Annotated in this window: 100 protein-coding genes and 4 pseudogenes (1 of these 104 only partly in view); 37 read left to right on the plus strand and 67 right to left on the minus strand. The window is 66.7% G+C overall.

The annotated features are described in order from the left end of the window. Nucleotides 1-46: 46 nt before the first annotated feature. The 10 genes and pseudogenes from J2X09_RS19800 to J2X09_RS19845 form a co-directional block, all read right to left on the minus strand. Nucleotides 47-190, minus strand: coding sequence for a hypothetical protein (locus J2X09_RS19800; protein WP_204734993.1), 144 nt, complete (start codon nt 188-190; stop codon nt 47-49). Between the two features lie 419 nt (nt 191-609). Then, nucleotides 610-1,581: a DUF6862 domain-containing protein gene (locus J2X09_RS19805; RefSeq protein WP_374726522.1), complete on the minus strand. Its 972-nt coding sequence runs from the start codon at nt 1,579-1,581 to the stop codon at nt 610-612. Between the two features lie 236 nt (nt 1,582-1,817). Beyond that, nucleotides 1,818-4,268: pseudogene (locus tag J2X09_RS19810) on the minus strand (two-partner secretion domain-containing protein); the annotation flags it as partial. A 155-nt stretch (nt 4,269-4,423) separates the two neighbouring features. Next, on the minus strand, nt 4,424-4,813 hold the full coding sequence (locus J2X09_RS19815; RefSeq protein WP_204734996.1) for a nuclear transport factor 2 family protein: 390 nt from the start codon (nt 4,811-4,813) through the stop codon (nt 4,424-4,426). A 7-nt stretch (nt 4,814-4,820) separates the two neighbouring features. Next, on the minus strand, nt 4,821-5,312 hold the full coding sequence (locus J2X09_RS19820) for a hypothetical protein (protein WP_204734997.1): 492 nt from the start codon (nt 5,310-5,312) through the stop codon (nt 4,821-4,823). Continuing rightward, entirely contained in the window at nt 5,305-6,537 is a 1,233-nt protein-coding gene (locus J2X09_RS19825; RefSeq protein ID WP_204734998.1) for a flavin-containing monooxygenase, read from the minus strand. Before J2X09_RS19825 ends, J2X09_RS19820 begins: the two co-directional genes overlap by 8 nt. A 65-nt stretch (nt 6,538-6,602) precedes the next feature. Beyond that, nucleotides 6,603-7,895: an RNA polymerase sigma factor gene (locus J2X09_RS19830; RefSeq protein ID WP_204734999.1), complete on the minus strand. Its 1,293-nt coding sequence runs from the start codon at nt 7,893-7,895 to the stop codon at nt 6,603-6,605. Nucleotides 7,896-7,904: 9 nt separating this feature from the next. Continuing rightward, nucleotides 7,905-8,315 (minus strand): VOC family protein, encoded by a 411-nt coding sequence (locus tag J2X09_RS19835; protein WP_204735000.1) that lies wholly within the window; start codon nt 8,313-8,315, stop codon nt 7,905-7,907. Between the two features lie 11 nt (nt 8,316-8,326). Then, a complete protein-coding gene (locus J2X09_RS19840) occupies nt 8,327-8,752 on the minus strand; it encodes a YciI family protein (protein WP_204735001.1) in 426 nt (141 codons plus the stop codon). A 248-nt stretch (nt 8,753-9,000) separates the two neighbouring features. Continuing rightward, on the minus strand, nt 9,001-9,357 hold the full coding sequence (locus J2X09_RS19845; RefSeq protein WP_204735002.1) for a YciI family protein: 357 nt from the start codon (nt 9,355-9,357) through the stop codon (nt 9,001-9,003). A gap of 79 nt (nt 9,358-9,436) precedes the next feature. Here J2X09_RS19845 and J2X09_RS19850 point away from each other — a divergent pair, with 79 nt between their 5' ends. Next, nucleotides 9,437-9,718, plus strand: coding sequence for a cupin domain-containing protein (locus tag J2X09_RS19850; RefSeq protein ID WP_204735003.1), 282 nt, complete (start codon nt 9,437-9,439; stop codon nt 9,716-9,718). 25 nt (nt 9,719-9,743) lie between these two features. Here J2X09_RS19850 and J2X09_RS19855 read toward each other — a convergent pair whose 3' ends face one another. The 3 genes from J2X09_RS19855 to J2X09_RS19865 form a co-directional block, all read right to left on the minus strand. Further along, a complete protein-coding gene (locus tag J2X09_RS19855; protein ID WP_204735004.1) occupies nt 9,744-10,709 on the minus strand; it encodes a tripartite tricarboxylate transporter substrate-binding protein in 966 nt (321 codons plus the stop codon). A gap of 71 nt (nt 10,710-10,780) precedes the next feature. After that, nucleotides 10,781-12,055: a CaiB/BaiF CoA transferase family protein gene (locus J2X09_RS19860; protein ID WP_204735005.1), complete on the minus strand. Its 1,275-nt coding sequence runs from the start codon at nt 12,053-12,055 to the stop codon at nt 10,781-10,783. Beyond that, nucleotides 12,052-12,765 (minus strand): glutathione S-transferase N-terminal domain-containing protein, encoded by a 714-nt coding sequence (locus tag J2X09_RS19865; protein WP_204735006.1) that lies wholly within the window; start codon nt 12,763-12,765, stop codon nt 12,052-12,054. The genes J2X09_RS19860 and J2X09_RS19865 overlap by 4 nt, the downstream gene beginning before the upstream one ends. A gap of 126 nt (nt 12,766-12,891) precedes the next feature. Here J2X09_RS19865 and J2X09_RS19870 point away from each other — a divergent pair, with 126 nt between their 5' ends. Beyond that, nucleotides 12,892-13,842 carry a LysR substrate-binding domain-containing protein gene (locus J2X09_RS19870; RefSeq protein ID WP_204735007.1) on the plus strand — a complete coding sequence of 317 codons (951 nt, stop codon included), beginning with the start codon at nt 12,892-12,894 and terminating at the stop codon, nt 13,840-13,842. Nucleotides 13,843-13,931: 89 nt separating this feature from the next. Next, entirely contained in the window at nt 13,932-15,167 is a 1,236-nt protein-coding gene (locus J2X09_RS19875) for a CaiB/BaiF CoA transferase family protein (RefSeq protein ID WP_204735008.1), read from the plus strand. A 63-nt stretch (nt 15,168-15,230) separates the two neighbouring features. Here J2X09_RS19875 and J2X09_RS19880 read toward each other — a convergent pair whose 3' ends face one another. From J2X09_RS19880 to J2X09_RS19910, 7 genes are all read right to left on the minus strand, one after another. Continuing rightward, complete coding sequence (locus J2X09_RS19880) at nt 15,231-15,833, minus strand: 2-hydroxychromene-2-carboxylate isomerase (RefSeq protein WP_204735009.1); 603 nt, start codon at nt 15,831-15,833, stop codon at nt 15,231-15,233. 109 nt (nt 15,834-15,942) lie between these two features. After that, nucleotides 15,943-17,154, minus strand: coding sequence for a tetratricopeptide repeat protein (locus J2X09_RS19885; RefSeq protein WP_204735010.1), 1,212 nt, complete (start codon nt 17,152-17,154; stop codon nt 15,943-15,945). Nucleotides 17,155-17,163: 9 nt separating this feature from the next. Beyond that, nucleotides 17,164-18,384: a Tm-1-like ATP-binding domain-containing protein gene (locus tag J2X09_RS19890; RefSeq protein WP_204735011.1), complete on the minus strand. Its 1,221-nt coding sequence runs from the start codon at nt 18,382-18,384 to the stop codon at nt 17,164-17,166. Beyond that, nucleotides 18,381-18,824 carry an SRPBCC family protein gene (locus J2X09_RS19895; protein WP_204735012.1) on the minus strand — a complete coding sequence of 148 codons (444 nt, stop codon included), beginning with the start codon at nt 18,822-18,824 and terminating at the stop codon, nt 18,381-18,383. Before J2X09_RS19895 ends, J2X09_RS19890 begins: the two co-directional genes overlap by 4 nt. 26 nt (nt 18,825-18,850) lie before the next feature. Continuing rightward, the gene (locus J2X09_RS19900; RefSeq protein ID WP_204735013.1) at nt 18,851-19,681 is read right to left on the minus strand and encodes a phosphoenolpyruvate hydrolase family protein; all 831 of its coding nucleotides are present in this window, start codon (nt 19,679-19,681) and stop codon (nt 18,851-18,853) included. A 44-nt stretch (nt 19,682-19,725) separates the two neighbouring features. Further along, nucleotides 19,726-20,685, minus strand: coding sequence for a branched-chain amino acid ABC transporter permease (locus tag J2X09_RS19905; RefSeq protein WP_310309120.1), 960 nt, complete (start codon nt 20,683-20,685; stop codon nt 19,726-19,728). Continuing rightward, nucleotides 20,682-21,575 (minus strand): branched-chain amino acid ABC transporter permease, encoded by an 894-nt coding sequence (locus tag J2X09_RS19910; RefSeq protein ID WP_204735014.1) that lies wholly within the window; start codon nt 21,573-21,575, stop codon nt 20,682-20,684. The genes J2X09_RS19905 and J2X09_RS19910 overlap by 4 nt, the downstream gene beginning before the upstream one ends. 98 nt (nt 21,576-21,673) lie before the next feature. On the opposite strand from J2X09_RS19910, the gene J2X09_RS19915 reads away from it, so the two are divergent. Then, nucleotides 21,674-22,510, plus strand: coding sequence for an AraC family transcriptional regulator (locus J2X09_RS19915; protein ID WP_204735015.1), 837 nt, complete (start codon nt 21,674-21,676; stop codon nt 22,508-22,510). Here J2X09_RS19915 and J2X09_RS19920 read toward each other — a convergent pair. The 3 genes from J2X09_RS19920 to J2X09_RS19930 form a co-directional block, all read right to left on the minus strand. Continuing rightward, the gene (locus J2X09_RS19920; protein WP_204735016.1) at nt 22,507-23,211 is read right to left on the minus strand and encodes an ABC transporter ATP-binding protein; all 705 of its coding nucleotides are present in this window, start codon (nt 23,209-23,211) and stop codon (nt 22,507-22,509) included. The two genes, J2X09_RS19915 and J2X09_RS19920, sit on opposite strands and share 4 nt — an antisense overlap. After that, nucleotides 23,204-24,004, minus strand: coding sequence for an ABC transporter ATP-binding protein (locus tag J2X09_RS19925; protein ID WP_204735017.1), 801 nt, complete (start codon nt 24,002-24,004; stop codon nt 23,204-23,206). Before J2X09_RS19925 ends, J2X09_RS19920 begins: the two co-directional genes overlap by 8 nt. Nucleotides 24,005-24,144: 140 nt before the next feature. Beyond that, entirely contained in the window at nt 24,145-25,368 is a 1,224-nt protein-coding gene (locus J2X09_RS19930) for an ABC transporter substrate-binding protein (protein ID WP_204735018.1), read from the minus strand. Between the two features lie 168 nt (nt 25,369-25,536). Here J2X09_RS19930 and J2X09_RS19935 point away from each other — a divergent pair, with 168 nt between their 5' ends. The 3 genes from J2X09_RS19935 (at nt 25,537) to J2X09_RS19945 (ending at nt 28,474) form a co-directional block, all read left to right on the plus strand. Further along, a complete protein-coding gene (locus J2X09_RS19935; RefSeq protein ID WP_204735019.1) occupies nt 25,537-26,430 on the plus strand; it encodes a LysR family transcriptional regulator in 894 nt (297 codons plus the stop codon). A 95-nt stretch (nt 26,431-26,525) separates the two neighbouring features. After that, entirely contained in the window at nt 26,526-27,506 is a 981-nt protein-coding gene (locus J2X09_RS19940; RefSeq protein ID WP_204735020.1) for a Bug family tripartite tricarboxylate transporter substrate binding protein, read from the plus strand. Then, nucleotides 27,503-28,474 (plus strand): M14 family metallopeptidase, encoded by a 972-nt coding sequence (locus J2X09_RS19945; protein ID WP_204735021.1) that lies wholly within the window; start codon nt 27,503-27,505, stop codon nt 28,472-28,474. The genes J2X09_RS19940 and J2X09_RS19945 overlap by 4 nt, the downstream gene beginning before the upstream one ends. Here the strand turns inward: J2X09_RS19945 and J2X09_RS19950 are convergent. From J2X09_RS19950 to J2X09_RS19960, 3 genes are all read right to left on the minus strand, one after another. Further along, nucleotides 28,426-29,910, minus strand: a complete 1,485-nt coding sequence (locus J2X09_RS19950) for a UdgX family uracil-DNA binding protein (protein ID WP_204735022.1) — start codon at nt 29,908-29,910, stop codon at nt 28,426-28,428. The genes J2X09_RS19945 and J2X09_RS19950 overlap by 49 nt on opposite strands. An 8-nt stretch (nt 29,911-29,918) precedes the next feature. Beyond that, the gene (locus tag J2X09_RS19955) at nt 29,919-31,223 is read right to left on the minus strand and encodes a putative DNA modification/repair radical SAM protein (protein ID WP_204735023.1); all 1,305 of its coding nucleotides are present in this window, start codon (nt 31,221-31,223) and stop codon (nt 29,919-29,921) included. A gap of 81 nt (nt 31,224-31,304) precedes the next feature. Continuing rightward, nucleotides 31,305-31,907, minus strand: a complete 603-nt coding sequence (locus J2X09_RS19960; protein WP_204735024.1) for a MarR family winged helix-turn-helix transcriptional regulator — start codon at nt 31,905-31,907, stop codon at nt 31,305-31,307. A 160-nt stretch (nt 31,908-32,067) separates the two neighbouring features. On the opposite strand from J2X09_RS19960, the gene J2X09_RS19965 reads away from it, so the two are divergent. Next, nucleotides 32,068-33,807, plus strand: coding sequence for a tannase/feruloyl esterase family alpha/beta hydrolase (locus J2X09_RS19965; RefSeq protein ID WP_204735025.1), 1,740 nt, complete (start codon nt 32,068-32,070; stop codon nt 33,805-33,807). 76 nt (nt 33,808-33,883) lie between these two features. On the opposite strand, the gene J2X09_RS19970 is transcribed toward J2X09_RS19965, so the two are convergent. Beyond that, on the minus strand, nt 33,884-34,648 hold the full coding sequence (locus J2X09_RS19970) for an enoyl-CoA hydratase (RefSeq protein ID WP_204735026.1): 765 nt from the start codon (nt 34,646-34,648) through the stop codon (nt 33,884-33,886). Between the two features lie 188 nt (nt 34,649-34,836). On the opposite strand from J2X09_RS19970, the gene J2X09_RS19975 reads away from it, so the two are divergent. Beyond that, the gene (locus tag J2X09_RS19975; protein ID WP_204735027.1) at nt 34,837-37,119 is read left to right on the plus strand and encodes a patatin-like phospholipase family protein; all 2,283 of its coding nucleotides are present in this window, start codon (nt 34,837-34,839) and stop codon (nt 37,117-37,119) included. Between the two features lie 117 nt (nt 37,120-37,236). On the opposite strand, the gene J2X09_RS19980 is transcribed toward J2X09_RS19975, so the two are convergent. From J2X09_RS19980 to J2X09_RS20020, 9 genes are all read right to left on the minus strand, one after another. Continuing rightward, a complete protein-coding gene (locus J2X09_RS19980) occupies nt 37,237-38,061 on the minus strand; it encodes an acyl-CoA thioesterase (RefSeq protein ID WP_204735028.1) in 825 nt (274 codons plus the stop codon). Nucleotides 38,062-38,231: 170 nt separating this feature from the next. Continuing rightward, nucleotides 38,232-39,437: an acetyl-CoA C-acyltransferase gene (locus tag J2X09_RS19985; protein ID WP_204735029.1), complete on the minus strand. Its 1,206-nt coding sequence runs from the start codon at nt 39,435-39,437 to the stop codon at nt 38,232-38,234. Between the two features lie 103 nt (nt 39,438-39,540). Then, nucleotides 39,541-41,940, minus strand: a complete 2,400-nt coding sequence (locus J2X09_RS19990) for a 3-hydroxyacyl-CoA dehydrogenase/enoyl-CoA hydratase family protein (protein WP_204735030.1) — start codon at nt 41,938-41,940, stop codon at nt 39,541-39,543. Between the two features lie 31 nt (nt 41,941-41,971). Continuing rightward, nucleotides 41,972-42,409 (minus strand): DUF2147 domain-containing protein, encoded by a 438-nt coding sequence (locus J2X09_RS19995; RefSeq protein ID WP_204735031.1) that lies wholly within the window; start codon nt 42,407-42,409, stop codon nt 41,972-41,974. 36 nt (nt 42,410-42,445) lie between these two features. Next, on the minus strand, nt 42,446-44,242 hold the full coding sequence (locus tag J2X09_RS20000) for an acyl-CoA dehydrogenase C-terminal domain-containing protein (RefSeq protein WP_204735032.1): 1,797 nt from the start codon (nt 44,240-44,242) through the stop codon (nt 42,446-42,448). Between the two features lie 43 nt (nt 44,243-44,285). Further along, nucleotides 44,286-44,966: a TetR/AcrR family transcriptional regulator gene (locus tag J2X09_RS20005; protein WP_204735033.1), complete on the minus strand. Its 681-nt coding sequence runs from the start codon at nt 44,964-44,966 to the stop codon at nt 44,286-44,288. Nucleotides 44,967-45,119: 153 nt separating this feature from the next. Further along, entirely contained in the window at nt 45,120-45,815 is a 696-nt protein-coding gene (slmA, locus tag J2X09_RS20010) for a nucleoid occlusion factor SlmA (protein WP_204735034.1), read from the minus strand. A gap of 117 nt (nt 45,816-45,932) precedes the next feature. Next, nucleotides 45,933-46,832 (minus strand): acetylglutamate kinase, encoded by a 900-nt coding sequence (gene argB / locus J2X09_RS20015; RefSeq protein ID WP_204735035.1) that lies wholly within the window; start codon nt 46,830-46,832, stop codon nt 45,933-45,935. Nucleotides 46,833-46,990: 158 nt separating this feature from the next. Continuing rightward, on the minus strand, nt 46,991-48,976 hold the full coding sequence (locus tag J2X09_RS20020; RefSeq protein ID WP_204735036.1) for an SDR family oxidoreductase: 1,986 nt from the start codon (nt 48,974-48,976) through the stop codon (nt 46,991-46,993). 211 nt (nt 48,977-49,187) lie between these two features. Between J2X09_RS20020 and J2X09_RS20025 the strand changes: the two genes are divergently transcribed. The 4 genes from J2X09_RS20025 to J2X09_RS20040 all read left to right on the plus strand — a co-directional run bounded on the left by J2X09_RS20025 (nt 49,188) and on the right by J2X09_RS20040 (nt 52,528). Then, the gene (locus J2X09_RS20025) at nt 49,188-49,712 is read left to right on the plus strand and encodes a phasin family protein (protein WP_204735037.1); all 525 of its coding nucleotides are present in this window, start codon (nt 49,188-49,190) and stop codon (nt 49,710-49,712) included. Between the two features lie 121 nt (nt 49,713-49,833). Beyond that, on the plus strand, nt 49,834-51,063 hold the full coding sequence (locus tag J2X09_RS20030) for a patatin-like phospholipase family protein (RefSeq protein WP_204735038.1): 1,230 nt from the start codon (nt 49,834-49,836) through the stop codon (nt 51,061-51,063). 10 nt (nt 51,064-51,073) lie between these two features. Then, nucleotides 51,074-51,733, plus strand: coding sequence for a TetR/AcrR family transcriptional regulator (locus J2X09_RS20035; protein WP_204735039.1), 660 nt, complete (start codon nt 51,074-51,076; stop codon nt 51,731-51,733). A gap of 21 nt (nt 51,734-51,754) precedes the next feature. Beyond that, nucleotides 51,755-52,528, plus strand: a complete 774-nt coding sequence (locus tag J2X09_RS20040) for a tetratricopeptide repeat protein (protein ID WP_204735040.1) — start codon at nt 51,755-51,757, stop codon at nt 52,526-52,528. A 4-nt stretch (nt 52,529-52,532) separates the two neighbouring features. Here the strand turns inward: J2X09_RS20040 and J2X09_RS20045 are convergent, their stop codons facing one another. Together J2X09_RS20045 and J2X09_RS20050 are read right to left on the minus strand one after the other, a co-directional pair. Further along, the gene (locus tag J2X09_RS20045; protein WP_204735041.1) at nt 52,533-53,633 is read right to left on the minus strand and encodes a M14 family metallopeptidase; all 1,101 of its coding nucleotides are present in this window, start codon (nt 53,631-53,633) and stop codon (nt 52,533-52,535) included. Beyond that, complete coding sequence (locus J2X09_RS20050) at nt 53,630-54,847, minus strand: M20 aminoacylase family protein (RefSeq protein ID WP_204735042.1); 1,218 nt, start codon at nt 54,845-54,847, stop codon at nt 53,630-53,632. Before J2X09_RS20050 ends, J2X09_RS20045 begins: the two co-directional genes overlap by 4 nt. 150 nt (nt 54,848-54,997) lie before the next feature. On the opposite strand from J2X09_RS20050, the gene J2X09_RS20055 reads away from it, so the two are divergent. Genes J2X09_RS20055 through J2X09_RS20065 form a run of 3 tightly spaced genes read left to right on the plus strand, consistent with a single transcriptional unit; the run spans nt 54,998 to nt 58,520 of the window. Beyond that, nucleotides 54,998-57,064: a molybdopterin-containing oxidoreductase family protein gene (locus J2X09_RS20055; RefSeq protein WP_204735145.1), complete on the plus strand. Its 2,067-nt coding sequence runs from the start codon at nt 54,998-55,000 to the stop codon at nt 57,062-57,064. Next, a complete protein-coding gene (locus J2X09_RS20060) occupies nt 57,064-58,158 on the plus strand; it encodes an aminopeptidase (RefSeq protein ID WP_204735043.1) in 1,095 nt (364 codons plus the stop codon). The genes J2X09_RS20055 and J2X09_RS20060 overlap by 1 nt, the downstream gene beginning before the upstream one ends. 26 nt (nt 58,159-58,184) lie before the next feature. Further along, nucleotides 58,185-58,520: a polyhydroxyalkanoic acid system family protein gene (locus J2X09_RS20065; RefSeq protein ID WP_204735044.1), complete on the plus strand. Its 336-nt coding sequence runs from the start codon at nt 58,185-58,187 to the stop codon at nt 58,518-58,520. Between the two features lie 81 nt (nt 58,521-58,601). Here the strand turns inward: J2X09_RS20065 and J2X09_RS20070 are convergent, their stop codons facing one another. Beyond that, a complete protein-coding gene (locus tag J2X09_RS20070) occupies nt 58,602-58,856 on the minus strand; it encodes an acyl-CoA-binding protein (RefSeq protein ID WP_204735045.1) in 255 nt (84 codons plus the stop codon). 158 nt (nt 58,857-59,014) lie between these two features. Between J2X09_RS20070 and J2X09_RS20075 the strand changes: the two genes are divergently transcribed. After that, complete coding sequence (locus J2X09_RS20075; RefSeq protein ID WP_204735046.1) at nt 59,015-60,595, plus strand: wax ester/triacylglycerol synthase family O-acyltransferase; 1,581 nt, start codon at nt 59,015-59,017, stop codon at nt 60,593-60,595. A gap of 7 nt (nt 60,596-60,602) precedes the next feature. Here the strand turns inward: J2X09_RS20075 and J2X09_RS20080 are convergent, their stop codons facing one another. Both J2X09_RS20080 and J2X09_RS20085 read right to left on the minus strand, forming a co-directional pair. Further along, nucleotides 60,603-61,382, minus strand: a complete 780-nt coding sequence (locus tag J2X09_RS20080; RefSeq protein WP_204735047.1) for a type III pantothenate kinase — start codon at nt 61,380-61,382, stop codon at nt 60,603-60,605. Nucleotides 61,383-61,448: 66 nt separating this feature from the next. Continuing rightward, nucleotides 61,449-62,117, minus strand: coding sequence for a helix-turn-helix transcriptional regulator (locus tag J2X09_RS20085; protein ID WP_204735048.1), 669 nt, complete (start codon nt 62,115-62,117; stop codon nt 61,449-61,451). Between the two features lie 183 nt (nt 62,118-62,300). Here J2X09_RS20085 and J2X09_RS20090 point away from each other — a divergent pair, with 183 nt between their 5' ends. Next, complete coding sequence (locus J2X09_RS20090; protein ID WP_310309136.1) at nt 62,301-63,533, plus strand: sensor histidine kinase; 1,233 nt, start codon at nt 62,301-62,303, stop codon at nt 63,531-63,533. A 44-nt stretch (nt 63,534-63,577) separates the two neighbouring features. Continuing rightward, nucleotides 63,578-64,525 (plus strand): response regulator, encoded by a 948-nt coding sequence (locus J2X09_RS20095; protein WP_310309138.1) that lies wholly within the window; start codon nt 63,578-63,580, stop codon nt 64,523-64,525. Here J2X09_RS20095 and cqsA read toward each other — a convergent pair. The 3 genes and pseudogenes from cqsA to J2X09_RS20110 all read right to left on the minus strand — a co-directional run. Next, the gene (gene cqsA, locus J2X09_RS20100; protein WP_204735051.1) at nt 64,522-65,778 is read right to left on the minus strand and encodes an alpha-hydroxyketone-type quorum-sensing autoinducer synthase; all 1,257 of its coding nucleotides are present in this window, start codon (nt 65,776-65,778) and stop codon (nt 64,522-64,524) included. The genes J2X09_RS20095 and cqsA overlap by 4 nt on opposite strands. A 164-nt stretch (nt 65,779-65,942) precedes the next feature. Further along, nucleotides 65,943-66,362, minus strand: a complete 420-nt coding sequence (locus J2X09_RS20105) for a rhodanese-like domain-containing protein (protein WP_310309186.1) — start codon at nt 66,360-66,362, stop codon at nt 65,943-65,945. A 204-nt stretch (nt 66,363-66,566) separates the two neighbouring features. Beyond that, nucleotides 66,567-67,106 (minus strand): annotated as a pseudogene (locus J2X09_RS20110) (MBL fold metallo-hydrolase); the annotation flags it as partial. Between the two features lie 188 nt (nt 67,107-67,294). Here J2X09_RS20110 and J2X09_RS20115 point away from each other — a divergent pair. The 5 genes from J2X09_RS20115 to icmF all read left to right on the plus strand — a co-directional run bounded on the left by J2X09_RS20115 (nt 67,295) and on the right by icmF (nt 75,426). Continuing rightward, entirely contained in the window at nt 67,295-68,404 is a 1,110-nt protein-coding gene (locus J2X09_RS20115) for a TRAP transporter substrate-binding protein (RefSeq protein ID WP_204735053.1), read from the plus strand. An 85-nt stretch (nt 68,405-68,489) separates the two neighbouring features. Next, nucleotides 68,490-69,110, plus strand: a complete 621-nt coding sequence (locus tag J2X09_RS20120; RefSeq protein ID WP_204735054.1) for a TRAP transporter small permease subunit — start codon at nt 68,490-68,492, stop codon at nt 69,108-69,110. Then, nucleotides 69,107-71,083 carry a TRAP transporter large permease gene (locus tag J2X09_RS20125; protein ID WP_204735055.1) on the plus strand — a complete coding sequence of 659 codons (1,977 nt, stop codon included), beginning with the start codon at nt 69,107-69,109 and terminating at the stop codon, nt 71,081-71,083. Before J2X09_RS20120 ends, J2X09_RS20125 begins: the two co-directional genes overlap by 4 nt. A gap of 135 nt (nt 71,084-71,218) precedes the next feature. Then, complete coding sequence (locus J2X09_RS20130; RefSeq protein WP_204735056.1) at nt 71,219-72,097, plus strand: PPK2 family polyphosphate kinase; 879 nt, start codon at nt 71,219-71,221, stop codon at nt 72,095-72,097. A 35-nt stretch (nt 72,098-72,132) separates the two neighbouring features. After that, nucleotides 72,133-75,426, plus strand: a complete 3,294-nt coding sequence (gene icmF, locus J2X09_RS20135; protein ID WP_204735057.1) for a fused isobutyryl-CoA mutase/GTPase IcmF — start codon at nt 72,133-72,135, stop codon at nt 75,424-75,426. Between the two features lie 18 nt (nt 75,427-75,444). Here icmF and J2X09_RS20140 read toward each other — a convergent pair whose 3' ends face one another. Then, complete coding sequence (locus J2X09_RS20140; RefSeq protein ID WP_204735058.1) at nt 75,445-76,527, minus strand: DUF6352 family protein; 1,083 nt, start codon at nt 76,525-76,527, stop codon at nt 75,445-75,447. Nucleotides 76,528-76,588: 61 nt separating this feature from the next. Between J2X09_RS20140 and rocF the strand changes: the two genes are divergently transcribed. Continuing rightward, a complete protein-coding gene (gene rocF / locus J2X09_RS20145) occupies nt 76,589-77,506 on the plus strand; it encodes an arginase (RefSeq protein WP_204735146.1) in 918 nt (305 codons plus the stop codon). 76 nt (nt 77,507-77,582) lie between these two features. Here the strand turns inward: rocF and J2X09_RS20150 are convergent, their stop codons facing one another. Together J2X09_RS20150 and J2X09_RS20155 are read right to left on the minus strand one after the other, a co-directional pair. After that, entirely contained in the window at nt 77,583-77,882 is a 300-nt protein-coding gene (locus tag J2X09_RS20150; RefSeq protein ID WP_204735059.1) for an antibiotic biosynthesis monooxygenase family protein, read from the minus strand. A 40-nt stretch (nt 77,883-77,922) separates the two neighbouring features. Then, a pseudogene (locus J2X09_RS20155) lies at nt 77,923-79,530 on the minus strand (GMC family oxidoreductase); the annotation flags it as partial. 155 nt (nt 79,531-79,685) lie between these two features. Here J2X09_RS20155 and J2X09_RS20160 point away from each other — a divergent pair. Beyond that, nucleotides 79,686-80,537, plus strand: coding sequence for a 3-hydroxybutyryl-CoA dehydrogenase (locus tag J2X09_RS20160; RefSeq protein ID WP_204735061.1), 852 nt, complete (start codon nt 79,686-79,688; stop codon nt 80,535-80,537). Here the strand turns inward: J2X09_RS20160 and J2X09_RS20165 are convergent. Both J2X09_RS20165 and J2X09_RS20170 read right to left on the minus strand, forming a co-directional pair. Beyond that, complete coding sequence (locus J2X09_RS20165; protein ID WP_310309146.1) at nt 80,531-81,454, minus strand: pyridoxamine 5'-phosphate oxidase family protein; 924 nt, start codon at nt 81,452-81,454, stop codon at nt 80,531-80,533. The genes J2X09_RS20160 and J2X09_RS20165 overlap by 7 nt on opposite strands. 92 nt (nt 81,455-81,546) lie before the next feature. Next, a complete protein-coding gene (locus tag J2X09_RS20170) occupies nt 81,547-82,170 on the minus strand; it encodes a glutathione S-transferase family protein (RefSeq protein ID WP_204735063.1) in 624 nt (207 codons plus the stop codon). A 102-nt stretch (nt 82,171-82,272) separates the two neighbouring features. Between J2X09_RS20170 and J2X09_RS20175 the strand changes: the two genes are divergently transcribed. Genes J2X09_RS20175 through J2X09_RS20185 form a run of 3 tightly spaced genes read left to right on the plus strand, consistent with a single transcriptional unit; the run spans nt 82,273 to nt 86,128 of the window. Next, nucleotides 82,273-83,181 carry a LysR family transcriptional regulator gene (locus J2X09_RS20175; protein ID WP_204735064.1) on the plus strand — a complete coding sequence of 303 codons (909 nt, stop codon included), beginning with the start codon at nt 82,273-82,275 and terminating at the stop codon, nt 83,179-83,181. Beyond that, entirely contained in the window at nt 83,178-84,590 is a 1,413-nt protein-coding gene (gene gorA / locus J2X09_RS20180) for a glutathione-disulfide reductase (protein ID WP_204735065.1), read from the plus strand. The genes J2X09_RS20175 and gorA overlap by 4 nt, the downstream gene beginning before the upstream one ends. A 35-nt stretch (nt 84,591-84,625) precedes the next feature. Beyond that, nucleotides 84,626-86,128, plus strand: coding sequence for an AMP nucleosidase (locus J2X09_RS20185; protein WP_204735066.1), 1,503 nt, complete (start codon nt 84,626-84,628; stop codon nt 86,126-86,128). Nucleotides 86,129-86,140: 12 nt separating this feature from the next. On the opposite strand, the gene J2X09_RS20190 is transcribed toward J2X09_RS20185, so the two are convergent. From J2X09_RS20190 to asd, 5 genes are all read right to left on the minus strand, one after another. Next, nucleotides 86,141-86,860, minus strand: coding sequence for an anti-sigma factor (locus J2X09_RS20190; RefSeq protein ID WP_204735067.1), 720 nt, complete (start codon nt 86,858-86,860; stop codon nt 86,141-86,143). Then, nucleotides 86,857-87,414, minus strand: a complete 558-nt coding sequence (locus J2X09_RS20195) for a sigma-70 family RNA polymerase sigma factor (RefSeq protein ID WP_204735068.1) — start codon at nt 87,412-87,414, stop codon at nt 86,857-86,859. Before J2X09_RS20195 ends, J2X09_RS20190 begins: the two co-directional genes overlap by 4 nt. A gap of 134 nt (nt 87,415-87,548) precedes the next feature. Continuing rightward, nucleotides 87,549-88,100 carry a DUF3455 domain-containing protein gene (locus J2X09_RS20200; RefSeq protein WP_204735069.1) on the minus strand — a complete coding sequence of 184 codons (552 nt, stop codon included), beginning with the start codon at nt 88,098-88,100 and terminating at the stop codon, nt 87,549-87,551. Nucleotides 88,101-88,215: 115 nt separating this feature from the next. After that, nucleotides 88,216-89,418 (minus strand): formate-dependent phosphoribosylglycinamide formyltransferase, encoded by a 1,203-nt coding sequence (gene purT / locus J2X09_RS20205; protein ID WP_204735070.1) that lies wholly within the window; start codon nt 89,416-89,418, stop codon nt 88,216-88,218. A 40-nt stretch (nt 89,419-89,458) separates the two neighbouring features. Beyond that, nucleotides 89,459-90,310, minus strand: coding sequence for an archaetidylserine decarboxylase (gene asd / locus J2X09_RS20210; RefSeq protein WP_204735071.1), 852 nt, complete (start codon nt 90,308-90,310; stop codon nt 89,459-89,461). A gap of 81 nt (nt 90,311-90,391) precedes the next feature. On the opposite strand from asd, the gene J2X09_RS20215 reads away from it, so the two are divergent. Together J2X09_RS20215 and J2X09_RS20220 are read left to right on the plus strand one after the other, a co-directional pair. After that, on the plus strand, nt 90,392-91,327 hold the full coding sequence (locus tag J2X09_RS20215; protein ID WP_204735072.1) for an ATP-binding cassette domain-containing protein: 936 nt from the start codon (nt 90,392-90,394) through the stop codon (nt 91,325-91,327). Nucleotides 91,328-91,335: 8 nt separating this feature from the next. After that, entirely contained in the window at nt 91,336-92,163 is an 828-nt protein-coding gene (locus tag J2X09_RS20220) for an ABC transporter permease (protein WP_204735073.1), read from the plus strand. Nucleotides 92,164-92,182: 19 nt separating this feature from the next. On the opposite strand, the gene J2X09_RS20225 is transcribed toward J2X09_RS20220, so the two are convergent. The 4 genes from J2X09_RS20225 to J2X09_RS20240 form a co-directional block, all read right to left on the minus strand. After that, nucleotides 92,183-92,443: a hypothetical protein gene (locus tag J2X09_RS20225; RefSeq protein WP_204735074.1), complete on the minus strand. Its 261-nt coding sequence runs from the start codon at nt 92,441-92,443 to the stop codon at nt 92,183-92,185. Nucleotides 92,444-92,604: 161 nt separating this feature from the next. Then, nucleotides 92,605-93,732 carry a YbdK family carboxylate-amine ligase gene (locus J2X09_RS20230; RefSeq protein WP_204735075.1) on the minus strand — a complete coding sequence of 376 codons (1,128 nt, stop codon included), beginning with the start codon at nt 93,730-93,732 and terminating at the stop codon, nt 92,605-92,607. Nucleotides 93,733-93,735: 3 nt separating this feature from the next. Continuing rightward, nucleotides 93,736-94,923 (minus strand): cation:proton antiporter, encoded by a 1,188-nt coding sequence (locus tag J2X09_RS20235; protein ID WP_204735076.1) that lies wholly within the window; start codon nt 94,921-94,923, stop codon nt 93,736-93,738. A gap of 157 nt (nt 94,924-95,080) precedes the next feature. Beyond that, nucleotides 95,081-95,956, minus strand: coding sequence for a class I SAM-dependent methyltransferase (locus J2X09_RS20240; protein ID WP_204735077.1), 876 nt, complete (start codon nt 95,954-95,956; stop codon nt 95,081-95,083). Between the two features lie 53 nt (nt 95,957-96,009). Here J2X09_RS20240 and J2X09_RS20245 point away from each other — a divergent pair, with 53 nt between their 5' ends. From J2X09_RS20245 to J2X09_RS20255, 3 genes are all read left to right on the plus strand, one after another. After that, nucleotides 96,010-97,050, plus strand: a complete 1,041-nt coding sequence (locus J2X09_RS20245) for a serine/threonine protein kinase (RefSeq protein ID WP_204735078.1) — start codon at nt 96,010-96,012, stop codon at nt 97,048-97,050. 279 nt (nt 97,051-97,329) lie between these two features. Then, nucleotides 97,330-97,779, plus strand: coding sequence for a MarR family winged helix-turn-helix transcriptional regulator (locus tag J2X09_RS20250; protein ID WP_204735079.1), 450 nt, complete (start codon nt 97,330-97,332; stop codon nt 97,777-97,779). 56 nt (nt 97,780-97,835) lie between these two features. Further along, nucleotides 97,836-98,264, plus strand: a complete 429-nt coding sequence (locus tag J2X09_RS20255) for an organic hydroperoxide resistance protein (RefSeq protein WP_159596270.1) — start codon at nt 97,836-97,838, stop codon at nt 98,262-98,264. Nucleotides 98,265-98,364: 100 nt separating this feature from the next. On the opposite strand, the pseudogene J2X09_RS20260 reads toward J2X09_RS20255, so the two are convergent. The 9 genes and pseudogenes from J2X09_RS20260 to J2X09_RS20300 all read right to left on the minus strand — a co-directional run. Next, nucleotides 98,365-98,700: pseudogene (locus J2X09_RS20260) on the minus strand (hypothetical protein); the annotation flags it as partial. Between the two features lie 101 nt (nt 98,701-98,801). Next, the gene (locus J2X09_RS20265; protein ID WP_204735080.1) at nt 98,802-99,761 is read right to left on the minus strand and encodes a response regulator; all 960 of its coding nucleotides are present in this window, start codon (nt 99,759-99,761) and stop codon (nt 98,802-98,804) included. Between the two features lie 25 nt (nt 99,762-99,786). Beyond that, nucleotides 99,787-100,968 carry a hybrid sensor histidine kinase/response regulator gene (locus J2X09_RS20270; RefSeq protein ID WP_204735081.1) on the minus strand — a complete coding sequence of 394 codons (1,182 nt, stop codon included), beginning with the start codon at nt 100,966-100,968 and terminating at the stop codon, nt 99,787-99,789. Beyond that, nucleotides 100,955-102,292, minus strand: a complete 1,338-nt coding sequence (locus J2X09_RS20275) for a sensor histidine kinase (protein ID WP_204735082.1) — start codon at nt 102,290-102,292, stop codon at nt 100,955-100,957. Before J2X09_RS20275 ends, J2X09_RS20270 begins: the two co-directional genes overlap by 14 nt. Then, nucleotides 102,285-103,715 (minus strand): class I SAM-dependent methyltransferase, encoded by a 1,431-nt coding sequence (locus J2X09_RS20280; protein WP_310309158.1) that lies wholly within the window; start codon nt 103,713-103,715, stop codon nt 102,285-102,287. Before J2X09_RS20280 ends, J2X09_RS20275 begins: the two co-directional genes overlap by 8 nt. 118 nt (nt 103,716-103,833) lie before the next feature. Beyond that, nucleotides 103,834-105,780, minus strand: a complete 1,947-nt coding sequence (htpG, locus tag J2X09_RS20285; protein WP_204735083.1) for a molecular chaperone HtpG — start codon at nt 105,778-105,780, stop codon at nt 103,834-103,836. 82 nt (nt 105,781-105,862) lie between these two features. After that, nucleotides 105,863-107,095 (minus strand): esterase/lipase family protein, encoded by a 1,233-nt coding sequence (locus J2X09_RS20290; protein WP_204735084.1) that lies wholly within the window; start codon nt 107,093-107,095, stop codon nt 105,863-105,865. A 258-nt stretch (nt 107,096-107,353) separates the two neighbouring features. Continuing rightward, the gene (locus J2X09_RS20295) at nt 107,354-108,442 is read right to left on the minus strand and encodes a pseudouridine synthase (RefSeq protein ID WP_310309162.1); all 1,089 of its coding nucleotides are present in this window, start codon (nt 108,440-108,442) and stop codon (nt 107,354-107,356) included. 7 nt (nt 108,443-108,449) lie between these two features. Then, nucleotides 108,450-109,184: a Crp/Fnr family transcriptional regulator gene (locus J2X09_RS20300; protein WP_204735086.1), complete on the minus strand. Its 735-nt coding sequence runs from the start codon at nt 109,182-109,184 to the stop codon at nt 108,450-108,452. A gap of 161 nt (nt 109,185-109,345) precedes the next feature. On the opposite strand from J2X09_RS20300, the gene J2X09_RS20305 reads away from it, so the two are divergent. The 3 genes from J2X09_RS20305 to J2X09_RS20315 all read left to right on the plus strand — a co-directional run. After that, complete coding sequence (locus J2X09_RS20305; RefSeq protein WP_204735087.1) at nt 109,346-111,292, plus strand: AMP-binding protein; 1,947 nt, start codon at nt 109,346-109,348, stop codon at nt 111,290-111,292. Between the two features lie 22 nt (nt 111,293-111,314). Continuing rightward, entirely contained in the window at nt 111,315-112,112 is a 798-nt protein-coding gene (locus tag J2X09_RS20310; RefSeq protein WP_204735088.1) for an ABC transporter ATP-binding protein, read from the plus strand. A 114-nt stretch (nt 112,113-112,226) separates the two neighbouring features. Further along, nucleotides 112,227-112,797 carry the 5' portion of a branched-chain amino acid ABC transporter permease gene (locus J2X09_RS20315; RefSeq protein ID WP_204735089.1) on the plus strand. Its footprint extends 359 nt past the window's final position, so the window shows 571 of its 930 coding nt (coding positions 1-571); the start codon lies at nt 112,227-112,229; its stop codon lies off the right edge, out of view.

Consider the following 112,797-nt stretch of genomic DNA (forward strand, 5'->3'; position numbering starts at 1 on the left):
CAGAACGAGACGAGGTGGTCAAGCTGGCCACCTGCGTTCAACATACTCAGCTCAAAGCTGCGTGACTCAGGCGACAACTACCTTGACGCGCGCCGAAGGCCAATACGAGCATGAAAATCAACGCGCCAAACGTCTCAACATTTGTCATGCGATCCATGAACAGGCCGTAGTTCTGGTTGATTTGACTCATGCGGTCATAAAGTCGTCGAATCATGGTGGTGCTTCAGTGGTCGCGGCAGTGCGTAACGCGAATGCTCAGAGCATCGCCTGGGCATCATTTCCCGCGCCTCTTCTTTGCCTCGTACATGTTGCGCAAGTACAAGCCAGTCATGGACACCATGCCGGTGAGGCAGATCGCCGTCGACCACATGCGGCGCCAACGCATCTTGCCTTCGCTGGGTAGGTCTGATGGCTCCCAACCAAACCATTGTGTGAAGAGTTCTGATGTCCATGGCTCTAGGACATCTGTGTTCCAGACAAGAAGCCAGAATGACCCGAACGCCACAAGCCAAAAGATCAAGTCGTCCAAGGTCTTTACTTGGGCGCGCTCATGCATAAACCGTCCATATCTTTGGTTGACTTCGCCAAACCAATTTATCCATCCTCTGATCATTGTTTGGCTCCCTTCTTTCCGTTGTCCAATGGGATGAAACTGGGCATATTGCTCACTCCTGTCTCAACAACACTGCCGATCTGTTTAGGAATTGGATTCAGAGTGCCATGAGCGGGAAATACAGGCGTAGGGCCCTTGATGGGAATCCGCGCTGAACTACTGAATAGCGGTGACGAGAGCTTAGTTGCCGCTCCTCCGGCAAATGGAGCGAACGTTGCTGCTCCGGCACCAAGAACGGCCGCCCAAAACACACTCGTTTCTTCCCCGTAGTAGAGGTTGTTGAAAGACGTGTTGACAGCAGCCGCTCCAGCGCCAGCGGCAGGAATCCACAAGTTCCCACGTGCCGCCAGCGACACCCCGACAGCGCCGGTCACACCCGCTACCAAGCTCTGCTCAGGCCGCACAGTGCCGCTCTGCACATACTGCCCGGCCGCGTCAAACCCCGCACCCACCACAAACCCACCCGCCGCCAACCGCGCTGCAGCCCCCACACCCGGGCCCACCAACGCTTCCAACCCCACCGTAGGCGAAACCGCTCCACTGGCGCTGCTCGCCCACACCTGGTTGCCGAACTGCTGCAAGGTCTTGAGTTCGTTGTTGGCCCAGTTGGCCGCCTGCGCGCAGTCCTTGGGCGGGGCGCAGCTGGGCTTGAGCTCCTGCACGAGTTGATTCATCTCGGCTTGGCCTTGCGCGGCGAACTGGTTGATGGTGCGGTTGATGTCCTGGCACGCGGCGGCGTTGCCGTCGTTGCAGGCCTGGGCGACCTTGGCCATCTCCTTGTCGCGCTGAGCGTCCAGCACATTGAGCTGGGCGGCTTTCGTGCACGCGCTGCTGTTGGCGTTGACGCGGCATTCGGCCACGGCGCGGTTGCGTTCCAGGTTCTCCCGCGGCGTAAGGTAGTTCTGGCTGGTGGCGTTCTGCGCGCTGGCCGCGCCAGCTGTTCCGCCCACGGCCGCGCCCATGCCCATGGCGGCCACTTGCGTGAGCGCCTGCTTGGCTTCGATGGGCAGGTCCAGCTCGCCAATGGCCTCACCCAGTTTCGGAATGAGCGTCTGGCTGGTGGCGGCGCCCACTGCAGCACCCACACCACCACCGGCGAAGGCAGCCAGGGTGTGCAGCCCGACGCGGCCTTCGCCGCCTTCCTTCCAGGTGTCTTCCAGCGCATAGGCGTCGTCGAGCAGGGCTTGCCGGCGTTCAGGGTCAGGCGGGCCGCGTCGCCTGCGCTCACGTCGGAACCCTGGATCAGCAGGACCGACTGTTCACCGGCGCCAGCGGCAACGAGGTTGACGCTGTCGCCTGCGACCACAGCGCTGCCGCGTGCGTTGCTCGCGTAGCTCTCGCTGCGGCTTTCGCTCTTGCTGCCGCCGATGCTGATGCTGATGTTCACCGCTGCCGCCGGGTCGGCTGCGTTGGCGAACTTGCCGACTTCGTCGATCAACTGGCTGCCTTGCAGGGCCAGGGTGGCCGCCCCGAGCGCCTGCATGCGCTCGCTCTTCGTCTCGCCCACGGCCTTGGCGGTGCTGGCCATGCCTTGCGCGACGCTGATGGCCGCACCGCCCAGGCTCAGGCTCAGGCCGCCTTGCCGGAATTTCTCTTCGGTGCGGCTGTGCTGGGTTTCCTGGGTTTCGGTGATGGCAATGTCCCGCGCCAGCACGGTCACATCGCCGCCCGGGGCCAGCACATCGGAGCCGGCCTGCCGGTAGCTGCCACCCGCGATCAGGGTCACGTCGCCCGTGATGGCACCCACGGTGCTGGCGGCTGCGGTGGTCTGCTCGAATTCCTGCTGGGTGCTTTTCTGCTGGCTGCCCAGGGTGATGCTCGCACCGCTGGTGAAGATGCCGCTCTTGCGGTCTTCGCGGAACTGGCTCTGGCTGTAGCGGTTCTCGCCCGCTTCGATGCTGATCTGTTCGCCTGCCACCAGGGCGGTGCCTTGGTCGCTGACCACTGAGGAGCCGCGCACCGTGACGTTCTGGCCGGCTTGCAGGCTCACTTCGCGCCCGCCCAAGCTCGATTCGACCGCGATGGTGGATTCTTCGCTCGTGCGCACTGTGGTGCTGCGCTTGCCCAGCAGGCCACCGCTCTCGGTCTTGTAGCCCAGGGCGTGGTTGCTGCTGGCCTCGCCGGCTTCGATGGTGATGTCGCCACCGGCTTGCGCGCTCAAGGCCTTGTCGGCCTGCACGTTTGCCGCGCGCGCCACCACGGAGCCGCCGGCCACGATGGAGACGTTGCCCGCGCCGCGCACCTGGCTGCCCACCTCCTCGCTGCGGCCACCTTTGAGATAGTTGCTCTCATCACGGACGCTGTTCTCCTGCACGGCGGTGGTCACGGTGGACAGTCGCACGTCGCGCACGGCTTGCAGGCGTGTGCCGCCGGTGTTGTTGACGACAGGCGCGCTCACGCCGAGGTTGCCCAGTGCCACCACGGCGGCGCCGCCGCTGTTGGCGAGCGTGCTCCCGGTGGACACGGTGGCATCGCCCTGCGCGCTGACCACGGCATGGGCGCCGGTGTTGCTGATGGCCCCTGTGGTCTGGATGGCTAGGTTGCCCTGGGCCTGCACGCTGCCCGTGTTGCGCAGCCAGCCATCGGCCTGCAGCACGAAGTCGCCACTGCTCGCGCTCATACGGCCCGCGTTGTTGATGCCCAACCCCGCTTCGGTGCCGATGAGGTGGATCTTGCCGGCGTACATGCCGCCGATGGCCGCTACGTCCAGCGCGAACTGCGGTGCCGCACCCTGCGCGCTGGCGGGTGTGGAGGTCACGGTGCTTGCATCGGCGCTGACCTCGTTCGCACCGGTCACCACCTTGAGTTGCTCGGCCCACAGACCGGCGTTGACCTCCACCGCGCGCGCCAGGATGGTGGTGCTGTCGGCCGTGCGCGTGTCCAGCCCCAGGCCTTCGATGTGCACCGTGCCGCCGCCCACCAGAAACGCGTCGAGGTGGCCGCTCCTGATCACCGGGGTGCCGGTGGTCAGCGTCACGCCAGCCGCGTTGAGAAAGGTGCCCCCGTTCACGCGGATGCCTGCAGGGTTGGCGACGATCACCTCGGCGCGCTGGCCGGCCACTTCGAGCGGCCCGTTCAGGTACGACGGGTTGGACGAGTTCACTTCGTTGAGGATGACGCGGGCTGCGCCGGTGCTCAAGAACGGGTTGGCTTGTACAAACCCGCCGATCTGGGTCTGCGCGGCGTTGGAGCGCACGTTGTTGAGCACGGCGCCGTTGCTCTGAATGTCGAACTGACCGTAGGTATTGCGTGAGACGCCTGCAGCGCTGGGGGTTCGTATCTGCACCAGCGGAATGCCGTTGCCGGTCTGCAGGACGATGGGCCGCTGGTTGGCGGGGGCGTTGGGGTCGGCCACGATCTGGGCGTGGGCGGTGGTGTAGAACACCGCGCCCAGCGTAAACGCCAGGCCAATGCTCAACGTAAGCGGGTGCAGCGCCACGTTGCGCAGCAGGCTGGCTTTGCAGATGTCCAGATCGCCCAACGGGGCCAGAGGCGACAAGACACTGTCCGGTGCGGCGGGCGTCTCGCCGCTGGCGCTGCTGGCGTTCTCTGCAACAACCATGCGCTGGCCGCGCGCAGCGTTGAAAACCACTCTGTGGCGGTTGCGGTTCATTCTTGACTCCCTGAATCGTTGCGTGCCACAGCGCGCATGCATCTGTGGAATAGCGCTGTGCGCTGCCCAGAAATAGGGCGTCAGGGAGTGTCTGAAAGGCGCGCCGTGGGCCGTGCGGAGTTAAACCAAACGTTTAAACCTGAGAATGAAATGCACTTTTCAAGGCATGAAGAAGCGCGAACCGGCACCCATTCTGCTCAGATGGCCACGCCCGGCGGCGGCTGCGGTTTGCGTTGCGCCGGGTCGTAGAAGAACTGCTCCTCCACGATGCGCTCGCCCTCCCAGCGCTGCCAGGCGAGCTCTTCCATCTCGGTCACGGAGTCGTCCTTCCAGACGAAACGAAACACCCAGCGGACCACCACATGGTCGCCGTTCGTGCACACGGGGCGCACGCAGCGTGAGCTGATGGAGGAGGCCCGCGCCATCACCTGGCGTTCGCCGGCCACCAACTGGTCCCGACCCACGCGGGGCGGCGACTGGTTCTCGCGCATGCTCGCGTTGGGCGCATAGAACGCTTCGATGACCTGGTCGTGCGCATTGCTTTCCACCATGGCAATGAAACGTTCGAGGGTGTCGTGGCTGGGCATCGGTACCTCAATGGGAAGGAGACGAGGGAGAAGGCAACACAGTGAGCGACGCAAAGCCCAGGTGGTGCATGGTTTCGCGCAGGATGACCACGTAGGCCGGAAACTCCACGCCCACTGGCAGCCCGGCAGACTGCGCGGGGCGGCCGAGCGACACCGCCGCGATCTGGTTGAAGACCAGCTCCACGTCGTCGATCAGCAGCAGCGCCTCGCTCGCGCCTCGCTCGCTTGTGAGCTGGTGCAGTTCGCGCGCGATGGCGTCGCTCGTCACCAGCTGCGTGCCGGGAGGCATCTGCCGCAGCAAGGGCATGACCGCGTTCTCCACGTGCTCGATCGCGTTCTCGATCTCCAGCGCGGTGGGGGGCGCGTGACGGAACGGCCCGTTGCCCAGCGCCTCGGTGCCGATGTCGAGCATCCACTCGACCATGCCCACCTCGGGTGACCAGGTTTCGATGAGGGTTTCGTGCGCACCGATGTGGATGCGTGTGCGGGCTTCAGCCATGCCGGCCTCCATGCGTGCGTGCCTGCGCGGCGGAAATGCGGTCGGCCACGACCGGCGCCTGTTGCGCGATGGTGCGCAACAGGCCGCCGGGCTGGCGCACATCGAAGCCGACGAAATGCAGGCCTTCGAGCGCGCCCTCTCCGCTCACCTCCGTCGGCATGCCGCGTTCGTCCAGCGACAGGCGGGTATAGGGAAACAGTTCACCCAGCGCGGCGTCGTAACCGGTGGCAAGCAGCACGGTGTCGAAGGGATGTTCGCTGCCGTCGATGAAACGCACCCCGCCGACCGTGAGGTGCTGGATGCCGGGGTACACCTGGATGTCGCCGTTCTTGATGCGATCCACCGTGCCGATGTCGATCACCGGCGTCTTGCCTTCCTCGCGCAGCTGGCGCAGCGGTGACATGCGCGAGAACGGCAGGCCATAGCGCCGCATGTCGCCCACGGTGAGGTTGCGCAGCAGCAACGCGATCGCATCGCCCACTGGCGTGGGCAGCTTGCTCAGCATGATGCTGGAGAGCTGCGTGGGCCGGCCCAGCACGTCGCGCCGCACGATGTTGATCGGCGAGCGCACCGAGAGGGCGGCGCGCACGCCGTGCTCGACGAGGTCCAGTGCGATCTCGGCGCCGGTGTTGCCCATGCCCACCACCAGCACGCGCTGGCCTGTGAATGGCGCGGCGTTGCGGTACGTGCGGCTGTGCACCAGGCGGCCTTGAAAGACATCCTCGCCCGGCAGGCGGGGAACGCGCGGTTGCCGGTTGGCACCGGTGGCCACCACCACGTGGTTGGCCGACACCGTGCGACCGCCAGCCAGCACGACCTGCCAGGGCGCGCCGGGCTCCTGGCGGGGTTCGACGGCCTTCACGTTCTGGCCCAGCTCCGGGTCGATGCCGTGCTGGCGCGCGTAGGCGGTGAGGTAGTCGACGACGCCCTGGCGCGGCACGTAGCGCGGCGCGCTGTCGGGGAACGGCATGCCGGGCAAGGCCGAGTGCGACTTCACGGTGTGCAGGTGCAACCGTTCGTAGTGGTGCCGCCAGGACGATGCCACTTCCTGCGCGCGGTCGAACACCAGCGGGCTGTGCCCGCGCTGCACCAGGCTGGCCGCCGTCGCGAGGCCGGCCGGGCCCGCCCCGATGACGATGACGTCCGCCTCGGAGGCGGGGTCCAGCGGGGCGTGGTTGGAGCCTCGAAACGGCTCGGTATGGAAGTCGGGAATGTCGTGATCCATGACGGGCAGTGTGCGGCGTTGCGAAGCAGTGTCAACCCCGGCCGGCTGGCACGCCATGAGGGGTTCTACCCGGCTGCATCGGTGCCGTTTTGCGTGAGACTGTCGGCCCGTTCCATGAGGAATTTCTTTTCACGTTCGTTGCCCGCGAGTTCGGCCGCGCGCACGAACTCGGTGCGCGCCTCGCCGTGGCGGCCCAACCTCGCCAGCAGGTCGCCACGCACGCTGGGCAGCCAGTGGTATTGCCGCAGCGCCTTGTCCTGCAACAGCGCGTCCACCAGCACCAGCGCCTCGGCCGGGCCGGCGTGCATGGACACGGCCACCGCGCGGTTGAGTTCAACCACCGGCGAGGGCGCCACGCGGGCCAGTTCGGCGTAGAGCGCGGCGATGCGTGCCCAGTCCGTGTCGGCCGCGCGCACGGCGCGCGCATGGCAGGCGGCGATGGCGGCCTGCAGGTGGTACGGGCCGGGCTCGGTGGTGAGCAGGTCGGCGCGGTCCAGCGCGGCCAGGCCACGGCGGATCAGCAGGTGGTCCCAGCGGCCACGGTCCTGGTCGGCCAGCAGCACGGGGCGGCCTTGCGCATCGGTGCGCGCCGCCGTGCGCGAGGCCTGGATCTCCGTCAGGGCCAGCAGGCCATGCACCTCGGGCTGCTGCGGCGCGATACCCGCCAGCATGCGGCCCAGGCGCAGGGCCTCGTCGCAGAGGGCGGGCCGCATCCAGTCGCTGCCGCTGGTGGCGGTGTAGCCCTCGTTGAACACCAGGTAGACCACCTCCAGCACCGAGGCCAGGCGCTCGCCGAGCGCTGCACCGCGCGGCACCTCGAAAGGCACGCCGGCCTCGCTGAGGGTGCGCTTGGCGCGCACGATGCGCTGGGCGATGGTGGCCTCGGGCACGAGAAAGGCGCGCGCGATCTCGTGCGTGGTGAGGCCGCCGAGCAGCTTGAGCGTGAGCGCCACGCGGGCGTCCGTGGACAGCAGGGGATGGCAGGCGGTGAAGATCAGCCGCAGCAGGTCGTCGCCGATGTCGTCCTGCCGCGCCTCATCGAGCGCGTCGACAAAATCGGGCACATGCGTGGCGCCCAGGGCTTCCATGTCGGCCGCGATGCCGTCGTGCTTCTCCTCGGCCATCTGGCGGTGGCGCAGGTGGTCGAGCGCGCGGCGCTTGGCGGTGGTCATGAGCCAGGCGGCGGGGTTGTCGGGCACGCCGTCCCTGGGCCAGTGTTCCAGCGCGGCCACCAGCGCGTCCTGCGCGAGTTCCTCGGCCACGCCAATGTCGCGCACCACGCGGGCCACGCTCGCGGTGATGCGCGCGGACTCGAGGCGCCAGACGGTGGCAATGGCCTGGTGAACACCGGAATGCATCGCTGGAATTTACATCTGCGCCGGGGCCGCGTTCATGTCCATCCAGAACACCTCCCACTGGTGACCGTCCAGATCGGCGAAACCATGCTGGTACATGAAGCCGTGGTCCACCGGCGCGTTGGGCGTGGTGCCGCCCGCAGCCACGGCCTTGGCCACCAGCGCGTCCACCTGCTCGCGGCTGTCCAGGGGAAGCGCGATCAGCACCTCGGTGGCCTTCTTCGCATCCGAGATCGGCAGCCTGGTGAAGCCCTGGAAGAAGGGCTCGACCAGCAGCATCGCGAAAAGGTTCTCGCCCAGTTCCAGGCAGGCCCCCTGCTCGTTGGTGAACTGCGGATTGAACGTGAGGCCCAGCGATTTGAAGAAGGCCTGCGAACGGGCCATGTCCTTGATGGGCAGGTTGACGAAGATCTGTTTGAACATGGTGCTTCCTTTCAGTGGTTTTTCAGTTGGGCATCGAGCCGCTTGAAGTCTTCCAGGGGCTCGCTGGGGGAAAAGTCGTCCATCTCGTAGAGCTGGCGCACTTCGACGATGGCCTCGCGCCCGGGCCCGACCGGGTTGGGAAAGCGGCGACTCCATTCCAGCGCCTCGTCGCGCGAGCGCACCTGGATGAGGGTGTAGCCGGCGATCAGCTCCTTGGCTTCGGCGAAAGGCCCATCGACAATGCGGCGGCCGGCCGGCCCGTGGTGCACGCGCCACCCCTTGCGGCTGGGCTGCAGGCCTGAGCCATCGAGCAGCACTCCGGCCCGTGCCAGCTCTTCGTGGAACCGCACCATCTCGGCCATGACGGCCTCGTCCGGTGCGGGCGTGGTTTCAGCTTCGAACTCGTCGTTGCTCTTGACGATGATCATGAATCGCATGGCGTTCTCCGGTGGAAGTTGTGGCTTCACCGGTACGACGCGTCAGGCGATGCGTTTTCGACAGGACGGGGGTACGGGAAAACCCTGAATTCATACATCGACCGGCGCGCGGCCCGAAGCGCACACCGCGACGCGGCCAGAGGCGTCAAGGGTCCGGCTCCGCCGGCCCGAGACGCCGTCCCCCCCTCCAAGCACCGAAGGTGCGCCAGAGAGGGGGGAAGCCGCAAAGCGGCGCAGGGGGGTGCTCCCTATCGGTCGTGGCATGGGCCGATGGCGCGCACCTCCACCGTCGCCCATTCGGCCGCCGGGCATTCGTGGGCGATGGCCACCGCTTCCTCCATGCTGGCGCAGTCCAGCAGGAAAAAGCCGCCGATCATTTCCTTGGCCTCGGCGAACGGGCCGTCCAGCACCTGCGCCTTGCCGCCGCCGGTGTGCACGCGAACCGCTGTCGACTGGGACGCCAGCGACTCCGCCGCCAGCAGCTTGCCGCGCGACTTGAGCGATTCGCCGAACCGCTGCATGCTGGCGTACGCCTCACGGCCTTCGGCCTCGGTGCGGGTGGCGCGCTGTCCAGCGGGCTCAACAATCAGAAGCATGTGCGACATGGGGCAGACCTTTCGTGGCAGGGAAGGCCGCCATGCTACCGCTTGACCGTGTTCCGCAAACGAACACAATGGGCTTTCCATGAAAACCGCCGACCTGGAAGCTTTTCGCCTGCTGGCCCTGATGGAGGGCTACGACGAGGTGCTGGAGCGCGTGTGGGATCCGCTCACCATCCTGGACATGCACAGCCACCCCTTCGCGGCCAAAGCCATCGTGACGCGGGGCGAAATGTGGCTAACCGTCGGCGACCTCACGCGCCAGTTGCGCCCAGGCGACACCTTCGAGCTCGAACGCGACATGCCGCACGCCGAGCGCTACGGCACCGAGGGCGCCACCTACTGGGTGGCGCGGCGCAAGGACTGAGGCGCCGCCCTCGCGCTCCGAAGGCTTAGTCGATGTAAGCCTCTACCTGCCTGATCACCGGTGACCAGCGCGCGATCTCCTGGCGCAGGTGCTTGCCCAGCCCGTCGGGGGTGGCCTTGTCCTTGCTCACCGGCAGCGCGCCCAGCTTCTGCATGCTGTCGCGAAACGCCGGGTCGGCCAGGCCGTCCTGCAGAGCTTTCACCAGCTTCTCGGTCACGTGCCTCGGCAGGCTCTTCGGTGCGTAGATGCCATGCCACACGGTGACCTCCAGCCCATCCAGGCCCTGCTCGCTCAGTGTGGGCAGCTCGGGCAGCGACGGCAGGCGCTCACGCGTGGTGGTGCCATAGGGCTTCACGCGCGCTGACTGGATCGGCTGCAGTGTGGTCGTGATCTGGTCGCACAGCAGCTCGACCTGGCCGCCTTGCAGGTCGGCCATGGCCGGTGCCGCGCCCTTGTAGGGCACGGTGGTCATGGGGAGGTTCAGGCGGCTCATCAGCATCAACCCGCAGAGGTGTGACGCGGTGCCGATGCCGGCGTTGGCCAGGTTGATCTTCTTTTGGTTCAGGTGGATGTATTGCTGCAGCGATCTGAAGCCGGTCGGCTCCAGGTCGCGCTTGCCCACCAGCGTCATGGGCACGTCGGCTACCTGGCCGATGTAATCGAGATCGGTGGCAGGGTTGAAGCGCAGCGAGCGAGAGAGCGCCGGCAACGTGGACATGCCGATGTTGTGGATCAACAGCAGATAGCCATTGGGTTCGGCGCGCACCACGGCCTCGGTGCCGACGATGCCACCGGAGCTCGCGCGGTTCTCCACCACCACCGGCTGGCCGAGCGAACGTCCCATGGACTGAGCCAGATGCCGGGCCACCACGTCGGTCGGGCCGCCGGCCGAGAACGGCACGATGAGCGTCACCGGGCGTTGCGGAAAATCCTGGGCCAGCACCGGGGTGCTGGCGGCCAGGGCGAGGATGAGTGCAGTGATCCGTTGCATGTCCTTGTCTCCTTCGTTGGTGTTGTCGTTGCCGCTCCAGGCGGCAGTCTCGAGGTGTTGATCGCGGGGCTTCAGGCCTCCGTCTTCTCGTTAGCGGTTGCGGGGGTGCCGAGCAACGGATCGCGCACCAGAACGCCATCGCGGTACAGCTGTCCGATGTCGTCGTCGTCCAGGCCGGCCAGCGACTTGAGCACGTCCTCGTTGTGCTGGCCCAGAAGGTCTGCACGCAGGGGGCCGCCAGTCGGCCACGCCGAGAAGCGTGCTGGCGGGCCGGGAATGTCGAAGTCGCCGATGTAGGGGTCTTGAACCTCCCGCACCACACCCCGCTCGCGCAGGTGCGGATGCGCCATGGCTTCGCGCAAGGTAAGCACAGGCGCACAGGGAATGCGGTGGCGCTCCAGCGCGGCGATGGCGTCGGCGCGGGTGGCGAAGCCGGCCAGCCAACCCTCGAGGATCTCCTTGAGTTCCTCGTTGTGGTCGCGTCGCAACGCTGCAGTGGCAAAGCGCTCGTCATCCAGCAGCCCGGGTTGCCCCAGCGCTTCCACGAAGGCCGTCCACTGATGGGGCAGCGTAGCCAGCGTGAGGTAGCTGCCGTCGCCACAGCGGAAGATGCCGGTCGGCCCGCCGTCGGGGTGCTGCGACCCAGTGCGCACCGGCGTGTGGTTCTTGCGCAGGCTCACGCGCGGCACGGCCACCTCGTGCATGTTGAAGTAGGTGTCGAGCAGGGAAGTCTCGATGTACTGCCCTTCCCCGGTGCGCTCGCGGTGCAGCAGCGCGAAACCGACCGCCATCGCAGCGGCCACGCCGGTCGACGCATCGCCGATGGCCATGGTGATCAGTGCGGGTTCGCCATCGCGTTCGCCGATGAGATCGGTGATGCCCGCATAGGCCTGCGCCACATAGTCGTAGCCGGGCTTCTGCGCCAGCTCACCCTGCTGGCCGGCCAGCGAAATGGAACACATCACCAGCTTCGGGTTGATCGCCTTCAGCTCTTCGTAGCTGAGACCCGCGCGCGCCATCACACCCGGCGAGAAGTTCTCCACCAGCACGTCGAATTTTGGAATCATGGCCTTGATGAGTTCGCGCGCGCGCTCGCTCTTGAAATCCAGCGCGAGGCTCTTCTTGGAGTGGTTGTGCTGGATGAAGTAGGTGCTCTGGGAACAGCGCTTGTGTTCGGGCTTGTTGGAGCGCAGGCCACCCACGCGGGTGCGATCGCCGAAGGGCGCGAGTTCGAGCTTGACCACCTCTGCGCCCATCTCGGCGAGGATGCGCGTGCAGGTGGGGCCGGCCACGATCTGCGTGATGTCGAGCACGCGGTAGTCGGTGAGCATGGGGTTCTTCTTCATGGTGTCTTTTCGGGTGTGGAAAACTGGCGTGTGCCGAACAGGTTGTCCCAGCGCTCGCCGGTGGGCTTTGCGCCCGACTTGTCCACCTTCTCTTCGAGAACAGCCAGGCCGCGCTGCACGGCGGGGCGTGCGCGCACAGTGGCGTACCAGCGCTGCAGATGGGGGAAGTCGGCCAGGTCCTGGCCCTGCCACTTGTGCGCGCGCAACCAGGGATAGGTCGCCATGTCGGCGATCGAGTAGTCGCCCGCGAGGTATTCGGACTCGGCCAGACGCCGGTCGATCACGGTATAGAGGCGCCTTGCTTCGTTGGTATAGCGGTCGATCGCATAACCGATCTTCTCGGGCGCGTACTTGCGGAAGTGGTGAGCCTGGCCAAGCATGGGGCCGACGCCACCCATCTGGAACATCAGCCACTGCACCACGCCGTAGCGCGCGCGCATGTCCTGCGGCATGAAGGCCCAGCCGCATTTCTCGGCGAGGTACATCATGATCGCCCCCGACTCGAACAACGCGATGGGCTCACCGTCTGGTCCATCGGCATCGACCAGCGCCGGGATCTTGTTGTTCGGGCTGATCCGAAGGAATTCGGGCTTGAACTGCTCGCCCTTGCCGATATGCACGGGAATGACGCGGTAGGGCAGGCCCAGCTCCTCCAGCAGGATGGAGACCTTGTAGCCGTTGGGCGTGCTCCAGAAATACAGGTCGATCATGGCCGTTCCGTTGATGGACAGGCGGCGATGATGGTCCGCGCCGCGCGCACGCGCCAATACCGTGTCGCACTTGGGGCATCACAAAAAGATATGGGGCGCGCGCGGGGCCGATAGGACAATGGCCCGATGGAAATCCGTCAGCTCAAGTACTTCGTTCGCATCGTCGAACTGGGCAGCGTGTCGCGCGCGGCCGCCGATCTCTTCATCGCCCAGCCCGCGCTCAGCCACCAGATGTCCAACCTGGAGGAAGAGCTCAAGGTCAAGCTGCTCTCGCGCAGCGTGCGCGGTGTATCGGCCACCGAGGCGGGTGAGGTGTTCTACCGCCACGCGCGCGCCATGCTGCGCCAGATGGACCGCATGCGCACCGACGTGCAGCACGCGGGCGACTACCCGCAAGGCCTGGTGTCGGTAGGCCTGCCCAGCAGCGCCGCCACCTTGCTGGCACCCCCGCTGATCGCCGAGGCCGCCACGCGCTACCCGGACATCCAGCTGCAGATCACCGAAAGCCTCAGCGGCCACCTGGAGGAGCTGGTGGTCAACGGTCGCATCGAGATGAGCCTGCTGTTCGATCCCCTGGCGACCGACATGGGTGCGTCGCGCCGCAAGGTCTCCAGTCACCTGGATGTGCGCCCGCTGCTCGTCGAAGACCTGTTCCTACTCTCGGCGCACGGTGTGGGCGCAGGCGACGATGTGTCGCTGGCACAGGCCGCGTCCTGCGCGCTCGCACTGCCCGGTCGATCCAACGTGACGCGGCAGATCATCGACGCGGCGTTCCAGTCCGCCGGGCTCGACATGCGGGTGATCGCCGAACTGGATTCGCTGGCGACCATCCGCGCGGTGGTCGCCAGCGGCGTCGGTGCCACCATCGGCTCGGCCTCCATCCCCGGCGGCACGGCGGGCCTTCGCATCCAGCGCGTGACGGAACCTGCCCTGCAACGGCGCCTGTCGCTTTGCACCTTCGACATCGTTCCTCTCAGCAGCGCGGCGCACCGCATCGTCGAGCTGATCTCCGAAGTGACGGCCCGCCTGGTGAGTGCAGGCCAGTGGCCGGGCGCTTCACCAGTGCCGCAACCATAGGCCAGCGCGATACCGCCACGTCAAAGACCTATTTCCCCACCCGCCGGCCCGCTGCCTACACTGCGGCGCACTCTTCAATCGGTGGGCACATGACGGCAAAGATTCTCGATGGCGTGGTCGTTCTCGATCTCACCCGCTTCTTCTCGGGACCGCAAGGCACGCTGTTCCTGGCGGGTCTGGGGGCCGAGGTTATCAAGATCGACGACCCGAAGACCGGCGACCCCACGGCCTTCGCACCGCCTTTCGCGGGCCCGCGGGGCGTGTCTTTCTCTCGCCAGACCGACGAGGACATGGGCATTGCCTACCTCAAGCGTGCGCGGGGCAAGAAGTCGGCCACGCTGAACCTCAAGAGCATGGAGGGCCGCGAGATCTTCCTGCGCATGGTGAAGCACGCGGACGTGGTGGTGGACAACTTCAGCGCCGGTGTGGCCGACCGCCTGGGCGTGGGCTATGCGGCCTTGAAGGAGGCCAACCCGCGCATCGTGTACTGCTCGCTCACCGGCTACGGCTCCACCGGCCCCGACCGCCATCTCAAGGCCTACGACCTGATGGTGCAGGCGGCCGTCGGGCTCATGAGCATCACCGGCCAGCCCGGCAGCGCACCCACGAAAGCCGGGTCACCGGTGTCGGACGCGATCGCTGGCGTGTTCGCCGCACTCGGCATCGTTTCCGCGCTGCTCCACCGCGATCGCACGGGCGAAGGCCAGTCCATCGACGTGTCGATGGCCGACTGCCTGTTCTCCCTGATCTTCGACGAACCACTCGACTGCTATCCCCGCCTCGGTCTGCAGCCGCAGCAGGGCAACCGCATCATGCGGTTCTCGCCGTTCAACGCCTACCGCACGCGCGACGGCTGGATCACCATCGGCGCGGCCACCAACGACGACTGGCTCGCTCTGCTGGAGGTGATGGACCGCACCGACCTGAAGAATGACGCCCACATGATGTCGGTCGGCTGGCGGCTGGCGAACAACGCGAAGGTGGACGAGGTCGTCGCGCGATGGGCGCAGGGCTACACCACGGAAGACATCGAGGCGCGTCTTGCGCACGCCAAGCTGGCCTGCAGCCCGGTGCGGGATATCCACGACGTGCTCCGCTGGGAGCAGATGGCCGATCGCCAGATGGCGGTGCCGCTGTGGAACCCGCTGAGCCGCTCCAATGTGGCGGCCTCGGGCGCCGGTTTTCCGATCAAGTTCACGGGCTCTCCTGCCGGCTACGACCAGCCCGCGCCCTTGCCCGGCCAGCACAGCGACGAGGTGCTCACCCGCCTGGCCGGGCTCGATGCCACGCAGATCGAGGCGTTGCGCTCGGCCCGGGTCGTCTGAGCCCGGCCAGGCGCCATGAAGAACGCCGGCACGGCGCCGGCGTTCTTCATGCAGGTGATGCACTCACCCGGTGACGCGCGCGAGCTCCTCTTCCATGAAGTCGAGCCGGTCCTTGCCCCAGAACATCTCGTCGCCCACGAACATCATGGGCACGCCGAACACGCCGCGCGCCACGGCATCGTCCGTGCTTCTGGCCAGTTCCGCACCGATCTCGTCGCTGGCGCTGGTGGCTTCAAACCAGTCCGGGTCCACGCCCAGCCGTTGGGCAATCGGGCGCAGGCCGGCGTACTCCACGATGCCCGCATTGCCTTGCTCCCAGTACGCATCCAGCACGGCTTCCACAAAGGCCCCTTCCTGTCCCTGGCGCCGCATGGCCAGCGAACCTCGCAGCACCCGGCTGGACTTGATGGGGAACTGGCGCGGAATCTGGAACGGCAGTTGGTACTTTTCGGCCCAGCGCATCAGGTCGCGCTTGCGGTAGCGCAGCTTGGCCTTGGATTCCTTCATGAGCTCATAGTCGTTGTTGCGGAACACGTAGCCCAGGTTGTAGGGGTGCAGCACCAGTTCAGCGCCATGGCGCTCGAGGATGGGCCGGATCAGCTTGAACGCGAAATAGGTGTTGGTGCTTCCGATGTCCCAGTACAGATCGACTTGTGGTGTGGCCATGCGCTTCCCGTGGTTGGCAGTTGAGTGGCCCACAGTCTAGGAAGCGTGCCCCGCGCTGACCAATACGGATTGGCGATTCGGGTATAGGCGCGCGGTATGGATGCCGCGCTCAGTGCGCCACCGGCTCCAGCAACACGTACAGGCCCATCACCGGCTTCTGCTGGTCTTCGCGCAGCGGGGCCTCCCAGGTCTGGCGCACGCGAAATCCATTGGCCGCCGCGAGCCGCTCCACGTAGGCGAGCGAATGCGCGTAGCGCAGGCTGCTGCGCAGTTCCAGGTCTTGCCCCGCACTGGCCCGCTCCACCGAGAAGGCAAAACAGCCTCCCCGGTGCAGGCGCTGGCGCACGGCGGCGAACACTTCGTCCAGCGCGCCCACGTAGATGAACACGTCGGCGGCGATCACGAGGTCCGCCGGTTCTTCGGCGGAACGCAGGAAACCAAGCAGGTCGCCACGCTCCACACGGCGGTAGGCACCGCTGGCGCGCGCCTGTTCCACCATGGCCTGCGCCAGGTCCACACCGTCCACCGCATCGGCGTGCGGACGGATGAGCTGGCCGCACAGGCCGGTGCCGCAGCCGAGATCGAGCACCAACGGAAAACGCTGGCCGCCCACGCGCAAGGGCGCGAGCAGGGTGTCGTGCGCCTGGTATTTCAGGTGCCGGATCAGGTGGGCCTGGAAATCGTCGGCGTATTCGTCAAACAACGCTTCCACGTACGCGCGCGGCGGTTGTGGCGGCACGGCGCCGCCGGCGCGCACCGAGGCCAGGTAGAAGCGGTGCAGGGTTTCATCGCCTCCGTGGGCCAGCGCCTGTTCGAAGCAGCGGGCCGCCTCCTCGTTCTGCCCCGCGTCGCGCAACAGGCTGCCGCGCTGGCTCCAGGCTTCGGCCAGGGTGGGGTCGAGGACCAGCGCCTGGTCCAGCGCCTTCAGGGCCTCATCGGGCCGGTCCAGCCGCAGCAGGCACAGGGCCAGCGAGAGCTGGAGCTGCGCCGTGGACGCGCCGAGGGCCACTCCCTTCTGCAGCGCGTGCACCGCGCCGGCCCAGTTCGACATCGCCTCGTGCGACAGCCCGAGCGCGACCCAGGCGTCCCGGTGGGCAGGATCGGCCTGGGTGGCCTGCGTGAGTGTGGCCACAGCGTCGGGCCATCGGCCCAGGCGGCATTGCGTCACGCCCAGGTTGGCGAGGATGGAGGGGCGCCCTGGCACCAGCGCCAGGGCGGACTGGTAGCGGCTCAGCGCGTCTTCGAGTTGTCCGGCCTCGAAGAGCGCGTTGCCCTCGAAGAAAAAGGCCTTGGCCTGTTCGGTGGGGTCGGTGGTGCTCATGGCACCACCTTACAACACCACCGCCCTCACCTGCTCCGCCACAGCGGCCGCAAACTGCGGATCGTTGATGTGGTGACGCAGTTTCAGCAAGCGGTGCGTCTCGCTTTCCTGGAACAGGTGCTCGAGTGTGTCGAACAGCACCGCGTCGGCGCGGGGGTCGTGAAAAGGCTGTCCCGGGGCGTCGATCATCGACAGGCCGCCCAGGGGCAACAGCAACCGCACCGGACCGCGCGATCGGTTGAGCTGCTCGGCGATGCGCCGGGCTGCGGCTTCCAGTTCCAGCGCATTGCTGCGCATCAACGTCACGTTGGCGTTGTGCACGTGGAAAGTGCGGTTCTTGTGGCGCGCGGGAATGGTCGATGGCGCGCCCCAGTTGATCATGTCCAGCGCGCCGACCGAGCCGATCCAGGGCAGGCCGTGGCGCGCCGCCGCGTCGAGCCGGTCGGGCCCGGCGTCACACACGCCGCCCGCCAGGTGCTGACCCACTTCGGTGGTGGTGATATCGACCACCGCGCCCAGCATGCCCGCGGCGGCCAGCGCCTCCAGCGTGCGACCGCCCGCGCCGTTGGCGTGGAACACCTGGGTGTCGAAGTCGGCCTGCAGCAGATCGCGCACGGCCTGCACGCAGGGCGTCGTGACACCGAACATGGTCAGACCGATGGCTGGCTTGTCCACGCCATCGCTCAGGGGCGCACGGTGCTGCAGCATGCCGGCGATCGCATGCGCCGCGTTGGCCAGGATGGTGCGCGAGAGGCGGTTCAAGCCGGCGATGTCGGTCACGGGGTACATGAGCGTCATGTCGACCACGCCCACATAGGCCGACACGTCGCCGGCCGCCATGGTGGAAACCAGCAGCTTCGGCATGCCGATGGGCAGCAGGCGCATGGCGGGCGCGATCATCGAGCTGCCGCCCGATCCACCCACACCCAGCATGGCCTGAATCTCGCCCGCCGTCAGGCGCTCACGCACCAGCGCGGCCAGCGCGTCGCCCATGGCGATCACGGCCTGGCCGCGGTCGGACGGCTCGAACACCGCGGCCGAGCCCTGAGGATGGTGGCGCGCCACGGTGGCGGCGTCGATGTCGGCCACACCCGCAGCGCGGCGCGTGCCGATGTCCACGGTGACGACGCGCACGCCGGCCGCGCGCAGCAGGCCGGCGAGGTAGCCAAGCTCGGCGGCCTTGGTGTCGAAGGTGCCCACCACCCAGGTGGCGGGTGGCGTCCTGCTCATTTGCGCCGGTCGTGGTGCGCGTTCACGCATTCGAAGAAAGTGCGGAAGGTGCCTTTCACGCGCTCCACCGCCTCGGCCTCCTGGTCCGCCGGCACGTCCCACTCGGCCCACCATTCGCCGAAACAGCGGTCGCCTTCGGTGATGGGCAGCAGGCGCATCTCGGCCACGTAGTTCTTCCAGTCGGCGTCGATGTGCAGGATCTTGTAGCGGCAGCGGTGCTCGTCGTCGGACAGCGCCAGCAGCTGCTCACGCAGGTAGCCACCGCCGTCGCGCACGGTGAAGTGGCGCACGCAGCCGATCTGGTCCGACGGCTTGCCATCCTCGATGTAGGACTTCTCGAAGTAAGGGTGGTAGTTGCCGAGCGCGCCGAAGTCGCGCAGAAAGGCCCACGCCTGGTCGATCGTCGCGTTCATCACCGCGCTCACATAAACCCTGGCCATGTCTTGTCTCCTGTTCTCGTCGGGGTTCAGAAAGTGACTTGCTTGTAGCGTTCCACGTGCGACCTGATCGCAATCTCCGTGGGCAGGCGCTCCATGCTGCTGGCGCCATAGAAGCCGTTGCAGTGCCGGCTGTGCTGGAGCACGTAGGCCACGTCCTCCGGGCTGGAGATCGGGCCGCCGTGTGCGATCACGATCACGTCCTTGCGCACCCGCCGTGCGGCCTCGCCCCACTCGTCGATGAGCTGCACCGACTGTTCGAGCGATTTCGCCGTGGTGGCACCGATGGTGCCACCGGTGGTCACGCCCATGTGGGGCACGATGAAGTCGGCGCCGGCTTCGGTCATGGCCACCGCCTCTTCGGCAGAGAACACGTAGGGCGTGGTCAGCAGGTCGATGGCGTGGGCCTGGCCGATCATCTCGACCTCCGTCGCGTAGTTGATGCCGGTTTCCTCGAGGCTCTGGCGGAAGGTGCCGTCGATGATGCCCACGGTGGGGAAGTTCTGCACGCCGGAAAACCCGAGTTCCTTGAGCTTCTTCAGGAACACCGGCATGACGATGAACGGGTCGGTGCCGTTCACGCCGGCGATCACCGGCGTCTTCTTCGCCACCGGCAACACCTCGCCGGCCATCTCCAGCACGATGTCGTTCGCGTTGCCGTAGGCCAGCAGACCGGCGGACGAGGCACGCCCGGCCATGCGGTAGCGGCCCGAGTTGTAGATCACGATCAGGTCGATGCCCGCGGCCTCCTCGCACTTGGCGGAGATGCCGGTGCCGGCGCCCCCGCCGATGATGGGCTGGCGGTGGCGGACCATGTCCTGGAATTTCGCCATCAGGGCTTGGCGTTCGAAACGCGGCATGAATGTCTCCTTGAAACGGAAATCGGCAACGGGATGAAAGGGGCTCAGGGTCCGGAACGGGGACGGGTGCGCAGCGCGTTGACCGCGCCGGCGATGCCGCTGCGGAACGAGAGCACGCACACCATGAAGATCAGGCCGGTGACCAGCGTCACCCAGCCACCGAAGGCGTCGAGGTAGTACTGCAGGCCCACCACCAGCGTGGCGCCGATGGCGGGGCCGAACACGGTGTGCATGCCACCCAGCAGGGCCATGAGCACCACGTCGCCCGAGAGGTGCCAGTGCACATCGGTCAGCGAGGCGACCTGGAACACCAGCGCCTTCATGGAGCCGGCCAGGCCGGACAGCGCGGCCGAGAGCACAAACAGCGTGAGCTTGTAGCGTTCCACCGGGTAGCCGAGCGAGCGGGCACGCGGTTCGTGTTCGCGGATGGCCACCACCACATGGCCGAAGGGTGAATGCACAACGCGGTGGATGAGCCACAGGCCGGCCACGGCGAGCAGCAGCACCAGGTGGTACATCGCCATGTCGCTGCGCAGGTCGATGAAGCCGAACAGCGTGCCGCGCGGAATCTGCTGCATGCCGTCTTCCGCGCCGGTGAAAGGCAGTTGCAGAAAGATGAAGTACACCATCTGCGCCAGCGCCAGCGTGATCATGGCGAGGTAGATGCCCTGGCGATGGATGGCCAGCGCACCGAACACGCCACCGAGCAGGGCCGCGAACAGCGTGCCCGCGAGCAGGCCGAGTTCTGGCGGCAGGCCCCAGATCTTCACCACCAGGCCGGTGATGTAGGCCGCACTGCCGAAGAAGGCCGCATGGCCGAAGGACATCATGCCGCCGAAGCCGAGCAGCAGGCTGTAGGCGCAGGCGAACAGCGCCATGCACAACAGCTTCATCACGAACACGGGATACACCACCTGCGGCACCCAGGGCACCGCGAGCAGCAGCACCAGCAGCACGGCGATGAAGGCTTTCTGCCAGGGGGCCATGGCGCGGGTCTTGTTCATGCCGAACCCTCCTTGCCGAAGAGCCCGCGAGGGCGGAACAGCAGCACGAGGGCCATGACGACGAAGATCACGGTGGTCGACGCCTCCGAGTAGAAGACCTTGGTGAGCCCTTCGATCACGCCGATGCCCAGGGCGGTGACGATGGAGCCGAACACCGAACCCATGCCACCGATGACGACGATGGCGAAAACGATGATCACGAGGTTGGAGCCCATGCCCGAGTTCACGTGCAGGATGGGCGCGGCCAGCACGCCGGTGAAGGCCGCCAGGGCGATGCCACCGGCGTAGGTGAAGGTGAGCAGGCGCGGCACGTTCACACCGAACGACTGCGTGAGCGCCGGCTTCTCGGTGGCGGCGCGCAGGCGCGCACCGAGCGAGGTGCGCTCGATCAGCCACCAGGTGAGCACGCAGGCGGCGAGCGCGGCGAGGATCACCCAGGCGCGGTAGATCGGCAGCACCATGAACCCGAGGTTGAACACGCCCTGCAGGCTGGCCGGCACCGGGTACGGCTGCCCCGAAGTGCCGAAGGCGACACGGAAGCCCCCCTCGAGCACGAGCACAAGGCCGAAGGTGAGCAGCAGGCCGTAGATCGGGTCCAGCCCGTACAGGCGACGCAGCAGGCCGCGCTCGAACACGCCACCCAGGCCACCCACCACCACAGGCACCAGCAGCAACGCGGCCCAGTAGCCCAGGCCCGCGTAGCGCTGCAGCATCCAGGCACCGAACGCGCCTGCCATGAAGAAGGCACCGTGTGCGAAGTTCACGATGCGCAGCAACCCGAAGATCACCGCGAGGCCGAGGCTGAGAACGGCGTAGAAGCAGCCGTTGACCAGGCCCAGCATGATCTGTCCTGCCAGCACGGGCAGCGGCAGGCCGAACACCTCGGTCATCGGATCGCCCTCCGTGCGGCGCACTGCGGTGCTGAGCGCCGCCGCAAGAGCCGGGCGGCGCTCGCCGTCTCCCTGTCTATGATGCAGGCGCCATGTCGATGAAGCATCCCGATATCTCCCAAGAAACCCATGTGCTGGGCGATGCCACCGTGCAGACGGTGGTGCGTGCCGAGCAATGCGATGCATTGGCCGCGCGCCACATCGCCCACGTGGCGGTGGTGGACGCGGCAGCCCCCTACACGGTGGTGCGGACGAACCTCAGCGGCGCGTTCATGCAGGTGTGCCTGAGCGGCGAAGGGCAGACCCTGCTCGATGGCCGCTGGTACACGCACAAGCCCGGCAGCGTGAGCTTCGCGCCTGCGCACGTGCTGCACGCCTTCCATTGCGTGCCGGGCAAGCGCTGGCGCCTGGCCTGGGTGCGCTTCCGGCCCGACTCGGTGCGCTCGGTCGACGGTGCCCTGGCCCCCACCATGAGCCCGTTCGACGGCCAGGTGCTGGAGCACGCCATCCTGGGCCTGCACGGCGAGATGCTGGGCGCGGCCGACCCGGGCACCTGCGTGGTGTGGGTCGACGTGATCGAGCGCTATGTGGCGCGCCTGCTCGAACCCCTGCAACGCGAGCCGCGCCTGGTGCCGGTGTGGAACGCGGTGAAGGCGGACCTCGCGCGCGACTGGACGCTGGCCGACCTGGCCAGCCTGGCCAACACGAGCGAGGAGCACCTGCGCCGCCTCTGCCAGAAGAGCCTGGGCCGCAGCCCGGGCCGCCAGCTCGCCACGCTGCGCATCGCGCACGCGGCGCACCTGCTGGCCACCAGCGACGACAAGATCGAAGCCATCGCCCGCAGCGTGGGCTACGTGAACCCCTTCGCGTTCTCCAACACCTTCAAACGCCTCACGGGTTTTCGCCCGTCCGATTACAGGATGCGCCATCTCTAGACCCCGATCCGGGCCGTGATGGCCTCGAAGTCGCGCAGCAGCGTGGCCGCATCGAAGGTGTCGGTGATCCTGCCCGATTCCATCAGGCAATGGCGGTCGGCCAGCTCGGCGGCGAAGTGCACGTTCTGCTCCACCAGCACGATGGTGTAGCCCCGGCCTTTCAGCTGGCGGATGAGGTCGCCGATGCGGTCCACGATCACGGGCGCCAGGCCCTCGGTGGGTTCGTCCAGCAGCAGCACGCGCGCGCCGGTGCGCAGGATGCGCGCGATCGCCAGCATCTGCTGCTCGCCGCCCGAGAGGTGCGTGCCCGCCGAATTCGCGCGCTGCGCCAGGTTGGGGAAGAGGTCGTACAGCTCCTGCTCGCTCATGCCACCCTCGGCCACCACCGGTGGCAGGCGCAGGTTCTCGCGCACCGAGAGCGAGGCATAGATGCCGCGGTCGTCCGGGCAGAAGGCCACGCCCAGGCGGCCGATGTGGTGTGGCGCCAGACCGATGAGTTCGTGACCCCTGAAGCGGATCGAACCCTCGCGGCGGCCGATCATGCCCATCACGGTCTTGAGCAGCGTGGACTTGCCCGCGCCGTTGCGGCCGAGCAGTGTGACGACTTCACCATCGTGCACGTCCAGGCTGGCGCCATGCAGCGCCTGGCTGGGGCCGTACCAGGCGCGCACATCGTGCAGCGTCAGCAGCGGCTCAGCCATGGGAAGCCTCCTCGCCGCTGCGGGTGTTGTGGTGCTTGCGCTGGCCCGCGTGGCCATGGCCCAGGTAGGCCTCGACCACGCGCGGGTCGCGCGAAACGGTGGCGTAGTCGCCTTCGGCCAGCACCTCGCCGCGCGCCAGCACGGTGATGCGGTCGCACAGGTCGGCCACCACGGAGAGGTTGTGTTCCACCATGAGCACGGTGCGACCGCGCGCGGCCTGGCGGATCAGCGATGCGGCATGGGCGATGTCTTCCGCCCCCATGCCGGCCATGGGCTCGTCGAGCAGCAGCACACGCGGCTCCAGGGCCAGCGTGGTGGCCAGTTCCAGCGCGCGTTTGCGGCCGTAGGGCAGTTCGCCGGCAGCGTGCCCGGCCCAGGCGGAGAGGCCGGCCTCGTCCAGCAGCTCGCGGGTGCGCTCGTCGTAGACGGCGAGCGCGCGGTCGCTGCGCCACCAGTCCATCGAATGGCCCCGGCGGCGTTGCAGGGCGAGGCGCACGTTCTCGAACACGCTCAGCTGGCCGAACACGGCCGATATCTGGAACGAACGCACCAGCCCCATGCGCGCCACCGCATCGGCGGGGGTGCGGGTGATGTCCTGGCCCTGGAAGCGGATGCGGCCGGCGGTCGCGTCGATGAAGCGCGTGAGCAGGTTGAAGCAAGTCGTCTTGCCAGCCCCGTTGGGGCCGATCAGGGCGTGGATGCTGCCCTCCTGCACGGACAGGTTCACGTTCGAGACGGCGTGAAACCCGTTGAAGGTGCGGGACAGGCCCTGCGTTTCAAGAATGTGAGGCATATGGAATACGAAGTCGCAAACAGGTTGCAAACCAAACCCCTCAACCAGGGGCCGCTGCGCACGGCCGCTCCGAAGCGGCCGGCCCGCCCCCCAGTGGGGGGTATGCGGCTACACGCAGTGAGCAAGCAACGGGGGGCGTCCTACTTCTTCACGAGATAGCAGGTGCTCTGCGACAGCGGCATGAAGGCCTGGTCGCCCGGAATGGTCTTCACCAGCTTCAGGTAGTCCCAGGGTCCCTTGGACTCGGCCGGCGTCTTCACCTGCCAGAGGTACATGTCGTGCACCATGCGGCCGTCTTCGCGGATCTTGCCGCCTTTGGCGAACATGTCGTTGATCGGCATCTCGCGCATCTTGGCCGACACGGCATCCGGGTCGTCCGTGCCCGCGGCCTGCACGGCCTTGAGGTAGTGCATGGTGGACGAGTAGTCGCCCGCGTGCGCCATGTTCGGCATCATGCCGCCCACGCGCTGCTGGTAGCGCCTGGCGAACGCACGGGTGTCGTCGTTCATGTCCCAGTACCACGCGTTGGTGAGCTGCAGGCCTTGCGCCGTCTGCAGGCCGAGCGAGTGCACGTCCTGGATCCACAGCAGCAGCGCGGCGAGCTTCTGGTTCTTGGTCAGGCCGAATTCGTTGGCCGCCTTGATCGCGTTGATGGTGTCGTTGCCGGTCGATGCCAGGCCGATGATCTTGGCCTTGGACGCCTGCGCCTGCAGCACATACGACGAGAAGTCCGTCGTGCCCAGCGGATGGCGAGCGGCGCCCACCACGCGGCCCTTGGCGTTGCGCACCACGTCGCCCACCTGTTGCTCCAGGCCGATGCCGAAGGCGAAGTCCACCGTGAGGAAGAACCAGGTGTCGCCCCCACCCTCCACAATCGCCTTGCCCGTGCCATTGGCCAGCGAGTAGGCGTCGTAGGTGTAGTGCACGGCGTAGGGCGAGCACTGCGCGTTCGTCACGCCCACGTTGGACGCGTTGTTCACGATGGCATGGCGCTTTTTCTCCTTGGCCACACCGGCCACGGCCAGCGCCACGCCGGAGTTGGCCAGGTCGTTGATCATGTCCACGCCCGAGTCGTACCACTCGCGCGCCTTCGCGGCACCCACGTCGGCCTTGTTCTGGTGGTCAGCGAAAACCACCTCGATGTTCTTGCCGAACATCTTGCCGCCGAAGTCCTCGACGGCCATCTTCACCGCCTCGACCGCACCCTTGCCCGAGATGTCGGCGTACACGCCGGAGATGTCGGTCAGCACACCGATGCGCAACACATCGTTCGACAGTTTGCCCGGCTGGGCGGTTTGTGCCTGGGCCACGCCCACACTGGCGGCGGCGACAACGGACGCGGCGGCCCACAGTTTCAGTTCCATGCTGCTTGTCTCCTGTTTTGGTGATGGCCCCGAACAAGGTGTTCGAGTGGCGCCATCCTAGGAGACGAGGTGCCCTGCGCCCATGGCCTGAAGGCACAGGCATCTACTCAAAACACACATTCTTTTCTGGAAGCATGATCTGGCCTCCACGTCGACGAAAGACAACGCATGCAGATCAAGTGGCTGGAAGACCTGATCGCCCTGGCGGAGACCCGCAGTTTCGTGCGGGCGGCTGCGCAGCGGCACGTGACCCACCCCGCCTTTGGCCGGCGCATCAGGAGCCTGGAGGAGTGGGCGGGGACCGACCTGGTCCTGCGGGACAGCGGGCCGGTGACGCTCACCCCGGCGGGCGACACCTTGCTACAACACGCGCGCCAGGCGGTCGAGGCGCTGGCGGCAGCGCGCAGCGAGATCGAGGACAGTGCCCTGCCCGGCCAGAGCGTGCTCACGCTGGCCACCGGCCGCACCCTGGCCCGCACATTGGCCGCCGACTGGCTGTGGCGGGTGAGGACGCACACCGCGGGCGCGCGTGTTCAGGTACGCACGGGCTCGATGGCCGAAACCTTGCAGCGTTTCGAGCGCGGCGATGCCGATTTCATGCTGACCTACTACCACCCGGCGGTCACGACACGGCTGCAGCCTTCGCAGTACTTGCAGCACACGATGGCCCACGATCGGCTGGTCCCGGTATCGCGCGCAGCGGCGGGCGGCAAGGCGCTGTTCCATTTTTCGGCCAGCAAGGCCGTGCCCTGCCTCGCCTATGCCAACACCCTCGCTCTGGGGCAGCTGGTGTCCGACCACCTGTCGAACCATGCGCAGGCACCGCGCCTCAACCCCATCCTGCAATGCGACTCGGCGGATGCGCTGCTGGAGTACGTGCTCAAAGGCCTGGGCGTCGCATGGCTGCCGTGGTCCCTGGCGGTGGGCGCCTACAAGGAGGGCAAGCTCGTTCCCCTGGCGGGCCGGGCATTGGAGATCGCGTTCGAAATCCGCATGGTGCGCAGCAAACGTCGACTGTCTCCGCTTGCCGAGCGCGTGTGGGACGTCTCCACGGCGACTTGAAGCCATATGCATTTGGCACGGATTGGTGCCGTTTCAGCACATCGGACGACCGACGGGAAATCAAGAATCGCCGTTATTCAAGACAGGAGACACCCATGCGATTTCTTTCCCCGCGCCTTGCTCCGGCACTCTCGGTCGTTCTGGCCACGGTCCTCGCGCCCTCAGCCCATGGCCAGACCGACACCTACCCCGACCGGCCCATCACGGTCGTGGTGGCCTACCCACCGGGCGGCAGCACGGACCTGACCGGCCGCGCCGTGGCCGACCAATTGTCAAAAAAGCTGGGGGTGCCGGTCGTGGTGGAAAACGTGGGAGGCGCCGGCGGCGCCATCGGAGCGCACAAGGTCTCCCGCGCGGCACCTGACGGGTACACACTGCTGCTCGGCGCCAACAACGAGATCGCGATCAACCGCTTGATCTCCCCCGCGGTGAAGTACAGCTACAAGGACTTCACACCGATCGGCCTGGTGGCCTCGCAGCCCATGGTGCTGGTCGCCTCCACGCAGAGCGGCATCACATCGGTGGATCAGTTCATTGCGGCGGTCAAGGCGCGGCCCGGCAAGTACACCTACGGCAGCTCCGGCGTGGGGACGGCGCTGCATCTCTCTGCCGAAATGGTGAAGCAGCAGGCAGGCCTGTTCATGTCGCACATCCCCTATCGGGGCGTCGGTCCGCTGACGACGGATCTGTACGCCGGCACGGTCGATTTCGGCGTGTATGTGCTGTCCAGCGGACTGCCCCACATCCGCAGCGGCAAGGTGGTGGCGCTGGGTCTCACCGAAAAGAAGCGCTCGACCGTCGCCCCGGAAATCAAGCCCCTCGCCGACCATCCCGCGCTCAGGCACACGGACATCAGCGTGTGGTTCGCCCTCATGGCGCCGCCTCAGCTGCCCGAGGCCGTCACGGCGCGCCTGCGCAAGGCCCTGGCCGAATCGCTGCAGACGCCCGAGTTCAGGAAGAAGCTGGAGGACAGCGGTTCCACCGTGGCACCGCTCCATGTCGAGATGGGCCGCTTTCTGGCGGAGGAATCGGACAAGTACCAGAAGATCGTCGAGTTCGCGAACATCAAGGAATGAGTGGCAACGTGTTTGAGCTGACTCCACCCGATCTCGGGAAATGGCGCGCCGGCAACACCGGCGTGGAAGGTGTCTGGCATTTCGATTCGAGCGCACCGGGGCGGCGTGTCATGCTCAGTGCGCTGGTGCATGGCAACGAGCTCTGCGGCGCCTGGGTCTTGAAGGAACTGCTGGATGCCGGCGTGCGCCCCGAACGCGGTTCGCTGACCCTGGCGTTCTGCAACCTCGATGCCTTCGACCGGTTCGATGAGAGCGATACCGACGCGTCGCGGTTTGTCGAAGAAGACCTGAACCGGCAGTGGTCGCCCGCGCGCATGGCCAGCGCCAGCACCCGGGAACGCCAGCGTGCCGCCGAACTGGAACCCTTCGTGAAACGAACGGACTGGCTGCTCGACCTGCACTCCATGCACGAGCCCGGCCTGCCCCTGTCGCTGGCGGGAACCCATCCGCGCAACGTCGCGCTGGCACGCCAGCTGCGATCTCCGGAACATGTGGTGGTGGACGCTGGCCACCAGGATGGTGTTCGCATGCGCGACTACGGTCCATTCGGCATGCCCGACCACGACCAGCCCGATACCCGCTCGCTGCTCATCGAGTGTGGATACCACGGCGACCGCGCCAGTGTGGGTGTGGCCCGCGACCAGTGCATCCGCTTCCTGACGGTGGCCGGCACACTCGCCGAGGCATCGGCACGGCGGTCGCTGCCCGGCTGGAAGAAGCCCGATGCGGCTCGGCAATGGGCCTTGAACGTGACGGATGCGGTGGTGGCCAAAAGCCCGAATTTCACCTTCACCCATCCCTTTCAAGGCCTGGAGCGGATACCGCAGGCCGGTACCGTGATCGGGGACAACGACGGCGAACCGGTCAGGACGCCCTACGACAACTGCGTTCTCGTGATGCCCTCGACGCGCCAGGCCCGTCAGGGCGTGACAGTGGTCCGGCTTGCACGCTGCGAGGCACTGACCTGATCGGGCTCCCACGCAGGCCGCATGGCCGCGACCCAATCACCGAAACAGGGAGCACCGGACGCGGAACGCCGCAGCACTGCCGCCGGGTGGTGCACCACCCAGACGGGCAGGCCGTCCGTACGCCTCAGCCAGCGTCCTTGGCTTTGCGCCACCCCCACCGGTTCGCCCAGCAGGCTGGACGCGGCGGTGGCGCCCAGCGCGAGGATGGCCCGCGGCGCCACCAGGCGGATCTCCGCCTCCAGCCACTGCTCACAGGCCTCCACGGCGCGCTGGCCCGGCGTCTTGTGGATGCGCCGCTTGCCCCGCGCGAGAAAGTGGAAGTGCTTGACGGCGTTGGTGAGGTAGAGCTCCGCCTCGGGCCAGCCGAGTTCGGCGATGGCCTGGCGCAGCAGCGAACCGGCGGGGCCGACGAAGGGCCGGCCTGCGAGGTCTTCGTGATCGCCCGGCTGCTCGCCCACGATCATCAGCCGCGCGCCCACACGCCCTTCGCCCCACACGGTCTGCGTCGCGGCGCAGGCGACGGGGCATGCCGAACAATGGCGCGCGCGCCGGCCCAGGTCGTCCAGCTGCTCCTGTGGGGTGCGCGGCGTGTGCGGCACCGCGCGCGGTAACTCGGTCGGCCTCCGCCGTTGTGATTCGCTGGCCTGCGCCACCATGCGGGCACTGCGCTGCGGCGCGGTCTGGATGAGTTCGGTGATGGCTCGCGTTTCCGGCAGGTTGTGCCAGTAGCGCCGGGGCATCTCGCGCATCATGGCGGCGGTCTTGAGACGCGAAGGGTTGAAGATGCTGCGGTAGTAGTCGAGCCACAGCGCTTCGCCCGCGTCGGCCGCAGGAGCCAGCGAGCGGTCGGCCCCGGGCGAGAACACCAGACCTTCGCGGTTCCAGTGCACGCACAGGCGCGGGGTGAGGATGGCCCAGTGCATCGCAGCGAAGCGCTGCGCAAAAAACGGGGCGGCAGCGCGCACGATGTGGTGCACCGGCTCGAACCACGCGGCGTAGCGCACCTCTGCGCCGTCGTCGATCTGGCGGAAGCGCACGAAGGCGTGCATCTTGTGGATCTCGCGCCGCACCTCGCGCGCCATGCGTTCCAGCACGAGGCGGCGCGGGTCCAGCGTGTCGCGCCAGCGGCGGGGGTCCGTTTTCAGGTCGAGCGCCCACGCGTGCAGGCGCTGGAAACGGTCGGGGTCGGCGTGCATGGCCACCGTTTCGGCCAGCGCCATCGCGCCGGTGGGCAACGATCGCAGGGCGCGCAAGGGCATCGTTTCGGGCGGTGGCGCGGCCACACCCGCCCCCTCGTCGCACAGAAGATCGCCCTGCATCCGGGCGCCGTCGCGCCATGTCACGTCGTCGGGCTGCGCACCACAGGCGATCGCCGATGAGAGCGCGCGCAACGCCACGGTCGCATCGCTGGCATCGCACTCCACCGTCCAGTGCATGGCATGTCTCAGGCGGCAACGACCTGTGGTGCGGCCCAGCCGAACAGATCGGGCTGCGTGCCCGCACCGCGAGCGGGTTGGCGCGCGGCAGGCAACGAAGGACCGCGCGACAGCGGGACCGCACCGGGACGGTGGTCTGGCAGGTTCACAAAATCCAGCGCCTTGCGGCCGGCCGTGCCCAGCCGCTCCATGTCCGCGCGGCGCACCTGGCGCACGCGGCGCGCGGCCAGCAGGCGCTGCACCGAATGCACACCAAGGCCGGGCACACGCAGCAGCGTTTCACGCGGCGCGCGGTTCACGTCGACGGGAAACAGCTCGGGGTGCGCGAGCGCCCACGCGAGCTTGGGGTCCATGTCCATCGACAGCATGCCGCCGGGCAACACCAGTTCGCTGGCGTCGAACCCATAGAAGCGCATCAGCCAGTCGGCCTGGTAGAGCCGGTGCTCGCGCACCAGCGGCGCGGCCTGGCCCGGCAGCCTGGCGCTGGCGTGGGGGATCGGGCTGAAGGCCGAGTAGTACACGCGCTTGAGGCGGTAGCCCGCGTACAGCCCGGCACTGACCTGCAGGATGCTGCGGTCGTCCGAGGCATCCGCGCCGACGATCATCTGCGTGCTCTGGCCGGCGGGCGCAAAGCGCGGCGGCGTGGTCCGCGCGGGGGCGCGGCCGGGCAGCGAGCGGATCTGCTGTGCGTGCACCTTCTGTTCACGCGCTTCGTCCAGCTTCAGGCGGATGCCGGCCATCGATTGCCGGATCTGCTGGCTGCTCTTGCCGGGTGCGAGCGCGTCCAGCGAGGTCTGGCTGGGCAGCTCGATGTTGATGCTGAGCCGGTCCGCATAACGCCCTGCGCGTGCGAGCAGCGCTTCGTCGGCGTCGGGAATGGTCTTGAGGTGGATGTAGCCGCGAAAGCCATGCACCTCGCGCAGCTGGCGCGCCACCTCGGCGAGCTGTTCCATGGTGTAGTCGGGCGAGCGGATGATGCCCGAGCTGAGGAACAGGCCTTCGATGACATTGCGCCGGTAGAAGTCCAGCGTGAGGTTCACCACCTCTTCCACGGTGAACCGCGCGCGCTCCACATCACTGGAGACGCGGTTGACGCAATAGAGGCAGTCGTACACGCACCAGTTGGTGAGGAGGATCTTCAGCAGCGAGATGCAGCGCCCGTCGGGTGCGTAGCTGTGGCAGATGCCCATGCCCTCGTTGGAGCCCAGGCCCTGCTGGTCGCTCGAATCCCGACGCGTGCCACCACTGGAGGCGCAGGACGCGTCGTACTTCGCGGCATCGGCGAGGATGCGGATCTTGCGGGCGACGGACATGATACTGTCATTATATACAGTACCCGGGCAGGTACCAAGTCCGGCCCGTCACCGGGGTGACGGACGCTGGACCGGCCGCGTTCAGCGGGAACGCGCCAGCTTGTGCAGCAACTCCGTGAGCATGAGGTGCTCGGCCGGGGTCAGGGTCTTGAACTTCGCCCGCTCGTTCTCCAGCAACTGCGTGGTGAATGTCTGCGCCAGGGATTCGCCCTGGGCAGTGACCGAGAGATGGAATCCCCGCCTGTCATTTTCATTTGTTTCACGAACTATCAGCCCGCGCCCGGCCAGTTTGTCGAGACCGTTGGTGATGTAGGGGGCGCTCAGGCCGAGGGCTTTGGTGAGTTGGGCGGGGGACACACGGGGATTGGCCTGGATCAGCGCCAGCAGGGTGTATTCGACCGTGCGCAAGGCATGCGGATTGCCCACCACGTCCTGGAACAGGGCGATGGTGACGATGGAGGCCTGCGCCAGCTGATAGCCAAGCAACTGTTGCAATGGGCCTTCGCGCAGACGCCCGGCGGGCGTGGATTCCATGGCGAGCTTGGGCTCTTCCGCCCTGGCGCGTGGCGGCTTCAGCGGCGCGGCCGGCGCGGATGGCGAGGCCGCGTTGTGTTCGCGCGGCTGCGGCTTGTTCCGGGCCGGTTTGGCGGAAGACGGCGTTCTGGGGCTGCGCTGGTTGTTCATCGGAGTGTTCCCTGCAGCGAAGTGCGGAGACCCTGGATTCTGCCCGCTCCACAGCTAGGGTTTTTCCTCGTCTTTTATTTAGTTAACTGAACTAATCTTATGAAGCGAACGGGATGCAAATCGTTCGCAACAAATCACAAACACACGTAGGAGACCCCCCATGTTTCAAGTCAAGATGGTCGCCCTCGCGGCGGCCAGCACGGCAGTCCTGCTCTCGGCATGCGGCGGTGGAGGAGGTGGTGACGCCACACCGCCGGCCACGCCCGAGCCCTCCCTGGCCATACCCGCACCGGGCTCGCTGTTGCCGGAAGCAGCACCTGTGACCATCACGGCGGCCGACTGCACGGCCGCCAGGCTCGGCACCACCGTGGCGTCGGCGGACATTGGCGAGCCGGTGGCCGCGGTGACGCTGAATGCGCCCGTATGGACCGCCGCGGCAGGCTCGAACCAGGCCTATTGCTCGCTCACGGGCGCCATCTATGCGGTGGACCCGAGCGCACCGGCGATCAACTTCCGCGTCTCGCTGCCCTCGAGCTGGAGCCTGCGCGCGGTGCACACCGGCGGTGGCGGCATGAACGGCTTCCCGCCGGGTGCTCCGTCCGCCGCCATCCTCGCCCTGGGCGCGGCCACCTGGGGCAGCGACTCCGGCCACAGCTTCCTGGACTCGACCTGGGCGCTGAACGAAGAAGCCATGATGAACCTGGCCTTCATGCAGATGAAGAAGACGCGCGACGTGGGCGTCAAGCTGACCGAGCGCATGTACGGCCAGAAACCCCGCTTCACGTACTGGCAGGGCGGCTCGCAAGGTGGCCGTGAAGGCCTCACCGTAATGCAGCGCTACCCGGCCGACTACGACGGCGCGGCGCTCACGGTGCCCATCGTCAATTTCTCCACCCTGCTGCTGGCCCCCGAACTGATCCGCATCCAGGAAAAGCCACTGGCCAACTGGGTGCCACCCGTCAAGGTGGCCGCGATCCGCCAGGAATTCATCCGCCAGTGCGACAAGCTCGACGGACTGGCGGACGGCATCATCAACAATTACCAGGCCTGCCGCGACATCTTCAATGTCAAGGCCGGCACGCCCGGCCGCAATCCCTGGCTGAACAAGCGATGCCCGGGCAACGTCGATCCCAACCCGACCGACAACACGGCCAGCGCCTGCTTCACCGATGGGCAGATCGAGACGCTGAACTTCATCTACTCGCCTTACAACTTCGCCACGCCGCTGGCCAACGGCGTCACCTCGTTCGGCATGTGGGCGCCCACGACCGACCCCGGTGGTTCCGGCCTGCTGGTCCCCGCCCGCTACATCGGGCAGGAAGGCGCCGATCCGGGTGCGACCATGCACAGCCACCTGGGCATCCTCGGCGTGACCGGCTTCCTGATGAAGGACCTGAACGCGAACCCGCTGGACTATGTGGAAGGCGGCATCCTCAACGCGCGGCGCGTGCAGATCTCGCGCTACCTGGACGCCACCAACCCGGATCTCTCGCCGTTCTACCGGCGCGGCGGCAAGGTGCTCATCACCATCGGCTCGAACGACAGCCTGGCCTCCACCGGCGCGCAACTGGACTACTACCAGTCGGTCCTGACCACGATGACCCGACCGGTGCTCGACGCCTTCGCTCGCCTGTGGGTGTTGCCGCAGACCGGTCATGGCCTGTCCGGCAACAACCACACGGTCAATGGCGATGGCGACACCATTCCCTCGGCCGCGATTCCCAACGCGTTCAATGGTCTGCAGATGGTGGTGGACTGGGTGGAGAAGAACCAGGCACCGGCCAAGAACCCCACGGTCACCGCAGGCGCCAAGTCGCTCCCGATGTGCTCGTACCCGCAGCACCCCCGGTACGTGTCGGGTGACACCGCACTGGCCGCGTCCTACGTCTGCGCGGACTGAACCCAGGCGCTTCAGACAAAAAGGCCTCGCACTCGCGAGGCCTTTTTCATGGACGAATGGCCGATATGTGACGCCGTCACACCTTCGAGAAGTCCGGCTTGCGGCGTTCCATGAACGCGCTGAACGCCTCGCGCGCGGCGGGTTCACCCAGCATGCGACCGAAGCTGGCGCCCTCCTCGGCCATCACGGCGAGCACCTGCTGGCTTTGGCTCTTCTTCATCAGGCGTTTGGTCTCCACCACCGAGCTCAGCGGTTTGGCGGCAAGCTTGCGGGCCACGGCCTGCGCGTAGGAAGCGGCCTCGGTGGGCGGCAGCACACGGTTGACCAGCCCCACTTCGAGCGCGGCTTCGGCCATGAAAGGCTCACCCAGCATCAGCGCCTCGGCGGCGCGGTGGTAGCCGAACATCTGCGGTACCAGCATGCTCGACGCCGCTTCGGGACAGATGCCGAGGTTGACGAAGGGCATGGAGAAGGCGGCGTTGTCGCCGGCATAGACGAGGTCGCAATGGAACAGCATCGTGGTGCCGATGCCCACGGCCGGGCCGCACACGGCGGCCACCAGCGGCTTGGGGAACTGCGCGATACCGCGCAGGAAGCGGAACACCGGCGAATCCATGCCGGCGGGCGGGTTGTTGAGGAAGTCGGCGATGTCGTTGCCGGCCGAGAAGATGGTCTCATTGCCCTGGATCACAACGCAGCGCACGCTGGTGTCGTCCTGAGCGGCCTGCAGCGCGTCGGCCAGCTGGCCATACATGGCCGAGGTGATGGAGTTCTTCTTGTCCGGGCGGTTGAAGGTGATGGTGCTGACGCCGGCTTCGGTGTGGACGAGGATGTCGCTCATGGGTGTCTCTGGAGGTGCGAGGAAGGGACCCGAAAATTACCACGAACGAGCGTGCTTTTTTAGACACCTCGCCAGGCGGTTGACCGGTGCGTGACAGCGTGTTTCAGCAGCACCCGCGCCCCGGTCGCCCCCCTACACTTGCCGCTTCCAGGCGCTGCGGCGCCGACGCTGTCCACAGGTGCCGTTTCATGCCGTCCCGCCGTTCCTCTTTCCTTGTCCATGGCCTGAGCGGCCTGCTGGCCCTGTGCCTGGCCGGCGTGCCGTTGCTGGCGCAGGCGCAGGCGCCCTCCACACCCTCGGCCGAGCGGCCACGCGTGGGCCTGGTGCTCTCGGGCGGTGGCGCGCGGGGTTTCGCGCACGTGGGCGTGCTCAAGGCGCTGGAGGCCGCGCGCGTGCCTGTGGACCTGATCGTTGGCACCTCGATGGGCGCCATCGTCGGCGGGCTGTACGCCAGCGGCATGAGCGCGGACGACCTGGAGCGCGAAATTCTCGCGGTGAGCTGGGGCGATCTTTTCGACCGCCGCGAGCCGCGCCAGCTGCTGTCGCAGCGCCGCAAGGAAGAGGACTTCGAGCTCTCGCCGGTGCTGATGCTGGGTTTTCGCGATGGCCAGTTCGTGCTGCCGACGGGCGCGGTCTCCAGCCGCTCGCTGGAAATGCTGCTGCGCCGCTACACCCTGTCCACGCGCCACCTGGCCAGCTTCGACGGCCTGCCCACGCCGTTCCGCGCCGTGGCCACCGACATGGAGACCGGCAAGGCGGTGGTCATGGACCACGGTGACCTTGCGGCGGCCCTGCGCGCCAGCATGTCGGTGCCCGGCGTGTTCTCGCCGCTGGCGGTGGACGGGCGCATCCTGGGCGACGGTGGGCTGGTCAACAACCTGCCGGTGGACGTGGCACGCCGCATGGGCGCGGACGTGGTGATCGCGGTGAACATCGGCACGCCGCTGGCCGGCCGCGAGACGCTGGGCAGCGTGGTGGGCATCACCACGCAGATGGTGAACATCCTCACCGAACAGAACGTGCAGGCCAGCATCGCCACGCTCACGCCCAACGATCTGCTGCTGGCGCCGCCACTGGAACAGCTCACCTCGGGCGATTTCGGCAAGGCGCCCGAGCTGGTGAAGATCGGCCACGACTACGGAAAGACCGTGGCGGACGCGCTGGCCCGCTTCTCGGTGGATGCGCCCCGTTACCAGCGCTGGGTGGCCACGCGCGAGGCACAGGCGCAGGCGAACACCGGGCGCATCGGCGCGGTGGCCTCGGTGAAATTCGAGGGCGTGAACGAGGCGCACGCCGCCCGCCTGGCCACGGCACTCGAAACCAGCGAGGGCCGGCGGCTGGACGTGCCCACGCTGGAACGCGACATGCAGAAGCTCGCGGCCTCGGGCGACTACGAGCGCGTGGACTACACGCTCACGCGGCGCGACGACGGTGCGGAAGACCTCACACTGCAGCTACGCGAGAACGCCTGGGGCCCGAACTACCTGCGCGTGGGGCTGGACCTGCGCACCGATTTCCAGGGTCAGGGCGCGTTCAACCTGCGCATCAGCCACAACCGGCACTGGCTGAACGACAGCGGCGCCGAATGGCGCAACCGCGTGCAGTTGGGTGAGACACTGGGCCTGTACTCCGAGCTCTATCAGCCGCTGAACCTGCACAGCGACCGCTTCGTGGCCGCCTATGTGGACGCGAACCTGCGCCGCGTCGATCTCTACACCACCGACGGCGACATGGCCGCCGTGGTGCAGCGCCAGGGCATCCAGGTGGGCGCGGACATCGGGTGGCCGATGGGCCTGCTCGGCAACGTGGGGGACATGCGCGTGGGCCTGGTGGCGGCGCGCCGCAAGGTCAAACCCGAACTCATCGCCGGGCTGATGCCGGGCGAAGCGCAAGGCTCGCTGGTGTGGAGCGAAGTGGGTGTGCGCGCGGCCGTCATCGCCGACCAGCTTGACTTCGCGAACTTTCCATCGCAGGGCTACCGGGCCAAGGGCGAGGTCGTGATCGGCCGCCGTTCTTTCCGCGACGACGAGAACAGCGGCAGCTTCACGCGCCTGGAAGGCACGGCCACGGGCGTGAAGAGCTGGGGGGTGCACACCTTCAACGTGGGCGCGCGCTTCGCGTACGCGAGCCAGATTCCGGTCGGCGCGATCGACGAGTACGCGCTGGGCGGTTTCCAGCAACTCTCGGGCTACCGCGCGGGGCAGGTGGCGGGCAACTACCTGGTGTTCGGCCGCCTGACCTACTACCGCCGGCTGCCGTGGAGCGTGGGCGTGGCGCGGGCGCTGTTCGTGGGCGGCTCGCTGGAAGCGGGCAACGCCTGGACGGCGCGCCGCGACATCTCGATCAAGGACATGCGCAGCGGCGCCAGCCTGTTCGTGGGGGCGGACACCGGCATCGGCCCGCTGTACCTGAGCGTGGTGAGCGCACCACGCGGCTACACCGGGCTCTATCTATTCCTGGGACGGCCATGAGGACACCGGCCGGCGCGCCAGGGTCTACTTCCAGCAGACACCGCGGTACTGGCTCTGCCAGGCCGCTGGTGTCGCCCCCTTGAGGGGGTCGCGCGCATCGCGGCAGGGGGGGGCCATCTACTCCTTGTAGTAGACGATCTGGTGCGTGGTGGCGAGCAGCAGGCCCGCCTCGTTCCAGAGCTGTGCCGTCTGGTCGAAGAAGCCGTTGCGAAACACCTGGCCGCGAGCTTGCGCGAGCAGCCAGCCCCTGCCGGTGGCGGCGAGCTGGGCCGGGCCGGCGTGAAAATACACCGTCATCGACACCGTGCCGGTCGGCACCGGCCTGGCGCGGCGCAGCCACACGCGCGGGTAGAACACATCGGCCAGCGCGGTGAGGCCGGGGAAGTCGAGCACACGGCCAGGTTCGTCGCGCACCCACATCTGCAACAGGCTGGAGTCGCCCTGGCCATCCCAGCGCTCGGGAATGGCGCCGGTGATGAAACGCATCGCGTAACGCCGGGGCCATGCGACCTGCGGCGCCATGTTGGCGCGGGGAACGCCGTCGGGCGCGGGCACCACCGGCATGGGCTCATCGTCCACGCTCCAGGTCTCGCGCCGCACGGCCGTGACGGCCGTGGCGGTGAGCACCGTGGCGGGCATACCCTTCGCATCGGGCTGGGTGATCTCCAGCAGCCAGTGCTGGGTCGATCGGTTGGTGCGCACCGGCCGCGCAGTCAGCGTGAAGGGTCCATCGGCCAGCGCGGCCGCGTAGTTCACCGTCAGCGAGATCGGTTCACCCAGCCGCTCGGGATGCAGCATGACGGCTTGCATCACCGTGGCCGCAGTGACACCGCCGAAGGGCCCCACCATGTTGCCGTAGGCCGGCGAGGTGGCGCCGCTGTAGGTGTGCGGGCCGGTGGCGCTGAGGGCGATGGCTTGGTCGAGAGAATGCGGTGTGGTCATGCGGCGAGTGTGCAAGAGAAGAAAACAATCCCGCGTCCACCCTGCGACAGTCGATCAGGCGCGCGCGCGCCACTCCAGAGATGCCAAGGGTCCGGCTCCGCCGGCCCAAGGCATCGCCCCCCCTCACAGGGGGGTGACGCGCCGCAGGCGCGGCGCGGGGGGTAGGGTCGTCAGACCCTTTCGAACACTCCGGCGGCGCCCTGACCCATGCCCACGCACATCGTCACCATGCCGTACTTCTTGTTGTGCCGCTTGAGCGCATGCACCACGGTGGCCGAGCGGATGGCGCCAGTGGCGCCCAGCGGGTGGCCCAGCGCGATGGCACCACCCATGGGGTTGACCTTGGCCGGATCCAGGCCGAGGGTGTTGACGACGGCGAGCGACTGCGCTGCGAAGGCTTCGTTGAGCTCGATCCAGTCGATCTGGTCCTGCGTGAGGCCGGCGTACTTCAGCGCGGCGGGGATCGCCTCGATCGGACCGATGCCCATCAGGTGCGGCGGCACGCCGCGCGAGGCATAGCTCACGAAGCGCGCCAGCGGCGTGAGGCCGAAGCGCTGGATGGCAGCCTCGCTGGCGAGGATGAGTGCGCCCGCGCCATCGCTGGTCTGCGAGCTGTTGCCGGCGGTGACGGAGCCGCGCGCGGCGAACACGGTGCGCAGCTTGGCCAGACCTTCGATCGACGTGTCGGGGCGCGCGCCTTCGTCCAGGCTGACGGTACGGGTGCTCGTGGTGACCTCGGCGCTTTCCAGGTCCACACTGCGCTCCGTCACTTCCACTGGCGTGATCTCGTCCTTGAACTCACCGTTCTTCATGGCCAGCACGGCGCGCTGGTGCGACTGCAGCGCGAAGGCGTCCTGCGCCTCGCGCGAGACCTTCCACTTCTGCGCCACCTTTTCGGCGGTGAGCCCCATGCCGTAGGCGATGCCGTAGCTCTCCACGTCGTCGGTGTTGCTGAAGATGGTGGGCGAGAGGCTGGGCGAGTTGCCCATCATGGGCACCATGCTCATGCTTTCGGTGCCGGCCGCGATCATCACATCGGCCTCACCCACGCGGATGCGGTCGGCCGCCATCTGCACGGCGGAGAGGCCGGACGCGCAGAAGCGGTTGACGGTGATGCCACCCACGCTGTTGGGCAGGCCAGCCAGGATGGCACCGATGCGCGCCACGTTCAGGCCCTGCTGCGCTTCGGGGATGGCGCAGCCGCAGATCACGTCTTCGATGGCCTTCGGGTCCAGGCCAGGCGCCTGCGCCAGCGCGGAGCGCAGCGCAAGGGCCAGCATGTCGTCCGGCCGCAGGTGCTTGAAGGAGCCCTTGTGCGAACGGCCGATGGGAGTGCGGGTGGCGGCGACGATGTAGGCGTCTTGAATCTGTTTCATGTTGACTCCATAAGTGTCTTTTCCAGAACACCGCGGAACCGGCTTTACCGGGCCGCTGGTGTTGCCCCCTTGAGGGGGTCGCGCGAAGCGCGGCAGGGGTGGGTCAATTCCTCACGGGCTTGCCCGTGTTGAGCATGCCGAGAATGCGTTCCTGTGTTTTCGGGTGCACGATCAGCGAGCAGAAGGCCTGGCGCTCCAGCGTCATCAGGTACTCCTCGCTCACCAGCGTGCCGGCCTCCACGTCACCGCCGGTGACCACGTTGGCGATCAGCGAAGCGATGTGGAAGTCGTGCTGGCTAATGAAGCCACCGTCGCGCATGTTCACCAGGCTGCCCAGGATGGTGGCCTTGCCGTCGCGCCCGGCCACGGGGAACAAGCGTTTGTGCGGTGCGCGGTAGCCACCGTTGAACAAGCCCTTGGCTTCGTTGATGGCGACGTACAGCAGTTCGTCCTTGTGCGGCACGATCACATCGGAATGCAGCACATAGCCCAGCTTGCGCGACTCGATGGCGCTGGTGCCCACCTTGGCCATGGCGGCGGCGGTGAAGCCTTCGGTGAGGAAGGGCAGCAGGTCCTTGCCGGTCGAAGTCTCGGCGTTCTCGGCCGCGCGGCGGGCGATGTAGGTGAGGCCGCCGGCGCCGGGCACCAGGCCCACGCCGACTTCCACGAGACCGATGTAGCTCTCCATGTGCACCACCCGGCGCGCGCTGTGCACGGCCATCTCGCAGCCGCCGCCCAGCGCGAGGCCACGCACGGCGGAGATCACCGGCACGCTGGCGTAGCGCAGGCGCAGCATGGTCTGCTGCATGAAGCCTTCGGCGTCTTCAATGGCGCTCACGCCCACGGCCATGAAGGCGGGCAGCATGGCCTGCAGGTCGGCGCCGGCGCTGAAGGGCTCGTCGCCCGACCAGATCACCAGGCCCTGGTATTCCTTCTCGGCCAGCTCGACAGCCGCCATCAGGCCTTCGCACACCTCGGGGCTGATGGCGTGCATCTTGGTCTTGATGCTGGCGATGAGCACCTGCTCGTCCAGCGTCCAGACGCGGATCGAATCGTTCTCTTCCAGCGTGCTGCCTGCGGTCTCGAACTTCGGGCCGGCTTCGCCGAGCAGCAGTTCGGGGAAATGCTGTCGCTGGTACACGGGCAGTTGCAGGCGACCCTGGAACTCGCCCTGGGTGGGGTTCCACGAACCTTGCGCGGTGTGCACCCCGCCGGCCTCGGCCACCGGGCCCTTGAACACCCAGTCGGGCAGCGGCGCCTTCGAGAGCGCCTTGCCGGCGTCGATGTCCTCCTGGATCATCTTGGCCACCTCGAGCCAGCCGGCTTCCTGCCACAGTTCGAACGGGCCCTGCTTCATGCCGAAGCCCCAGCGCATCGCCTGGTCCACATCGCGCGCGGTCTCGGCGATGGAGGCCAGGTGCACGGCGGCGTAGTGGAAGCTGTTGCGCAGGATCGCCCAGAGGAACTGACCCTGCGGTCCTTCGCTGTTGCGCAGCAGCTTCAGGCGCTCGGCGGCGGGGCGCTTGAGCATGCGGCCATACACCTCGTCGGCCTTCTCGCCACCGGGCACGTAGTCGTTGCTCTCCAGATCGAAACGCAGAATGTCGCGGCCCACCTTCTTGTAAAAGCCCGCCTTGGACTTCTGGCCCAGGTTACCGGCCTCGATCAGCGCCTTGAGCACCGGGGGTGTGCCGAAGCTGCCATAGAAGGGGTCGGTCTCCAGGCTCAGGTTGTCCTGCAGGGTTTTCACCACGTGGGCCATGGTGTCCAGGCCCACCACGTCGGCGGTGCGGAAGGTGCCGCTGCTGGCGCGGCCCAGGCGCTTGCCGGTGAGGTCGTCCACCACGTCGTAGGTGAGGCCGAAGTTTTCCACCTCCTTCATGGTGGCCAGCATGCCGGCGATGCCGATGCGGTTGGCCACGAAGTTGGGCGTGTCCTTGGCACGCACCACGCCCTTGCCCAGGCCGCTGGTGACGAAGGTCTCCAGGTCGTTGAGGATCTGTGGCTCGGTGGTGGGCGTGGCGATCAGTTCCACCAGCGTCATGTAGCGCGGCGGGTTGAAGAAGTGGATGCCGCAGAAGCGCGGCTTGATGGCCTCGGGCAGCGCCTCGCTCAGCTTCGTGATTGACAGGCCCGAGGTGTTGGACGCGACGATGGTGTGTTCGGCGATGAAAGGGGCGATCTTCCTGTAGAGATCGAGCTTCCAGTCCATGCGCTCGGCGATGGCCTCGATGATGAGGTCGCAATCGCGCAACTGCTCCATGTGTTCTTCGTAGTTGGCCTGGCCGATCAGGTCGGCATCGGCCGCCACACCGAGCGGCGACGGCTTGAGCTTCTTCAGGCCTTCCACCGCGCGGGTGACGATGCCGTTCCTGGGGCCTTCCTTGGCGGGCAGGTCGAACAGCACCACCGGCACCTTGACGTTGACCAGATGCGCAGCGATCTGGGCACCCATCACGCCGGCGCCGAGCACGGCGACTTTCTTCACTTGAAATCGGTTCATTGACTTTCCAGGTTGTCGGTTCGGGCTGGGATCACTCCACGCGCAGCCACACCTGCGTGCGGTAGAACGGGCCGATGTAGCCGCGCATTTCGAGCTTCTTGCCCTCCTCGATGGGCTTGAGGCGCGAGCGGTAGACCTTGCCGTTGTTCGGGTCGACGATGTCGCCACCTTCGTACACGGTCTTGTCATCTGCGCTCTGCTTGAGGTTGCGCAGGATGGTCATGCCCAGGATGGGCTTGTCCTTGCGTTCGTCGGTGCACTTGTCGCACACGGCATCCGCCTTGGTGGCCGGATCGAGAAACCTCTCGATCGTGCCGCTGTAGACACCGTTGGTTTCCTTGATGCGCACCAGGGACTTCTCCTTCTTCGTGTCGTCGTCGATGGTCTTCCAGAGCCCGACGGGCGACATCTGTGCGAGTGCGTGACCGGCAAAGACGAGGAGCGAAGCAGCCAACGTTGTCTTGATCATCGAAGTCTCCTGGTGGTTGTGAAAAGGAACCCGTGTTTAAGCCAGCGCCGCGTCGGTGTCCATCAAGACCTTGCTGCCGGCGCGCGCGGTGCGCATCAGCGAGGCGGTCTCGGGGAACAGCCTGGCGAAGTAGAAGCGCGCGGTCTGCAGCTTGGCGGTGTAGAACGGGTCGGTGTTGCCGGCCGCGATCTCGCGCAAGGCCACCTGCGCCATGCGGGCCCAGAAGTAGCCGAACACCAGGTGACCGGCCACGCGCAGGTAGTCCACGGCGGCGGCGCCCACTTCGTCGGCGTTCTGCAGGCCCTTGAAGCCGATCTCGGTGGTGAACTTGGTGATCTGCTCACCCAGCACCGCCAGCGGGTTGATGAATTCGGCCATCTTTTCGTTGACGCCTTCGTCCATCACCAGCGCGCCGACGAGCTTGCCGAATTTCTTCAGCGTGGCACCGTTGTTGCCCAGCACCTTGCGGCCCAGCAGGTCCAGGCTCTGGATGGTGTTGGTGCCTTCGTAGATCATGTTGATGCGGGCATCGCGCACGAACTGCTCCATGCCCCATTCCTTGATGTAGCCATGGCCACCGAACACCTGCTGGCACTGCGTGGTGGCGTTGTAGCCGTTGTCGGTCAGGAAGGCCTTGGTGATGGGCGTGAGCAGCGACAGCATCTCGTCGCTGTCCTTGCGCACTTTCTCGTCGGGGTGGTTGTGCGCCTTCTCGAGCAGCACCGAGCAGAAGATCGCCAGCGCACGGCCACCTTCGGCGTAGGCCTTGGCGGTGAGCAGCATCCTGCGCACGTCCGGGTGGACGATGATGGGGTCGGCCGGCTTGTCCTTGGCCTTGGGGCCGGTCAGCGAGCGCATCTGGATGCGGTCCTTCGCGTAAGCCAGCGCATTCTGGTAGGCCACTTCGGTCAATCCCAGTGACTGGTTGCCCACGCCCAGGCGGGCCGCGTTCATCATCACGAACATGGCCTGCATGCCCTTGTTCGGCTGACCGACGATGGTGCCGACGGCGCCGTCGATCACGATCTGCGCGGTGGCGTTGCCATGGATGCCCATCTTGTGCTCCAGGCCACCGCAGTAGATGCCATTGCGCTCGCCCAGAGAGCCATCGGCCTTGACGTTGAACTTGGGCACGATGAACAGGCTCACGCCCTTGATGCCAGGCGGCGCGTCGGGCAGGCGGGCCAGCACCAGGTGGATGATGTTCTCGGCCATGTCGTGTTCACCGGCGCTGATGAAGATCTTGTTGCCGGTGAGCTTGTAGGTGCCGTCGGCCTGCGGTTCGGCCTTGGTGCGCATGAGGCCCAGGTCGGTGCCGCAGTGCGGTTCGGTCAGGCACATGGTGCCGGTCCATTCGCCGCTGGTCATCTTCGGCAGGTAGGTCTTCTTCTGGTCGTCGGTGCCGTAGGTGTGCAGCGCGGCGTAGGCGCCGTGCGTGAGACCGGGGTACATGGTCCAGGCCTGGTTGGCCGAGTTCATCATTTCGTAGAAGCACTGGTTCACCACCAGCGGCAAGCCCTGCCCGCCGAACCCGGGGTCGCACGACAGCGCCGCCCAGCCCCCTTCCACGTAGGTCTTGTACGCCTCCTTGAAGCCGGCCGGTGTCTTCACCTCATGGGTCTTCTGGTCGAGCGTGCAGCCTTCGGTGTCGCCACTGATGTTGAGCGGGAAGATCACCTGCGTGGCGAACTTGCCGGCTTCTTCCAGCACGGCGTTGATGGTGTCGACATCGACTTCGGCGTGCTGGGGCATGTCCTTGAAGTCGTCGGTGACCTTGAGCACTTCGTGCATCACAAACTGCATGTCTCGCAGGGGCGGGTTGTAAACGGGCATGGGGGAGGACTCCTGTGCTGGGTTTGTGAAAAGGCGAAAGGGATCAGCCCTGCGACTTGCGTGCAGATGCCGGGGGCGGGCGGTGGCTGTAGCGCTCCACGATGCCTTCGAAGGCCTGGAGCGCGCGGCGCACCGAATCGGGGCTGCGCAGGAAGCGCGCCTCGTAATGCAGCGCAAGGATCTGCGCATGGATTTCAAATGCCATCTGTGACGCGTCGGTGTCGGCGGCCAGATGGCCTTCCTTGATGGCGATCTCCACCGCGCGGCGCATCGCCGTGAGCCAGGTGTTGACCGAGCTCGCCAGCGCATCGCGCACCGGGCCGGGCCGGTCGTCGAATTCAACGGCGCCGCTGATGTAGATGCAGCCCGAGTCGATTTCCACCGACGTGCGTTTCATCCAGTTGTCGAACAGCTTGCGCAGGCGGGGCAATCCCCGTGCTGCCGACATGGCCGGGTAGAACACTTCATCCTCGAAACGGGTGTGGTACTCGCGCACCACCGATATCTGCAGTTCCTCACGCGAGCCGAAATGGGCGAACACACCGGACTTGCTCATCTGCATGACTTCAGCCAGTGCGCCGATGGACAGGCCTTCCAGGCCGATCTGCGTGGCCAGCCCGAGCGCGGCGTCCACGATGGCGGCCTTGGTCTGCTGACCTTTCTGCAAGGGCTTGTGGGCCGTGGCGTCGGCGCGCGCGCGGCGGGCGGTGGTGGTCACGCTCATGCGGTCGGTCCTGGTGGAAGGATGGGGTGAAAAAAACGACCGTCCGAATAAATACGAACGGTCGTTCTATTTTTACCGCAAAACCCGCCCATGGGGCAAACCCCCGGTGATTTGTGCGATCTTTGTTAGGGGCTGCCCCCTAATTGCCGGACGTCAGTGGCGAATGATCGGCAGCAGCAGCGCGAGGCTGTGCTCCAGGCTCTCGCTGGGCGACCGCTTGAAACCGCTGCGCGCGAACCGTTGCAGGCGGCCGACACAGAAGGCGGTGATCACCGAGGCATCGGCCTGGGCATCCACGGTGGGCGTGGCCGCGCCGGCCACCAGCGAGGTTTCGCGCAGGTTCTGGCGCAACGCGGCTTCGATCTTGTCGAAGAACAGGTTCATGCGCTGCTGCAGGCGCTCGTTCTCGAACACCAGGGCATCGCCGACCATCACCCGCGTCATGCCCGGGTTCTTTTCGCCAAACTGCAGCAGCAGGGTGACCAGCTTGCGCGAGCGCACGTTGGCGTCGGCCTCGCGTTCGCCGAGCTGGTTGATCAGGCCGAACACCGACTGCTCGATGAACTCGATCAGGCCTTCGAACATCTGGGCCTTGCTCGCGAAGTGCCGGTACAGCGCCGCTTCGCTCACGTCCAGCCGGGCGGCCAGCGCGGCCGTGGTGATGCGCTCGGCTCCCGGCTGTTGCAGCATGGTCGCCAGCGCTTCGAGAATCTGCACACGGCGCTCACCCGGCTTGGGTCGCTTGCGCACACTCCCGCCATCGGTGTGCGCCGCCGCCTCGATGGCTTCGGCGGCCTCGCGCGCGGCCTGGTCTTCCGGGGAGGGGGAGTCTGGGGCGTTGGATGTCATGGCGAGCAATCCGTGTGGTGTGGCTTCATTCTCGCACAGCGATGCGTGTTCGTTGCAAGCAGGGCCGCGCCATCCAGCGGCAGTGAGTGACCGCCTCAAAGGAGGCGGTCACCCCATTCAATGTGAACGGATCATGGTCCCGAAGGGTTCGTTGCCCAGCACTTCGAGGAGCAGGGCGTGGGGGACACGGCCGTCGATGATGTGCACCGCGTTCACGCCGCTCTTGGCCGCGTCCAGCGCGCCAGCGATCTTGGGGATCATGCCGCCCGAGATGGTGCCGTCCTCCACCAGTTCGTCGATGCGGCGCGGCGTGAGCTCGGTGAGCAGTTGCATGTCCTTGTCGAGCACGCCCCGGATGTTGGTGAGCATGAGCAGCTTCTCGGCCTGCAGCACGGTGGCCAGCTTGGCGGCCACCACGTCGGCGTTGATGTTGTAGCTCTCGTTCTGCTCGCCAAAACCGATCGGGCTGACGACAGGGATGAACTGGTCGTCCTGCAGTGCCTGCACCACGCTGGGGTCGATGCTGACGATGTCGCCCACCTGGCCGACGTCGTGTTCCAGTGTCGGGTCTTTCTGGTCGGCCATGCGCAGCTTGCGCGCACGGATCATGGCGCCGTCGCGTCCGGTCAGGCCCACGGCCTTGCCACCGGCCTGATTGATCAGGCCCACGATGTCCTGCTGCACCTCACCGGCCAGCACCCACTCGACCACCTCCATGGTCTCGGGATCGGTCACGCGCATGCCCTGGATGAACTGGCCTTGCTTGCCGAGGCGCTTGAGCAGGGTCTCGATCTGCGGGCCGCCGCCATGCACCACCACCGGGTTGATGCCGACCAGCTTGAGCAGCACCACGTCTTCCGCGAAATCCTGCTGCAGCGCCGGGTCGGTCATGGCGTTGCCGCCGTACTTGATGACCATGGTCTTGCCGTGGTACTTGCGGATGTACGGCAGCGCCTGCGCCAGGATTTCGGCCTTGTCGCGCGGGGCAATGGAGGTGATGTCGGTGGGCTCGGTCATGCGGGTTCCTGCAAAGCGGGCAAAAGGGAAATTCTAGGGCCGACGCATGACACGCCCCACCCGCCCGTCACCCATACAGAAACACCGCGGAACCGGCTTCGCCGGGCCGCTGGTGTTGCCCCCTTGAGGGGGGTCGCGCGACGCGCGGCGGGGGTGCTTCAGAAATGTATGCCGCGCATCATCTGCTGCATCGCCACCGCCTCGGGCGACAGCTGGGGTTTCGCCCCCTTCTCGCCCTTGGCGGCGGCCGAGTCCGGGAACATGCGGAAGCTGGTGTTCATCACGATCTGTGCCACGCGCGGCACGAGCGCGTGCATCACCTGGCCGGTGATGCCCAGGCGCGTGGCGATGCGCACGGGCTTGAAGATGCAGGCCTGCGCGATCATGTCGGCGGCTTCCTCGGGTGAGAGGGTGGGCACGTTCTGGTAGATCTTGGTGGGCGCGATCATGGGCGTGCGCACCAGCGGCATGTTGATGGTGGTGAAGGTGATGCCCTGGTCCGCGAACTCGCTGGAGGCGCAGCGGGTCCAGGCGTCCAGCGCGGACTTGCTCGCCACATAGGCGGAGAAGCGCGGCGCGTTGGTGAGCACGCCGATGGAGCTGATGTTCACCACATGGCCCTTGCGCTTGGCCACCATGCCCGGCAGGAAACCCATGGTCACGCGCAGGCAGCCGAAGTAGTTGAGCTGCATGGTGCGCTCGAAGTCGTGGAAGCGGTCGTAGCTGCCCTCGATGGCGCGCCGGATGGAGCGGCCCGCGTTGTTGATCAGGAAATCCACGCCACCGTGGTTCTGGATGAGCAGTTGCACGAAACGGTCGGCATCGGCCATGTCTGCAATGTCGGCCGGGTAGGCGATGAACTGGTAGCCCTTGTCCTTCGCTTCCTTGCAGGCCTCGTCGAGCTTGTCCTGATCCCGCCCGCAGATGATGGTGACCGCACCCGCTTCGGCGAACTTGTGTGCCGCCGCCAGGCCAATGCCTGAGCTGCCGCCCGTGACCAGCACCACCTTGCCCGCCACCGTGCCCTTGAGGCTGCGGTCGATGTGCAGGTCGGGGTCGAGGTGACGTTCCCAGTAGTCCCACAGCCGCCAGGCGTAGTCCTTCAGGTTGGGACATTCGATGCCGCTGCCCTTGAGCGCGGCCAGCGTCTCGCGGCAGTCGAAGCGCGTGGGGTAGTTGACGAAGGTCATCATGTCCTCGGGCAAGCCGAGGTCCTGCATGACGGCCTTGTAGACCCGGCGCACCGGCGCGAGCGCCATCAGGCCCTTCTTCACGCTCCTCGGGATGAAGCCCATCAGCGCGGCGTTCACGAAGAGGTTCATCTTCGGCGCGTGCGCAGCCTTGCTGAGGATGTCGAGCACGTCGCCGACGCGGTAGCCCATCGGGTCCACCAGGTGGAAGCAGGCGCCGCTGCCGCGTTTCTGGTGGGCGATGTGGTCGAGCGCATCGACCACGAAATCCACCGGCACGATGTTGATGCGCCCGCCCTCCAGGCCCACGCTGGGCATCCACGGCGGCAGGATCTGGCGCATGCGCTGGATCAGCTTGAAGAAGTAATACGGCCCGTCGATCTTGTCCATTTCGCCAGTGCGCGAATCGCCCACCACGGCGGCCGGGCGGTACACGCTCCACGGCACCTTGCATTCGGTGCGCACGATCTTCTCGCTCTCGTGCTTGGTCATGAAGTAGGGGTGGTCGTAGTTCTCGGCTTCCTCGAACATGTCTTCGCGGAACACACCTTCGTAGAGGCCGGCCGCCGCGATCGATGACACGTGATGGAAATGGCCGGCACCAATGGCCTTGGCGAACTCGACCGTGTTGCGCGTGCCATCCACGTTCACCGCGATCTGGCTTTCCTCGTCGGCCTCGAGGTCGTACACCGCGGCCAGGTGGAAGAAATGATCGATCTGGCCCTTGAGCGCCTTCACGTCGTCGGCCGAGACGCCCAGCTTCTTTGTGGTGAGGTCGCCAAAGACCGGCACCGCCCGCGATGCGCCCACGCCCCAGAACTCGCGCAGCCCGGCCACCTTGCCTTCGCTCTCCTGACGGATCAGGAAATGCACCACCGCCCCCTTGCGCTGCAACAGCCTGGCCACCAGGCGTTTGCCAATGAAGCCGGTGGCACCGGTGACGAAGTAATGCATGAGGGGTCTCCTGAAACGGTTGGTGTCGAAAGAGGGAAGGCAATGTGCCCGCCATTCTTGACCAGGACCGAGCGCCCCGACTTCCGCAAAAACCCGCGTGGGGTTTAGTCGCGCGCCCCTACACAGCCGCGCCATGCGGGCCGTACAGTGGCCCATCGATGCAGCGGCCCGCCCGCATGCCCTCTTTTCATCCACCACAGGAGCATCTCGCATGGTCAAGAAAATCCAGAAAACCGGCAGCGCCGCCAAGTCCAACGCAGCGTCCACCTCTCCCCTGTCGGGTGCCATCAAGGATTCCGCACAGCAGATCTGGCTGGCCGGTCTGGGTGCGTTTGCCAAGGCCCAGGAAGAAGGCGGCAAGGCCTTTGAATCCCTGGTGAAGGAAGGCCTGTCCATCCAGCGCAAGACCCAGGCCGTGGCCGAAGAGCGCATCTCCGAAGCGACCAACCGCGTGAGCAGCATGGCCACCGACATCTCGTCCAAGGCCGCGGGCCAGTGGGACAAGCTGGAGAACATCTTTGAAGAGCGTGTGGCCAAGGCGCTGAACAAGCTGGGCGTGCCGTCGGCGCGCGACGTCGAAGCCCTGATCGAACGCATCGACGCACTGAACCGCCACGTGCAGAGCCTGGGTGGCAAAGCCCCGGCCAAGACCGCCGCACGCAAGGCGGCCCCGGCGAAGAAAGCCGCTCCGGCCAAGAAGGCCGCTCGCAAGGCCCCCGCGAAAAAGGCGGCCTGAACCCGATGCGGGCCGGACACGGCATGAGCAACCAGGGGGCGCTTGACGCCCCCTTTTTGCGTGCGCGGCCCATGCTGCAACGCAGCACTTTCACCGCGCAACGCGGTCTACACTCAAACGCATGACCACGTCCCGCAAAGCCCCACGACGCCCGGCCGCCGGCCGTTCCCGCATCGCGCTGGCGCTGGCTGGCGGCGGGCCACTGGGCGCGATCTACGAGATCGGCGCGCTGTGCGCGCTGGACGATGCCCTCCACGGCCTCGACCTCAACGACTGCGAACACTACGTCGGCGTGTCCGCTGGCGGGTTCATCGCGGCAGGCCTGGCCAACGGCATCCGACCGCGCCAGCTCTGCGAGGCATTCATCGAGAACCGTCCGGGCAGGGACCACTTCGACCCCTCATGGCTGCTCAAGCCTGCCTGGGGCGAATTTGGCGACCGGCTGCAGCGCCTGCCGAAACTGGTCGGCAGCGCACTCTGGGCCTGGGGCGCACAACGAAAACCCCTCACCCACGCCATGGAGCGCGTGGGCGCTGCGTTGCCCACGGGCGTGCTCGACAACGAAGGCATCCATCAGCAGATCGAGCGCCTGTTCCGCCAGCCCGGCCGCAGCAACGACTTCCGGGAGCTGCGCGCACGCCTGACGCTGGTCGCCACGCAGCTCGATACCGGTGACGCGGCCCCATTCGGGCGACCCGGATGGGACCATGTGCCGATCTCGCGCGCCATCCAGGCCAGCGCTGCGCTGCCCGGGCTGTTTCCACCGGTGGAGATCGGGGGGCAGCACTACGTGGACGGCGCGCTCAAGAAGACCCTGCATGCCACGGTGGCGCTGGACGAGGGCACGGATCTGCTGCTGTGCCTGAACCCGCTGGTGCCCTTCCACACCAACCCGAGCCTGCACGATGGCCGGCGCATCCCTTCGCTGGTCGAGGGCGGCTTGCCCGCCGTGATGAGCCAGACCTTCAGGTCCATGATCCACTCACGGCTGGCGCTCGGCCTCAAACACTACGAGCGGGCCTACCCGGGTACCGACATCGTGCTGATCGAACCCGACCAGCGCGACGCCACGCTGTTCTTTGCCAACACCTTCAGCTACCGCCAGCGCCGCGAGATCGCGGAACACGCGTACCAGCAGACGCGCCGCATGCTGCTGGACCGGCAGGCCGAACTCACGCCCAGGCTGGCGCGCCATGGCGTGACGCTGGACCTGCCCGCACTGCGCGACCCCGGCCGCAAGCTGCTGGCCACGCGCCCGGCACAGACCACCCTGGCCGCGCGGCTGCATGCCTCGCTCGACGACCTGCAGCGGCAACTGGAACGCAACGCCGCGCCCGCCATCAACCGCTGAGCGCCGCACCATGGCCAAAAAAGCCCCGCGACGCACCGCCGAGCGCATCCTGGAGGTGACGCTGGAGCTGTTCAACCGCTTCGGCGAACCCAACGTCTCGACCACACTGATCTCGGCCGAGCTGGGCATCAGCCCCGGCAACCTGTACTACCACTACCCGGCCAAGGACGAACTGATCAATTCGCTGTTCGAGCGCTACGAACGTGCGCTTGGCGAGCTGCTGAGCGCCAGCGAGGGCGTGCGCAATGTGGAGGACGCGTGGTTCTTCCTGCATTCGCAATTCGAGATCATCTGGGAGTACCGCTTTCTCTACCGCGACCTCAACGACCTGCTGTCGAAAAACCGTCTGCTGGAGACGCGGTTCCAGACGGTCCTGAAGAACAAGTCCCGCGCCATCCGGCACTTGCTTGACGGCATGAGCCGCCATGGCGCGGTGCGCATCGACGCACGGGAAATCGAACCGACCGCCACCAGCATGGTGGTGGTGCTCACGTATTGGTTGAGCTTCGAGTACGTGCGCGACCCACGGCATGCGCTCGAACCCGACAACGCCCAGCAGGCCTTGCTGCGCGGGGCACACCACGTGCTCAACCTGCTGGCCCCCTATCTGGAAGCCACGCAGCGGCAACACCTCTTGACGTTGACCGGCGCCTACGGCCCTCAGTCCTGAACACCCCACGGGAGAACCACCATGGCCGACTGGAAACCCTATCCCAACACCGGCCATGCTCCCCTCGACGCCGATCGCCTGAAAGCGCTCTGGGGCCGCCTGCACCGGGGCGATGCGGAGCCATGGCCAGACGAATCGGCCGTGGTGCAGGCCTGGGTGCTGTTCCACAACGGCGAATTCCAGCGCGCCGCAGAAGCCGGGCTGGCGCTGGGCGATGCCGGCATGAACGTGGCCAACAAGGCCACCTGCATCTACGCCAACTACCTCGAGGCCCGCGCCCTGGCCCGGGAGACCTTGCTGCTCGAAGCGGCCGCGCGCGCCGAGGCACTGCAACACCGGCAGGCCGACCACATTGGCGCCTGGTACTGGCAGGCCTATGCCCTGGGCCGGTACAGCCAGGGCATCAGCGTGGCCAAGGCCCTCACACAAGGCCTGGGCGCGCGCGTGAAGCACGCCCTCGAAACCGTGATCGCGCGCTGCCCGCACCATGCCGACGCCCACCTGGCGCTGGCGGCGTTCCACGCCGAGGTCATCGACAAGGTGGGCGGCATGGTCGGAGGCATGACCTATGGCGCGAACAAGGCGACCGGACTTGCCCTGTACCAGAAGGCCATGGCACTCAATCCGGATTCGGTGGTGACGCTGACCGAATACGCCAATGGCCTCGTCATGCTCGAAGGCCCGGACGCCCTGCCCGAGGCCAACCGGCTGCTGGACCGCGCAGCGTCCATCGAGCCGCAGGACGCGATGGAGCGCCTGTACGTCGCGACCGCGCGCGTCGCGCTGGACAGCTAAAAGTTCAGGCCGCCGACAGGCCGTCCACCGCCTGGAACATCGACTGCCGGGCCTGCACGACAATCTGCGCCTTCCACTCGTCCGTGTCCACATAGAAAGCGGCGAGAATGCGTGCCTTGATCGCGGCCCGCAACTCGGCTGGCGCCTCGGGGTGGATGTGCTGCCAGTGGTCGCCGCGCAGGGCATCGATGAGTTCGGTGATGGGCACCGTGCCGTACTCCATGGCGATGCCGGTGTACTCTGCCTGTGGGCACTCCTCGTAGGCGGCGCACCACATCAGGCCGGTCAGCAGGGCCGAGGTGGAGGAGCCGTCATAGATCGAGGTCACCGGCGTCTTGCCGTCGCCGCCCCACCAGGCTCGCGCGCGCTGCAGCGCGGCCGCATCGTCGGCGCACGCAAAGATGCGTTCGCCCAGGCCCGAGGGGCCCAGTCCCGTGTGCAGGTCAATCCAGCCCAGGCGCCTGGCCTTCCGGCCATGGCGTCGCAGCACCTCGCGCAGCGTCCGGTTGCTCCAGGTGGGTTCGGTGCCGCCGTAGAACAGACCGTCGGCAAAGGCGTGCTGGCCTTGCGACACCGCGGCCTGGAAGCGTGTCAGGCCATGGGTCTGGATATAGGCCTGGATCGCGGCGACGTTGTCGGGGCCGGGCGGCCATTGCGGCGGCAACAGCAGGTCGTGCAGCTCGGCGTACGCCGGGTTCTGCGGCAGGGGCTGGCTGAAGTCCTGGAAGTTGCGGTTGAGGTCGACGTTCTCGTGCGTCACGCGCCGCACCCACGAGAAGCCGTGGGGGTTGAGCGCGTGGATGTAGAGCACCGCCACCCCGGCCGAGCGTGCGTGCGCCAGCCACTCGGCATCGTGCAGGGCGAACACCTGCACACCCGAACCGCAGTAGCCCTCGGCGCCATGGCAGGCGCTGCTGACGATGAGCAGGCGCTCGGCATCGGGCGAACCGTCGAGCGCCACGTCCATCGCCAGCGTCTCGCCATCGCGACCGGGCAGAGGGTGGTTGTGGCTGCTGATCGCCATGCCGGCGGCGGCCGCGCCTTCGAGAAAACGCACCCGGGCCCGCGCATAGGAAGGGGAGAAAGCGTCCTGTGGCGAGATCAAACCGCACCTCCCGCGCGGGGCTGGCCCAGCCATTTCTCGGTCAGCCGCACCCAGAAGGTGGCGCCCAGCGGAATGAGGTCGTCGTTGAAGTCGTAGCTCGGGTTGTGCAGCGTGCAGGGACCGCCTCCATGCCCCATTTCGCGGTGGTCGCCGTCGCCGTTGGCGATGAAGGCGTAGCAGCCGGGACGTGCCTGCAGCATGTACGAAAAGTCTTCGGCGCCCATCGTCGGCTCCTGCTCCACGACGCGGTCCGCCCCCACGATCTCGGCCATCACTTCCCGGGCGAAGGCGGTTTCGGCAGGGTGGTTCACCGTGGGCGGATAGTTGCGCTTGAACTTGAATTCCACCGTGGCGCCGAAAGCGGCGCAGGTGTGCTCGGCGATCTCCTGCATGCGGCGCTCGATCAGGTCGAGCACTTCGAAGGTGAATGTGCGCACCGTGCCCTGGATTTCACAACTGTCGGGCACCACGTTGGTGGCCTCCCCCGTGTGGATCATGGTCACCGAAATCACGCCGGCGTCCACCGGCTTCTTGTTGCGCGTGATGATGGTCTGGAAAGCCTGCACCATCTGGCACGCCACCGGCACCGGGTCGATGCCGTTGTGCGGCAGCGCGGCGTGGGAACCCTTGCCGCGGATGACGATGTGAAACTCGTTGCTGGACGCCATCACCGGACCGGCGCTGGCGGCAAACGTGCCCACCGCCATGCCGGGCCAGTTGTGCATGCCGAACACGGCCTCCACCGGGAACTGCTCGAACAATCCGTCCTTGATCATCTCGCGCGCACCACCGCCCCCCTCCTCCGCCGGCTGGAAGATCAGGTAGACCGTGCCGTCGAAGTTGCGGTGTTTCGAAAGGTGCTGGGCGGCCGCCAGCAGCATGGCGACATGGCCATCATGGCCGCAGGCGTGCATCTTGCCCGCATGCTGGCTGGCATGCGCGAAGGTGTTGTGCTCCTGCATGGGCAGCGCGTCCATGTCGGCACGCAGACCGATGGCCCTGCCGCTCTTCCCGCCATCGCGCCCATGCACGATGCCGACGACGCCCGTCGTGCCCAGCCCCCGGTGCACCGGTATGTCCCAGTCGGTGAGTTTCTGCGCGACCACATCGGCGGTGCGCACTTCCTGAAAGCAGAGTTCAGGGTGGGCATGGATGTCGCGCCGCACGGCGGCGATGCTGGCGGCCTGGGTGAGGATGGAATCGATCAGCTTCATGGGGCCTCTCTTGATACCCCTCGGGGCATCTGTTCAAAAGGGCCATGGTACCCAAGGCCATCGCCCGGGAAGGCCCTGCAGGCGACAACCGACTGCCATCAAGGGGATACCCCCGCGCATATCATGAAGTCCGCACGCTTCACCCACGCCATGACCTCGTCCACGACCACCCCGGAAACCACACAGGTGCGCGGCGCCTGCCCGCACGACTGCCCTGACACTTGCTCCCTTGTCACCACAGTCGACAACGGCGTGGCCGTGAGGGTCAACGGCAATCCGGCCCATCGGCACACCGATGGCGCGCTGTGCACCAAGGTGTCGCGCTACGCCGAGCGCAGCTACCACCCCGAGCGCCTGCTCACACCGCTCAAGCGAAGTGGTCCCAAGGGCAGCGGGCGCTTTGAACCGGTGGGCTGGGACGAAGCGCTCGATGACATCGCACAGCGCCTGAAGACGATCGCCGCGCGCGATCCGCAGGCCATCCTGCCTTACAGCTACGCCGGCACGATGGGCCTGGTCCAGGGAGAGGCCATGGCCGGGCGCTTCTTCCACCGGCTCGGCGCCTCCCTGCTGGACCGCACCATCTGCGCATCGGCCGGTGGCGAGGCGCTGGTGCAGACACTGGGCGGCAAGGTGGGCATGAAGGTGGAACACTTCGCGCGCGCGAAGCTGATCCTGATCTGGGGCAGCAACTCGATCGGCAGCAACCTGCACTTCTGGCGGCTGGCGCAGCAGGCCAAGCGCGATGGCGCACGCCTGGTCTGCATCGATCCGCGCCGCACCGAGACGGCCGACAAATGCCACGAGCACATCGCGCTGCGCCCCGGCACCGACGCCGCACTGGCTCTGGCCCTGATGCACCAGCTCATCGCGCACGACTGGCTCGACCACGACTACATCGAGAAGCACACCCTGGGCTGGGAGGGCCTGCGTGAACGCGCCTTGCAATGGCCCCCCGAGCGGGCGGCCGAGGTCTGCGGCGTGCCGGTGCAGCAGATCGTGGACCTCGCACGCGACTACGGCACCACGAAGCCGGCGGCCATCCGCCTGAACTACGGCATGCAGCGTGTGCGCGGCGGGGGCAACGCGGTGCGCGCCATCGCCTGCCTGCCCGCCCTGGTGGGCGCCTGGCGCGACCCGGCCGGGGGTGTTCTGCTGTCGGCCTCGGGCCACTTCCCCGTGAACCGTGCTGCCCTGCAACGGCCCGACCTGCTGGCCGGGCGCGCGCCGCGCACCCTCAACATGAGCACCGTGGGCGACGACCTGCTGCGCGATGCATCCCCCACGTTCGGCCCCCGGGTGGAGGCCGTGATCGTCTACAACAGCAACCCCGTGGCCGTGGCCCCCGAGTCCGGCAAGGTGGTGCAGGGCTTCGAACGCGAAGACCTGTTCACCGTGGTGCTGGAACACTTCCGCACCGACACGGCCGACGTGGCCGACTACATCCTGCCGGCCACCACCCAGCTGGAGCACTGGGACATCCACAGCAGCTACGGCCACACCGACGTGCTGCTCAACCGTCCGGCCATCGCGCCCGTGGGGCAGGCCCGCACCAACACCGACATCTTCCGTGCGCTCGCCGCGCGCATGGGGTTCGACGACCCCTGCTTCGCCGACGACGACCTCACGCTGTGCCGCACCGCTTTTGGCGATCAGGTCGATTTCCAGCGGCTGCTCGACGTGGGCTTCGCCACGCTGCCCTTGCCCGATGCGCCGTTCGCGCACGGGAACTTTCCCACCGCGTCGGGCCGCTGCGAGTTCTTCAGCGAACGGCTGGCGGCCCGAGGCCAGGACGGCCTGCCCGACCACCTGCCCAACTTCGAGAGCATCGGCAGCTCGTCGCAATTCCCGCTGGCCATGATCTCGCCACCGGCGCGCAACTTCCTCAACTCCAGCTTCGTCAACGTCACCAGCCTGCGCGACATCGAAGGCGAGCCCCTGCTGGAGATCCACGCCGACGATGCCGCATCGCGCGGCATTGCCAGCGGGCAGATGGTTCGGGTCTTCAACCTGCGCGGCGAATACCGCTGCAAGGCCAATGTGTCGAAGCGCGCCCGCCCGGGGGTGGTCAATGGCCTGGGCATCTGGTGGCGCAAGCTGGGCCCCTCCGGCACCAACGTCAACGAGGTCACCAGCCAGCGGCTGACCGACATGGGTGGCGGCCCGGTGTTCTACGACTGCCTCGTGGAAGTCGCCCCGCTGCACGAGGACGCCTGATGCGGCGGTGCCTGGTGCTCCTGACCTTCGCCCTGCTGGGCGCGGGCTGTTCCAGCACCACCGGCGTGGGTTACTACTGGCAATCGGTCACCGGCCATCTGCGGCTGATGCAGGCGGCGCGACCGGTGGACGATTGGCTGGCCGACAGCCGGACACCGGAACGCCTGAAGACGCAACTGGCACTCGCGCAGCGCATCCGCGCGTTCGCGGTCACCGATCTGGGGCTGCCCGACAACGCCAGCTACCACCGCTATGCCGATCTGCGACGTCGCGCGGCGGTCTACAACGTGGTTGCGGCCCCAGCGCTCTCGCTCAACCTGCAGAGCTGGTGTTTTCCGGTCGCGGGCTGCGTGGGCTACCGCGGTTACTTCGACGAGGCCGACGCCCGCGCCTTCGCCCGCAGCCTGCCCACCGACCTGGAAGTCGCGGTCTACCCGGTGCCGGCGTACTCCACGCTGGGCTGGATGAACTGGGCAGGTGGCGACCCGCTGCTCAACACCTTCATCAGCTACCCTGAGGGAGAGCTCGCCCGCATCGTCTTCCACGAGCTCTCGCACCAGGTGGCCTATGCCCGGGGCGACACCGAGTTCAACGAATCCTTCGCGACCACGGTGGAACGGCTGGGCGGTTCGCGCTGGCTGGAGACCCGGGGCAGCGCACAGGCCCGAATCGACTACGCGACATTCGACCAGCGACGACGCGCCTTCCGGGCCCTCACGTTCTCCACACGCCAGCGGCTGCAGGCCATCTACCAGGACATGGCGCTCGAAGCGGCCGAAAAGACCCGGCGCAAGACCGAGGTCATGGCCGACTTCCGCCGCACCTACCAGGACCTCAAACGCGACTGGGGTGGATTCGCGGGCTACGACCCCTTCGTGGCCCAGGCGAACAACGCCAGCTTTGCCGCCCAGGCCGCCTACGACGGGCTGGTGCCGGCGTTCGAAGCCCTGTTCGAGCGCGAGGGCCGCGATTTCAGGCGGTTCTATGATGCGGTGCGCACGCTGGCCGCGCTGCCCAAGGAAGAGCGGCGCGCCCGGTTGCAGGGCCTCGCTCCCCTGGCACATCTGGCCAGCCCGCCCGGCGCACCACCCTGACCCGACCACCACACACGAGGCAAGCCATGGCAGACATCCATATCGAACGCGAGCACTCCCTGGGCCTGCCGGCCGCGCGCAAGCTGGCGTGGCGCTGGGCGGAGCAGGCCGAGAACGAGTTCGACATGAGCTGCACCTACGAAGAGGGCAAGCACGGCGACGAGGTGCAGTTCACGCGGTCCGGCGTCAACGGCACGCTCAAGGTATCGGGTGACCGCTTCGAGCTCGACGCGCGTCTGGGTTTCCTGCTCGGGGCGTTCAAGGACCGCATCGAAAGCGAGATCGTGAAGAACCTCGACACCCTGCTGGCCGCGAAGAAGCCCGCCACCAAGGCCGCGGCCAAAAAGAAAAAAGCCGGCTGAACCGGCTTCGTCGCATTCAAAAGACACCCGCGGAACCGGCTTTCCCGGGCCGTCAGGTGCCCCCCGAAGGCGGGGCAGGGGTCAGCTCAGGCTTTCGATCAGATCGATGTACTGCTGCATCGCATCGTCGCTGCCCGTGCCCTTGAGGCCGTTCCAGGCATCCCATTTCGCGCGGCCCACCATGTCGCCAAAACCGGGCTTCTTCTCGGCGTTGTCGCCAGCGGTGGCCTGCTTGTACAGCGCATAGATCTTCAGCAGCGTGGCGTTGTCGGGCCGCTCGCTCAGGTTCTTGGAGTTCGCCACTGCGGCTTCGAAACGGGATTTGAGATCGGCCATGAATGCTCCTGGTGGTCTGTGAGACGCCCGGCTCGATGGGGCCGGGCTTAGGGGTGTCCCGCTATCTTACGATTTGGCCTCTCTGCACAATAGGGCCACAACCCCAAGACCAGCGGCACCGGCCATCGTGGCCTGGTTCACGCACCCGAGGAGCATCCATGGTTCAACGCGTCGCCGCTGCCCAGCCCGGCCAACCCGCCGCGCGCCGCGCCAGCAAACCGAAGTCCGCCGTGGCGCGCGTGCGCGGGGCCAGCGCGTCGGTGCAGCAGGCGCTGGCCACCACGCTGGGCATGGAGGGCGAGCGCATGAGCAAGGTGGACACCGCCTGGCTGCGCATGGACTCCCCGTCCAACCTCATGATGATCGTGGGCGTCTGGATCCTGCGCCCCGGCATCACCCAGGCCGACCTGAAGCAGCGGGTGCGCGAACGCCTGCTGCCCTACCGGCGCTTCGTGCAGATTGCCCGGGAGGACGCCGCCGGCGCGCACTGGGCGAACGACCCCGACTTCCAGATCGAACGGCACATCGTCACCCACCCCCTCAAACGCCAGCGCGGCCAGACCGAGCAGGAAGCCCTGCAGGCCCGCGTGGGTGAGCTCGCCATGCAGCCGCTGGACCGCGAACACCCGCTCTGGCGTTTCGAACTGATCGAACAGTACGACGGCGGCTCGGCGCTGGTCGCCCGCATCCACCACTGCATCGCCGATGGCATCGCGCTCATCAGCGTGATGATGAGCCTGGTCGATGGCGGCGGCGCACCACCCGAACGCAGGCCCCGCAAGTCGGCAAAGATCGGCCTCGATGGCGCCGAGGACTGGCTGGCCGATAGCTTGATCCGCCCCTTCGGCGACATCACGGCCAAGGCACTCGAGGCCGCCGGGGGCGGCGCGGCACGGTCGCTCTCCCTGCTCACCGCACCCCAACAGAGCCTGAGCAGCACCCTCGGCCAGGCGGCCGACATCGCCCGCATGGGCGGTCAGCTTGCCAGCGACCTCGCCTCGCTGGCACTGATGCCCGACGACTCCCCCACCCGCCTCAAGGGCCTGCCGGGCAGCACCAAACGCGTGGCGTGGTGCGAGCCGATCCCGCTCGACGAGGTCAAGGCCATTGGCAAGGCCATGAACTGCTCCGTCAATGACGTGCTGCTGGGCTGCGTCGCCGGCGCCATCGGCGCCTACCTGCGGGGCCTGGGCGACGACACGCGGGGCAAGGAAATCCGCGCCATGGTGCCGATCAACCTGCGCCCTCTGGAAGAGGCCTGGAAACTGGGCAACCGTTTCGGCCTGGTCCCCCTGGTGCTGCCGATCGGGCTGGACAACCCGATCGAACGCGTGTTCGCCGTGCGCGCGCGCATGAACAGCCTCAAGGGCAGCCTGCAACCGCTGCTGACCTTTGGCCTGCTGTCGGTGGCGGGTCTGCTGATCAAGCCGGCGCAAGACGCCATGCTCAGCCTCTTTGGCCGAAAGACCACGGCGGTGATGACCAACGTGCCCGGCCCGGCCACCAAGCTGAAGGTGTGCGGCTCCACGCTGGAGCAGACCATGTTCTGGGTCCCGCAGACCGGCACCGTCGGGCTGGGTGTTTCCATCCTGAGCTACGGTGGCGGCGTGCAATTCGGCGTGATTGCCGACACCAAGCTATGCCCGGACCCTCAGCAGATCATCGACCGCTTCGAACCCGAGTTCGCCCGCCTGCTCACCCTGACGCTGATGCTGCCCTGGGGCGAAGCCAGGGCCTGAGCGCGGTCTATGTTGATGAGGTCAGGGCCAGGCGCTGGTCGGCGATTTCCAGCAGGCCATCGAAGATGAGGCTTTCCACCAGCTCCACCTGGGTGGACATGCTGGGCGCCATCTTCCAGCCAGCCCCGCCGGTCATGTAGCACACCGGCTCCTCGCCGCAGTGGCGCCGCAGGTTCTCCACCATGCGCTGCACGGCCCCGGCGATGGCGAAGGTGCCCCCGCTGGTGAGCGCATCGCTGGTGTTGGTGGGAAAGTCGCAGACCTCGCCCGTGGGCACGTGAAGGCCGGCCGTGCCCGACTCCAGCGCCCGCAGCATGATGCCGTGGCCCGGCAGGATGATGCCGCCGAGGAAGCGCCCCTCGGTGTCGATGGCCTCCACCGTGACCGCCGTGCCAACCATCACCACCACGCAAGGCCGCTTCGGCCCATTGGCCAGCAGGCGCTGACGCGCACCGATCATGGCCACCCAGCGGTCGGAGCCCAGGCGGGCGGGATGGTCGTATCCATTGAGGAGGCCGGCTTCGGAGATGCTCGACACCACCCAGCGCGGCGTCACGTCCCAGAGCTCGAGCTGTTCCTCGACCCGTCGCTTGACGGCATCGCCGGCCACCACGCAACCCAGCACCCACCGCGGGGGAGGCAAGGTGCTCCAGTCACCCTCTTCCAGCGTTTCGATGTTTTCCAGGAACTGGGCACCGCTCGCCAGCAACGTGGCGCCCACGCACGGCGCATCGTACAAAGCCCACTTCAGGCGGGTGTTCCCTACGTCCAGGGCCAGAAAAGTCATGCGCGGATTATGACCATGCGACCCGGACCGGATTGCGGCGGCGCAGCATCGGCGTGAGAGGCCAGATCAGATCAGCCCGATCCAGCACGCGCGCTGCACGGCGGCCAGCTTGTTGTCCGTCTGCAACTTGGCCATGGCATTGGCCAGGTGGTAATTCACCGTGCGTTCCGAACAGTCCATGCGCGCGGCTGTCTCGCGCGCGGTCAACCCCTCGAAGGCGAGGTTCAGGCTCTCGAGCTCACGCGGGCTCAGACCCACGCGCTGCTCGGCAATCGTCCGCCGCAGCATCGGCCAGACATTGAAAGCCGACCACGCCAGCACCGCCGCCTCGGAACGATCGGCAAATGCACGCGGGCTGAACATGAAACATTCGAAGGCGCGGCTAGCCGGCAGGCTGAACGCCACGCGCACCAGGGTCTGATAGCCATGCGCCAGCCAGAGGCGGCGCCAGCGGCTTGACTGCTCGAAGGACGACTTGGAAATGTCCTGCCAGGCCACGAGCGGCGCATCGCTGTCGCGCCAGCCCGCACCAAAATCCCGGCTCTCGGCCAGCGCTTCCGCGGCCGCGACAAGACGGGGTGGATGGACAGCCAGCACCTCACGCTGGTCCCGGCCGCCCAGGGGATTCGGCCCCAGCACGAGGACGGCTTCCACTCCCTGGTCACGCAGCGCGCAGACCCAGTCGGCCAGAATGCCGTCCAGGCCCACACTGTCAAAGTTGACAGGCAGGGTCATGGTTGTTGACGCCCTGTTGCATACACAATGCCTACTGAATCAGGATAGGGGGCTGGCGCCGAGGGTGTTTGGCGATCGAAGGAGTGCATATTGTCTTTTGACCGGTTGTGGATGCTCAGCGCCAAAGCCCGCTTGTGGCGGTGGTTGCTGGACGAGGTCGTCCATGCGCCCGTGGAGCCTATTTTGCACCCATCGCGGTACCGGCTGCTATGGATAGGCGCATTCACCTTCGTCGGCCACCTCGTCATCTACGGCATCTGGGGCCAACTGGTGCCCCAGCCATATGAGAATGTGTGGGCGCGACTCGTCATGGCGTTCCTCGCACTCATCTATGTATTGCCGCGAATTTCGCGCGACCCATCGTCGACTGCAAGCGGTCGCCTGTTCAGCCTCGCCACCTGGATCCAGCTCCCGTGGTTCTTCACCTGGATGTACTGGATGAACGGCGGCAACGCCGCCTGGCTGGGCAGCATGGCGGCCATGATCCTGATCTACTACCACGCGACCGACTGGCGCCTGGCCACGCTCGGCCTCATCACCGGCGGCATCGCGGGCTGGGCCACGGCGGAGTTCTATGGTGGCAGCACACACCCGTTCGAAGAGCCGCTGGCCAATGTCGTGGTGATCACCTTTTCATGGCTCATGGGCCTGATGCTCGGTTTCTCCAGCGCCAACCTGCGCCGCGCCCGGCTGCTCAACACCCTGAGCACCATGGGCGTGATGGCCCACGAGCTGCGCACGCCGCTGGCCACCGTGAACCTGATGGGCGATGTGCTGCGCAACCTCGTTCAGCACGATGTGCCTGAAGCCAAGCGCAAGAAACTGGAAGAGCTGGCCACGCGGTTGCAGAATCTCGTGCGCAGCATGAACCGCCAGATCGACACGCAGATATCGAACGCCCAGCTGATGCGGCTGCCCCGCGAGCAGTCGTTGATCATGGCGGCGGAACTGGTGCAGGAGGTGGTGAGTCAGTACCCTTACCGCTCTTCGCGGGAGCGCGACTGCGTGCAGGTGCACATCCAGGGTGACTTCTGCTTCTCCGCCTCCCGCCCCCTCTTCGCCCAGGTGCTCACCAATCTGCTCAAGAACGCCTTGCACGCCCTGGCCGCTGCCAGCACGGCACCCAGCCCGGGCGATCTGCGCGTGGACGTGGGCCTGCACCACGGCAAAGGCAGAATCGCCGTATCGGACGATGGCATCGGCATCACCCAGGAACAGCTCCAGCGCATCTTCGAGCCCTTTTTCTCGACACAGAGCGGTGCCGGCAACGGCCTGGGCCTGACCTTCTGCAAGAACGTGGTCGAGGCCGCGCAAGGACGCCTCAGCGTGCACTCCCAAGCCGGGCTGGGTGCGGTCTTCATGATCGACCTGCCCCTACATACCCCCGCGGCCCAGCCCCAGGCCGTCTCAGGCTGACCAAGATGGCATTGACGATTTCTCTCTTTCACCGTCCTGGCAGCGTGTTGTTTCTGGATGACGACACCGACTACCTGGAAATGCTGGGCATGGTGATCCCTGCACACTGGCAGGTCGAGCTGTTCTCCCGACCCTCGGGCTTTGCCGCCCGCATGCAGAACGAACCCGCGCGCTGGGAAGCCGATGCCATGGCACAGCTGCAGATGATCGAACGCTGGCGCCAGGGACAGCCTTTGTTGCCGCAGGTGTTGCGGTACTGGGCCATCAGCGCCTCGCGCTACGAACTCGCCCAAACATGCGTGGTGGACTATGCGATGCCCGGCACCGACGGTCTTCGAGTGCTCAACACCCTGCTCGACTGGCCGGGATCGCGCGTGCTGCTCACAGGCCAGGCCGACGAGCAGATCGCCATCCAGGCCTTCAACAACGGGCTGATCGACCAGTTCGTGCCCAAGCAGACCACCGACATCACCCGCCATCTGCTGGGGGTTCTGCGCAAGCTGTCCCAGACACCGCACCCACGGCTCAATACCTTGTGGCGGGCGGCGCTGCGGCCGGCCCAGCAGTCCATGCTGCAGATCCCCTCGGTGGCGCAGGCCCTGCGGGCCTACACGGAACAGCACTGGGTGGAGTATGTGGTGCTGGGCGAGCCCTTCGGCCTGGTGGGGCTGGACTCCATGGGCAACTGCCACTGGCTGCAACTTGAACCCACCGCAAGCCTGCCCGATCTGGCCGAACTCGCAGGCTCGGCGGGGTTGGGCTTCGACGCGGTGCGTGCGGTGCAGTCCGGCCAGCGGCTGGCGGCCGTCGAACTGCATCAGCAGATGGGTCTGCGTGGCCCGGTGCGCACCGCCCAGGCCTTTCCGGTGGGCGATGACGGCGTGCTCTCAGGCGCCCTGTTCAGCCTGGACGCCAGCGATCTGCCCCAGCCCATCTATGCCTACCGGCATTTTCTGGAAGCCCAGGGCGGGCGACACGTTCACGACACTTAGGCCGCGACCTCCATGGCGCTGGCCTGCACGCGGGCGCGGCGGGCGCACGGCCAATCCCAGGGCTTGACGATCGGCGCAATCTCGCGCGCCACGTTCTCCAGGTGTTCGATCTCCGCCTCGGTGAGGGCCGAGTTGAGCGTGAGGCGGACCAGGGCGCGCTTGCTGCTGGTGGCCGGTGCACAGAAGATCGCGCCGAACACACCCCGCGTCTCGAGTTCGTCGCGCAGGCGCATGGTGTCGGGCTCTGTGCCTGCCTCCAGCGCAATGATCTGCTCGGTGCCGTGGTGCAACGGGTAGCCCATGGCGCTCAGGCTGTCGCGCACACGCTGGGTAATGGCCTTGAGGCGGGCGCGCCCATCGTCCGCCTTCTGCAGCACATCCACGGTGGCCCTGAGGCCGGCGATCTCGTGGGGCAGCAGGCAGGAACTGAAGATGTTGGGGAAGCTCGAACTCAGGATGTAGTAGCGCATGCTGGCCGGCGCGGTGAAGAAGCCGGCGCGGCCGGCCATCGACTTGGCCAGGCTGGCGGAGATGAAGTGCACGCGGTCCGTGAGACCAAGTTCGGCGCAGAGCCCTGCTCCACCCGGGCCATGCGTGCCCAGGGAATGGGACTCGTCCACCAGGATCATGCTGCCGTGCTTTTCGACAACTTCCAGCATGTCCTCCAGCGGACACACCGAACCGGTGGTGCTGTAGACCGAGTCCACCACCACCACGCCCGGGCCGTTCTTGGCCATGATCTTGTCGAGGTGCGCAGCGTCGTTGTGCCGGAATGCAAAGGCCGGAGCGCGGGCCGCGTGCGCGCCTTCCCACAGGGAGGCGTGGGCCTGGGTGTCCAGGTACACGGGGGTGTTGGCGTCAGCGATCGACTGCAGCAGGCCGACGTTGGCGGAATAGCCGGACTGGCAGACAAAGGCGTCTTCCTTGCCAACCCAGTTCGCCAGTGACATTTCCAGCGCCCGCGTCGGGTGCTGCTGGAGCAGGAACACGCCGGACTGGACCACGAATTCGCTGGACTTGGTGATCGCTTCCACCTGGGCGGCGACGATGCTGGGGTGACCTGTGACGGCCAGGTAGTCGTTGCCATCCAGACGCACCGCATTGGGGCCCGGGGACGAGCCGTGGAGCACGAACTTGCCGCCCCAGGTGCCTTCCCAACGCGGCTTGAAATCGCGTTCCATCCGTTGAACCAGCGTCGCGGCCAGCGGGGGGTTCTTGAAGACTGCGGCTTCTGCGCGGTCCAGCGTTTCCATGGGGTTCACCTTTGCGGATTGAAAACCCCATTTAAAAAAGAAATCCGTGAAAAATTGCACGATACCTGTCAGGGTTGACAGGGCATGTGAGGCTTTTTACTCAAGTTTTGGCTAATGGTGCCGACAAGCGGCGACGCTGTTTTGCAACAGCTGTACGAAAGCACTCAGTTCTGGCGCCACGGCAAACCGCGAAAACGCCAGCCACCCTTGCGGCCCCGGTGCGCATCGGTGTCGGGATCGCCTTCAAAACCCTCCAGAATGTTGTACGCCTCAAGGCCCAGTTCAGTGGCGCGCCTGGCCGCCGCGACCGACCGCACGCCGCTGCGGCACAGCAGCACCAGTTTGCGCCCTTGGGCCGCCTCCAGCACCTGCTGGTCGAAGGTGGGGTTGATCGCCATGCCGGGCCACTGCTTCCACGCCACCGGCACCGCGCCGGGCACAAATCCCACCCATTCGCGTTCGGCATCGGTGCGCACGTCCACCATCACGGCCTCCCCGTCCTGCACCCAGCGCCAGGCCAGCTCAGGGGACACATCACCGGCGTATGTGCCCTGATGGGCGCCAGACGGAGGTTGCGGCTGCATCTGCAGGGCGCCGTCGGCGTCGTGCCGCAGGCCCGACGTGAGATTGGCCGGCACGGCTTCATCGATGCGACGCGGACGCGGCAGATCCAGTGCATTCATCAGAGCCACGAATTCCTCCTCGGTCTTTCCCGCCACCCGCGCGTTGGTGGTCTTCTCCCGCCCGATGCTGGAGCAGGACCGCCCCTGGTAGTCGTGGCCCGGCCAGACGATGGTGTCGTCCGGCAGCGTGAAGAGCACCTGGGTCAGGCTGCGGTAAAGCGCCTCGGCACTGCCTGACTGGAAGTCCGTGCGGCCGCAGCCATTGATCAACAGCGTGTCACCCGTGAACACATGCTCACGCCAGACGAAGCTCATGCTGCCGGCGGTGTGGCCCGGCGTGTGCAAGGCCTTGAGCCGCTCGCCGCCGAAATCCAGGATGTCGCCATCCTGGAGCTGGATGCCGGCGGTGCCGATGCCGCAGCCCACAGGAGCGGCGGTCTTGGCGCCCGCGAGTTCGGCCAGCCGGCCGGCGCTGGTGATGTGGTCCGCATGGGCATGGGTCTCGACCGTCCAGGCCAGCTTGAGCCCGTACTCCCGGAGGGTGGCGAGATCGCGTTCGATCTGCTCGTCCACGGGATCGATGATCACGGCCTCGCGGCTGAGTTGGTCGAACAGCACATAGGTGTAGGTGCTGGAGGCGGGGTCGAACAGCTGGATCGGTTTCATCGTCTTCGAAGTGGTGTGGTCGCGTGAGCTCGCGATCATGCATGAGCCGGCTCACACAAATTTCAAAGGGTGCTGAAAGTATTTTCACGCCCGTTTTTGCGGCCCGCTCCCTAAAAAACAATGGCTTGCACCCGTCGCCTATTCACTGGTCGGTGAAAACCCTGCGCACGCAAAGGGCACCTTGGGCGCATCATCGGCGGCTCATCAACCCAGACTGGAGACAACAGATGACTGACAAGAAGACCGTCACTTCGCGCCGCGGCATGCTCAAGGGTGCTGCCGTTGCGGCCGGCGCGATGTCCGTGCCGATGATCGCCACCGCGCAGACCACGACGCTGCGTTTCCAGAGCACATGGCCGGCCAAGGACATCTTCCACGAGTACGCACAGGACTTTGCCAAGAAGGTCAACGACATGGCCGGCAATCGCCTGAAGATCGAGGTGCTCCCTGCGGGCTCCGTGGTCCCTGCGTTTCAGTTGCTTGACGCGGTGGCAAAGGGCACACTCGACGGCGGCCACGGTGTGGTCGCCTACTGGTATGGCAAGAATTCCGCCCTTGCGCTGTGGGGCTCCGGCCCCGGCTACGGCATGGATGCCAACATGGTGCTGGCATGGCACAAGTACGGCGGTGGCAAGGCGCTGATGGAAGAGATCTACAAGAGCCTGAACCTGGACGTGGTCTCCTACCTGTACGGCCCCATGCCCACCCAACCGCTGGGCTGGTTCAAGAAGCCGGTGGCCAAAGTGGCTGACATGAAAGGCCTCAAATTCCGCACCGTGGGGCTGGCCGTGGACGTGTTCACCGACATGGGCGTGGCCGTCAACCCGCTGCCCGGCGGCGAAATCGTGCCGGCACTGGACCGCGGCCTGATCGATGCGGCCGAGTTCAACAACGCCTCCAGCGACCGCGTGCTCGGCTTCCCGGACGTGACCAAGAACTGCATGCTGCAGAGCTTCCACCAGTGCAACGAGCAGTTCGAAATCCTGTTCAACAAGTCCAAGCTGGCTGGCCTGCCCGCCGAACTGCGCTCCGTCATCGAGTACGCCGCCGAGGCCAGCAGCGCCGACATGAGCTGGAAAGCCATCGACCGCAACTCGCAGGACTATGAAGCGCTGAAGAAGGACGGCGTGAAGTTCTACAAGACACCCGACCCCATCCTGCGTGCGCAACTGGCCTCGTGGGACAAGACGATCGCCAAGAAGTCCGCCGAGAACCCGCTGTTCAAGAAGGTGCTGGATTCGCAGAAGGCGTTTGCGCAGCGTGCCGGGCAGTGGCACAACGACTACACCGTCGACTACAAGATGGCCTTCAACCACTACTTCGGCAAGAAGAGCTGAGGTTCTCACGCTGAAAGAGGGGCATGGCGCCGGCGCGATGCCCCTCTTTTTTTGGTCTTTTCATCCGCGCCGGTGAGGAATTCCGATGCAATCCATCCTGTGGACCGTGGACCGGCTGTCGACCTTCATCGGCAAGGTCTTCGCCTGGTGCGCGCTGCTGCTCACGCTGTTGATCAGCTGGGAGGTGTTCTCGCGCTACGCCCTGAACAACCCGCACGCCTGGGTGCTGGACGCCCAGATCATGCTGTACGGCACGCTGTTCATGACAGCCGGCGCCTATACGCTCTCCAAGAACGGGCACGTCCGTGGTGACGTGCTTTATGGGTTCTTCCAGCCCCGCACGCAGGCCACCGTGGACCTGGTGCTCTATATCGTGTTCTTCCTGCCCGGCATCATCGCGCTGACCTGGGCGGGCTGGATCTACGCGGGCGAGTCCCTGGCCATCCGCGAACAGACCTTCTCGGCAGACCCCCTTCCGCTGTACCCCTTCAAGTACGTGATTCCGCTGGCCGGCTTCACGCTGCTGCTGCAGGGCTTCGTGGAGATCGTGCGTTGCATCCAGTGCATTAAGAGCGGGGCCTGGCCGGCCCGTGAGGACGACGTGCAGGAAGTGGACGTCGACAAGCTCAAGGAAATGGTGAACGTGAAAGACGAAGACATCGCTGCGCTCGACGCCGTGGTCGTCGCGCAGGAGAAAAACAAATGAAGCTCCGCAAGGAACTCTGGTTCGGTCTCAGCTTCATGGCACTCATCGTGGTCCTGGCGGCTGTGGTGCTGCTGCGCGCCGACACCATCACCAACGGCCACCTCGGGCTGCTGATGCTCTCGCTGGTGGTTGTGGCCATCATGCTGGGCTTCCCCACGGCATTCACGCTCATGGGCATGGGCATGCTGTTCACCTGGATGGCCTACGAGCGTGACGTCACGCGCACGCTGGACCTGATGGTGCAGTCCGCCTACAAGACGATGGCCAACGACGTGCTCATCGCCATTCCGCTGTTCGTGTTCATGGGCTACCTCGTGGAGCGGGCCAACCTGATCGAGTCGCTCTTCAAGAGCATGCACCTGGCCATGGCCCGGCTGCCGGGCGCGCTGGGTGTTGCCACGCTGGTGACCTGCACCATCTTCGCCACGGCCACGGGCATCGTCGGTGCGGTGGTGACCCTGATGGGTCTTCTGGCGCTGCCTGCCATGCTTCGTGCGGGTTACAGCGTGCCGCTCGCGGCCGGTGCCATCACCGCCGGAGGCTGCCTGGGCATCCTGATCCCACCGTCTGTGCTCTTGATCGTCTACGGCGCGACGGCCGGGGTGTCGGTAGTGCAGCTGTACGCCGGCGCCTTCTTCCCCGGCTTGATGCTGGCGTCGCTCTACATCCTGTACGTGATCCTCGTGGCCAAGCTCAAACCGCAATGGGCGCCCCCCTTGACGGCCGAAGAGCGGCGGGTTCCGCTGCCGCTGCTCACGCAGCGCCTGACCAGCGACCCCACCGCCCATGCACTGCTCGGCCTGCTCAAGGGCCGCCGCAACAGCGACGTCCCGATATCGCACCTGCTCAAGCAGCTAGGCCTTGTGGCCTTGCCCGCGATCATCTTCGCCGCCATCATGATCCCGAGCTACCTGGCTGTGACCACCGTGCATCCCGACGAGGTCTACGAAATCGAGGAGATCGGTGCCAGCCGCTCCAGCGCTGGCGAAGGCGGAGGACTGACAGAACCACCGTCCGAAGGCGGCCTTTCCGACCCCCCGTCCGAATCGGGCGGACTCGCCGAGCCGCCAGCCGACCCTGACGAGCCGGCTGAGGCCGGCGGCCTGCAGGAGCCTCCCGGCGCCGAAGCGGAAGCGGCACCGGAAACCACGGCTGGCGAAGCCGCCGCAGCCAAGGCCGAAGCGGGAGATGGTGACGCCGCAGCAGAAGTGACGACGCAGCCCGCCCCCACCTGGTGGTGGGTGGTGTTCGCGGTGGCAGGATCGCTCGTCACCCTGTTCTACCTTTTCCTCAGCTTCGCCCGGCTTGAGATCTTCAAGATGCTGCTGGCGTCATTCTTCCCACTTGTGCTGCTGATCCTGGCGGTGCTGGGCTCGATCGTGCTCGGACTGGCGACGCCCACGGAAGCCGCGGCCATGGGGGCACTGGGCGGCATGCTGCTGGCAGCCGCCTACCGCCGGCTCAACCTCGCCGTGCTCAAGGAGTCGGTCTACCTCACGGCCAAGACGTCGGCGATGGTGTGCTGGCTCTTCGTGGGCTCGGCGATCTTCTCGGCCGCTTTTGCCCTGCTGGGTGGGCAGGCTCTCGTGGAAGAGTGGGTGCTGGGCATGAACCTCACCAAGATCGAGTTCCTGGTGATGACCCAGATCATCATCTTCCTGCTGGGCTGGCCGCTGGAATGGACCGAGATCATCGTGATCTTCATGCCGATCTTCATCCCGCTGCTCGCGCACTTCGAGGTGGACCCGCTCTTCTTCGGGCTGCTGGTCGCGCTCAACCTGCAGACCGCCTTCCTCAGCCCACCGGTGGCCATGGCGGCCTTCTACCTGAAGGGTGTCGCGCCACCGCACGTCACGCTGAACCAGATCTTCCTGGGCATGCTGCCGTTCATGGGCATCCAGATCCTGGCCATCGTCCTCCTCTACACCTTCCCGCAGATCGGTCTGTGGCTGCCGCAGCTGCTCTACAAGTGACCTGAACGGTCCACCCAACACCCAGGGGCGCTTCGGCGCCCCTTTTTCTGGCGAAACGGGTTAACATTACGTTTACGTAAACGTCAATTGGAAGGATGCGCGAAGAATCGCATCCACCGCCTCCCCGGAGACCGCATGCCCAGCCAGAACGACGCTTCCCTGCCCTTCCCGCGCGCGGCCCTGCACGCGGGCAAGGGCGGTCCGTGGCGCGACTGGCAGATCGAGCCGGGCACGGATACCAGGGTTTCGCTCAAGAAGCTCAAGCCGGACGCGAAGCCCTTTTCCAGTGGCAGCAAGGCCACCGACCAGGCTGCGGTGCAGGCGCTTGCCGAAGAGCTGGACGGGCTGCAAGACCTTTTCTACGCCGACCGCCGTTTCAAGCTGCTGGTGGTGCTGCAGGGCACCGACACCGCGGGCAAGGACGGCACCGTGCGCGGCGTGTTCTCCCGCACCAGCCCTCTGGGCGTGCACACCGTGGGCTGGAAAGCCCCGACCGAAGTCGAACGCGACCACGACTACCTGTGGCGCATCCACCAGAAGATGCCGGGCGCGGGCGAAACCATGGTCTTCAACCGCAGTCACTACGAAGACGTGCTCGTGCCGGTGGTCAACGGCTGGATCACACCGCAGCAGACCGCCCAACGTTACGCGCACATCAACGACTTCGAACGCCTGCTGGCCGAGACCGGCACGGTGATCCTCAAGTTCATGCTGCACATCAGCAGCGACGAGCAGCGCCAGCGCCTGCAGGAGCGCGTGGATGACCCGACGAAGCACTGGAAATTCAGCTTCGGCGACATCGAAGCCCGCAAGCAGTGGGTCGACTACCAGCGCGCCTACGAGGCGCTGCTGTCCACCACCAGCACACCCTGGGCCCCCTGGAACGTGGTGCCTGCCGACTCCAAGACCCATCGCAACCTCATGATCGCGACCATCGTGCGCGACACCCTCAAGGCGCTGAACCTGCGCTACCCACCCGACCAGCCCGGGCTGGCCGGCCTGCGCATCGAATAGGCCCGCCCCGACTCCCGCTCCCGGAAAGAGACCCCATGAGCAACCTCGCCGCTGAATACCAGGCCCTGGCCAACTACCGCCCCACGCACAAGGTGCGCTTTGTCACCGCCGCCAGCCTCTTCGACGGGCACGATGCCGCGATCAACATCATGCGGCGCATCCTGCAGGGCATGGGCGCCGAGGTGATCCACCTGGGCCACAACCGCTCGGTGGACGAGGTGGTCACCGCTGCTCTGCAGGAAGATGCGCAGGGCATCGCGATCAGTTCGTACCAGGGCGGCCACGTGGAGTACTTCAAGTACATGGTGGATCTGCTCAAGCGCCGCGGCGGCGAGCACATCCAGGTGTTCGGCGGTGGCGGCGGCGTGATCGTGCCGGCCGAGATCCGCGAGTTGCAGGACTATGGCGTGACGCGCATCTACAGCCCGGAAGACGGCCAGAAGATGGGGCTGGCCGGGATGATCGGTGAGATGGTGATGCGCTGCGACCAGGACCTCAGCCCCTACGCGCCCAAGGCGTTGGCCGCCATCGAGGGACAGGGTGAAATGAACTGGCGCGCGCTCGCCCAGTTGATCACCGTGCTGGAAAACGGCAGCGCCGACGCGGCGCTGGTTACAGCCCTGCGCGAGAAGGCCAGGACCACCAAGGTGCCGGTGCTCGGCATCACCGGCACCGGTGGCGCAGGCAAGTCGTCACTCACCGACGAACTCATCCGCCGCCTGCGGCTGGACCAGGACGACCGGCTGCGCGTGGCGGTGATCTCCATCGACCCGTCGCGCCGCAAGAGCGGCGGCGCGCTGCTGGGCGACCGCATCCGCATGAACGCCATCAACCCCTGGCGCGAAGGCCAGCGTGTGTACATGCGCAGCCTGGCCACGCGCGACTTTGGCAGCGAGATCAGCGCCGCCCTGCCCGACGTGATTGCCGCCTGCAAGTGCGCGGGCTTCGACCTGATCGTGGTCGAAACTTCCGGCATCGGCCAGGGCGACGCGGCCATCGTGCCGCATGTGGACCTGCCCATGTACGTGATGACGCCGGAATTCGGCGCGGCCAGCCAGCTCGAGAAGATCGACATGCTGGACTTCGCGGCCTTCGTCGCCATCAACAAGTTCGACCGCAAGGGCGCTCTCGACGCCCTGCGCGACGTGGCCAAGCAGGTGCAGCGCAACCAGGAAGCCTGGAGCACACCGCCCGACCAGATGCCGGTGTTCGGCACGATGGCCGCACGCTTCAACGACGACGGCGTGACCGCGCTGTACCAGGCGCTCAAGCTGCGCCTGGCCGAGCTCGGCCTGCCTCTGCAGGAAGGTCGCTTGCCCACGGTGAAGGTGCGCCACAGCACCAATCAGACACCCATCGTGCCGCCGGCGCGCACGCGCTATCTGGCCGAGATCAGCGACACGGTGCGCGGCTACAAGCAGAAGGCCATCGAACAGGCGCGCCTGGCCCGCGAGATCCAGCAGCTGACAGAGAGTGCCCGCATGCTGCGGGTGGAAAAGCCCGAGCGCGCGCGGGCCGCCGAAGCCGTGATCGACCTTGCCCAGGTGCGCGAACTCGACCAGGACCCCGCAGCGCGCAAGCTGCTCGCCCAGTGGCCCGACATGCAGAAGGCCTACGCGGGCGACGAGTACGTGGTGAAGATCCGCGACAAGGAGATCCGCACAGCGCTGACCACGAAGAGCCTCTCGGGCACGGTCATCCGCAAGGTGGCGCTGCCGAAGTACGAGGACCGCGGCGAAATCCTGAAGTGGCTGATGCTCGACAACGTGCCGGGCAGCTTCCCGTACACCGCCGGTACCTTCGCCTTCAAGCGCGAAGGCGAAGACCCCACGCGCATGTTCGCAGGCGAAGGCGATGCCTTCCGCACCAACCGCCGCTTCAAGCTGCTCTCCGAAGGCATGGCCGCCAAGCGCCTGTCCACCGCGTTCGACTCGGTCACGCTCTACGGCAACGACCCCGACCCGCGTCCCGACATCTACGGCAAGGTCGGCAACTCGGGCGTCTCCATTGCCACGCTGGACGACATGAAGGTGCTCTACGGCGGTTTCGACCTCTGCCATCCGGCCACCTCGGTCTCCATGACGATCAACGGCCCGGCGCCCAGCATCCTCGCGATGTTCATGAACACCGCGATCGACCAGAACCTGGACAAGTTCAAGGCCGAGAACGGCCGCGAGCCCACCGACACCGAAGCCGCCAAGATCCGCGAATGGGTGCTGGCCAACGTGCGTGGCACCGTGCAGGCCGACATCCTCAAGGAAGACCAGGGGCAGAACACCTGCATCTTCAGCACCGAGTTCAGCCTGAAGGTGATGGGTGACATCGCCGAATACTTCGTGCACCACGACGTGCGCAACTTCTACTCGGTGTCGATCTCGGGTTACCACATCGCCGAGGCCGGGGCGAACCCGATCAGCCAACTGGCGTTCACGCTGTCCAACGGCTTCACCTTCGTGGAGGCCTATCTGGCGCGTGGCATGCACATCGACGATTTCGCGCCCAACCTGAGCTTCTTCTTCAGCAATGGCATGGACCCGGAGTACACCGTGCTCGGGCGCGTGGCGCGCCGCATCTGGGCGGTCGCGCTGCGCGACCGTTATGGCGCCAACGAGCGCAGCCAGAAACTCAAGTACCACGTGCAGACCAGCGGCCGCTCCCTGCACGCGCAGGAGATCCAGTTCAACGACATCCGCACCACGCTGCAGGCGCTGATCGCGATCTACGACAACTGCAACAGCCTGCACACCAACGCGTTCGACGAAGCCATCACCACGCCCACGGAAGACTCCGTGCGCCGTGCGATGGCGATCCAGCTGATCATCAACCGCGAGTGGGGCCTGGCGAAGAACGAGAACCCCAACCAGGGTGCCTTCATCATCGACGAGCTCACCGAGCTGGTGGAAGAAGCCGTGCTACAGGAGTTCGAGAAGATCGCCGAACGCGGTGGCGTGCTGGGCGCGATGGAAACCGGCTACCAGCGCGGCAAGATCCAGGACGAGTCCATGCACTACGAGATGCTCAAGCACACGGGCGAGTACCCGATCGTGGGCGTGAACACCTTCCGCAACCCGCACGGCGACCCCACGCCCGAGACGCTGGAACTCGCGCGCTCGACCGACGACGAGAAGCAGAACCAGCTGCAGCGGCTGGCCGACTTCCATGCCCGCCACGCCACCGAGTCACCCGCCATGCTGCAGCGCCTGCGCCAGGCCGTGATCGAGAACGGCAACGTGTTCGAGGTGCTGATGGACGCCGTGCGCGTGTGCTCGCTCGGGCAGATCACCAGCGCGCTGTTCGAGGTGGGCGGGCAGTACCGCCGCAACATGTGAGGCCGGCCGGCGACGGCCTCAGACGGGGCGCGCCAGCGGCAGGTTCAGCAGCAGGTTCTGCGGCTTGAGCTTGAGCAGGCCCCCCGCCGTCATGGCCAGCCCCAGGTAGACGGGCTTGCCGCGCACCTCGGCCTGCATGTCCATGGGATCGGCGAAGTTCAGCCGAAACAGGCTGATCAGGCGGCTCTGCCGCTCTGCCTCGACGTCCACCCCCTGGTACAGATCGTTCAGCAGCGCACTCGACTCCACGTCCAGCCCCAGGTGCCACCGCCACGCCGGGTCATCGACCCGCGTCTCGGCCTGGATCGCCACGTCGACACCGTGAAAATGCCGCACCCATTTCTCCAGCACACGGGCCAGGGCCTTCAGGCCCGATTGCGCCCGGGTCATGGTCAGCGTGAGGCCATGTGGCAATTCGTTCTGGACTTCGTGTGTGAGGTCGAGGACGAAATTGAAGCGACCCACCCCTGCCCGGCTGTGCAGATAGCGCTGCGCGTTGCCCTCGCCCAGCACTTCGATCTGCGCATCGGGCAGCGGCGCCCCGCCCTGCAACAACAGCCGGCCGACCTCGCCCAGGCCACCCGTTTCGTTGAGCATGTCCAGCGTCTCGCTGTCGCCACTGAGCACACGGCCGTCCTGCACACTCACGCGCTGACGACGGAACAGCATCTCGGCCGCGCGCCAGGACCAGGCATCCGGGTCGTCCTCCAGCAAACGGCACACGACGGCCTGCACCACCAGATCCAGAAACAGCGGCGGCACCTGGATGGCCCCGGCCTTGAAGAACCCGGCGTAAGCCGATTCGAGCGAGCCCGCCGCAATCACCGCGTCCCTGAAACCCAGGAACAGACGGTGGTTGGCACGGGCGTCGTCGTCTTCAAAGGCATCGAGTTCGGCCGAGGGCACGGCGCGCGTCGGGCGGTCCATGAGGGCGGCATGCAGCGCGCGCTCCGCCGCGCAGGACTCGTCCACCAGTGCAAGCTCCGGCCGGGCGAGCCAGTGCCGCCAGTAGGCGTCGGTCGGTGTCAGCCAGCCGCGCTCGTTGCGGTTCAACAGGTCGTGGCCACAGGACGACCAGATGGCAGATGATGTTTCGAACATGAGGGGCGCATTGTCGTTCACCGCGCCTGCAGCGCTGCGCCAACTCGCTCACAATATCGCGATGCAGAACGACATCAGCCTCATCGGCGTTCCCACGGACATCGGCGCGGGTGCCCGGGGCGCATCCATGGGCCCGGAGGCCTTGCGCGTGGCGGGCCTGGCCACGGTGCTCGAAGGCCAGGGCCTGAGCGTGGTCGACCGCGGCAACCTGAACGGCCCGGCCAATCCCTGGCAACCGCCCGCCGAGGGCTACCGCCACCTGCCTGAAGTGGTGGCCTGGAACGAGTCCTTGCACGACGCGGTGCACGCCGAACTCGCCCTCGGCCGCCTGCCCATCGTGCTCGGTGGCGACCACTGCCTGGGCCTGGGGTCCATCAGTGCGGTGGCACGGCACTGCCGAGAGACGGGCAAGAAACTTCGCGTGCTCTGGCTCGATGCGCACGCCGACTTCAACACCGCCGCGCTCACGCCCAGCGGCAACATCCACGGCATGCCGGTGGCCCTGCTCTGCGGCATGGGCCCACCCGAGCTCACCGGCATCGGCGGCACCACACCTGCCATCGATGCCGGTGCGGTGCGGCAGATCGGCATCCGCAGCGTGGACCCAGGCGAGAAACGCCTGGTGCACCAGGCGGGCCTGGAGGTGTTCGACATGCGCTACATCGACGAGATGGGCATGCGCCACACCATGGAGCAGGCGCTCAAGGGCGTGGACGAACAGACCCACCTGCACGTGAGCTTCGACGTCGACTTCCTGGATCCGGAGATCGCCCCCGGCGTCGGCACCACCGTGCTGGGTGGCCCCACCTACCGCGAGGCGCAGCTCTGCATGGAGATGATCGCGGACACCGGGCGGCTGGCGTCGCTCGATGTGATGGAGCTCAATCCCGCGCTCGATGTGCGCAACCGCACCGCCGAGCTGGCGGTGGACCTGATCGAAAGCCTGTTCGGCAAGTCGACGCTGATGAGGAAGAAGTAGCCCTCGGCAATACCTGTGGTCCGGCGAAGCCGGTTCCACGGCATCCAGGGCTCAGGCACGCGGGCCCGCACACTTCTCAGCTCTGGCCCACGAGCTCCAGGTGTTCCACCACAGGCGGCTGGGCGAAGAAGGGGCCGACAATGGCGCGCCACTCGGCGAACGCGGCAGAGCCACGGAAATCCACGGTGTGGTTCTCCAGGGTGTCCCACTGGATCAGCAGCAGGTAACGGCCCGGGCTTTCGATGCTGCGTTGCACCTGGTAGCCCCGGAATCCCTTGGCCTTGCCGATCACGGTGCTGGCACCGCGCTGGATGGCTTCTTCAAACGCCGAGGCGTTCGACGGGTCGATGCGGATGTCCGCGTGTTCCAGAATCATGTTTGTCGTCCTGCTGTTGTGGTGGGTTGTGGCGATCCTCGCGCATCATATCCACCGCCTTCTCGGCCATCATGATCACCGGGGCGTTGGTGTTGCCACCCACCACGCTCGGCATCACCGAAGCGTCCACCACGCGCAAGCCGCGCATGCCGTGCACACGCAGCCGCGCATCCACCACATCCAGGGGACCCGGCCCCATGCGGCAGGTGCCCACCGGGTGGTAGATGGTGTCGGCATGGTCGCGGATGAACTGCTCGATCTGCGCGTCGCTCTGCGCCTGGGCAGACGAAGCGGACTCGGTGCCACCGTGGCGCGTGAGTGCGGGTTGCCGCAGCAGTTCGCGCATGCGCTTGAAGCCCCGCACCAGCCGCGCGGTGTCGTCCGGATCCTGCAGAAAGGCCGGGTCGATCAGCGGTGCGACCCGAGGGTCGGCGCTGGCCAGCCGCAGCGCGCCCCGGCTCTTTGGCCGCAGCAGGCACACATGGCAGGAGTAGCCGTGACCCAGCACGGTCTTGCGGCCATGGTCGACCAGCTTGCCCACCACGAAGTGAAGTTGCAGGTCGGGAATAGGTTCGGCGGGCGAGCTCTTGATGAAGCCCCCGGCCTCCGCGAAGTTGGTGGTCAGCATGCCGCTGCGATGCCGGCGCCATTCAAAGATGCTGCGAATGACACGCGCCAGGCCCCCCGGTGAAATGCCGAACAGCTCTCTGGCCCTGGGCGCGTTGACCACCAGGACCACGTCCACATGGTCGTGCAGGTTCTGGCCCACGCCGGGCAGCTCATGCAACGGTGCGATGCCATGCTCGCGCAGGTGGTCGGACGGGCCGATGCCCGACAGCATGAGCAACTGCGGTGAGCCGAATGCACCGGCGCTCAGCACCACTTCGCCGCCGTCCTTGAGGCGCAGGGTTTGCAAGGGGCCGCGTCCGCCATCGTCGCGGTACTCCACACCCACGGCCCGCACCCGACCGCGCTCGCCCGATTCCGTCAGAACGCGCGTGGTCAGTGCGTGGGTGATCACGCGCAGATTGGGCCGGCCCAGGTGGGGGGTGAGGTAGGCCTTGGCGGCGCTGAAGCGCTCACCGTTCTTGTGTGTGACCTGGTAGACGCCCACGCCTTCCTGGTCCGTACCGTTGAAATCGGTGTTGCGCGGGTGACCAGCCTGCACGCCCGCCTCGACGAACGAGGGCAGAAAGGGGTTGGGGCTGCGCAGATCCATGACGTTGAGCGGACCACCCTGGCCATGCAGCGCATCCGCGCCGCGCTCGTTGTGCTCGGCCCGCTTGAAGTAGGGCAACACGTCGGCGAACGCCCAGCCCGGGTTGCCCTGCGCGGCCCAGCTGTCGTAGTCGTGGGGATGGCCGCGCGTGTAGACCATGGCATTGACCGAGCTGGACCCCCCCAGCACCTTGCCGCGTGGCTGGTGGCCGCGCCGGCCATTCAGGCCGGGCTGGGGCACGGTCTGCAGGCTCCAGTTGGCCTGGCCGTTCTTCGCCAGCAACGCCAGGCCGGCGGGGCAGTGGATGAGCACGCTGCTGTCGGGCGGGCCGGCCTCCAGCAGGGCGACACGGACGGCGGGGTCTTCACTCAGGCGGGAGGCCAGGACGCAGCCGGCCGACCCGCCGCCCACGATGATGTAGTCGAACATGGTGTCTCCGAAGTGGGCAACGCCTTGCGGGCGTGCGCGACAATCAACATTCAAGGTAGCACAGGGCCCTGTGCCCGGTTAGGCACCATCGCCTAGGAAAGACACGCCGGCGACGCCGGGTTTTCACGGATTTTTTGAACAGGAGCAAGGTCTTCATGAACCGCATCAACACCGTCGGCATCATCGGCTCGGGCACCATGGGCAATGGCATCGCGCAGGCCTGCGCGACCAGTGGCATCCGCGTGGTCATGGTCGACATCGCGCAGGCCGCCGTCGACAAGGGCATGGCCACCGTGGCCGGCAGCCTGGACCGGCTGATCAAGAAAGAGAAGATCACCGCCGCCGACAAAGGCAAGGCGCTCGCCTTGATCCAGGGGTCGACGAACTACGACGACCTCAAAGGCGCGCAACTGGTCATCGAGGCCGCGACCGAGAACGAAGGCCTGAAGGTCAAAATCCTGCAACAGCTGGACAGCCTGCTTGCGCCCGAAGTGATCGTGGCCACCAACACCAGTTCCATCAGCATCACCAAGCTGGCCGCCGCCACCCAGCGACCGGACCGCTTCATCGGCATGCACTTCTTCAACCCCGTGCCCATGATGGCGCTGGTGGAGATCATCCGCGGACTGCAGACCAGCGACGCCACGCACGACACCGTCAAGGCCCTGGCCGAGGCGCTGGGCAAGTCGCCCATCACGGTGAAGAACGCACCGGGCTTTGTGGTGAACCGCATCCTCGTGCCCATGATCAACGAGGCCTTCTTCGTGCTGGCCGAAGGCATTGCCACGCCGGAGGACATCGACGCGGGCATGAAGCTGGGCACCAACCAGCCGATCGGCCCGCTGGCACTGGCGGACATGATCGGGCTGGACGTGTGCCTGGCGGTGATGAACGTCTATATCGCCGAGTTCAACGACAGCAAATACCGCCCCGCCCCGCTGCTCAAGGAAATGGTGGCCGCCGGCTACCTCGGCCGCAAGACCGGGCGCGGCGTCTACACCTACTGAGCGTCTTCACGGCGTGGCCAGTGCCCCGTGCCTTCGAGGTACGGGGACACGCCTGCCGCCCCCCAGCGCAGCGGCAGGCCGCCGCGCACGCGTCGCACGTGGGTCACATCGAGGCGCAACAGGCGTTCGGCACCGTCGAAGGACGCGAGTTCGGCGCCGTCCCACACCACGCGGGCGTGCGCGGCCAGGTACAGCAGGTCGCCGGACCCGAAGTCGACGAACAGCAGGCCGGCCCGGGGATGCACGGCGATGTTGCCGAGCGTGTTGAAAAAGTGGTTGCCCAGGAAATCTGGCACGGTGAGCCGCTCGCCGTCGATCTTCACGAACCCGGGCCGTCCACCGCGGTGAGAAACGTCCACCCCATGGCTCGGCTCGCCGGCGCTCCCGCTCTGCGGATGCGCCGTGGCGATGAAGAAGGTATCCGCCGAACGGATCAGCCGGCGTGAAGCCTCGTCCAGTCCCGGCCCGTCATGGTCCACAAACCCTGCCTCCGCCGCCGGCGTCCACACCGGCTCGCGCGCCTGGATGTACTTCGGGCAGTTGCCGAAGCTCTGTCCCACCTCCACCATGAAACCGCCCTCCTCCAGCCACGCCGTACCGTTCATGCGGTTGCGCCGGCGTGTGTGCGGCTGGATGCCCAGCAGCCCCAACGGCGCGCCTTCGTGCAGTGTGGTGCTCAACGGGTCGTGCGGCAGAGGACGGGCGCGGATGGCCAGGTGCGTCGGGTCCGGCGATTGCATGAAGCCCGGCGGACCCGCCAGCACGCTGGCCCACGGCTGGCCCTGTGCATCCATGCTGCCCACGACCACAAAGGGCAGCAGGCCGAAGAACTCGCGGTGCTGGTCGGGCATGTGATCGCGCATCACGCGGGGGCCGATCTGCGCCATCTGCGCCTGCACACCAGCACGCGCCTGCATGGCCTGTTCACCACCGTGAAAGGCAGCGATCTGAACACCTGCGCCCTTCGGACTTTGGTGCGAGCTGGCTTGGGAGCGGCCCGGCACTGCGCTCATGCCGCCAACCCGATCGGCGACTTGATCATGGGAACAAACCCCTGCAGGGCCTCGATGCGCTGCAGCCAGGCACGGATGGCCGGATAGGGCTGCAGCGACACCAGACCTTCCGGCGCGCGCGCCACGTAGGCGTAGTGCGCCACATCGGCCAGGGTGGCACGCTCCCCCACCAGGAACGGCGCGTGACCCAGTTCCGCCTCCATGAACCGGAACAGCCCCTCGGCCCGGGTGATCGCGTCGGTCGGATCGGTGGGCAGTCTGAACAGCTGCACCACGCGCGCGGCGGATGGCCCGAACGCCAGGGGGCCAGCGGCCAGCGAGAGCCAGCGCTGCACGCGCGCCGCCCCCACCGGGTCGCGCGGCAGCCATTGACCCGCCGCGTACCGCGCTTCGAGGTAGACGAGGATGGCGTTCGAATCGCTCAGGGTGAGATCGCCGTCTCGCAGCACGGGCACCTGCCCCAGGGGGTTCATGGTCAGGAAGGCGGGCGCCTTGTGCTCTTTCTGCAGCAGGTCGACATCGATGGTCTCGAATGGCAACCCGAGCAACGAGAGGAACAGTTCGACGCGGTGGCAATGGCCGGAAATGGCGCTTCGGTACAGCTGGATGCTGGGTGTCATGTTGAGCTCCTGAAAGAGAAGGACGTCATCTTCTTTGCTGCAACGATATTCACAAATACCCCTGCAAGCACATGACTGATCCACAAATCGGTTTAATGCCCCATGGACAAATTTCGCGCCATGGCCACTTTCGTGCAGATCGCCGACGCAGGCAGCCTCACGGCAGCGGCCTGGGCGATGGGTGCGTCGCTGCCGGCGGTGGTGCGTTCGCTTGCCGCGTATGAGGCCGATCTGGGCGTGCGCCTGTTCAACCGCACGACGCGCCGCATCTCGCTCACCGAGGAAGGGCGGCGCCACCTCGAGAGCTGCCGCCAGCTGCTCGCGGCGGTGGAAGATGCCGAGGCCGCGCTGAAGGACGACGCCAGCGAACCCTCCGGCCACCTGACCATCACCGCCCCGGTGCTGTTCGGCCAGATGCACGTGGCCCCGCTCGTCACGCGATTCGTGCAGCGGTATCCGCAGGTGCATTGCCGCGTGATGCTGATGGACCGGGTGGTCAACCTGCTCGAGGAAGGGGTGGACGCCGGCATCCGCATCGCGCACCTGGAGGACTCCAGCCTGATCGCGCTGCCGCTGGGCGAGATCCGCCGCGTCATCGTCGCCAGCCCGGCCTTCCTGAGGGAGCATGGCCGGCCGCGGCACCCGAACGATCTGCTCAAGGCCAACTGCGTTCGACTGGTCGGGTATGCCCCCCATTGGGGGCATTTCCGGGAAAGTGGCAAGACCTTCAAACTCACCGTGAACGGCAACCTGGAGTTCAATCACATCGCGCCGGCCGTGCAGGCCTGTGCGGATGGTGCGGGCTTCGGCCAGTTCCTCTCCTACCAGGTGGCACCGCTGCTGCAATCGGGCGCGCTGGAGACCGTGCTGGACGCGTTCGCGGACGCCCCGCGGCCGATCCATGTCGTGTACCCCCACGCCCGGTTGTTGCCCGCGCGCACCCGCGCTTTCATCGACTTCATCCGCCAGGAACTCAAGGGCTTCGAACCCGCAAACCTCCTATTACCATGAGCACTTCCAACTTCGACTTCGACCTTTTCGTGATCGGTGGCGGCAGCGGCGGCGTGCGCGCCGCGCGCATGGCCGCCCAGCGTGGCGCGCGCGTGGCGTTGGCCGAGATGCTGGGCACCGGCGGCCTGGGCGGCACCTGCGTGAACGTGGGCTGCATCCCCAAGAAGCTCTACAGCTACGCCGCCCACTACGCCGAGGCGTTCGAGGAATCGCACGGCTATGGCTGGGAGGGCGAGGCGCCCGTGCTCAACTGGGCCACGCTGAAAGCCAACCGCGCGAAGGAGATCAGCCGCCTCAACGGCATCTACGGCAACCTGCTCACCAGCGCGGGCGTGACCGTGTTCAACGCCTTCGCGCGCATCGACGGCCCGCAGGCGCTCGTGCTGAAGCTGAACGGGGAGCCCGGCGAGAAGCGGCTCACCGCGAAGCACATCCTGATCGCCACCGGCGGGCGGCCCCACGTGCCCGACTTCGAAGGCCGCGAGCATGTCATCGACTCCAACGCCATGTTCGACCTGGAGCCCTTTCCCCAGCGCCTGCTGGTCGTGGGCGGCGGCTACATCGCCTGCGAGTTCGCGTCCATCTTCAACGGACTGGGTTCGACCGTGACGCAGCTCTACCGCGGCGAGCAGGTGCTGCGCGGCTTCGACGACGAGATCCGCCACTTCGCGGCCAACGAGATGATCAAGGCCGGCGTGGACCTGCGGCTGGGCGCGGATGTAGCCTTCATCACGAAAACTGCCGATGGCCTCCGGGTGAAACTCAAAGACGGTGGCGAGATCACCACCGATGGCGTGCTCTACGCCACCGGCCGCGTTCCCACCGTCAAGGGCCTGGGCCTGGAGGCCGTGGGCGTGGCCCAGGGCAAGGGCGGCGAGGTGATCGTCGACGAGCACTACCGGACCAGCGTGCCGTCCATCCTGGCCGTGGGCGACGTCACCAGCCGTATCCAGCTCACGCCCGTGGCGCTCGGCGAAGCGATGGTCGTGGTCGACCACCTGTTCGGCCCGGTCGCCGGCAAGGCGGCACGCAGCATGTCGTACGACTTCGTGCCCACCGCCGTCTTCTGCCACCCGAACATCGGCACCGTGGGCCTCACCGAGGCGCAGGCGCGCGAACAGCATGGCGATGTGACCATCTTCCGCAGCGAGTTCAAGTCGCTCAGGCACACACTTTCGGGCAGCACCGAGCGAACGCTCATGAAACTGGTGGTGGACACAAAGAGCGACCGCGTCGTCGGCCTGCACATGGTCGGTGCCGAGGCGGGCGAGATCGTGCAGGGTTTCGCCGTTGCGCTCAAGGCCGGTGCCACCAAGGCCGTGTTCGACAGCACGATCGGCATCCATCCCACCGCTGCGGAGGAGTTCGTCACCATGCGGGAACCCGCCAGGCCGCTGCCCAGCCCCTGATCGCGCGGGGGCTTGCAGCGGCGCCACAATAGCGCATGCAAAAAACACCCGCCTACACCGCACCGCTCGTTTTCAAGGACCCCGCCGAGGCGCTGGCCCAGGTGCAGCGCATCTACCAGGACAACGTGGAGTTCCTGCGCCAGGCCATGCGCGACTTCGTCGCCGGCGGCGATTTCACCCAGACCCACGTTCGCGCTTGCTACCCCTATGTACGCCTGCACACCCACAGCGTGTTGCGCCAGAACGTGGTGGGCCAGCCCCTCAGCCGCCTGAGCTACGGCTTCGTCGCCGGGCCCGGCCGCTACGAAACCACCCTCACCCGCCCCGACCTGTACAGCGACTACTACCTCGAACAGTTCCGTCTGTTGCTGGCCAACCACGGCGGCGAACTGGAGGTGGGCACCAGCACCCAGCCGATTCCCATCCATTTCTCCTTTGCCGAGCACGACCACGTGGAAGGCAGCATGGACGTGCTGCGCCGCGCGCAGATGCGCGACGTGTTCGACTTGCCCGATCTCACTGCGATGGACGATGGCATCGCCAACGGCACGCACGAGCCACGCCCGGGCGAATCGCACCCGCTCTCGCTGTTCACCGCGCCGCGCGTGGACTACTCGCTACAGCGCCTGCGCCACTACACCGGCACGGCGCCCGAGTGGTTCCAGAACTTCGTGATGTTCACCAACTACCAGTTCTACATCGACGAGTTCATCAAGCTCGGTCACGCCGAGATGGCCGACCCCGACAGCGAGTACATCGCCTTTGTCGAACCCGGCAACGTGGTGATGCGCCGCACCGGCCTGGCGGCGGCGGATGGCGATGAACTGGGCCACGCACCACCGCGCCTGCCGCAGATGCCCGGCTACCACCTGCTGCGCGAAGACCGCAGCGGCATCACCATGGTCAACATCGGTGTGGGCCCGGCCAACGCCAAGACCATCACCGACCACATCGCCGTACTGCGCCCGCACGCCTGGCTCATGCTGGGCCACTGCGCGGGCCTGCGCACCAGCCAGCAACTGGGCGACTATGTGCTGGCCCACGCCTACGTGCGCGAAGACCATGTGCTCGACGAGGAACTGCCGCTCTGGGTGCCGATCCCCGCGCTGGCGGAAATCCAGCTCGCCCTCGAAGCCGCCGTGGCGGACGTGAGCGGCGTGCCGCCGGCCGAGCTCAAACGCATCATGCGCACCGGCACCGTGGCGAGCACCGACAACCGCAACTGGGAACTGTTGCCCGACAACATGCCGCAGCGCCGCTTCTCGCAGTCGCGCGCGGTGGCGCTGGACATGGAGAGCGCCACCATCGCCGCCAACGGCTTCCGCTTCCGCGTGCCCTATGGCACCCTGCTGTGCGTGAGCGACAAGCCGCTGCATGGCGAAATCAAGCTGCCGGGGATGGCCAACCACTTCTACCGCGAACGCGTGGACCAGCACCTGCGCATCGGCATCCGCGCCATCGACATCCTGCGCGCGGGGGGCACCGACCAGTTGCACAGCCGCAAGCTGCGCAGCTTTGCGGAGGTGGCGTTCCAGTAGGAACGCCCAGACTCAGGTCATCTTGACTGCACGCCCGATGTAGAGGATCGGCCCGGTCGGGCGACCGGTGGGCGAGCCGCTGTAGGGCTCGAGCGTGATCTCGAACAACTGGTTGGGCACCAGTGGCGGCAGCTTGTCGAGCTTCACCTCCAGCGGCTGGCCCGGCTCCACCAGACCCAGCGAGACCGGGGCATTCCAGTCGTCGGCCTTGGTCCAGAACTGCAGCGAGCGCTGTTCGGGCACGGGTGTGGTGCCCAGCGGCACCAGCCGCAGCGTGTCCGAACCTCGGGTCTGCACCACCCACCCCGGTGCCGTGCCATTGGGCGCCACCAGCACCACCATGTACTGCGGCGCGGCGGGTGCGAACAGGCCGGTGGATGGCAGCAGCGCGACCACCGAGGCGGCCACGAAACCGGTGGCGGCCACTGCGCGCCAGAAACCCAGGCTGCTCCACCAGTTCTGCCAGCGGCTGGGCTTGGCCAGGGGACGCACTGGCGCCCGGGCGCTGGCCGGCGCAATCGATGTCTCGATGCGCGACCACAACGCGGGGGAAGGCTCCACGGCATCGACCAGTGCGGTCAGCGGCAGCAGGCGGCCTTCCCAGCCATCCACCGCATCGCGCAGCGCGGCATCGGAGGGCAGGCGGGCCTGCACATGGCGACGGCCTTCGGCCGAGAGCGTACCGAGCACGTAGGCGGCCGCGAGTTCGTCGATCGGATCCAGCGGTGTCATGCAAGGCACTCCCGCAGCGACGCCAGCCCGCGGCGTATCCAGGCCTTGACCGACCCCAGTGGAGCACCCAGGCGCTCAGCGATCTCGTTGTGGGTGCAACCGTCGAGATAGGCGTACAGCACGCAGTTGCGCTTGGGCGTGTCCAGCCGTGACAGGCAGTCGTCGAGCCGGCCGAGATCGGCACGCACGGCAAAGGCCTCGGCCATGTCGGGCGCAGCGGGCACCTCGTCGGCCAGCGTGTCCAGCTGGTCTTCATCGACAGACACGGTGCGCGCACCGGCGCGCACGGCGTCGAGCGCACGGTGGCGCACGATACCGTACATCCACCCACGACCCGCGCCACGGCGAGCGTCAAAGGTGGCGGCACGGGTCCAGATGTTCATGAAAGCGTCGTGCAACACGTCTTCGGCGGTGGAGCGGTCGCGAACGATGCGCAGCGCCACGCCCAGCAGGTAACGGCCCTCGCGTTCGTACAGGCGGCGCAAGGCCCCCTGATCGCCTTGCGCGCAGGCGGCGAGTTCGGCGTCGTGATCGAAGGCGTCGGATTCGGGCAAGGGCAAACGGCGGGGCAAGGTCGCAGGGCCCGACACATGGCGCAGCGATGCAACCGTGGCGGGAAACTGCCGGCCATACTAGCCGATCGGCAGCCGCCGGTGGTGACCCTGTCGGCCCCACCGGCGCTGTGGCGTCAGGACGCCTTGTAGAAGATGTAGTCGGCCTGGTACTGCACCACCTGCTTCGCGCCCACGTTCGCGGCGCCACACGGCATGTTCGGAGCCACACCGCCCTTGGTGGCCACGCGCTGGGTGTAGGTCACGCCGTTGAGTGCGCCCATGCCCATGGCGGGATTGGCCTTCACCAGCTGCAGCGGGATGTTGCCTTCGCCGTTGGGCGCCACGGCGACCTGGGTGGCGGTGAACTTGGAGCCGTCCATGGCTTCCCAGGTGGCGGGCGGGCCATAGTACTTGCCAACCTGCTTGCCGCTGCGGTCCAGCAGCCTGGCATCAGGCCCGCCGAAAACCCATTCGTGCTGGCCCGGCATGTTGGCCTTGACCTTGCACTCGTAGGTGATCTGGCCCACGCCCACGGTTTCCCAGGCGACCTTGTGGCCGGCGGGCACCTTCACAGCGTCGGGCAGGCTGGCCTGCGAATACATCGGAGCGGAAGAACCGCCCATCTGGGAAGCACAGGCGGTCAGGGCGAGCGCTGCGGCAGCGGCCAGGGTGGCTTTGAACATCATGGCAAAACTCCTCAAGGTTGGGGTTGTGGGCAGCAGCGCAAAAGGCGCCACTGCTTCCACTACGCACCAGCCAGGATTCTGGATGCAGCCGGATGCAGAAAAAAGTCGAAAAAGCTCAGGCCTTGCGTGGCTTGACCTTCGAAGCAGCCAGTTTGGCCTGGTCGCGCGCCTTCTGCACGTCGGCGTCGTACGCCAGCGCCACACCCATGCGGCGCTTGGTGAAGCTCTCGGGCTTGCCGAAGAGGCGGAGCTCGGTCTGCGGCACCTGAAGCGCCTCGTCCACGCCGTCGAACACGATGCCGGTGGCGTCGACACCGCCATAGATCACGGCACTGGCACCCGGGCTGCGCAACTCGGTGGACACCGGCAAGCCCAGGATGGCCCGCGCGTGCAGCTCGAACTCGTTCTGCCACTGGGTGATCATGGTCACCATGCCGGTGTCGTGCGGGCGCGGGCTCACCTCGCTGAACCACACCTGATCGCCCTTGACGAACAGCTCCACGCCAAACAGGCCCAGGCCACCCAGGTCGTCGGTCACCGCCTTGGCGATGCGGCGCGATTCGGCCAGTGCCTTCGGCGTCATGGGATGGGGCTGCCAGCTCTCCACATAGTCACCGCTCACCTGGATGTGGCCGATCGGGTCGCAGAAATGCGTGGCAGTCTCGCCATCTGCCCCTGTCGCCCGCACGGTCAGCTGCGTGATCTCGTAGTCGAAATCGATGAAACCTTCCACGATGATGCGACCCGGGCCCACCCGCCCACCCGCCATCGCGTAGTCCCAGGCCTTTTTCACTTCAGCCGGGCCGTCGATCTTGCTCTGGCCTTTTCCGCTGCTGCTCATCACCGGCTTGACGATGCAGGGGTAGCCGATGCCGCCGTCGATGGCGGCCTGCAGCTCGTCCAGCGAATCGCAGAACTTGTAGGGGCTGGTGGGCAGGCCCAGCGTTTCGGCAGCGAGGCGGCGGATGCCCTCACGGTCCATCGTCAGGCGCGCGGCGCGCGCCGTGGGGATCACGCGCACCACACCGGCGGCCTCCAGCTCCTGCAGCATGGGCGTGGCGATGGCCTCGATCTCCGGCACCACCAGATCGGGGCGCTCTGCCTCGATCAGCGCCTTGAGTTGCGCCGGGTCGCTCATGGTGATGGTGCGCGCGTGGTGCGCCACCTGCTGGCCCGGCGCGTTCTCGTAGCGATCGACCGCGATGGTCTCCACGCCCAGGCGCTGCAGCGCGATCAGCACCTCCTTGCCGAGCTCGCCCGAGCCGAGCAGCAGGACCCGGGTGGCGGAAGGAGACAGAGGGGTGCCCAGCGTGGTCATGAGAATCTCCAGAAAAAGAAGGTGAAGAGGCTTGAGGAATTCAGAGCGACTGGCCCATGGCCTCGCCCAGCCGCACCGTATTGCCGGGCGCCCACTCGGCACTGAAGGCAATGGTGTCGCGCGGCCACAGCAGCACCACGGTGGAGCCCAGCAGGAAGCGGCCCATTTCTTCACCACACTGCAAGTGCACCGGCTTGTTGTCGTAAGACCACTCGCGCACGGTGCCCGGGCGCGGCGGATTCACCACGCCATGCCATGCCGTGGCCATGCTGCCGACGATGGTGGCGCCTACCAGCACCTGCACGAAGGGCACGGTGGTTTCGCCCACCCGCATGTCGAACACGCAGACCACGCGCTCGTTGCGCGCGAAGAGGCCCGGCACGCCCTGGGCGGTGGCGGGGTTCACGGAGAACAGATCGCCCGGCACATGGATCATGCGGCGCAGCGTGGCAGCGGCCGGCATGTGGATGCGGTGGTAGTCCCGCGGGCTGAGGTAGATGGTGGCGAAGGCGCCGTCGTCGAACAGCGCGGCCAGCGCGGCGTCACCACCGACCAGCGCGCGCGTGCTGTAGGTGTGGCCCTTGGCCTGGTAGATCTGGTCACGCGCGATGGCACCGAACTGGCTGATCGCACCGTCCACCGGACAGACAAAGGCGGCATCCGCCAATGGCCGCGCGTCGGCGCGCAGGGCGCGGGTGAAGAACTCGTTGAAGCTGGGGTAGGCCCGTGGGTCCGGGTTGGCGGCCTCGGCCATGTTCACGCCGTACTTGCGGATGAAGCGGCGGATGATCCACTGGGTGATGCCGCCCCAGCGGCCGCTGGCGACCCAGCCCCCGAACACCGTGAGCGCGCGTTTGGGGAAAAAGTACTGCAGGGCAACGGCAAATGGCATGGGAAACGGGTCTGTGGGCGGGTCTTGCATTGTAGGGGCCGGCCCTGCACGCCCCTGTGCGAGCGGGCACAATGCCGGCACATGAAAGACGCCCTGTTCGAGTGCCGGCATCTGGTCAAACGCTATGGCGAGAGCACCGTGGTGGACGACCTGAGTTTCGCCATCGGCCCCGGCGAATGCCTGGGTGTGATCGGCCCCAACGGCGCCGGCAAGACCACCACCATCCGCATGTGCCTGGGCCTGACCGCGCCCGACGCCGGCGCCATCACCGCCTTCGGACTGGACATGCCGCGCGATGCGCTGGCCATCAAGGCCCAGCTGGGCGTGGTGAGCCAGATGGACACGCTGGACCCGGACTTCGACTGCGCCGAGAACCTGCTGGTGTACGGCCGCTACTTCGGCCTGCCCTCGGCCGCCATCCGCGAACGCATCCCGAAGCTGCTGGACTTCGCTGCGCTCGCGCACAAGGCCCAGGCCAAACCGGGTGAGCTCTCGGGCGGCATGAAACGGCGCCTGTCGCTGGCGCGGGCACTGGTGAACGATCCCCGGCTGCTGATGCTCGACGAGCCCACCACCGGCCTGGACCCGCAAGCCCGCCACCTGATGTGGGAACGGCTGCAGATGCTGCTGCAGCAAGGCAAGAGCATCCTGCTGACCACCCATTTCATGGACGAAGCCGAGCGCCTCTGTTCCCGCCTGCTGGTGCTGGACCACGGCCGCAAGATCGCCGAGGGTCGGCCACGCGAGCTGATCGCCCAGCACCTGGAACCCGATGTGGTGGAGGTGTATGGCAACGGGGCGCTGGCACTGGCCCAGGCCGACGAACACGCTGCGTTGCGCGCCCTGGCCGCGCGCGTGGAAGTCAGCGGCGAAACGGTGTTCTTCTACACGGCGCAGGCCATGCCCCTGCTGGCGGCACTCGGGGATCACCACCACCTGCGCACGTTGCACCGGCCCGCCAACCTGGAAGACCTGTTCCTGAAACTCACCGGCCGGCAGATCCGGGAAGATGGCTGAAACCGTACATGAACACCGCCACGCCCAACGCCCCATCTCACTTTGCCCCGCCGCGCCTGTCCTGGCGCTGGTGGCCTGTCTTCCTGCGCAACCTGCTGGTCTGGCGCAAGCTGGCCATTCCCAGCCTGGTCGGCAACATCGCCGAACCGCTGATGTGGCTGATTGCCTTCGGCTACGGCATGGGTGCGCTGGTGGGCGAGGTGAACGTCGGCACACCGCAGGGCAGCGTGGCCGTGCCCTACATCCTGTTCCTCGCCAGCGGCAGCATCTGCATGAGCGCCATGAATGCGGCCACCTTCGAGGCGCTGTACTCCGCCTTTTCGCGCATGCATGTGCAGAAGACGTGGGACGGCATCATGAACGCGCCCGTGAGCCTGGACGATGTGGTGCTGGCGGAAATGCTCTGGGCCGGCTTCAAGGCCCTGTTCTCGGTGACGGCCATTCTGGTGGTGATGCTCGCGCTGGGCATCAGTCATTCGCCCAAACTGCTGCTGGCCTGGCCGGTGCTGCTGGGCGTGGGCATCACGTTCTCGTGCATTGCCCTGGTGTTCAATGCCCTGGCCAAGGGCTATGACTTCTTCACCTACTACTTCACCCTGTTCCTCACACCCATGATGTTTCTGTCGGGTGTCTTCTTCCCGCGCGAGCAGTTGCCCGGGGTGGTGCGGCAGATCTCGGACTGGTTGCCGCTGACGAATGCGGTGGAACTGGTTCGGCCCCTGTTCATGGACCAATGGCCTTCACAGCCCGGGTTGCATGCGGCGGTGCTGCTGGCCTACACCGTCGGCGCCTTCTGGCTGGCGCTGGCCCTGACGCGCAAACGCTTCGCCAGGTGAACCTGGCGCCGCGGCCGCCTCAGTGGACGGCGACCGTCAGCGCGGGCTGGGCTTCGCAGTACAGCTCGCTGCCGGAGTCCATGAAGTCTTCCGCTTCGATCACGGCGTCGAACTCGCGGGCGGCGGCGTCGAAGACCTTGGGGATCAGGGGCTTGTCCAGCGGGCGGCAGACACGGGCACGCAGGCCGCGCAGGTTGGCGCTGGTTTCCATGGCGCTGATCACGGCTTCCGGATCGAGCATCAGGACGAAGGGGTTGAGGCGGGTGGCGGCGGTGGACATGAGAGGCTCCGGGGGAAAAGTGAGAAGGCACAAAGGGTTTGTCGATGAAACAAACTGTACCGATGGCCCTCTGGAGCGTTAAGTCGGCGCCCCGCCATTCGCGCTGTAGGAACTTCGCTGACAGCGGGTGTGTTGTCCCTACACCCGGTTCGTGAACTGCATCACGAACTGCCGCCGCGCAAGGCCTCCACACTGGCGCGCACCACCGACTGCACGCTGCCGCTTTCCCTGAACTGGTTGCGCAGAAAGGTCGCGTGGTTGCCCACCCGGCCTGCGGTGCGCTCGATCTCGTCCAGCGCGGCGAGTGAATTCAGCGCCACGCCATGCGGCGTGAGGTGGCGCAGCGTGGCGAGGATGTCTTCGCGGATGCTGATCTGCTCGCGCGTCTTGGGGTTGACCATCATCCCGTCGAGGCCGAAACGGCAGGCCTGGAACCGGTTGTAGGTGTAGACGAGGTAATCGTCTTCTTCCGGCGGCGCCTCGCGGCGTTCCAGCAGGTGGCGGCACAGCGCCTGCAGGTAGCAGGCCAGGCCTGCCGCGCGTTCAACCGTCAGCGGCGTGTCGCACACCCGCAGCTCGATGGTGCCGTACTCGGGTTTGGGCCGGATGTCCCAGTAGAAGTCCTTCATCGACTTCACCACGCCCGTGCTCTCCATCTTGGTGAAGTACACATCGGTGAACTCCTCCCAGCTCAACACGAAGGGCGCACGCCCGCTCAGCGGAAAAGCGAACACCGAGTTCAGGCGCGCCGAATCGAACAGCGTGTCCACACCCTGCGAGAAAGGCGACGAGGCCGACAGCGCAATGAAGTGCGGCACGTAACGGTTGAGCGAGTGCAGCAGGAACAAGGCTTCGTCCGCGCTGGCGCAGCCGATGTGCACATGCTGACCGAACACGGTGAACTGCTTGGCGAGGTAGCCATACAGGCCCGAGAGCTGCTCGAAGCGCGGCTTGGAGAAGATGCGCTGCTCGAACCAGCGCTGGAACGGGTGCGTGCCGCCGCCCGCGAGTTCGATGTTGAGCCGGTCGCCCGCGTTCACCAGGGTGTCCCGGATCTGCTGCAGCTGGGTCAGCAACGGGCCGTGTTCTCGCTGCACATCGGTGGCGATCTCGATCATGCTCTGCGTCATCTCGGGCGTGACAACGCCAGGAAATGGCTTGCGCCGCAGCAGCTCGAGCAGGTCGTTGGCGCTGCTGGATAGATCGAGATCGTAGGTGTTGACGAGCTGCAGTTCGAGCTCGACACCCATGGTCAGCGAATCGGAGGCCTTGAAGGTTTCAAGTGGCATGGGTCAACCCTTCGTCACATGCGTTTCGTGAGCGGCCAGCAACGCGCGCTGCGTGACCACCGGGCCCAGCAACTCCTGCAACAGCATCATGCCGGCCATGACCGAGAGCACCTCGACCGCCGGCGCGAAGCCGTACAGGCGGCTCTGCTCGATCAGCAGGATGGCGAAGGCCGACATGGGGGTGAGCGCCAGGCCGGTGAGCAGGCCCTTGCGCTCGGTGATGCCCGACAGGCGCGCGGCCACGAGGTTGCAGCCGATCTTGGAGCCGGTGCGCACCAGGATCAGCACCACACCGATCAGCATGCCCGTGCCCACATCGGCCCAGTCGAGCAGCGAGGCGATGTAGACGAACAGGAACACCGAGAGCAGGTCGCCCGCGGTGCCGAAGTCGCGCTGTGCGTTGGTCAGGTGCACGCGGCGCTCACGCGCGACGATGCCGAACGTGAGCGCGGCCAGCAGCGGCGAGAGCTTCAGGCCATAGGCCGCGGTGGTGAGCAGCAGCACCGACAGCGCGAACACCACGGTGACGCCGCGTTCGTGCGTGTTGCGCTGGCGCAGCATCCATGGCACGGCCACGCCGAGCACCGCGCCCACGGCCACCGAGGTGCCCACCTGGTGGATGCTGCTGAAGGCCGCCAGCACCAGGTCACCCGAGGTATTGAGGTACCAGTAGCCCACCACGAGCTTGAGCACGAGCACGGAGACCATGCAGTTGATGGCGCAGAGGTGGAGCACGCGCTCGGTCACCTGGCCTGCACTGCGAAGTTCGTTGGCCACGCGCACGATGCCCGCCGGCGAGGCCGAGATCGAGAGAGCCGCAATGATGAGCCGCAGATCGGTGGCGAGGTCGAACCAGCCGCTGACCCAGTAGATGAGGGCGAAGGTGACGACAGACTCGATCAGGCCCACCACCATCACCCAGGGGTTGTGGCGGAACCAGCGCAGGTTGATGCGGTAGCCCAGCTCGAACAGCACGAGCGACAGCGCCACATTGGCGAGAAAAGGCAGGCCGGGCACGTCGGTGGTGAGGCCGGGCAGGTTGACCAGGCCACCGATCAGGCCGACCGCCACGTAACTGGTGACACGGGGAACGTGCCAGACCTCGTGCGCGCGCTCGGCAATGAACCAGGCGAGCAGCAGGACCAGGGGCCAGGCGATGGACTGCAGCAGAAAACTGTATTCGGTAACCATGGGTAACGCTCCTCGGGCGAGAGTGTGATGGACGAATCCTGCAAAGCGTGTAGGACACGCGCTGAAAACACCAGGACGTCAGGCCATCAGCGAAAGCTGAACAGAGCGCCGTGAACACGGCAACGGGAATGCCTGGTGGGAAGGAGGCGAAAAGCAGTCAAGCCGCGAAACGCTGGGTGAGCTCTTGCAGGTGGAATTCTTCGAGCACCTGCTGCAGGCGTTGCCGGGCACGCTCCTGCGTGCCATGGCGATCCGGGCCCATTCTACGGGCGAGGATCAGTTCGTTCTTCATCGAATGTTCCCACCCCACCAGCTCGGTCACCGTCACGCTGTAGCCATGGGCTTCGAGTTGCAGGCAGCGCAGCACGTTGGTGATCTGGCTGCCGAACTCGCGGGTGTGCAACGGGTGGCGCCACAGCTCGGCCAGCGGCGTGCGCTTGAGGGCGAGCGCCTTGTGCTGCCGCATCACGCCCGCCACCTCGGCCTGGCAGCAGGGCACCAGCACCATGTGGCTGGCCTGTTTGGCCAGGCCGAACTGGATGGCGTCGTCGGTGGCGGTGTCGCAGGCGTGCAGCGCGGTCACCACGTCGATCGTGGCGGGCAGCGCCGGATCGGTCAGTGCCGCCTGCACCGTGGTGGCCAGGAAGTCCATGCGCCCGAAGCCCAGCCGCCCGGCCAGCGCGCGCGATTTCTCCACCAGCTCGGCACGGGTTTCCACGCCGGTCACGCGCCCCACCAGCTTGTCCTTGAAGAACAGGTCGTACAGGATGAAGCCCAGATAGGACTTGCCGGCGCCATGGTCGGCCAGCGTCACATCACCGCGCGCAGCAAGCACCTCGGCCAGCAGGGGTTCGATGAACTGCACCAGGTGATACACCTGCTTGAGCTTGCGGCGCGTGTCCTGGTTGAGCTTGCCTTCGCGGGTGAGGATGTGCAGTTCCTGCAGCAGCGGGATCGACTGGCCGGGCCGCAGTTCGGGCAGTTGCTCCTGGAGCGTGGGCGCAGGTCGCGCATTCGCCTTGTGTTTCGACATGCAGCGATCATAGGCGCAGGCTTTCCCCCTCCTGCAGGCAGCGACAATCCTGCATGGCCAACGAACACGACAAAGACCACCCCTACAGCGCCCTCACCCCCGACGTGGTGCAGGACGCCCTCGCCCACATCGGCCTGTGGGGTGACGGGCGCATGAGCGCGCTCAACAGCTTCGAGAACCGCGTGTACCAGATCCACCTGGAGTCGCCCGTGGGCGGCGTGGACCAGGTGGTGGCGAAGTTCTACCGCCCCGGCCGCTGGAGCGATGCACAGATCGCCGAGGAGCACGCGTTTGCCGAAGAGCTGGTGGCGGCCGAGGTGCCCGCCGTGCCGCCGCTGCGCGTGCAGGGCGAGACGCTGCACCACTTCGGCGGCTTCACGTTCGCCGTGAGCCCGCGCCGGGGCGGCCGGCGCCCGGAGCTGGACGATTTCGAAGTGCTCGAATGGACGGGCCGGTTTCTGGCCCGCATCCATGCCGTCGGCGCCCGGCAGCCGTTCGTGGCGCGCCCGGCGCTGGATGCGGCGAGCTTCGCGCACGAGCCGCGCGAGTGGCTGATGGAGCATGGTGCCATCGCACCCGAGGTGCGCAGCGCCTGGGCGGCGGCGCTCGAGGAGGCGCTGGCCTTGATCGAGTCGCATGCTGTGCTTCGCGGCGGGGCGGCCGAGGAGCCAGACGGCATCCGGCGCCTTCGCCTGCATGGCGATTGCCACCCGGGCAACATCCTGTGGACACCGGAAGGGCAACCGGGTGCCGGTCCGCATTTCGTTGACCTGGACGATGCGCGCATGGGACCGGCGGTGCAGGATCTGTGGATGCTGCTCTCGGGCGACCGGCGCCAGCAGACGCAACAACTGGGCGCGCTGGTGGATGGCTACGAGCAGTTCCGGCCATTCGACCGGCGCGAGCTGTCCCTGATCGAGCCTCTGCGCACGCTGCGCCTGATCCACTACAGCGCCTGGATTGCGCGCCGCTGGGACGACCCGGCGTTCCCCATCAACTTCCCCTGGTTCGGCAGCCGCGACTACTGGCAAGGACAGGTGGACATGCTGGTGGAGCAGGTCGAGGAAATGCAGGGGCCGCCTTTGATGGCCTGAATTTTCTTTCGCTGCGTTTCTTTCACGGGCCTCGCAGTGGGTCGGTGGCGGTGCCCGCCTGCGCTGGCCTTATTCGCGGTTGCCACAGAGGCTGAGAACAGACCAAGGCGTTGACATCGTGGTCTTTGAAGACCCGGACAGCCCCCCGCGACAAGCCGGCGCCTGGATTGACCGGACCACCCGACCTCCCCCACCCGCCACACCAGAAACCCCCAACATAAAAATGGTTTTCAGCAATTAAATTGCACACAATTTAATTGAAGCATACAGTCCACACCCATGAACACGCAGCGCCTCTCCCCCGACCAGGTCCTCAAGCTCGACCACCAGTTGTGCTTCGCGCTGTACTCCGCCTCCCTGGCCATGACCAAGCTCTACAAGCCCATGCTTGACGAGATGGGCCTGACCTACCCCCAGTACCTCGCCATGCTCGTGCTCTGGGAGAACGACGGCATCACCGTCTCCGAACTCGGTGAACGCCTCTACCTCGACTCCGGCACCCTCACTCCCTTGCTCAAGCGCATGGAGGCCGCCGACCTCGTCACCCGCCTGCGCGACGTGGAAGACGAACGTCGCGTGCTCATCCGCCTCACCGCCGCCGGCCGCAAACTCAAGGCCCGCGCGGCACGCATCCCGGGCTGCGTGCTGCAGGCCACGCAATGCGACGTCTCCGAGGCCATCGACCTCACCCGCCAGGTGCAGACCCTGCGCGACCGCCTCATCGCCTGATCCCATCCCCTTTCAACCCCGCTTCATGCCGAAGCTATTCAACCCAGGAGCCCACCATGCCCACATCCCTCGACAAAGTTCTCTACACCGCCCGCGCCCACACCACCGGAGGTCGTGAAGGCGCCTCGCGGAGCGACGACGGCCTGCTGGACGTGAAGCTCTCCCCGCCCAAGGCCATGGGTGGTGCCGGCAACGCCACCAACCCGGAACAGCTCTTTGCCGCCGGCTACTCCGCCTGCTTCATGGGTGCCCTCAAGCACGTCGCCGGCATGAAGAAGGTGGCGGTTCCCGCCGACGCGTCCATCGACGCGGAAGTGGACATCGGCCCGATTCCCGCCGGCTTCGGCATCGCCGCCCGCCTGGCCGTGAGCCTGCCGGGTGTGGACCGCGCCGTGGCCCAGGACCTGGTGGACACCGCCCACAAGGTGTGCCCCTACTCCAACGCCACGCGCGGCAACATCGACGTGACGATCACGCTGAAGTAAGCCCCGAGGCGATGCCCAGCAAAAAAGCCCGCCGGTTCGCACCGGCGGGCTTTTTGTTTGATGTGTGCTCGTGGCCTCGCGGCCCGTCTCAGTTGCGCTCGTGCGGATCGTGGATCACCGTGCTCGTGCCCACACCCACCCCGACACGGGCATTGCTGTTGCCCACCCCCGTGCTCACGCCGACGCCCGCGCCGGCACTCACCTGGCCGCGCTGGTTGACGCCCACGCCGACACCGACCGGGCCCACCCCCGTGCTCACACCCGCACTCACGCCACCGGTTCCGGCGCCCACACCAATCGAGAACGGGCCCAGCGGCACACCAATGCCCACGCCAACGCCCATGGAACCGCACCCCGCGAGCAGCGCCGCGCCCGCCAGCAACACGCCAGCGGCACAGCGGTGCGCAAGAGACAGGTGGGTGGAAGAAGTGGTCATGGCCGGGTCCCTCTCAGCGGGCAAATGGAAAACAGATGCCCATTGTGACCGCCCCGACGGACAAAAGTGCCCCGGTGATGCAACGTTTCGTCACAAGCCCTTCAGGCCGTCGCCCGGCCCAGGCGCTCAATGGCGTCCGCCAGCCAGTCGGCCGGCAGCAGCGCCGCAGCATCCGCTTGTCGAACGGCCCAGCCGCTGTCGGCCACCACCACCTCGGCCAGGCCGCCCTGCCAGAGCAGCCATGCCAGCCAGGCGCACTCGGCGACCGTGGGCGCTTCGCCTGCGGGACTCGACAGCAGGGCGGTAAGGGCCTGGGCATCGGCCACCAGCACACGGTCACCCTGCAGCTCGCCATTGAGCGCCTGCGCCAGCACCGGGAGGGCGCCCGCGCCGTCGGGCTGAGAGCCGAACTCTCGCAGCCAGTGGCGCAGGTGCGCCGCCACCGCAGCACCGCGCTGCGCCTCGGCCTGCACCAGGTCGGCGTGGTCCCAGCGGTGCCAGTCGATGGAAGGCTCCACCTGGCCCATCCGCAAGGCGGCCTGGGCAAAGCGGTGCACCGCCTGCTCGTGGCCATCGGCATGCACAGCCGCGCCCACCATCAGCAGGGCAGAGAGGCGGCTGGCCAGCAACTGGCCCTGTTGCGCCATCAGCTTGTCACGCATCAGGCCATCGCGCTCGCTGCGCAGCTCGGCCAATTCCAGCGCGTTCTTCAGGTCGGCGCGCAGGCTTTCCAGTTCCCAGGGCTTGTTGATGTAGCGGTAGATCTCGCCGGTGTTGATGGCCTCGATGGCGTCGCCCAGTTCGGAATAGGCGGTGGTGAGCATGCGCACGACGGCGGGGTAGTACTCGCGTGCGTGGCGCAGCAGTTCGTTGCCGTACTCGCCGGGCATGCGCTGGTCGCACACCAGCACGGCGACTTCGGCACCGTGCTCGGCCAGCATGGACTTGCCCTCTTCCACAGAGCTCGCGGTCAACACCGGGGCGAGAGGGCCCACCAGGCGTTCGAAGTACTTCAGGGCCATGGCCTCGTCGTCGACGTACAGAATTTTCACGGGCTTCACGGATTCTCCTGAGGGATGGCTGTGGTTATTGGGCGGAAGGGAAATAGAGCGACACGGTGGCGCCCTGCCCCGCCTCGGACCTGACGACGATCGAGCCCCCCAGCGAGGTCAGCACGCGCCGGCAGAACACCAGCCCCATGCCGCTGCCGCCGGAGGCCGCCCGGGTCGTCATCGGCTCATGGGTGAGGCGGCCCAGCACCTCGGCCGGAATGCCGGGACCGTTGTCGCGCACATGGATGACGGCCTGCACTGGCAGACCCGGGGCGGGTGCTCCACGGCCCAGGGCCACGTGCACATTCGGCCGGGCCGGTGGATTCGGCCGCAGGGCGAGCATGGCGTTCTTGACCAGCGTGCACAGCACCAGATAGAGCAGGTCGCGCCGGCCCGGGAGCACGAAATCGGCCTCCAGGTCGCTGGTGAGCCATTCGGCTTCGTCGTTGTCGAACGGGTATTCGTCGCGCACCGCCTGCACCAGGTCGCTGGCGCGCAGGCTGGGTGCGCTGTCGGGCTGGTAGGCGTCGCGCGCGGTCTGGACGAAGGTCGACACCAGCGACTGGGCATATTCCGCGCGGCGCTGCGCCGCGTTGATCATGAACAGCACATCACCGGGCTTCTGCTCCTGGATGTGAGCCACGCCGCTGTCACCCGTCAGGGGATCGAGGTGGCGGTCGCGCATGGCGGACAGGTAGCCCTGCACGGTGGCCAGCGGCGTGGTGACTTCATGCGCCAGAAAACCCAGCGTCTCACGCAGCGTGGCCGCGCGGCGGTCCAGCAGCGCGCGCTCGCGCGCACGCTCCTGGCTGGACTGCAGGGCCTCGCGCAGGGCCTGCCGCGTCAGGGCCTCGTCCAGCGGTTTTTCCAGAATCTTCTCCACATGCCCCTGGTTGACGGCGGACATCGCGACGTCCTTGTCGGCATAGGCCGACACCAGCAGGCGCGAGACGTGTGGAAACAGCTGCCGGGCTTCACTCAGCAGGGCCACCCCGTCGCGCCCCGGCATCGCGTAGTCGGTGAGCAGCACGGCCACTTCATGGCCGCGCCGCGCCAGCAAGGCCAGCGCCTCGTCCACGCTGCCAGCGGTGAGCACCACGAACTCGTCGCCATACAGGCGCGCAAACCACTTGCAGGCCTGCGGCTCGTCGTCCACCATGAGGATGGCATGGGCGCCCAGGGCGCCGCGCGTCACAACGGCTTCATCGGGTTTCATTCAGAGGCCTCGGCAAATCAAACGTGAATTCGGTCCAGCTGCCCAGTTCACTCTCCACCGCCAGCGTACCCCCATGGCGCTGGACAATGCCGTAGCTCACGCTCAGGCCCAACCCCAGGCCCGCCCCCACGTCGCGCGTGGTGAAGAAAGGTTCGAACACGCGGGTCAGGTTTTCGGGGGCGATGCCCGATCCGTTGTCGCACACCGACACCCGCAGGCGGTCACCATTCGGCGTGACCGTCACCGCGATGCGGGGCTGCTCCCGCCTGGCCGCCTGCAACGCCAGCGCGGCGTTGCTCAACAGGTTGATCAGCACGCCGATGATGGCAGGCTCGTCGCCCAGCACATGGCTGTCCTGCGGCAACTCGATCGGCACCTCGATGCCCTTGAGTTCGTAACCCGCAAGACGCACCGCCGAACGCACCGCGTTCTCCAGCAGGAAGGGGCGCTGGCTGTCCTGGCCGGGCTTCTGGTAGGCGAAGGTCTTGAGGTCGGTGACGATGTTCTGGATGCGCTGCATGCCCTCACGCGCATCGTTCAGGCTCTCCTTGAGCATGTCGTCGGTCTGCGCGCCCTTGCAGCTCAGACCCATGTTGATGGCCATCAGGCTGTAGTTCACCGGGTTGTTGAGTTCGTGCAGCAGGCCGGCCGACAAGGTGCCGATCGCGGCCATCTTCTCGCGCTGCAGCAACTGGCCCTTCACCTCGGCCAGCGTTGCATTGATCTCGCTGAGCGAAGCATTCTTCTCCGACACCTCGTGCTGCAGCTGGAACAGGCGCAGGCGGGCCTTTTCGTTGAACCACGTGCACACCGCACTCGCGCCGGCCGAGAACAGGATGAACAGGGTGTTCGTCACGAGGCGCGGCAGGTTGCTGGACGCATCCGGATGCAGGGCACAGGCCAGCACATACAGCACGATGGTCAACACCCCGAAGCCGATGCCTTCGAAGAAGCTGATCGGCAGGATGATGCCCACCGCATAGAGCGCCAGGTGCAGGCCGACGAAATAGATCGACTGGGCACCATCCGTCTCGTAGATCATGAAGGCGATCATGACCTGCGGCAGCAGCAGCCAGAGCATGGTCAGCGAGCGCACATGCTCGCGCCCGAAATCGGTGAACAGCAGGCGCAGCACGCCCAGCGTGAGCGCGACCACCAGCAGCCGCAGCAGCGTGAACTCGAGCAGGCGATCCGGATAGGAGAAGTAGTCGAGCCCGATGCCGGCGAGCACCAGCACGATGGACGTGACGCTGCCCGCCTTGCTGTACGTCAGACGGAAGTCCGAGAGTTGCTGCTCGTACGGCGAGCTCGGCCGGTTAGCCATTCTCAAGCGCCATGGCCTTCAGGTGTGCGTTGACCACGACTTCCGCGAAGATGTTGACCCCGGTGGCGTCGGTGTACAGCGTGGCCGGGGCGTTCACCTCCTGCATCACGGACAGCATCTGCTTCTCGTCGCGGTAGATCAGATGCCACTCCAGCAGGTGCTCCATGCCGTAACGCTCGGGGTTGTCCGAGTGCACGTTGGTGACCAGCAGGTTGGCGCCGGGGTTGCTGCGCGAGAGGAAATAGCGGATCAGCCTCGAGCAGACCTTGTCGGACAGGTAGTCGAACAGGCCTGCGCAATAGATGGTGTCGAAACCCTCGCCGTCGCGCGGGGCGGTGTCGCGCGTGGCGCGCTTGAGCAGTTCGTGCACCGATTCGTGCACGTATTCCACGTTCACTGTCGCCTTGTGCAGGTGCGCCGCCTCTTCGATCTTCTGGCGCGTGTAATTCAGGGTCTCCAGGCTGAAGTCCATCAGCGTGAACTGCAGGCGCGAGAGGTCTTCGCCGGCGGCAATGAGCTTCTGGATCTCCACCCCCGGCCCACAGCCCACGTTCAGGATGCGGACCGGCCGGTCCCGTTCGGCGGCGAAGGCCACGGCCTTCCTGAGGAAGCCGACCAGAATGTCGATGCGGTTGCGGTGCGCCTCGGCCACCGCCGCACGCAGGAACATGGCATTGACGAGCTGGATGTAGGTGCTGCCGCCCTGGCGCGGATCGCCCAGGATCTGGTTGACCATCTCGTAGTCGCCCGCGTAGCCCAACGGCTTGGCGAAGGTGCGGTAAACGAAAGGCGCTCGCAGCACCAGCGGGTGCAGCGCCGCCTGCGCATAAGCCCGGTGCAGCAGCGCGTCCTCCTCGGGCAGCCGCGAAGCCTCGCCTTCCAGCCGCACGAGAAACTCCTTGCCCTTGACCATCAGGGGTTCGGCGATGGCGTTGAAGACGTCGTCCGTGAGGCGGCCGTCGGGCAGCCGGGGCAGCGAGTCGACCAGGTCGGCCTGGTCGATCCACCGTGCCGTCTCGGCGAGGAAGGCGCGGAACTCGCTGATGGTGACCTGGTAACTCTGCCGGATCTTGAAGCGCGACTCCCAGTCGGCCACGAAGCGCATCGCCTCGTCGCGCACCTGGTTCACGTTGCCGCGGATCGCGTTGAGGTCGGACCACTCGTCGATGAGCGCGACCGAGATGACCGCCATCAAGCCGGTGTTGAGCAGGCTGACCACCACCGCCTTGCCCTTGTAGATGATGCGGTCACCCGAGCGGATGGTCAGCTCGTTGAGCACCTCGCTGACCTGGACGATGGAGTACGGGTTGTAGATCTCCATCACCAGCGAACGCCGCTGCAGGCTGGTCAGGGTGCCGCGTGCACTCTCCCCCTGGCTGTTGCGGAAGGTGACGACGTGATCAAAAGGGCGCTGTAGGTACACGTTGAGGCCGCTGAATCAGATGGTCGGGGCAGGTGCCGTGCACTGCGCCTTGAAAGACTCCCCGGCCCCGAGTGTAGTGGTCAACCGCATACCCTCCACCGGTATGCAGCCATCCGTGTCAGGCCAGCAGGGCGTTGACGCGTTTCACATAGGCCGCCGGGTCGTCCGGCAGACCGCCTTCGGCCAGCAGGGCCTGGTCAAACAGGATGTGCGCGAGATCATCGAAGTGCGCGCTGCCTTCGAGCTTCTTCACCAGCGCGTGCCCGGCATTCACCTCGAGGATGGGCCGCACCTCGGGCGCAGGCTGGCCGGCCTGCTTGAGCATGCGGGCCAGCTGGGTGGAGTAGTCGCCGTCCTCCACCACCAGGCAGGCAGGTGAATCGACCAGGCGCGAGGTGACGCGCACGTCCTTGGCCTTGTCCTTGAGGCTCTCCTTCAGGCGTTCCAGCACGGGTTTGAAGGTTTCGGCAGCGGCCTCGGCGGCTTTCTTCTCTTCCTCGTCCTGCAACGAACCCAGGTCCACCGCGCCCTTGGCCACGCTCTGCAGCGGCGTGCCGTCGAATTCGGTGAGGAAGGACAGAGCCCATTCGTCCACGCGGTCGGTCATGAGCAGCACCTCGATGCCCTTCTTGCGGAAGACCTCCAGCTGCGGGCTGTTCCGGGCGGCGGCGCGGTTGTCGGCGGTGATGTAGTAGATCGCCTGCTGGCCCTCCTTCATGCGGGCCTTGTAATCGGCCAGCGCGGTCAGGCCGTCGGCCTGGGTGCTGGCGAAGCGCAGCAGCCTGGCGATCTTGTCGCGGTTGGCGAAGTCCTCGCCCAGGCCTTCCTTGAGCACGGCACCGAACTCGGCATAGAACGCGGTGTACTTGCCCGCGTCCCGGGCGGCAGCGGCCTTCTCCTCTTCCGACACCACATCGGTCACGCCATCGGCGCCTTCGGTGGCGGCGGGGACCCCATCCTTTTTCGCCAGGTCTTCCAGCATGGCCAGCACGCGGCGTGTGTTGCCTTCGCGGATGGCTTTCACGTCCCGGCTTTCCTGCAGCAGCTCGCGGCTCACGTTGAGCGGCAGATCGGCCGAATCCACCACGCCCTTGACCCAGCGCAGGTACGAGGGCATGAGCGCTTCGGCTTCGTCCATGATGAAGACACGGCGCACGTACAGCTTGATGCCGGCCTTGCGGTCGCGATTCCAGAGGTCGTGCGGGGCCTTGGCCGGGATGTACAGCAGCTGCGTGTACTCGGTGCTGCCTTCCACCCGGTTGTGGCTCCAGGCCAGGGGAGCCTGAGAGTCATAGCTGAGGTTCCTGTAGAACTCGGCGTACTGCTCGTCACTCACCTCCTTCTTGCTGCGCGCCCACAGCGCGTTGGCGGAGTTGACGGCTTCCCATTCGTCCTTGAGCACCTGCTCGCTCTTCTCGGCGTCCCATTCTTCCTTCTGCATGAGGATGGGCAGGCTGATGTGGTCAGAGTACTTGCCGATGATGGACTTGAGCTTCCAGCGGTCCAGGTAGTCGCTCGCATCGTCGCGCAGGTGCAGGATGACGCTGGTGCCGCGCGCGGGGCGTTCGATGGTCTCGACCTCGAAGTCGCCCGTGCCACCGCTGGTCCAGCGCACGCCCTCGGCCGCGGGCAGGCCGGCACGGCGTGATTCGACGATGATCTTGTCGGCCACGATGAAACCGGAGTAGAAGCCGACGCCGAACTGCCCGATGAGCTGGGCATCCTGCTTCTGGTCACCGCTCAGGCGGCTCATGAAGTCCTTGGTGCCGCTCTTGGCGATGGTGCCGAGGTGGTCGATGGCTTCCTGCGCGCTCATGCCGATGCCGTTGTCGGTGATGGTGACGGTGCGGGCTTCTCGGTCGAAGGCGACGCGCACCTCAAGGTTGGGGGCGTCCTCGAACAGGGCAGCGTTGTTGAGGGCTTCGAAGCGCAGCTTGTCGCAGGCGTCGGACGCGTTCGAGACGAGCTCGCGCAGGAAGATGTCCGGGTTGGAATAGAGCGAATGCGTGACCAGGTGCAGCAGCTGCGCCACTTCGGCCTGGAAGGACAGGGTTTGTTTGCTCATGGGAGTCGACAGGCAGAGAAAAAGGAAACGCGCTCGGGTGAGAGCGCAACGCGAGGCGGAATTATGGGCGGGACGCCGGATTTCAAGCGTCAGGCGGGGGCGGCTCCAGCCATGCCAGCAACTGCCGGGCCACCACCGGGCTGGACAGCAGCTCCAGGTGGCCGGTGCGGTAGACGGTGCGCTGGCTGTCGCGCGCGAACACCAGCCGGAACCGGCGGTCGTCGTGCTGGCCCAGCGCGCTGCGCAGGGGCACCAGGCCATCCCCCGTGAGGCGGTCGGCCAGCAGCCCGCGTCGCGGGGCGAGCGCCGCTGCCACGGCGAAGCAGGCCACGCCTTCGGGCAGCGGCAGCGGCTCGTGCGCCCCTTCGCGCACGCGGCCCTGGTGCAGGTCGGTGATGCCGGCGCTGCGCAGCTGGCCCAGGCGCGTGAAGGGCGCGGTGAACGGCGTGGCCGCCAACAGGCCGTTGAGCCACTGCCCGGCGCGCTCCAGGGGCGCGCCATGGTGGGGCGTGCCGAGGAACACCAGGTGCCGCAGCAACGGGCGCCAACGGTGCGCGGCGGCCCGCGCCGCCTCGCAGGCCGCGCGGGCCACGAGCCCGCCCATGCTGTGGCCGATGAGGGTGATGGACTGCAGTGGCACCGGCCACTGCGCTGCGAGCCACTCCAGCTGGCGCGCCAGTTCGCGCCCGTTGGCAGCGATGTGCAGGCCGCTGTTGTAGCGCACGTAGACGGTGGTGGCGCCCAGCGCCTGTGCGAGGAACTCACCGTGGTCGTGGCCGTTGCGCCGCCACTGGGTGTCGTTCATGCAGAGGCCGTGGACCAGCACGATGAGGTGGGACGAGGCGCCGGCCAGGCGGTCGTGCAGCAGAGCGGTGCTTTCCAGCGGAAGGCGCCGGCCCTGGTGGCGCAGCTCCAGGGTTTGCGCCAGGGGGTTGTCGATGGCCTGGAGCCGGTCGCCCATCACACCGTTGAGTGCGGCGAGCACGGCCTCGCGGCCGGGCGATGGATCGGGTTGGCGCGTGGGGTCATCGACCATCGGGAGCAGGAGGGCGAGCGCACCATCGAGCCCATGGCCCACGAGTTGCGTCACGCCGCGGATGCCCTGGTAGATCTGTCCTGTGAGGCCACCCGCACGATCGGGGGCGATGCCTGCCGGCAGGCCCAGGCGGTCGCGCACCGACTGGTGCACGCTCTCAGCGATGCCGATGGCGCCGGTGGTGGCGTGCGACACGAGTTGCGCGGCGGCCTTGAGGTCGCTGGGCCTCACGTGGCGCAGCAGGGCATCGCGGGTGGGGTTGGGAGGCGGCTGGGTCATGGGGCATTGTGTGGGGGTTGTGGTTTTTTTGTGTGACGGTTGGTTGGTTCTGGCTTGCTGGGTTGGGGAGGTCGGGTGGTCCGGTCAACCCAGGCGCCGGCTTGTCGCGGGGGTCTGCCCGAGCGTGCGAATACCGTTTTGTCAACGCCTTGGTTGGTGCTCAGCCTCTGTGGCAACCGCGAATAAGGCCAGCGCCTGACTTGCCCGGAGCAGGCGGGCACCGCCATCGGCCCACCGCGAGGTCACCGCCAGAAAAACTTAGAAAGACTCGGAAGCCGAAAGAAACCGCCACTGCCCCACCGGCAGATTCCCCAGCACAACCCGTCCGATGCGGATGCGCTTGAGCCCGACCACATGCAAGCCCACCTGCTCGCACATGCGGCGGATCTGGCGCTTCTTGCCCTCGGTGAGCACGAAACGCAACTGCTCCGGGTTCTGCCAGTCCACCTGCGCGGGCCGCAGCTTCTGGCCGTCCAGGCTCAGGCCGTGGCGCAGCAGCGCGAGCTGCGCTGCCGGAAAGACCGCCTGCACATCCTGCGTCACCAGGCCGGCGCCCTGCGGGCCATTGGGCGCGAAATGCACGCGCACCAGGTACTCCTTCTCCACGCCACTGCTCTCGCCGATCAGCTGACGCGCCACCCGGCCGTCCTGCGTGAGCACCAGCAGGCCGGTGGAATCGATGTCGAGCCGGCCGGCCGGCGCCAGATTGCGCGTGTGCTCCGGCACAAACCGCCGGCCATCGCTGGGTGTGCGCGCATCGCCCCGCCACTGGCTCGGCGCGCCGATCAGGGTGGCGGCGGCCTCATGCCCGTCCTCGGGCTGGCCGCTCACATAGCCCACCGGCTTGTGCAGCAGGATGGTGACCTGCCCGCTCTGCTGGTGGCGCGCCTGTGGCGCCACTTCGATGTGTGCGTCGGGTGGCACGGGCTGGCCCATCACCGCCGGTTCGCCGTTGACTTTCACCCAGCCGCGCGCGATCCATTCGTCGGCCTCGCGGCGCGAACACAGACCGAGATCCGCCATCCGCTTGTTGAGGCGGATTTCGCCGCGCACGTTGCCCACACGGGCGAGGTCGGGCCGATGGGGTTGCGTCGTCGGGCGTGGAGCAGGCGCGGACGCGCGGGGCGGGTGGCCGGCGCGCTGGTTGTCGGGGGCGTTGCGCGGGGCACTGCGGGCCGGTGCAGGCTCGCGCGGCGGCCTGGGTGCAGAAGCCGACACGCTTTTGGCGCGCGCAGGGCCGGGTGGCCGAACCGGCGCGCGGCGTGGCGCGAACGGATCGGCGGCGGGTTTGCTGGCAGCGCCCGGTTTGAGCTTGAGCGTGCGGGCAGCGGGTTTGTCTGTGGTCATGCGGGGATCATCCTTCATCCAGCGTGCCTGAGCGCAGCGCGGCCAGATTGAGCACGCGCAGGCCACCGTACTCCACGCGGATCCAGCCCCTGGCGGCCAGCGTGGTCAGCGCCTCGTTGACGCGCTGGCGCGAAAGGCCCACCAGGTAAGCAAGCTCCTGCTGGGTGATGCGCAGGACCCCGCCCACGTTGGGCGAGAGCAGCGGGTGGAACAGCGAGGCGAGGTTGCGCGCCACGCGCAGGTCGGGGCTGTTGAGCCGGTCGATTTCGCGCGCGGCGATGAACTGGCCCAGGCGTTCGTTGAGCTGGTGCATCACGAAGCGGTTGAAGCCGATGGAGTGGTCCAGCAGCCAGTCGAACGTGTCCACAGGCAGACCGGCCACGCGGCTCTTGCGCAGCGCGAGGATGTTGTACCGGTACTGCTCGTGCTTGAGCACCGTGCCCTCACCGAACCAGCCCCCAGGCGCCACGCCGGTGAAGGTGATCACGGGGCCTTGCGAATCGTCGTTGCTCATCTTGAGCAGGCCATCGACCAGGCCGAACCAGTACGTGACCGGGCGCCCGAAGCGGCAGATGTAGTCGCCCGCCTCGGCGTCACCCACCACCAGGGCGGCCACGGCGCGTTCGCGTTCGATGGGCGTGAGGCTGTCGAGCCAGGGAATCTCGGCCAGTTCGGCTTCGGTGGGCGGGCGCTTGCGATCGCGCAGGACGGTGCCGGAACGGGTTGAGGTGTGGGGGTGCATGGGGTCAACCCTTCTAGGGAAAGTCCTAGGAGGGATGACCCGAGATTGTCGTCGAACCGACAACATGACGTCAAACGAAGACCTACCATGCGCCACATGACGGAATGTCCTGAAGGGCATTCCTGGCACCGGCGCCGTGAGGCCGGCCTCAGGAGACATGCATGCAACACACGTTCCCCCGGCTCTTGCTGGGTCACGCGAAAAGCCGACCGCAGGGGGCGGCGATGCGCGAGAAGGAATACGGCATCTGGCAGACGACGACGTGGGCCGGCATGGCCGGGCTGGTCGAGGCGCTGGCCTGCGGACTGCATCTCGCCGGGCTGCAGCGCGGTGAGCATCTGGTGGTCATCGGCGCGAACCGTCCCCGCCTCTACGCCACCATGCTGGCCGCGCAATCGCTGGGAGCGATTCCCGTGCCGCTCTACCAGGACGCCGTGGCCGCCGAGTGCGTCTTCCCCATCAACAACGCCGAGGTGCGTTTCTGTGTGGTGGAAGACCAGGAGCAGGTCGACAAGATGCTCGAAATCCGCGAGCGCTGCCCGCAGCTCAGCCACATCTACTACGACGATCCGCGCGGCCTGCGCAACTACGACCAGCCCGGGCTGGACAGTGTGGAAGCCCTGATCGCGGCGGGCCAGGCCCATTCAAACGCCCACCCGGGCTTCTTCCTCGAACAGGTGGAACAGGGCAAGCCCGACGACGTGGCCGCGATGTTCTTCACCAGCGGCACCACGGGCAACCCCAAGGGCGTGGTGCACAGCCACCGCACCCTGATCGACCGCGCCACCGTGGGCTCGAAATTCGACAACCTCACGCCCGCCGACGAGGTGCTGGCCTACCTGCCACCGGCATGGATCGGCCAGAACATCTTCAGCTACGCCCAGTGGCTGGTGGCGGGTTATGTGGTGAACTGCCCCGAGTCGTCGTCCACCGTGACCATCGACCTCAAAGAGGTCGGCCCGACCTACTACTTCGCGCCACCGCGCGTGTTCGAAGGTCTGCTCACCAGCGTGATGATCCGCATGGAAGACGCAGGCGCGATCAAGCGCGGCATGTTCCACCGCTTCATGGCGCTGGCGCGCCGCGTCGGCCCCGACCGCATGGACGGCAAATCCCTCGGGCTCATCGACGCCATCAAGTACCGCCTGGGCGACTGGCTGGTCTACGGGCCGCTGCGCAACAACCTCGGCATGAGCCGCGTGCGCGTGGCCTACACCGCGGGCGAGGCCATCGGGCCCGACCTGTTCTCCTTCTACCGCTCGATCGGCATCAACCTCAAGCAACTGTACGGCTCCACGGAGACCGCCGTGTTCGTCTGCCTGCAGCCCGACCACGAAGCCCGCGCCGACACGGTGGGCGTCCCCTGCGACGGCGTGGAGATCAAGCTGTCGGAGACGGGTGAAATCCTGGTGAAGTCGCCCGGCCTGCTCAAGGGCTACTACAAGAACGAGGCCGCCACGGCCGAGGTGCTCACGGCCGACGGCTGGTACCACACCAGCGATGCCGGCTTCATCGACGCTTCGGGCCATCTGAAGATCATCGACCGCGTGAAGGACGTGGGCCGCATCAAGGGTGGCGCGCACGACGGCGCCATGTTCGCGCCCAAGTACGTGGAGAACAAGCTGAAGTTCTTCTCGCACATCAAGGAAGCCGTGGCCTACGGCGACCAGCGCGAACGTGTGTGCGTGATGGTCAACATCGACTTCGAGGCGGTGGGCAACTGGGCCGAACGTCGCAACCTGCCCTACGCCGGCTACACCGACCTGGCGCAGAAGCCCGAGGTGTACGAACTCATCAAGGACTGCGTGGAGAAGGTCAATGCCGACCTCAGCCGCGACGCCCTGCTCGCGGGCAGCCAGATCAGCCGCTTCCTGGTGCTGCACAAGGAGCTGGACGCCGACGACGGCGAACTCACCCGCACGAACAAGGTGCGCCGTGGCTTCATCGCCGAGAAGTACGCCGTGCTGGTCGATGCGCTGTACGAGGGCAAGACCGAGCAGTACATCGAAACGCAGGTGAAGTTCGAGGACGGCCGCACCGGCTCCGTCAGCGCCACGCTCAAGCTGAGCGATGCGAAGACCTTCACCCCCGTCAAGGCCGCGGCCTGAGCCCGAACACCCCGCTCCCACCATGACACAGAAGAAGATCGGCGACGTTGTCCTGAACGTCCAGAACATCAGCCTGCGGTTCGGCGGCGTCAAGGCGCTCACCGACATCAGCTTCGATGTGCGCGAGCACGAGGTGCGGGCCATCATCGGCCCCAACGGCGCGGGCAAGAGCTCCATGCTCAACTGCATCAACGGTGTGTACCAGCCGCAGGAGGGCTCGATCAGCTTCCGCGGCCGCACCTTCCGGCACATGAACAGCCGCCAGGTGGCCGAGATGGGCATCGCCCGCACGTTCCAGAACCTGGCGCTGTTCAAGGGCATGAGCGTGATCGACAACCTCATGACGGGGCGCAACCTGCGCATCCGCAGCGGCCTGCTTGCTCAGGCGTTCCGCAATCCCTTCGGCATTGGCGGCGCGCAGAAGGAGGAAGAAGCCCACCGCGAGTTCGTCGAACACATCATCGACTTCCTGGAAATCCAGGCGCACCGCAAGACGCCGGTGGGACAACTCCCATACGGCCTGCAGAAGCGCGTCGACCTCGGCCGCGCGCTGGCCATGGAACCGCAGGTGCTGCTGCTCGACGAGCCCATGGCGGGCATGAACCTCGAAGAGAAGCAGGACATGAGCCGCTTCATCCTCGACGTGAACGACGAGTTCGGCACCACCATCGTGCTGATCGAGCACGACATGGGTGTGGTGATGGACATCTCCGACCGCGTGGTGGTGCTCGACTACGGCAAGAAGATCGGCGACGGCACCCCGGACGAGGTGCGCAGCAACGAGGAGGTCATCAGCGCCTACCTCGGCACGAGTCATTGATGAACACCCCCGCGGCGCTCCGCGCGTCCCCCTCAAGGGGGCGGTGCCAGTGGCCTGGCAAAGCCAGTTCCACGGCACCCCTGGACGGACCCCTTCTCGCGAACGGAATTGACCATGGCATTCTTTCTTGAAACCTTGTTCGGCGGCCTCATGGTGGGCATGCTGTATTCGCTGGTGGCCCTGGGCTTCGTGCTGATCTTCAAGGCCTCGGGCGTCTTCAACTTCGCGCAGGGTGCGATGGTCCTGTTCGCCGCGCTGGCGATGGCACGCCTGTCCGAATGGATTCCGCAGTGGATCGGCATCGACAACAAGTGGGTGGCCAACGTGGCTGCGTTCGCGGTGGCGGGCTTCCTGATGTTCATCATGGCCTGGCTGATCGAGCGGCTGGTGCTGCGCCACCTGGTCAACCAGGAAGCGGCGACGCTGCTCATGGCCACGCTGGGCATCACCTACTTCATCGACGGCCTGGGCCAGACCATCTTCGGCAGCAACATCTACAAGATCGACATCGGCATGCCCAAGGACCCGGTGTTCGTGCTGGACTCGGTCTTCCAGGGCGGCCTGCTGCTCAACCAGGAGGACATCATCGCCGCCGCCATCGCCGCCGCCATGGTGATCGTGCTCTCGCTGTTCTTTCAGAAGACCGCCACCGGCCGCGCGCTGCGCGCCGTGGCGGACGACCACC

Origin of the sequence: Hydrogenophaga laconesensis (genome assembly GCF_031457235.1) — a bacterium.
Lineage (GTDB): Bacteria > Pseudomonadota > Gammaproteobacteria > Burkholderiales > Burkholderiaceae_C > Hydrogenophaga > Hydrogenophaga laconesensis.

Excerpts from the sequence above, each read along its gene's own strand:
- J2X09_RS19960 (WP_204735024.1), bottom strand. The coding sequence starts at position 31,907 with ATGAACAACCAGCGCAGCCCCAGAACGCCGTCTTCCGCCAAACCGGCC.
- J2X09_RS19915 (WP_204735015.1), top strand. The coding sequence starts at position 21,674 with ATGAAGCATCCCGATATCTCCCAAGAAACCCATGTGCTGGGCGATGCC.
- J2X09_RS20130 (WP_204735056.1), top strand. The coding sequence starts at position 71,219 with ATGCCCAGCCAGAACGACGCTTCCCTGCCCTTCCCGCGCGCGGCCCTG.
- J2X09_RS20080 (WP_204735047.1), bottom strand. The coding sequence starts at position 61,382 with ATGACTTTTCTGGCCCTGGACGTAGGGAACACCCGCCTGAAGTGGGCT.
- J2X09_RS19830 (WP_204734999.1), bottom strand. The coding sequence starts at position 7,895 with ATGCATTCCGGTGTTCACCAGGCCATTGCCACCGTCTGGCGCCTCGAG.
- asd (WP_204735071.1), bottom strand. The coding sequence starts at position 90,310 with ATGCCATTTGCCGTTGCCCTGCAGTACTTTTTCCCCAAACGCGCGCTC.
- J2X09_RS20120 (WP_204735054.1), top strand. The coding sequence starts at position 68,490 with ATGCAATCCATCCTGTGGACCGTGGACCGGCTGTCGACCTTCATCGGC.
- J2X09_RS19910 (WP_204735014.1), bottom strand. The coding sequence starts at position 21,575 with ATGACCGAGGTGTTCGGCCTGCCGCTGCCCGTGCTGGCAGGACAGATC.
- slmA (WP_204735034.1), bottom strand. The coding sequence starts at position 45,815 with ATGACATCCAACGCCCCAGACTCCCCCTCCCCGGAAGACCAGGCCGCG.
- J2X09_RS19880 (WP_204735009.1), bottom strand. The coding sequence starts at position 15,833 with ATGGCCACACCACAAGTCGATCTGTACTGGGACATCGGAAGCACCAAC.
- J2X09_RS20065 (WP_204735044.1), top strand. The coding sequence starts at position 58,185 with ATGGCAGACATCCATATCGAACGCGAGCACTCCCTGGGCCTGCCGGCC.
- J2X09_RS20290 (WP_204735084.1), bottom strand. The coding sequence starts at position 107,095 with ATGACCCAGCCGCCTCCCAACCCCACCCGCGATGCCCTGCTGCGCCAC.
- J2X09_RS19870 (WP_204735007.1), top strand. The coding sequence starts at position 12,892 with ATGGAAATCCGTCAGCTCAAGTACTTCGTTCGCATCGTCGAACTGGGC.
- rocF (WP_204735146.1), top strand. The coding sequence starts at position 76,589 with ATGCAGAACGACATCAGCCTCATCGGCGTTCCCACGGACATCGGCGCG.
- J2X09_RS20125 (WP_204735055.1), top strand. The coding sequence starts at position 69,107 with ATGAAGCTCCGCAAGGAACTCTGGTTCGGTCTCAGCTTCATGGCACTC.
- J2X09_RS19995 (WP_204735031.1), bottom strand. The coding sequence starts at position 42,409 with ATGATCAAGACAACGTTGGCTGCTTCGCTCCTCGTCTTTGCCGGTCAC.
- J2X09_RS20075 (WP_204735046.1), top strand. The coding sequence starts at position 59,015 with ATGGTTCAACGCGTCGCCGCTGCCCAGCCCGGCCAACCCGCCGCGCGC.
- J2X09_RS19885 (WP_204735010.1), bottom strand. The coding sequence starts at position 17,154 with ATGAGCACCACCGACCCCACCGAACAGGCCAAGGCCTTTTTCTTCGAG.
- J2X09_RS20245 (WP_204735078.1), top strand. The coding sequence starts at position 96,010 with ATGGCCAACGAACACGACAAAGACCACCCCTACAGCGCCCTCACCCCC.
- J2X09_RS19945 (WP_204735021.1), top strand. The coding sequence starts at position 27,503 with ATGAGTGGCAACGTGTTTGAGCTGACTCCACCCGATCTCGGGAAATGG.
- J2X09_RS20150 (WP_204735059.1), bottom strand. The coding sequence starts at position 77,882 with ATGATTCTGGAACACGCGGACATCCGCATCGACCCGTCGAACGCCTCG.
- gorA (WP_204735065.1), top strand. The coding sequence starts at position 83,178 with ATGAGCACTTCCAACTTCGACTTCGACCTTTTCGTGATCGGTGGCGGC.
- J2X09_RS20040 (WP_204735040.1), top strand. The coding sequence starts at position 51,755 with ATGGCCGACTGGAAACCCTATCCCAACACCGGCCATGCTCCCCTCGAC.
- J2X09_RS20050 (WP_204735042.1), bottom strand. The coding sequence starts at position 54,847 with ATGAAGCTGATCGATTCCATCCTCACCCAGGCCGCCAGCATCGCCGCC.
- J2X09_RS19890 (WP_204735011.1), bottom strand. The coding sequence starts at position 18,384 with ATGAGCAGGACGCCACCCGCCACCTGGGTGGTGGGCACCTTCGACACC.
- J2X09_RS19955 (WP_204735023.1), bottom strand. The coding sequence starts at position 31,223 with ATGTCCGTCGCCCGCAAGATCCGCATCCTCGCCGATGCCGCGAAGTAC.
- J2X09_RS20255 (WP_159596270.1), top strand. The coding sequence starts at position 97,836 with ATGCCCACATCCCTCGACAAAGTTCTCTACACCGCCCGCGCCCACACC.
- J2X09_RS20005 (WP_204735033.1), bottom strand. The coding sequence starts at position 44,966 with ATGAGCGTGACCACCACCGCCCGCCGCGCGCGCGCCGACGCCACGGCC.
- J2X09_RS19900 (WP_204735013.1), bottom strand. The coding sequence starts at position 19,681 with ATGCCGCGTTTCGAACGCCAAGCCCTGATGGCGAAATTCCAGGACATG.
- J2X09_RS19975 (WP_204735027.1), top strand. The coding sequence starts at position 34,837 with ATGCCGTCCCGCCGTTCCTCTTTCCTTGTCCATGGCCTGAGCGGCCTG.
- J2X09_RS20025 (WP_204735037.1), top strand. The coding sequence starts at position 49,188 with ATGGTCAAGAAAATCCAGAAAACCGGCAGCGCCGCCAAGTCCAACGCA.
- J2X09_RS20225 (WP_204735074.1), bottom strand. The coding sequence starts at position 92,443 with ATGTCCACCGCCGCCACCCGCCTCAACCCCTTCGTCCTGATGCTCGAT.
- J2X09_RS19840 (WP_204735001.1), bottom strand. The coding sequence starts at position 8,752 with ATGCGATTCATGATCATCGTCAAGAGCAACGACGAGTTCGAAGCTGAA.
- J2X09_RS20175 (WP_204735064.1), top strand. The coding sequence starts at position 82,273 with ATGGACAAATTTCGCGCCATGGCCACTTTCGTGCAGATCGCCGACGCA.
- J2X09_RS20250 (WP_204735079.1), top strand. The coding sequence starts at position 97,330 with ATGAACACGCAGCGCCTCTCCCCCGACCAGGTCCTCAAGCTCGACCAC.
- J2X09_RS20030 (WP_204735038.1), top strand. The coding sequence starts at position 49,834 with ATGACCACGTCCCGCAAAGCCCCACGACGCCCGGCCGCCGGCCGTTCC.
- J2X09_RS20160 (WP_204735061.1), top strand. The coding sequence starts at position 79,686 with ATGAACCGCATCAACACCGTCGGCATCATCGGCTCGGGCACCATGGGC.
- J2X09_RS20000 (WP_204735032.1), bottom strand. The coding sequence starts at position 44,242 with ATGCCCGTTTACAACCCGCCCCTGCGAGACATGCAGTTTGTGATGCAC.
- J2X09_RS19965 (WP_204735025.1), top strand. The coding sequence starts at position 32,068 with ATGTTTCAAGTCAAGATGGTCGCCCTCGCGGCGGCCAGCACGGCAGTC.
- J2X09_RS20275 (WP_204735082.1), bottom strand. The coding sequence starts at position 102,292 with ATGGCTAACCGGCCGAGCTCGCCGTACGAGCAGCAACTCTCGGACTTC.
- J2X09_RS19800 (WP_204734993.1), bottom strand. The coding sequence starts at position 190 with ATGAGTCAAATCAACCAGAACTACGGCCTGTTCATGGATCGCATGACA.
- J2X09_RS19835 (WP_204735000.1), bottom strand. The coding sequence starts at position 8,315 with ATGTTCAAACAGATCTTCGTCAACCTGCCCATCAAGGACATGGCCCGT.
- J2X09_RS19980 (WP_204735028.1), bottom strand. The coding sequence starts at position 38,061 with ATGACCACACCGCATTCTCTCGACCAAGCCATCGCCCTCAGCGCCACC.
- J2X09_RS20235 (WP_204735076.1), bottom strand. The coding sequence starts at position 94,923 with ATGGTTACCGAATACAGTTTTCTGCTGCAGTCCATCGCCTGGCCCCTG.
- J2X09_RS19895 (WP_204735012.1), bottom strand. The coding sequence starts at position 18,824 with ATGGCCAGGGTTTATGTGAGCGCGGTGATGAACGCGACGATCGACCAG.
- J2X09_RS20140 (WP_204735058.1), bottom strand. The coding sequence starts at position 76,527 with ATGTTCGAAACATCATCTGCCATCTGGTCGTCCTGTGGCCACGACCTG.
- J2X09_RS20270 (WP_204735081.1), bottom strand. The coding sequence starts at position 100,968 with ATGAAACCCGATGAAGCCGTTGTGACGCGCGGCGCCCTGGGCGCCCAT.
- J2X09_RS19865 (WP_204735006.1), bottom strand. The coding sequence starts at position 12,765 with ATGATCGACCTGTATTTCTGGAGCACGCCCAACGGCTACAAGGTCTCC.
- J2X09_RS19940 (WP_204735020.1), top strand. The coding sequence starts at position 26,526 with ATGCGATTTCTTTCCCCGCGCCTTGCTCCGGCACTCTCGGTCGTTCTG.
- J2X09_RS20305 (WP_204735087.1), top strand. The coding sequence starts at position 109,346 with ATGCAACACACGTTCCCCCGGCTCTTGCTGGGTCACGCGAAAAGCCGA.
- J2X09_RS19825 (WP_204734998.1), bottom strand. The coding sequence starts at position 6,537 with ATGGATCACGACATTCCCGACTTCCATACCGAGCCGTTTCGAGGCTCC.
- J2X09_RS20310 (WP_204735088.1), top strand. The coding sequence starts at position 111,315 with ATGACACAGAAGAAGATCGGCGACGTTGTCCTGAACGTCCAGAACATC.
- J2X09_RS20020 (WP_204735036.1), bottom strand. The coding sequence starts at position 48,976 with ATGCATTACTTCGTCACCGGTGCCACCGGCTTCATTGGCAAACGCCTG.
- J2X09_RS19990 (WP_204735030.1), bottom strand. The coding sequence starts at position 41,940 with ATGAACCGATTTCAAGTGAAGAAAGTCGCCGTGCTCGGCGCCGGCGTG.
- icmF (WP_204735057.1), top strand. The coding sequence starts at position 72,133 with ATGAGCAACCTCGCCGCTGAATACCAGGCCCTGGCCAACTACCGCCCC.
- J2X09_RS19860 (WP_204735005.1), bottom strand. The coding sequence starts at position 12,055 with ATGAAGAAGAACCCCATGCTCACCGACTACCGCGTGCTCGACATCACG.
- J2X09_RS20230 (WP_204735075.1), bottom strand. The coding sequence starts at position 93,732 with ATGCCACTTGAAACCTTCAAGGCCTCCGATTCGCTGACCATGGGTGTC.
- J2X09_RS19970 (WP_204735026.1), bottom strand. The coding sequence starts at position 34,648 with ATGAGCGACATCCTCGTCCACACCGAAGCCGGCGTCAGCACCATCACC.
- J2X09_RS19845 (WP_204735002.1), bottom strand. The coding sequence starts at position 9,357 with ATGTCGCACATGCTTCTGATTGTTGAGCCCGCTGGACAGCGCGCCACC.
- J2X09_RS20035 (WP_204735039.1), top strand. The coding sequence starts at position 51,074 with ATGGCCAAAAAAGCCCCGCGACGCACCGCCGAGCGCATCCTGGAGGTG.
- J2X09_RS20215 (WP_204735072.1), top strand. The coding sequence starts at position 90,392 with ATGAAAGACGCCCTGTTCGAGTGCCGGCATCTGGTCAAACGCTATGGC.
- J2X09_RS19820 (WP_204734997.1), bottom strand. The coding sequence starts at position 5,312 with ATGGCTGAAGCCCGCACACGCATCCACATCGGTGCGCACGAAACCCTC.
- argB (WP_204735035.1), bottom strand. The coding sequence starts at position 46,832 with ATGACCGAGCCCACCGACATCACCTCCATTGCCCCGCGCGACAAGGCC.
- J2X09_RS19805 (WP_374726522.1), bottom strand. The coding sequence starts at position 1,581 with ATGGGCATGGGCGCGGCCGTGGGCGGAACAGCTGGCGCGGCCAGCGCG.
- J2X09_RS20190 (WP_204735067.1), bottom strand. The coding sequence starts at position 86,860 with ATGACACCGCTGGATCCGATCGACGAACTCGCGGCCGCCTACGTGCTC.
- J2X09_RS19920 (WP_204735016.1), bottom strand. The coding sequence starts at position 23,211 with ATGGCTGAGCCGCTGCTGACGCTGCACGATGTGCGCGCCTGGTACGGC.
- J2X09_RS19875 (WP_204735008.1), top strand. The coding sequence starts at position 13,932 with ATGACGGCAAAGATTCTCGATGGCGTGGTCGTTCTCGATCTCACCCGC.
- J2X09_RS20105 (WP_310309186.1), bottom strand. The coding sequence starts at position 66,362 with ATGCAGCCGCAACCTCCGTCTGGCGCCCATCAGGGCACATACGCCGGT.
- J2X09_RS20240 (WP_204735077.1), bottom strand. The coding sequence starts at position 95,956 with ATGTCGAAACACAAGGCGAATGCGCGACCTGCGCCCACGCTCCAGGAG.
- J2X09_RS19985 (WP_204735029.1), bottom strand. The coding sequence starts at position 39,437 with ATGAAACAGATTCAAGACGCCTACATCGTCGCCGCCACCCGCACTCCC.
- J2X09_RS19815 (WP_204734996.1), bottom strand. The coding sequence starts at position 4,813 with ATGCCCAGCCACGACACCCTCGAACGTTTCATTGCCATGGTGGAAAGC.
- J2X09_RS20115 (WP_204735053.1), top strand. The coding sequence starts at position 67,295 with ATGACTGACAAGAAGACCGTCACTTCGCGCCGCGGCATGCTCAAGGGT.
- J2X09_RS20165 (WP_310309146.1), bottom strand. The coding sequence starts at position 81,454 with ATGCAGGCGCGTGCTGGTGTGCAGGCGCAGATGGCGCAGATCGGCCCC.
- J2X09_RS20220 (WP_204735073.1), top strand. The coding sequence starts at position 91,336 with ATGAACACCGCCACGCCCAACGCCCCATCTCACTTTGCCCCGCCGCGC.
- J2X09_RS20200 (WP_204735069.1), bottom strand. The coding sequence starts at position 88,100 with ATGATGTTCAAAGCCACCCTGGCCGCTGCCGCAGCGCTCGCCCTGACC.
- J2X09_RS20170 (WP_204735063.1), bottom strand. The coding sequence starts at position 82,170 with ATGACACCCAGCATCCAGCTGTACCGAAGCGCCATTTCCGGCCATTGC.
- J2X09_RS20055 (WP_204735145.1), top strand. The coding sequence starts at position 54,998 with ATGACCTCGTCCACGACCACCCCGGAAACCACACAGGTGCGCGGCGCC.
- J2X09_RS19925 (WP_204735017.1), bottom strand. The coding sequence starts at position 24,004 with ATGCCTCACATTCTTGAAACGCAGGGCCTGTCCCGCACCTTCAACGGG.
- J2X09_RS19950 (WP_204735022.1), bottom strand. The coding sequence starts at position 29,910 with ATGCACTGGACGGTGGAGTGCGATGCCAGCGATGCGACCGTGGCGTTG.
- purT (WP_204735070.1), bottom strand. The coding sequence starts at position 89,418 with ATGACCACGCTGGGCACCCCTCTGTCTCCTTCCGCCACCCGGGTCCTG.
- cqsA (WP_204735051.1), bottom strand. The coding sequence starts at position 65,778 with ATGGAAACGCTGGACCGCGCAGAAGCCGCAGTCTTCAAGAACCCCCCG.
- J2X09_RS19905 (WP_310309120.1), bottom strand. The coding sequence starts at position 20,685 with ATGAACAAGACCCGCGCCATGGCCCCCTGGCAGAAAGCCTTCATCGCC.
- J2X09_RS19855 (WP_204735004.1), bottom strand. The coding sequence starts at position 10,709 with ATGCAACGGATCACTGCACTCATCCTCGCCCTGGCCGCCAGCACCCCG.
- J2X09_RS19850 (WP_204735003.1), top strand. The coding sequence starts at position 9,437 with ATGAAAACCGCCGACCTGGAAGCTTTTCGCCTGCTGGCCCTGATGGAG.
- J2X09_RS20085 (WP_204735048.1), bottom strand. The coding sequence starts at position 62,117 with ATGACCCTGCCTGTCAACTTTGACAGTGTGGGCCTGGACGGCATTCTG.
- J2X09_RS20300 (WP_204735086.1), bottom strand. The coding sequence starts at position 109,184 with ATGCACCCCCACACCTCAACCCGTTCCGGCACCGTCCTGCGCGATCGC.
- J2X09_RS19935 (WP_204735019.1), top strand. The coding sequence starts at position 25,537 with ATGCAGATCAAGTGGCTGGAAGACCTGATCGCCCTGGCGGAGACCCGC.
- J2X09_RS20070 (WP_204735045.1), bottom strand. The coding sequence starts at position 58,856 with ATGGCCGATCTCAAATCCCGTTTCGAAGCCGCAGTGGCGAACTCCAAG.
- htpG (WP_204735083.1), bottom strand. The coding sequence starts at position 105,780 with ATGAGCAAACAAACCCTGTCCTTCCAGGCCGAAGTGGCGCAGCTGCTG.
- J2X09_RS20185 (WP_204735066.1), top strand. The coding sequence starts at position 84,626 with ATGCAAAAAACACCCGCCTACACCGCACCGCTCGTTTTCAAGGACCCC.
- J2X09_RS20060 (WP_204735043.1), top strand. The coding sequence starts at position 57,064 with ATGCGGCGGTGCCTGGTGCTCCTGACCTTCGCCCTGCTGGGCGCGGGC.
- J2X09_RS19930 (WP_204735018.1), bottom strand. The coding sequence starts at position 25,368 with ATGGAACTGAAACTGTGGGCCGCCGCGTCCGTTGTCGCCGCCGCCAGT.
- J2X09_RS20295 (WP_310309162.1), bottom strand. The coding sequence starts at position 108,442 with ATGACCACAGACAAACCCGCTGCCCGCACGCTCAAGCTCAAACCGGGC.